Annotated in this window: 104 protein-coding genes, 1 tRNA gene, 1 pseudogene and 2 riboswitches (2 of these 108 cut by a window edge); of the genes and pseudogenes, 46 read left to right on the top strand and 60 right to left on the bottom strand. The window is 70.5% G+C overall.

All coding sequences use genetic code 11. The features are described from left to right. A protein-coding gene (locus J5Y10_RS08105; RefSeq protein WP_209372524.1) for a bifunctional 2-methylcitrate synthase/citrate synthase crosses the window boundary here: on the bottom strand, positions 1-1,129 show its 5' portion. 8 nt of this gene lie to the left of the window's left edge; only the first 1,129 of its 1,137 coding nucleotides appear in the window; its start codon is at positions 1,127-1,129; its stop codon lies off the left edge, out of view. Positions 1,130-1,196: 67 nt separating this feature from the next. Then, the gene (locus tag J5Y10_RS08100; protein ID WP_209372522.1) at positions 1,197-2,726 is read right to left on the bottom strand and encodes an MmgE/PrpD family protein; all 1,530 of its coding nucleotides are present in this window, start codon (positions 2,724-2,726) and stop codon (positions 1,197-1,199) included. 100 nt (positions 2,727-2,826) lie between these two features. Here J5Y10_RS08100 and J5Y10_RS08095 point away from each other — a divergent pair, with 100 nt between their 5' ends. The 8 genes from J5Y10_RS08095 to J5Y10_RS08060 all read left to right on the top strand — a co-directional run bounded on the left by J5Y10_RS08095 (position 2,827) and on the right by J5Y10_RS08060 (position 7,979). Beyond that, the gene (locus J5Y10_RS08095) at positions 2,827-3,756 is read left to right on the top strand and encodes a LysR family transcriptional regulator (RefSeq protein ID WP_209372520.1); all 930 of its coding nucleotides are present in this window, start codon (positions 2,827-2,829) and stop codon (positions 3,754-3,756) included. A 35-nt stretch (positions 3,757-3,791) separates the two neighbouring features. Next, positions 3,792-5,174, top strand: a complete 1,383-nt coding sequence (locus tag J5Y10_RS08090; RefSeq protein ID WP_209372518.1) for a dihydroorotase — start codon at positions 3,792-3,794, stop codon at positions 5,172-5,174. 5 nt (positions 5,175-5,179) lie between these two features. After that, positions 5,180-5,353, top strand: a complete 174-nt coding sequence (locus tag J5Y10_RS08085) for a hypothetical protein (RefSeq protein WP_209372516.1) — start codon at positions 5,180-5,182, stop codon at positions 5,351-5,353. Then, on the top strand, positions 5,350-5,619 hold the full coding sequence (locus J5Y10_RS08080; RefSeq protein WP_209372515.1) for a hypothetical protein: 270 nt from the start codon (positions 5,350-5,352) through the stop codon (positions 5,617-5,619). Before J5Y10_RS08085 ends, J5Y10_RS08080 begins: the two co-directional genes overlap by 4 nt. 88 nt (positions 5,620-5,707) lie before the next feature. After that, positions 5,708-6,676: an N-carbamoyl-D-amino-acid hydrolase gene (locus J5Y10_RS08075; RefSeq protein ID WP_209372514.1), complete on the top strand. Its 969-nt coding sequence runs from the start codon at positions 5,708-5,710 to the stop codon at positions 6,674-6,676. 72 nt (positions 6,677-6,748) lie between these two features. Next, the gene (locus J5Y10_RS08070; RefSeq protein ID WP_209372513.1) at positions 6,749-7,051 is read left to right on the top strand and encodes a hypothetical protein; all 303 of its coding nucleotides are present in this window, start codon (positions 6,749-6,751) and stop codon (positions 7,049-7,051) included. A gap of 98 nt (positions 7,052-7,149) precedes the next feature. Next, complete coding sequence (locus tag J5Y10_RS08065) at positions 7,150-7,614, top strand: hypothetical protein (RefSeq protein ID WP_209372512.1); 465 nt, start codon at positions 7,150-7,152, stop codon at positions 7,612-7,614. A gap of 68 nt (positions 7,615-7,682) precedes the next feature. Then, positions 7,683-7,979: a hypothetical protein gene (locus J5Y10_RS08060; protein WP_209372511.1), complete on the top strand. Its 297-nt coding sequence runs from the start codon at positions 7,683-7,685 to the stop codon at positions 7,977-7,979. Positions 7,980-7,995: 16 nt separating this feature from the next. On the opposite strand, the gene J5Y10_RS08055 is transcribed toward J5Y10_RS08060, so the two are convergent. Next, positions 7,996-8,637 carry an aspartate/glutamate racemase family protein gene (locus tag J5Y10_RS08055; RefSeq protein WP_209372510.1) on the bottom strand — a complete coding sequence of 214 codons (642 nt, stop codon included), beginning with the start codon at positions 8,635-8,637 and terminating at the stop codon, positions 7,996-7,998. A gap of 136 nt (positions 8,638-8,773) precedes the next feature. Here J5Y10_RS08055 and J5Y10_RS08050 point away from each other — a divergent pair, with 136 nt between their 5' ends. Genes J5Y10_RS08050 through mtnA form a run of 3 tightly spaced genes read left to right on the top strand, consistent with a single transcriptional unit; the run spans position 8,774 to position 10,838 of the window. Beyond that, the gene (locus J5Y10_RS08050) at positions 8,774-9,253 is read left to right on the top strand and encodes a DUF983 domain-containing protein (protein WP_245214447.1); all 480 of its coding nucleotides are present in this window, start codon (positions 8,774-8,776) and stop codon (positions 9,251-9,253) included. A 7-nt stretch (positions 9,254-9,260) separates the two neighbouring features. After that, positions 9,261-9,743, top strand: a complete 483-nt coding sequence (locus J5Y10_RS08045) for a UPF0262 family protein (RefSeq protein WP_245214446.1) — start codon at positions 9,261-9,263, stop codon at positions 9,741-9,743. Between the two features lie 3 nt (positions 9,744-9,746). Continuing rightward, positions 9,747-10,838: an S-methyl-5-thioribose-1-phosphate isomerase gene (gene mtnA, locus J5Y10_RS08040; protein ID WP_209372506.1), complete on the top strand. Its 1,092-nt coding sequence runs from the start codon at positions 9,747-9,749 to the stop codon at positions 10,836-10,838. Between the two features lie 2 nt (positions 10,839-10,840). Here mtnA and J5Y10_RS08035 read toward each other — a convergent pair whose 3' ends face one another. Then, on the bottom strand, positions 10,841-11,029 hold the full coding sequence (locus tag J5Y10_RS08035; RefSeq protein WP_209372504.1) for a hypothetical protein: 189 nt from the start codon (positions 11,027-11,029) through the stop codon (positions 10,841-10,843). Between the two features lie 153 nt (positions 11,030-11,182). Further along, complete coding sequence (locus tag J5Y10_RS08030) at positions 11,183-11,932, bottom strand: endonuclease III domain-containing protein (protein WP_209372502.1); 750 nt, start codon at positions 11,930-11,932, stop codon at positions 11,183-11,185. A 161-nt stretch (positions 11,933-12,093) separates the two neighbouring features. Here J5Y10_RS08030 and J5Y10_RS08025 point away from each other — a divergent pair, with 161 nt between their 5' ends. Then, positions 12,094-13,077, top strand: coding sequence for a Bug family tripartite tricarboxylate transporter substrate binding protein (locus J5Y10_RS08025; RefSeq protein WP_245214445.1), 984 nt, complete (start codon positions 12,094-12,096; stop codon positions 13,075-13,077). A 48-nt stretch (positions 13,078-13,125) separates the two neighbouring features. On the opposite strand, the gene J5Y10_RS08020 is transcribed toward J5Y10_RS08025, so the two are convergent. Continuing rightward, positions 13,126-13,539 carry a rhodanese-like domain-containing protein gene (locus tag J5Y10_RS08020; protein ID WP_209372500.1) on the bottom strand — a complete coding sequence of 138 codons (414 nt, stop codon included), beginning with the start codon at positions 13,537-13,539 and terminating at the stop codon, positions 13,126-13,128. A gap of 169 nt (positions 13,540-13,708) precedes the next feature. Here J5Y10_RS08020 and J5Y10_RS08015 point away from each other — a divergent pair, with 169 nt between their 5' ends. From J5Y10_RS08015 to pcaB, 6 genes are all read left to right on the top strand, one after another. Next, complete coding sequence (locus tag J5Y10_RS08015; RefSeq protein ID WP_209372498.1) at positions 13,709-14,551, top strand: ABC transporter ATP-binding protein; 843 nt, start codon at positions 13,709-13,711, stop codon at positions 14,549-14,551. Further along, positions 14,541-15,407, top strand: a complete 867-nt coding sequence (locus tag J5Y10_RS08010; RefSeq protein WP_209372496.1) for an ABC transporter permease — start codon at positions 14,541-14,543, stop codon at positions 15,405-15,407. The genes J5Y10_RS08015 and J5Y10_RS08010 overlap by 11 nt, the downstream gene beginning before the upstream one ends. A gap of 102 nt (positions 15,408-15,509) precedes the next feature. Beyond that, positions 15,510-16,673, top strand: a complete 1,164-nt coding sequence (gene pcaDC / locus J5Y10_RS08005) for a bifunctional 3-oxoadipate enol-lactonase/4-carboxymuconolactone decarboxylase PcaDC (RefSeq protein WP_209372494.1) — start codon at positions 15,510-15,512, stop codon at positions 16,671-16,673. After that, the gene (gene pcaH, locus J5Y10_RS08000) at positions 16,670-17,392 is read left to right on the top strand and encodes a protocatechuate 3,4-dioxygenase subunit beta (RefSeq protein ID WP_209372492.1); all 723 of its coding nucleotides are present in this window, start codon (positions 16,670-16,672) and stop codon (positions 17,390-17,392) included. The genes pcaDC and pcaH overlap by 4 nt, the downstream gene beginning before the upstream one ends. Further along, positions 17,385-18,005, top strand: coding sequence for a protocatechuate 3,4-dioxygenase subunit alpha (gene pcaG / locus J5Y10_RS07995; RefSeq protein ID WP_209372490.1), 621 nt, complete (start codon positions 17,385-17,387; stop codon positions 18,003-18,005). The genes pcaH and pcaG overlap by 8 nt, the downstream gene beginning before the upstream one ends. A gap of 1 nt (position 18,006) precedes the next feature. Beyond that, positions 18,007-19,425, top strand: a complete 1,419-nt coding sequence (pcaB, locus tag J5Y10_RS07990; protein WP_209372488.1) for a 3-carboxy-cis,cis-muconate cycloisomerase — start codon at positions 18,007-18,009, stop codon at positions 19,423-19,425. Between the two features lie 338 nt (positions 19,426-19,763). Here the strand turns inward: pcaB and J5Y10_RS28880 are convergent. After that, positions 19,764-19,871, bottom strand: a pseudogene (locus tag J5Y10_RS28880) (PEP-CTERM sorting domain-containing protein); the annotation flags it as partial. Positions 19,872-21,136: 1,265 nt separating this feature from the next. Here J5Y10_RS28880 and J5Y10_RS07980 point away from each other — a divergent pair. Then, positions 21,137-22,429 carry an alpha-hydroxy acid oxidase gene (locus tag J5Y10_RS07980; RefSeq protein WP_245214443.1) on the top strand — a complete coding sequence of 431 codons (1,293 nt, stop codon included), beginning with the start codon at positions 21,137-21,139 and terminating at the stop codon, positions 22,427-22,429. Positions 22,430-22,447: 18 nt separating this feature from the next. Here the strand turns inward: J5Y10_RS07980 and J5Y10_RS07975 are convergent, their stop codons facing one another. Further along, positions 22,448-23,881: a DNA recombination protein RmuC gene (locus tag J5Y10_RS07975; protein ID WP_245214442.1), complete on the bottom strand. Its 1,434-nt coding sequence runs from the start codon at positions 23,879-23,881 to the stop codon at positions 22,448-22,450. Positions 23,882-23,956: 75 nt separating this feature from the next. On the opposite strand from J5Y10_RS07975, the gene J5Y10_RS07970 reads away from it, so the two are divergent. From J5Y10_RS07970 to J5Y10_RS07960, 3 genes are read left to right on the top strand one after another with little or no spacing between them, the layout of a single operon-like run. Then, positions 23,957-26,506, top strand: coding sequence for a ligase-associated DNA damage response DEXH box helicase (locus tag J5Y10_RS07970; RefSeq protein ID WP_209372482.1), 2,550 nt, complete (start codon positions 23,957-23,959; stop codon positions 26,504-26,506). After that, positions 26,503-27,198, top strand: coding sequence for a ligase-associated DNA damage response endonuclease PdeM (pdeM, locus tag J5Y10_RS07965; RefSeq protein ID WP_209372480.1), 696 nt, complete (start codon positions 26,503-26,505; stop codon positions 27,196-27,198). Before J5Y10_RS07970 ends, pdeM begins: the two co-directional genes overlap by 4 nt. A gap of 31 nt (positions 27,199-27,229) precedes the next feature. Further along, positions 27,230-27,943, top strand: coding sequence for a metallophosphoesterase (locus J5Y10_RS07960; RefSeq protein ID WP_209372478.1), 714 nt, complete (start codon positions 27,230-27,232; stop codon positions 27,941-27,943). 3 nt (positions 27,944-27,946) lie between these two features. On the opposite strand, the gene J5Y10_RS07955 is transcribed toward J5Y10_RS07960, so the two are convergent. The 8 genes from J5Y10_RS07955 to J5Y10_RS07920 all read right to left on the bottom strand — a co-directional run bounded on the left by J5Y10_RS07955 (position 27,947) and on the right by J5Y10_RS07920 (position 33,145). Further along, positions 27,947-29,707 carry a complex I subunit 5 family protein gene (locus tag J5Y10_RS07955; protein ID WP_209372476.1) on the bottom strand — a complete coding sequence of 587 codons (1,761 nt, stop codon included), beginning with the start codon at positions 29,705-29,707 and terminating at the stop codon, positions 27,947-27,949. After that, positions 29,704-30,048, bottom strand: a complete 345-nt coding sequence (locus J5Y10_RS07950; protein WP_209372474.1) for a sodium:proton antiporter — start codon at positions 30,046-30,048, stop codon at positions 29,704-29,706. The genes J5Y10_RS07955 and J5Y10_RS07950 overlap by 4 nt, the downstream gene beginning before the upstream one ends. Beyond that, positions 30,045-30,806 carry an MnhB domain-containing protein gene (locus tag J5Y10_RS07945; RefSeq protein ID WP_209372472.1) on the bottom strand — a complete coding sequence of 254 codons (762 nt, stop codon included), beginning with the start codon at positions 30,804-30,806 and terminating at the stop codon, positions 30,045-30,047. The genes J5Y10_RS07950 and J5Y10_RS07945 overlap by 4 nt, the downstream gene beginning before the upstream one ends. After that, positions 30,803-31,078: a hydrogenase subunit MbhD domain-containing protein gene (locus tag J5Y10_RS07940; RefSeq protein ID WP_209372470.1), complete on the bottom strand. Its 276-nt coding sequence runs from the start codon at positions 31,076-31,078 to the stop codon at positions 30,803-30,805. Before J5Y10_RS07940 ends, J5Y10_RS07945 begins: the two co-directional genes overlap by 4 nt. Further along, positions 31,075-31,359 (bottom strand): cation:proton antiporter, encoded by a 285-nt coding sequence (locus tag J5Y10_RS07935; RefSeq protein WP_209372468.1) that lies wholly within the window; start codon positions 31,357-31,359, stop codon positions 31,075-31,077. The genes J5Y10_RS07940 and J5Y10_RS07935 overlap by 4 nt, the downstream gene beginning before the upstream one ends. After that, on the bottom strand, positions 31,356-31,619 hold the full coding sequence (locus J5Y10_RS07930; RefSeq protein ID WP_209372466.1) for a hypothetical protein: 264 nt from the start codon (positions 31,617-31,619) through the stop codon (positions 31,356-31,358). The genes J5Y10_RS07935 and J5Y10_RS07930 overlap by 4 nt, the downstream gene beginning before the upstream one ends. Further along, entirely contained in the window at positions 31,607-32,065 is a 459-nt protein-coding gene (locus J5Y10_RS07925) for a hypothetical protein (protein WP_209372464.1), read from the bottom strand. The genes J5Y10_RS07930 and J5Y10_RS07925 overlap by 13 nt, the downstream gene beginning before the upstream one ends. A 69-nt stretch (positions 32,066-32,134) precedes the next feature. Continuing rightward, on the bottom strand, positions 32,135-33,145 hold the full coding sequence (locus J5Y10_RS07920) for an ABC transporter substrate-binding protein (RefSeq protein WP_209372463.1): 1,011 nt from the start codon (positions 33,143-33,145) through the stop codon (positions 32,135-32,137). Between the two features lie 205 nt (positions 33,146-33,350). On the opposite strand from J5Y10_RS07920, the gene J5Y10_RS07915 reads away from it, so the two are divergent. The 3 genes from J5Y10_RS07915 to J5Y10_RS07905 all read left to right on the top strand — a co-directional run bounded on the left by J5Y10_RS07915 (position 33,351) and on the right by J5Y10_RS07905 (position 37,801). Then, positions 33,351-35,810, top strand: a complete 2,460-nt coding sequence (locus tag J5Y10_RS07915) for a circularly permuted type 2 ATP-grasp protein (RefSeq protein ID WP_209372462.1) — start codon at positions 33,351-33,353, stop codon at positions 35,808-35,810. Next, complete coding sequence (locus J5Y10_RS07910; protein ID WP_209372461.1) at positions 35,807-36,682, top strand: transglutaminase family protein; 876 nt, start codon at positions 35,807-35,809, stop codon at positions 36,680-36,682. Before J5Y10_RS07915 ends, J5Y10_RS07910 begins: the two co-directional genes overlap by 4 nt. Before the next feature lie 96 nt (positions 36,683-36,778). Beyond that, on the top strand, positions 36,779-37,801 hold the full coding sequence (locus J5Y10_RS07905) for an ABC transporter substrate-binding protein (protein WP_209372460.1): 1,023 nt from the start codon (positions 36,779-36,781) through the stop codon (positions 37,799-37,801). A 40-nt stretch (positions 37,802-37,841) separates the two neighbouring features. On the opposite strand, the gene J5Y10_RS07900 is transcribed toward J5Y10_RS07905, so the two are convergent. The 3 genes from J5Y10_RS07900 to J5Y10_RS07890 form a co-directional block, all read right to left on the bottom strand. Further along, positions 37,842-38,603 carry an endonuclease/exonuclease/phosphatase family protein gene (locus J5Y10_RS07900; RefSeq protein ID WP_209372459.1) on the bottom strand — a complete coding sequence of 254 codons (762 nt, stop codon included), beginning with the start codon at positions 38,601-38,603 and terminating at the stop codon, positions 37,842-37,844. Continuing rightward, positions 38,545-39,099: a DUF2238 domain-containing protein gene (locus J5Y10_RS07895; RefSeq protein ID WP_209372458.1), complete on the bottom strand. Its 555-nt coding sequence runs from the start codon at positions 39,097-39,099 to the stop codon at positions 38,545-38,547. The genes J5Y10_RS07900 and J5Y10_RS07895 overlap by 59 nt, the downstream gene beginning before the upstream one ends. 101 nt (positions 39,100-39,200) lie before the next feature. After that, positions 39,201-40,163, bottom strand: coding sequence for a Bug family tripartite tricarboxylate transporter substrate binding protein (locus tag J5Y10_RS07890; RefSeq protein WP_209372456.1), 963 nt, complete (start codon positions 40,161-40,163; stop codon positions 39,201-39,203). 155 nt (positions 40,164-40,318) lie between these two features. Here J5Y10_RS07890 and J5Y10_RS07885 point away from each other — a divergent pair, with 155 nt between their 5' ends. Further along, positions 40,319-42,526, top strand: coding sequence for a TonB-dependent siderophore receptor (locus J5Y10_RS07885; RefSeq protein ID WP_245214441.1), 2,208 nt, complete (start codon positions 40,319-40,321; stop codon positions 42,524-42,526). A gap of 36 nt (positions 42,527-42,562) precedes the next feature. Here J5Y10_RS07885 and J5Y10_RS07880 read toward each other — a convergent pair whose 3' ends face one another. Further along, a complete protein-coding gene (locus J5Y10_RS07880) occupies positions 42,563-44,050 on the bottom strand; it encodes an AAA family ATPase (protein WP_209372454.1) in 1,488 nt (495 codons plus the stop codon). A gap of 122 nt (positions 44,051-44,172) precedes the next feature. Here J5Y10_RS07880 and J5Y10_RS07875 point away from each other — a divergent pair, with 122 nt between their 5' ends. After that, positions 44,173-45,651 (top strand): amidohydrolase family protein, encoded by a 1,479-nt coding sequence (locus J5Y10_RS07875; protein ID WP_209372452.1) that lies wholly within the window; start codon positions 44,173-44,175, stop codon positions 45,649-45,651. A gap of 87 nt (positions 45,652-45,738) precedes the next feature. Further along, the gene (locus J5Y10_RS07870; protein ID WP_209372450.1) at positions 45,739-46,479 is read left to right on the top strand and encodes an SDR family oxidoreductase; all 741 of its coding nucleotides are present in this window, start codon (positions 45,739-45,741) and stop codon (positions 46,477-46,479) included. Positions 46,480-46,502: 23 nt separating this feature from the next. On the opposite strand, the gene J5Y10_RS07865 is transcribed toward J5Y10_RS07870, so the two are convergent. Continuing rightward, entirely contained in the window at positions 46,503-47,534 is a 1,032-nt protein-coding gene (locus J5Y10_RS07865; RefSeq protein WP_342452869.1) for a polyprenyl synthetase family protein, read from the bottom strand. Between the two features lie 117 nt (positions 47,535-47,651). Between J5Y10_RS07865 and J5Y10_RS07860 the strand changes: the two genes are divergently transcribed. Beyond that, on the top strand, positions 47,652-47,867 hold the full coding sequence (locus J5Y10_RS07860; RefSeq protein WP_245214440.1) for a putative signal transducing protein: 216 nt from the start codon (positions 47,652-47,654) through the stop codon (positions 47,865-47,867). An 83-nt stretch (positions 47,868-47,950) separates the two neighbouring features. Further along, positions 47,951-48,619, top strand: a complete 669-nt coding sequence (locus tag J5Y10_RS07855) for a tRNA1(Val) (adenine(37)-N6)-methyltransferase (RefSeq protein ID WP_209372446.1) — start codon at positions 47,951-47,953, stop codon at positions 48,617-48,619. Positions 48,620-48,671: 52 nt separating this feature from the next. Here J5Y10_RS07855 and J5Y10_RS07850 read toward each other — a convergent pair whose 3' ends face one another. From J5Y10_RS07850 to J5Y10_RS07805, 10 genes are all read right to left on the bottom strand, one after another. Next, positions 48,672-48,947 carry a hypothetical protein gene (locus tag J5Y10_RS07850; protein WP_209372444.1) on the bottom strand — a complete coding sequence of 92 codons (276 nt, stop codon included), beginning with the start codon at positions 48,945-48,947 and terminating at the stop codon, positions 48,672-48,674. A 161-nt stretch (positions 48,948-49,108) separates the two neighbouring features. Continuing rightward, positions 49,109-50,176: a ribonucleotide-diphosphate reductase subunit beta gene (locus J5Y10_RS07845; RefSeq protein ID WP_209372442.1), complete on the bottom strand. Its 1,068-nt coding sequence runs from the start codon at positions 50,174-50,176 to the stop codon at positions 49,109-49,111. A gap of 136 nt (positions 50,177-50,312) precedes the next feature. Beyond that, the gene (locus J5Y10_RS07840) at positions 50,313-52,169 is read right to left on the bottom strand and encodes a ribonucleoside-diphosphate reductase subunit alpha (protein ID WP_209372440.1); all 1,857 of its coding nucleotides are present in this window, start codon (positions 52,167-52,169) and stop codon (positions 50,313-50,315) included. Between the two features lie 283 nt (positions 52,170-52,452). Continuing rightward, positions 52,453-53,466: an amino acid ABC transporter substrate-binding protein gene (locus tag J5Y10_RS07835; RefSeq protein ID WP_209372439.1), complete on the bottom strand. Its 1,014-nt coding sequence runs from the start codon at positions 53,464-53,466 to the stop codon at positions 52,453-52,455. A 98-nt stretch (positions 53,467-53,564) separates the two neighbouring features. After that, positions 53,565-55,160 (bottom strand): glutamine-hydrolyzing GMP synthase, encoded by a 1,596-nt coding sequence (guaA, locus tag J5Y10_RS07830; RefSeq protein WP_245214439.1) that lies wholly within the window; start codon positions 55,158-55,160, stop codon positions 53,565-53,567. A 30-nt stretch (positions 55,161-55,190) separates the two neighbouring features. Further along, positions 55,191-55,754 (bottom strand): GNAT family N-acetyltransferase, encoded by a 564-nt coding sequence (locus J5Y10_RS07825; RefSeq protein WP_209372435.1) that lies wholly within the window; start codon positions 55,752-55,754, stop codon positions 55,191-55,193. Positions 55,755-55,779: 25 nt separating this feature from the next. Next, positions 55,780-57,087: an RsmB/NOP family class I SAM-dependent RNA methyltransferase gene (locus J5Y10_RS07820; protein WP_209372433.1), complete on the bottom strand. Its 1,308-nt coding sequence runs from the start codon at positions 57,085-57,087 to the stop codon at positions 55,780-55,782. A gap of 61 nt (positions 57,088-57,148) precedes the next feature. Further along, positions 57,149-58,645 (bottom strand): IMP dehydrogenase, encoded by a 1,497-nt coding sequence (gene guaB / locus J5Y10_RS07815; protein WP_209372431.1) that lies wholly within the window; start codon positions 58,643-58,645, stop codon positions 57,149-57,151. A gap of 125 nt (positions 58,646-58,770) precedes the next feature. Beyond that, positions 58,771-59,478 carry an RlmE family RNA methyltransferase gene (locus tag J5Y10_RS07810; RefSeq protein ID WP_209372430.1) on the bottom strand — a complete coding sequence of 236 codons (708 nt, stop codon included), beginning with the start codon at positions 59,476-59,478 and terminating at the stop codon, positions 58,771-58,773. 22 nt (positions 59,479-59,500) lie between these two features. Continuing rightward, positions 59,501-60,580 (bottom strand): Ppx/GppA phosphatase family protein, encoded by a 1,080-nt coding sequence (locus J5Y10_RS07805; RefSeq protein ID WP_209372429.1) that lies wholly within the window; start codon positions 60,578-60,580, stop codon positions 59,501-59,503. 122 nt (positions 60,581-60,702) lie between these two features. Between J5Y10_RS07805 and J5Y10_RS07800 the strand changes: the two genes are divergently transcribed. Beyond that, positions 60,703-60,776: transfer RNA gene (locus J5Y10_RS07800), tRNA-Gln, on the top strand. Positions 60,777-61,585: 809 nt separating this feature from the next. On the opposite strand, the gene acnA is transcribed toward J5Y10_RS07800, so the two are convergent. From acnA to J5Y10_RS07760, 8 genes are all read right to left on the bottom strand, one after another. Then, positions 61,586-64,264, bottom strand: coding sequence for an aconitate hydratase AcnA (gene acnA / locus J5Y10_RS07795; protein WP_245214438.1), 2,679 nt, complete (start codon positions 64,262-64,264; stop codon positions 61,586-61,588). Positions 64,265-64,297: 33 nt separating this feature from the next. Continuing rightward, positions 64,298-65,752, bottom strand: a complete 1,455-nt coding sequence (locus J5Y10_RS07790; protein WP_342452867.1) for a sensor histidine kinase — start codon at positions 65,750-65,752, stop codon at positions 64,298-64,300. A 138-nt stretch (positions 65,753-65,890) separates the two neighbouring features. After that, positions 65,891-66,340, bottom strand: coding sequence for a response regulator (locus tag J5Y10_RS07785; protein ID WP_209372428.1), 450 nt, complete (start codon positions 66,338-66,340; stop codon positions 65,891-65,893). A gap of 67 nt (positions 66,341-66,407) precedes the next feature. Next, on the bottom strand, positions 66,408-68,264 hold the full coding sequence (locus J5Y10_RS07780) for a PAS domain S-box protein (protein ID WP_209372427.1): 1,857 nt from the start codon (positions 68,262-68,264) through the stop codon (positions 66,408-66,410). Positions 68,265-68,590: 326 nt separating this feature from the next. Next, positions 68,591-69,559, bottom strand: a complete 969-nt coding sequence (locus J5Y10_RS07775) for a Bug family tripartite tricarboxylate transporter substrate binding protein (RefSeq protein ID WP_209372426.1) — start codon at positions 69,557-69,559, stop codon at positions 68,591-68,593. 31 nt (positions 69,560-69,590) lie between these two features. Further along, the gene (locus J5Y10_RS07770) at positions 69,591-70,253 is read right to left on the bottom strand and encodes an HD domain-containing protein (RefSeq protein ID WP_209372425.1); all 663 of its coding nucleotides are present in this window, start codon (positions 70,251-70,253) and stop codon (positions 69,591-69,593) included. 7 nt (positions 70,254-70,260) lie between these two features. Beyond that, complete coding sequence (locus J5Y10_RS07765) at positions 70,261-71,247, bottom strand: Bug family tripartite tricarboxylate transporter substrate binding protein (RefSeq protein WP_209372423.1); 987 nt, start codon at positions 71,245-71,247, stop codon at positions 70,261-70,263. Positions 71,248-71,268: 21 nt separating this feature from the next. Continuing rightward, positions 71,269-72,408: a mandelate racemase/muconate lactonizing enzyme family protein gene (locus J5Y10_RS07760; RefSeq protein WP_342452885.1), complete on the bottom strand. Its 1,140-nt coding sequence runs from the start codon at positions 72,406-72,408 to the stop codon at positions 71,269-71,271. Positions 72,409-72,527: 119 nt separating this feature from the next. On the opposite strand from J5Y10_RS07760, the gene J5Y10_RS07755 reads away from it, so the two are divergent. From J5Y10_RS07755 to chrA, 3 genes are all read left to right on the top strand, one after another. Then, the gene (locus J5Y10_RS07755; protein WP_245214468.1) at positions 72,528-73,460 is read left to right on the top strand and encodes a LysR family transcriptional regulator; all 933 of its coding nucleotides are present in this window, start codon (positions 72,528-72,530) and stop codon (positions 73,458-73,460) included. 158 nt (positions 73,461-73,618) lie between these two features. Next, entirely contained in the window at positions 73,619-74,011 is a 393-nt protein-coding gene (locus J5Y10_RS07750) for a chromate resistance protein ChrB domain-containing protein (protein ID WP_209372417.1), read from the top strand. Next, entirely contained in the window at positions 74,008-75,384 is a 1,377-nt protein-coding gene (chrA, locus tag J5Y10_RS07745) for a chromate efflux transporter (RefSeq protein ID WP_342452866.1), read from the top strand. Before J5Y10_RS07750 ends, chrA begins: the two co-directional genes overlap by 4 nt. An 87-nt stretch (positions 75,385-75,471) precedes the next feature. On the opposite strand, the gene J5Y10_RS07740 is transcribed toward chrA, so the two are convergent. Continuing rightward, entirely contained in the window at positions 75,472-77,373 is a 1,902-nt protein-coding gene (locus tag J5Y10_RS07740; RefSeq protein WP_280855177.1) for a DEAD/DEAH box helicase, read from the bottom strand. A 258-nt stretch (positions 77,374-77,631) separates the two neighbouring features. Here J5Y10_RS07740 and J5Y10_RS07735 point away from each other — a divergent pair, with 258 nt between their 5' ends. The 4 genes from J5Y10_RS07735 to J5Y10_RS07720 all read left to right on the top strand — a co-directional run bounded on the left by J5Y10_RS07735 (position 77,632) and on the right by J5Y10_RS07720 (position 85,912). Then, entirely contained in the window at positions 77,632-79,965 is a 2,334-nt protein-coding gene (locus tag J5Y10_RS07735; RefSeq protein ID WP_209372415.1) for a helicase-related protein, read from the top strand. A 105-nt stretch (positions 79,966-80,070) separates the two neighbouring features. After that, entirely contained in the window at positions 80,071-82,146 is a 2,076-nt protein-coding gene (locus J5Y10_RS07730) for a molybdopterin-dependent oxidoreductase (protein ID WP_209372413.1), read from the top strand. A gap of 185 nt (positions 82,147-82,331) precedes the next feature. After that, positions 82,332-83,834, top strand: a complete 1,503-nt coding sequence (locus tag J5Y10_RS07725) for an ATPase domain-containing protein (RefSeq protein WP_209372411.1) — start codon at positions 82,332-82,334, stop codon at positions 83,832-83,834. Then, positions 83,834-85,912: a hybrid sensor histidine kinase/response regulator gene (locus tag J5Y10_RS07720; protein ID WP_209372409.1), complete on the top strand. Its 2,079-nt coding sequence runs from the start codon at positions 83,834-83,836 to the stop codon at positions 85,910-85,912. Before J5Y10_RS07725 ends, J5Y10_RS07720 begins: the two co-directional genes overlap by 1 nt. A gap of 89 nt (positions 85,913-86,001) precedes the next feature. On the opposite strand, the gene J5Y10_RS07715 is transcribed toward J5Y10_RS07720, so the two are convergent. After that, a complete protein-coding gene (locus J5Y10_RS07715) occupies positions 86,002-86,370 on the bottom strand; it encodes a hypothetical protein (protein WP_209372407.1) in 369 nt (122 codons plus the stop codon). A 197-nt stretch (positions 86,371-86,567) separates the two neighbouring features. Between J5Y10_RS07715 and J5Y10_RS07710 the strand changes: the two genes are divergently transcribed. After that, positions 86,568-86,918 carry a hypothetical protein gene (locus J5Y10_RS07710; protein WP_209372406.1) on the top strand — a complete coding sequence of 117 codons (351 nt, stop codon included), beginning with the start codon at positions 86,568-86,570 and terminating at the stop codon, positions 86,916-86,918. 21 nt (positions 86,919-86,939) lie between these two features. Here the strand turns inward: J5Y10_RS07710 and J5Y10_RS07705 are convergent, their stop codons facing one another. After that, on the bottom strand, positions 86,940-87,338 hold the full coding sequence (locus J5Y10_RS07705) for a DoxX family protein (RefSeq protein WP_209372405.1): 399 nt from the start codon (positions 87,336-87,338) through the stop codon (positions 86,940-86,942). 216 nt (positions 87,339-87,554) lie between these two features. Here J5Y10_RS07705 and J5Y10_RS07700 point away from each other — a divergent pair, with 216 nt between their 5' ends. Beyond that, the gene (locus tag J5Y10_RS07700; protein WP_209372404.1) at positions 87,555-88,751 is read left to right on the top strand and encodes an amidohydrolase family protein; all 1,197 of its coding nucleotides are present in this window, start codon (positions 87,555-87,557) and stop codon (positions 88,749-88,751) included. A 219-nt stretch (positions 88,752-88,970) separates the two neighbouring features. Here the strand turns inward: J5Y10_RS07700 and J5Y10_RS07695 are convergent, their stop codons facing one another. Beyond that, positions 88,971-89,858 (bottom strand): pyridoxamine 5'-phosphate oxidase family protein, encoded by an 888-nt coding sequence (locus J5Y10_RS07695; protein WP_209372403.1) that lies wholly within the window; start codon positions 89,856-89,858, stop codon positions 88,971-88,973. A gap of 121 nt (positions 89,859-89,979) precedes the next feature. After that, positions 89,980-90,597 carry a glutathione S-transferase family protein gene (locus J5Y10_RS07690; RefSeq protein ID WP_209372402.1) on the bottom strand — a complete coding sequence of 206 codons (618 nt, stop codon included), beginning with the start codon at positions 90,595-90,597 and terminating at the stop codon, positions 89,980-89,982. Positions 90,598-90,727: 130 nt separating this feature from the next. Between J5Y10_RS07690 and J5Y10_RS07685 the strand changes: the two genes are divergently transcribed. Beyond that, positions 90,728-91,642: a LysR family transcriptional regulator gene (locus J5Y10_RS07685; RefSeq protein WP_209372400.1), complete on the top strand. Its 915-nt coding sequence runs from the start codon at positions 90,728-90,730 to the stop codon at positions 91,640-91,642. Between the two features lie 285 nt (positions 91,643-91,927). On the opposite strand, the gene J5Y10_RS07680 is transcribed toward J5Y10_RS07685, so the two are convergent. The 3 genes from J5Y10_RS07680 to J5Y10_RS07670 form a co-directional block, all read right to left on the bottom strand. Continuing rightward, positions 91,928-92,224 carry a copper resistance CopC family protein gene (locus J5Y10_RS07680; protein WP_209372398.1) on the bottom strand — a complete coding sequence of 99 codons (297 nt, stop codon included), beginning with the start codon at positions 92,222-92,224 and terminating at the stop codon, positions 91,928-91,930. Positions 92,225-92,278: 54 nt separating this feature from the next. Beyond that, positions 92,279-92,752 (bottom strand): copper chaperone PCu(A)C, encoded by a 474-nt coding sequence (locus J5Y10_RS07675; protein WP_209372397.1) that lies wholly within the window; start codon positions 92,750-92,752, stop codon positions 92,279-92,281. A 267-nt stretch (positions 92,753-93,019) separates the two neighbouring features. Then, positions 93,020-93,367 carry a DUF2946 family protein gene (locus J5Y10_RS07670; RefSeq protein ID WP_209372395.1) on the bottom strand — a complete coding sequence of 116 codons (348 nt, stop codon included), beginning with the start codon at positions 93,365-93,367 and terminating at the stop codon, positions 93,020-93,022. A 200-nt stretch (positions 93,368-93,567) separates the two neighbouring features. Further along, a riboswitch (cobalamin riboswitch) is annotated at positions 93,568-93,718 on the top strand. A gap of 78 nt (positions 93,719-93,796) precedes the next feature. Here J5Y10_RS07670 and J5Y10_RS07665 point away from each other — a divergent pair. Further along, complete coding sequence (locus tag J5Y10_RS07665; protein WP_209372393.1) at positions 93,797-94,930, top strand: 5-methyltetrahydropteroyltriglutamate--homocysteine S-methyltransferase; 1,134 nt, start codon at positions 93,797-93,799, stop codon at positions 94,928-94,930. 33 nt (positions 94,931-94,963) lie between these two features. On the opposite strand, the gene J5Y10_RS07660 is transcribed toward J5Y10_RS07665, so the two are convergent. The 8 genes from J5Y10_RS07660 to metE all read right to left on the bottom strand — a co-directional run bounded on the left by J5Y10_RS07660 (position 94,964) and on the right by metE (position 103,578). Further along, positions 94,964-95,674, bottom strand: a complete 711-nt coding sequence (locus J5Y10_RS07660; RefSeq protein ID WP_209372391.1) for an ABC transporter ATP-binding protein — start codon at positions 95,672-95,674, stop codon at positions 94,964-94,966. Then, positions 95,667-96,419 carry an ABC transporter ATP-binding protein gene (locus tag J5Y10_RS07655; RefSeq protein WP_209372389.1) on the bottom strand — a complete coding sequence of 251 codons (753 nt, stop codon included), beginning with the start codon at positions 96,417-96,419 and terminating at the stop codon, positions 95,667-95,669. Before J5Y10_RS07655 ends, J5Y10_RS07660 begins: the two co-directional genes overlap by 8 nt. Further along, positions 96,416-97,408 (bottom strand): branched-chain amino acid ABC transporter permease, encoded by a 993-nt coding sequence (locus J5Y10_RS07650; protein ID WP_209372387.1) that lies wholly within the window; start codon positions 97,406-97,408, stop codon positions 96,416-96,418. Before J5Y10_RS07650 ends, J5Y10_RS07655 begins: the two co-directional genes overlap by 4 nt. Next, entirely contained in the window at positions 97,405-98,265 is an 861-nt protein-coding gene (locus J5Y10_RS07645) for a branched-chain amino acid ABC transporter permease (RefSeq protein ID WP_209372385.1), read from the bottom strand. The genes J5Y10_RS07650 and J5Y10_RS07645 overlap by 4 nt, the downstream gene beginning before the upstream one ends. Positions 98,266-98,275: 10 nt before the next feature. Further along, complete coding sequence (locus tag J5Y10_RS07640) at positions 98,276-99,451, bottom strand: ABC transporter substrate-binding protein (RefSeq protein WP_209372383.1); 1,176 nt, start codon at positions 99,449-99,451, stop codon at positions 98,276-98,278. A gap of 25 nt (positions 99,452-99,476) precedes the next feature. Beyond that, positions 99,477-100,133 (bottom strand): epoxyqueuosine reductase QueH, encoded by a 657-nt coding sequence (locus J5Y10_RS07635; RefSeq protein WP_209372381.1) that lies wholly within the window; start codon positions 100,131-100,133, stop codon positions 99,477-99,479. 30 nt (positions 100,134-100,163) lie between these two features. Continuing rightward, entirely contained in the window at positions 100,164-101,120 is a 957-nt protein-coding gene (gene metF / locus J5Y10_RS07630; protein ID WP_209372968.1) for a methylenetetrahydrofolate reductase [NAD(P)H], read from the bottom strand. Positions 101,121-101,247: 127 nt separating this feature from the next. Then, positions 101,248-103,578: a 5-methyltetrahydropteroyltriglutamate--homocysteine S-methyltransferase gene (metE, locus tag J5Y10_RS07625; RefSeq protein ID WP_209372379.1), complete on the bottom strand. Its 2,331-nt coding sequence runs from the start codon at positions 103,576-103,578 to the stop codon at positions 101,248-101,250. Between the two features lie 118 nt (positions 103,579-103,696). Next, a riboswitch (cobalamin riboswitch) is annotated at positions 103,697-103,927 on the bottom strand. Positions 103,928-104,060: 133 nt separating this feature from the next. Here metE and J5Y10_RS07620 point away from each other — a divergent pair. Both J5Y10_RS07620 and J5Y10_RS07615 read left to right on the top strand, forming a co-directional pair. Next, positions 104,061-104,402: a hypothetical protein gene (locus tag J5Y10_RS07620; RefSeq protein WP_209372377.1), complete on the top strand. Its 342-nt coding sequence runs from the start codon at positions 104,061-104,063 to the stop codon at positions 104,400-104,402. Between the two features lie 61 nt (positions 104,403-104,463). Further along, on the top strand, positions 104,464-105,519 hold the full coding sequence (locus tag J5Y10_RS07615; protein ID WP_209372375.1) for an LLM class flavin-dependent oxidoreductase: 1,056 nt from the start codon (positions 104,464-104,466) through the stop codon (positions 105,517-105,519). Positions 105,520-105,537: 18 nt separating this feature from the next. Here J5Y10_RS07615 and J5Y10_RS07610 read toward each other — a convergent pair whose 3' ends face one another. The 5 genes from J5Y10_RS07610 to msrA form a co-directional block, all read right to left on the bottom strand. Next, the gene (locus tag J5Y10_RS07610) at positions 105,538-106,491 is read right to left on the bottom strand and encodes a sterol desaturase family protein (RefSeq protein WP_209372373.1); all 954 of its coding nucleotides are present in this window, start codon (positions 106,489-106,491) and stop codon (positions 105,538-105,540) included. After that, entirely contained in the window at positions 106,491-107,264 is a 774-nt protein-coding gene (locus J5Y10_RS07605) for a polysaccharide deacetylase family protein (protein ID WP_209372371.1), read from the bottom strand. Before J5Y10_RS07605 ends, J5Y10_RS07610 begins: the two co-directional genes overlap by 1 nt. Positions 107,265-107,266: 2 nt before the next feature. Beyond that, on the bottom strand, positions 107,267-108,259 hold the full coding sequence (locus tag J5Y10_RS07600; RefSeq protein ID WP_209372369.1) for a YncE family protein: 993 nt from the start codon (positions 108,257-108,259) through the stop codon (positions 107,267-107,269). A 269-nt stretch (positions 108,260-108,528) separates the two neighbouring features. Then, positions 108,529-108,948 (bottom strand): peptide-methionine (R)-S-oxide reductase MsrB, encoded by a 420-nt coding sequence (msrB, locus tag J5Y10_RS07595; RefSeq protein WP_209372367.1) that lies wholly within the window; start codon positions 108,946-108,948, stop codon positions 108,529-108,531. Continuing rightward, a complete protein-coding gene (gene msrA, locus J5Y10_RS07590; RefSeq protein ID WP_209372365.1) occupies positions 108,945-109,517 on the bottom strand; it encodes a peptide-methionine (S)-S-oxide reductase MsrA in 573 nt (190 codons plus the stop codon). Before msrA ends, msrB begins: the two co-directional genes overlap by 4 nt. A gap of 96 nt (positions 109,518-109,613) precedes the next feature. Here msrA and J5Y10_RS07585 point away from each other — a divergent pair, with 96 nt between their 5' ends. Both J5Y10_RS07585 and J5Y10_RS07580 read left to right on the top strand, forming a co-directional pair. Continuing rightward, entirely contained in the window at positions 109,614-110,714 is a 1,101-nt protein-coding gene (locus J5Y10_RS07585; protein WP_209372363.1) for a serine hydrolase domain-containing protein, read from the top strand. A gap of 14 nt (positions 110,715-110,728) precedes the next feature. Next, positions 110,729-111,225, top strand: partial view of a dipeptidase gene (locus J5Y10_RS07580; RefSeq protein WP_209372361.1) — the 5' portion only. The gene runs 520 nt beyond the window's last position; only the first 497 of its 1,017 coding nucleotides appear in the window; its start codon is at positions 110,729-110,731; its stop codon lies beyond the right edge, outside the window.

The raw sequence follows: 111,225 nt of genomic DNA, 5'->3' as shown, positions 1-111,225 counted from the left end.
GCTCCGCCATCGCGGGAACCGCGCGCTGCGCCGCGCCCGTGTAGTGCGAGAGCGGGCGGATAAGACGGTTGTCGGCGGCCTGCTCGATCACGTGCGCCGCCCATCCGGTGATGCGGGAGGCGACGAAGATCGGCGTGAAGAGCGGGATGTCGAAGCCCATCAGGTGGTAGGCGGGCCCTGCCGGGAAATCCAGGTTCGGGTGGATGTTCTTCTTCGTCAGCATCTCACCCGCCAGCAGGCGGGACATCTCCATCCAGCGGCGATCGCCCACCACCTCTGCCATCTTCTCGGCGTATTTCGTCATGGTGGGGACGCGGCTGTCGCCGTTCTTGTAGACGCGGTGGCCAAAGCCCATCACCAGCGCCTTGTGGTCGAAGCGGGATTGCAGCCATTCCACCGCCGCCTCCGGCTGGCCGATTTCCGTCAGCATGTGCATCACCGCCTCGTTGGCGCCGCCATGCAGCGGGCCTTTCAGCGCGGCGATGCCGCCCGTCACCGCCCCGTGCAGGTCCCCGCCGGTGGAGGTGATGAGGCGGGCGGTGAAGGTGGAGGCGTTGAACCCGTGCTCCGCGTAGAGGATGAGGGAAACGTCGAAGGCCTTCACCACCTCGGGCTGCGGCACCTTGCCGAAGACGACGTGGAAGAAGTTCTCCGCGAAGGTGAGGGAGGGATCGGGCGCCACCGGATCCAGCCCCTTGGAGGCGCGGTGGGCCGCCGCAATCGCGGTCGGGATCTTCGCCAGCAGCCGCATCGCCTTGCGGCGGGTGGCGGGCTCGGACACGTCGGCCGTGTCCGGATCCTCCATACCGAGGAAGGAGACGGCGGTGCGGATGGCGTCCATCGGGTGGGCGTCGCGCGGGAAGGCGCGGATCACCTCCAGCAGCGCCGGCGTCAGCGCGCGCTGGGAGGCCTCCTCCCGCCGGAACTCGGCGAGCTGCGTGGCGTTCGGCAGCTCCCCGTTCCAGAGGAGATAGGCGACCTCCTCGAAGGAACATTCCTCCGCCAGGTCCTGCACGGGGTAGCCGCGATAGGTGAGGCTGTTCGTCTCCGGCATCACCTTGGAGACGGCGGAAACGTCGGCGATGACGCCGACAAGGCCCTTGCGGATGTCGGGCTGGGCTTCGCTCATGGTTCTTCCTCCTGATTGTCGTTCGGTGCGGCCGCGCCGCCGGGCGGTCCGGCGGCGCGGGCCTGGCTCAGAAGATGCCGGGCCTGCCGACGGCCAGCTTGCCCTCCGGCAGGCGGACGGTGAGTTGATCCAGCTCCCCGGCCTTGAGGTTCGGCAGGTTCTCCGCCGCGGCGATGAAGCGGTCGGCCTCGGCCGCGTCCACGATCCCGTCCGTCAGGATGCGGAACTTGCGGATGTAGTCAGCGCGGCCGAAGGGCTTCGCCCCAAGCGGGTGGGCGTTGGCGACGGCCAGCTCGTCCACCAGCACCGTGCCGTCCTTCAGGGTGATCTCCACCCGGCCGCCGAAGGCGAGCTCGTTCGGGTCGCGGGAGTGGTAGCGGCGCGTCCACTCCGGATCCTCGCGCGTCTCCATCTTGTGCCAGAGGCGGACGGTGTCGGACCGGGCGGCGCGCTCCGGCGCGTAGCTGTCCACGTGGTGCCAGCGCCCGTCCTGCAGAGCGACGGTGAAGATGTACATGATGGAGTGGTCCAGCGTCTCGCGGCTGGCGGTGGGATCCATCTTCTGCGGGTCGTTGGCGCCCGTGCCGATGACGTAGTGGGTGTGATGGGAGGTATGAAGAAGGATCTTCTCCACCTGCTCCAGGTCCTTGATCTTGTCCCGCATGCGGAAGGCGAGGTCGATGAGGGCCTGGGACTGGTACTCGGCCGAGTGCTCCTTCGTGTAGCTGTCGAGGATAGCGCGCTTCGCCTCGCCTGCAGCGGGAAGGGGCACCTCGTAGTAGACGGGCTCGTACACGTCGCCCTGGTAGCGGTGGGTCCGGCCGGACAGCACCCAGGCGATCACGGAGTCCTCGCCTTCGTAGATCGGGCTCGGTGCCCCCTCCCCGCGCATGGCGCGGTCCACCGCCTCCACCGCCAGCTTTCCGGCATGGGCGGGGGCAAAGGCCTTCCAGCTGCTGATCTCGCCCTTGCGGCTCTGGCGGAAGGTCACGCTGACATGCAGGGCCTGTTGCACGGCCTGGAAGATCGTCACCTGGTCCAGCCCTAGCAGCGTGCCGAGACCGGCGGCCTGGGCGGGGCAGAGATGGGCGATATGGTCCACCTTGTGCTCGTGCAGGCAGATGGCCCGCACCAGGTCGATGTGGATCTCGTATCCCGTCGCGAGGGCCCGCATCAGCGCCGCGCCGTCCTTCTTCATGGTCTGGGCCACGGCGAGGATCGGCGGGATGTTGTCGCCGGGGTGGGAGTAGTCGGCGGCCAGGAAGGTGTCGTGCATGTCCAGCTCGCGCACCGCGGTGCCGTTCGCCCAGGCCGCCCATTCCGGCGAAACGCGGACGGAGGGATCGACGCCGAACACCGTCGCGCCGCCCGGCCGCGGATGCCCCAGCGCCATCTGGCGCGCGGAGGTGGGGGCGGAGCGGTTGATGGCCGCGATGGCAACGGCGGCGTTGTCGATCACGCGGTTGATGATCATGGCTGCCGTGTCGTGGGGCACGGCCACCGGGTCGGCGGCCACCGCCGCGATCTTCCAGGCGAGCTGGTCCTCGCGCTTCAGCAGCGCCTTGGACGGGTAGACCTTCACGGGATGCGTCTGCACCGGGCTTTCCTTCCTCTCTTGGGAGCGCGGTTCTGCACCCCGGCCGGATCATCGTCCAATCCGATTGACGGCGGCGCGCGATAGCGTTTCCGTATCGCGCATGGATTTCCGCCTCGTCCGACGCCTCGGCCATTTTCTCGCCGTCGCGGAGGAAGGGCATTTCGGGCGCGCCGCCGCCCGGCTCGGCCTCTCCCAGCCGCCGCTGACCGCGCAGATCCAGGCGCTGGAGAAGGAGCTGGGCGTGCGCCTGCTGGAGCGCACGGGACGCGGCACGCGCCCGACGCGCGCGGGAGAGGCGCTGCTGCCGCTGGCCCGTCGCCTGGCCGAGGATGCCGGCGCGCTGGAGGCGTTGGCGCGGGAGCTGCGCGCGGGCCGCCATGCGCCGGTCGCGATCGCCTGCGTCACCTCCGCCCTGTTCGATGAACTCCCGCCGCTGGTCCGCTCCATCTCCGCGGAGCGGCCGGAAGCGGCGGTTTCCGTGCGGGAGATGGACACGGCGGACGCGCTGGAGGCGCTGCGGCGCGGCGAGGTGGACATTGCCCTGTTGCGCGACGACCGCGCCCGCCCGCCCATCCGCATTCGGCCCCTGGGGGACGACCACCTCCTCGCGGCGCTGCCGGCGGGCCACGCGCTGCTCCAAGCGCCCGATCCGCTACCGCTCGCGCTGCTGGCGGACGAGCCGATGCTTCTGCTGCCCCGCGCCATCTCCCCCGCTTATGCCGATGCCATGGTCGCTGCCTGCCGAAACGCCGGCTTCGCGCCGCGGACCTTGCGGGAGGTGGGTTCGGCCATGGCGCAGCTCGGCTTCGTGGCGGCGGGGCTGGGCGTCGCCCTGGTCTCGTCCGGCATGGCGCGGCTGCGGCCGCCCGGGGTCGCCTTCCGCACGCTGGCCGGGCCGATCCGTGCCGTCGGCGTCGCCCTGGCCTGGAACGCGGAACGGGAGAGCGAGGCGGCGGGACTGGCGCTTTCCCTGGCCGAGAAGCTTTTCCCCGCACCGGGTGGGATACACCCGCCCGCCGATCTGCCCTAACCTCTCGCTGCCCCGCAGCAAAACCTGGATGCCGCATGAGCCAGCCCTATGACCGCGTGATCCTCGGTGACCTTGTCCTGCCGGAGGGGGTGATGAAGGGCGGCTACGTCGCCGTGCGCGGGGAGACCATTGCGGCCATCGGCCAGGGCGAGCCGCCGCCGGCTATGGAAACGGAGGACCAGTCCGGCCGCCTCGTCTTCCCAGGTCTGGTGGACGGCCACATGCACACGGCCAGCTCCATCGGTTGGCCGGGGATCGAGGGCGCCACCCTCTCCGCCGCTGCCGGCGGCGTGACGACCTGCGTTGACATGCCCTACGACATTCCCCTGCCCGTCACGGACGCCACGATCTTCCGCGACAAGGTGGAGTGGCTGCACCGGCTGGCCCATGTGGACGTGGCACTCTATGGCACAATCAAGAAGGATGGCGGTGTCGAGGCGATCGCTCCGCTGGCCGAGGCCGGCGCCTGCTCCTTCAAGTTCTCCACCTATGAGTACGATGCCGTGCGCTTCCCCCGGATCGAGCCGGGGCTGATGCGAGAGGCATTCGCGGAGATCGCGAAGACCAACCTCATGGTCGCGGTCCATAATGAGGACCAGGAGCTGGTGGTGAAGCTTACCGCCGAGGCGAAGGCGGCCGGGCACACCGATCCGATCTGGCACTGCCGCACCCGCCCGCCGCTGGCGGAGAACCTGGCGAACCTCGCCATCTTCGAGATCGGGCTTGAGACGGGGGCGCATGTCCACATCGCCCATTCCTCCCTCGCCCGCGGCTTCGAGATCGCGGAGGACTTCCGCTCCCACGGCGCCCGTTCCTCCGGCGAGGGATGCCTGCACTATTTCTGCATGACGGAGGATGACATCGTTCGCCTGGAGGGCTTCGGGAAGTGCAACCCGCCCTTCCGCACCGGGGATGAGGTGGAGCGCATGTGGGCCGCGCTGCTGGCCGGCAAGTGCGCCTATATCTCCACCGATCACGCCCCCTGGCAGCGCGACCGTAAGATCTACAAGGGCGACATCTTCGCTCTCGGCGCCGGGCTGACGGGGATGCAGAGCTTCGCGCCGGTCATGTTCACGCTGCTGGAGGAGCGCGGGCTCTCGCCCACTCTCATGGCCAAGTACTGCGCGGCGGAGCCGGCGCGCTACCACGGGCTGGACCCGAAGAAGGGCTCCATCGCGGTCGGCTCCGACGCCGACCTCTGCGTGATCGAGCGGGGCGACTTCACCTTCGACGAGGCGAAAATCCTGGACCGGCCGGAGTTCCGGCACTCCGCCTATCACGGCCGCGCCCTGAAGGGCCGCGTGGCCGCCACCTACCTGCGCGGCCGCCGCATCTGGGACGGCGAAGCGGTGCTGGCGAAGCCGGGCCATGGCCGCTTCGTGCCGCGCCAGCACAACCGGCCCGTGGCCCTGGCATGAGGAGAATGCGGCCGCCGGAGACACCGGGCCTGCTGATCGCGATGATCGCGGTGCTCGGCCTGGGGCTCTTCGTCGCATTCGGCCTCGGTTTCGGCGGCTTCGGGATGGCGCACTTCCTGGGGTACCTCATGATCGCCATCGCCGTTGGCGCCTTCGGATTGCTGCGGAGGCGTCGATGACGCGCTCGCTCCTCATCGCGATCGTCGGCGCGCTGCTCGGCTTCGCCGGCTGGATCTGGCTCACGGGGCCTGGCACCTCCGTGCCGAACGCGCTGATTGCCCTGGTCTGCGCGATCGCCTGCGGGCGGCTTGCCTGGTGGCTTGCGGCCCTTGTCCTGCCGGAGAGCGAGGTTCCGCCCCCCGCGCCGATCCCGCCGCCAACGGGCCGCCGTGCCCCGCCGCCGGCGGACGCGGCCCCCTGGCGCAAGCCCGAGGGGCGGGACTAAACCGCCGCCGCCCCGGGCTGGGCGCAGGATCCATCTATTATATGTGCGCAGGCCGCGGGAGCGGCGCGCACCCGAGAGGACGTAGAGCATGACCCGCCGCCTCACCGTCGCCGCCGCGCAGCTCGGCCCCATCCAGAAGGCGGAGGGCCGCGACGTCTCCGTGGGCCGCATGGTCCGGCTGATGGAGCGCGCACACCAGCGCGGCGTGGAGGTGGTGGTCTTCCCGGAGCTGGCGCTGACAACCTTCTTCCCGCGCTGGTACGAGGAGGACATCGCCGCCGCCGACGACTGGTACGAGACCGCGCTCCCCTCGAACCAGACCGCCCCGCTCTTCGAGGCGGCGCGGAAATACAACATCGCCTTCCACCTCGGTTATGCCGAGAAGACGCCGGACGGGCGCCGCTTCAACACCGCCGGTTTCTTCCACCCCTCGGGCGAGATGGTGCTGAAGTACCGCAAGGTGCACCTGCCCGGGCACAAGGATTACGATCCGGTCCGCACGGTGCAGCACCTGGAGAAGCGCTATTTCGAGGTGGGCGACCTCGGCTTCCCCGTGGTGCGGGCGCCGGTCGGCGGCGCGGGGCCGGTGAACGTCGGCATGCTCATCTGCAACGACCGCCGCTGGCCAGAGGCCTGGCGCGTGCTGGGGCTGCAGAGCGTCGAGCTGGTCATGCTCGGCTACAACACGCCGAGCCTGAACCAGGACAACCGTGGCTTCGAGGCGCATCACCTCCGCGTGCTGCACTCTCACCTGTCCATTCAGGCGGGCTGCTACCAGAACGCCTGCTTCGGGGTCGCCACGGCGAAGGCAGGGGTTGAGGACGGGCACGAGCTGTTCGGCCATTCCATCATCGTCAACCCGCAAGGCGAGATCATGGCCCAGGCCACCTCCTGGGACGACGAGCTGATCACCGCGGATCTCGACCTCGGCATGTGCGAGCTCGGACGGAGCACAATCTTCAACTTCGCCGCCCATCGCCGCGTAGAGGCCTATGGCCGCATCACCGGGCAGACGGGGGCGGAGGCACCGCAGGACTGGGCGCCCTCGGCCGGCTGAGGCGTCGGCGCTTGCCGTTCCCCGGCCCGAACCTTTCGGCGCCGGGCCGCGTTGAAGGGGCGGAGGTACCTCATGCGCCGCACCCTTCTCGTTCTCACCGTTCTTTCCATGCCGCTCGTCACTGGAGCCGCCCAGGCCGCCAGCCCCGCCCAGGAGCAGGCGCAGCGGCAGGTGGAGAGTGACCAGCGCCAGGACCGCGTTACCGAAGTGGCCCGCGACCTGGAGCGCGGCGGCCCCAGCACGCCCGGCGTGGTGGACGACATGAATCGGACACGCCCGACGCTGGAGCCGGGCCGCATCGAATCGCGCAACGCCTCCCCCCAGCAGCCCGGCGGCACGAATCTTCCGTTGCTGAGCGATAACCCCCAGCGCTGAGGCCGCCCCGGATCGGCCATGCCGGCGCCGCAACGTCGACACGGAAGGGGCGTTTCCTCCCCACATGGCCCACTGCGGGCCGAATTCTGGAGGATGCCATGCGCCGTCGCGCCCTGCTGACGATCCCCCTTGCCCTGGTCGCCCTCGGCGCCGCGCCCGCTGGCGCGCAGGACATCAACGGGCTGGTAGGCGAGGCCCTGCGCCAGTTCGGCGGCAACCGGGATGACGGCATCCGCCGTGCGGAGGATGAGGATCGCCGGCGCCGCGACGAAGCCCGGCGTGACAGCGACGAGGAGCGCCGCTGGGCCGGCGAACGCGACCGCCGCCGCGGGGAGGAGGAGCGCATGGAGGCCGAGCGCCGCCGCGAGGCCTGGGAGCGCGACCGGGCGCGGCGTGAGAGCCGCGGCGAGCGTATATCTCCGGACGAGCGCGCCCGCTTTGACCGTGACCGCCAGTCCTTCGACCGCGACCGTCAGGCAGCGGATCGGCAACGCCAGCTTGACGACCAGCAGCGCCGTCTCGACGACGAGCGCCGTCGTCTCGCGGACGAGCGGCGGCGCTGAGCAGCGCCGGCGGGCGGACGGGCAACCCCCGCCCGCCAACTTGCGTTGCATGGGCAGGAGATCACCCCATGCTGAAGCGAACCCTTGCCGTTCTAGCCGTAGCAGGCCTCGCCGCCGTGGGTGCTCCGGACGCGCGCGCGGAGGACACCTTGTTCGGCAACCTCTTCGGCCGCCTTAGTAGCTCCGAGGCGCCCAAGGCAGGTGAGAGCCAGGACATGCGCGACCGGGAGCGTGAGACGCGTAACCTGCGGCGTGAGTACTGGGAGCGCGAGCGGGCGCGCATGTCACAGAGCGCGGCGGCCCAGCCAACGCCCGGAGCGGCACTTTCGACGGATGTGTCCAGCCGCAGCCTCGCCGCCCGTTAGGCCGGCAGGCGCACCCTCAGCTGACGGTGAGCAGTGCCTGCGCGGCAACGGCCGCGCACGGCTCGATCACCGGGACGCCAAGTTCTTCTTCCAAGTAGCCGCGGTGACTGGCCATGCCGGTGCAGCCCAGCACCACGGCCCTGCTCCCTGCCTCAACCAGCTTTCGCCCGGCCTTCATCAGCGCCGTGCGCGGGGCCTCCGGGTCCGTGAGGGCGGCCATCGGCAGGTTCAAAGCCTCCGAACCGGACAGACGGGATTCAACGCCGAGCGAGAGGAGCACGCGGCGCTGCCGCTCCTTGCTGGCATCGACGAAGGCGATGACGCCGAAGCGATCCGTGCGCGCAAGGGCAGCGAGCACGGAGGCGCGGAAGGGCCCGAGCACCGGCCGGTCCGTAATCTCCCGCACCGCCTCGACGCCAGGATCCGAGACGCAGGCGATGACATAGGCGTCGGCAGGTTCCGCCTGGACTACGTCGCAGAGCGGCAGCGCCACGCTGTACCAGTCGCGCCAGGAAGCGATGGCGTCAGGCCCATCCTTCAGCTGCACCGTGTCGAAGCGGGCGTAGCCAGGCTTGGCATAGGGCGCGACCGCTGCGGCGATCCCAGCCGTACAGGCGGCATCCTTGTTCGGGTTGATCACGAGAATGCGCCGTTCCATCCCGCAAGGGTGATGTCGCGGGCAGTCCGCTGCAACCCCCGTTGCGCTTGTGCAGCGGCGTCCAGCGCTCCATATTGCAATGCAACAAAGATTGGCAGGGCACGTTCGGAACCCTGTCCCCGGGAGGACCGCATCCATGCCCAGCCAGCAAGCCCCGCCCGAGCCCGCCCAGGTCACCTGGCGCCCGAGCGCGCCGCCCGAGGTTGCCACCGGGGGCACGACGATGCTCGGCGCCATTGGCCGGGGCATCACGAATCGCTGCCCCAATTGTGGCGAAGGTCCGGTCTTCCAGGGTTTCCTGCGCGTGGTGCCGGAATGCCGGGTCTGCCAGGCCCCGCTGGGCACCCTGCGGGCGGACGATGCGCCCCCCTACATCGTGATTTTCCTGACCGGCCACCTGCTGCTCCCGCCGATCTTCTGGATCGAAAGGGCCTATGAGCCGGCGATGTGGCTGCAGATGGCAGTGTGGCTGCCGCTCTTTGCCGTGATCTGCACGCTGCTGTTGCGGCCCGTGAAGGGTGGGGTGGTGGGATGGATGTGGAAGCTGGGCTTCGCGAGCCCTGCCAGCCCCGTCGACGACGCTCCCCCCGCCAACGGCCCTTCCCGCGATGGCTGAGTTGGCGATGGCAACCGAGGCGGCCGTGCGCGACATCGTCCGGATCGAGCTGGGCCACAACGCCCCCCTGCCCTCTCCTTTCGCGGAGGCGGACCGGCAGCAGGCGGTGGCGGACCTGCTGACCGGAAATCGGTTCCTGCCTGCGGGCCTTCCGCCCGGTCCCTACGCGCTGCATCTCTGTCTTCGCGACGGCCGTCTGGTGCTGGACGTCCGTGACGAGGCGGACGCGCCGCTACATGCCTATGCCCTCGCCCTCGGTCCCTTCCGGCGGCTGATCAAGGACTACGGCATGGTCATTGAGGGCCATGAGCAGGCGGTGGTGGAGGGTGCGGCCGATGCCCGCATCCAGGCGATCGACATGGGCCGCCGCGGCCTGCACAACGAGGCCGCCGAGCTGCTGCGCGAACGGCTGGAGGGTCGGGTCGAGCTTGACTTCGAGACGGCACGACGCCTTTTCACCCTCGTCTGCGCCCTGCATCAACGGATCTAGAACTTGAAGATCAACGGCACCCCGTACCGCAGCGTCTGGCTCGATGCTGATGGCCGATCCATCCGCATCTTCGACCAGACGAGGCTGCCCTGGGCAGTGGAGGAGCTGGTCCTCTCGGATGAGGAGGCCGTGGCGCATGCCATCCGCTCCATGCAGGTGCGCGGCGCGCCGTTGATTGGTGCGGTGGGGGCCTATGGGCTGGCCATGGCGCTGCGGCGCGATCCCTCCATCGAGAACCTGGAGCGGAGCGCGGCGATGCTGAACGAGACGCGCCCGACCGCGGTCAACCTGAAATGGGCGCTGGACCGCATCTGCGCCGCCGTCCGCAATCACCCGCCGGAGCGCCGGGCCGAGGCCGCCTATGCTGAGGCGGCAGCGATCTGCGACGACGATGTGGAAACGAACCGCAAGATCGGCGAGCACGGGCTGGAGCTGCTGAAGGAGATTGCCGCCCGGAAGCCACCCGGGGAGCCGGTGCGGGTCCTGACCCATTGCAATGCGGGCTGGATCGCCACGGTGGATTACGGCACCGCCCTCTCGCCCATCTACCAGGCCCATGACGCGGGAATGGATGTTCATGTCTGGGTCGACGAGACCCGGCCGCGCAACCAGGGCGCGCTGACGGCCTGGGAACTCGGCTCGCATGGGGTGCCGCACACCTTCGTCACGGACAATGCCGGCGGCCACCTGATGCAGCACGGGATGGTCGACATCGTTATCGTCGGCACGGACCGGGTGACGCGGAACGGCGACGTGGCGAACAAGATCGGCACCTACCTGAAGGCGCTGGCGGCGAAGGACAACGACATCCCCTTCTGGGTCGCGTTGCCCCATTCCACGCTGGACATGTCGGTACGGGACGGGCTGACGGAGATACCGATCGAGGAGCGCTCGTCCGCCGAAGTGACGGCGACGACGGGGCGGCTACCGAAGGGTGGGGTCGGTGCGATCCGCGTGGCGCCCGAATCCTCGCCCGCCGCCAACCCGGCCTTCGACGTGACGCCCGCCCGGCTGGTGACGGGATTGATCACCGAGCGCGGGCGCTGCGGGGCGAGCGAGGAAGCCCTTTCCGCGCTCTACCCCGAGAAGGTTTAGCGTCAGGCAGTCCGGGCGAAGGTGCTCCGCTCCAGCACCGCCAGCCCGGCCACGATCACCAGACCCGACAGCGCCGCGCCGGCCGCCGCATAGGCGGAGATGTCCATCGCCGCCCCGCCGAGAACGGCGCCGACGATGGTGAGGATAAGCACGAGACCCGTGGCGATCAGGGCGAGGGCGATGCGGTGCATAGCGGGGGGCTCCCGGCCCGCCGAGGTGATTCGGACGGGCACGAGGTGAATCAGGCCCCCGCGGCGCGGCAAAGGCAGGACCGGATCATGGCCGAAACGTGGCGCGCGCAAATCTTCGCGCAGCCCGGCCATGTTCAGCTAGCATCCCCAGATTTACGCAGGCGAATGAAATGCGGGCTGCCGCAGCGACGACTCCGGCGCAGATCGGGCCTGCCCCGTAGGGCAGAGGTCCAGCAGAACGCAGCGGCCACAGGCGGGGGCCCGGAAGTGGCAAACCCGCTGTCCGTGCAGCATCAGCACCTCATGGTCGTCATAGACCTCCTGTGCGTCCCATTCGCCGGGCAACATCGCTTCCAGGACCCGGTGGGACGGCCCGACCGAGAGGCTGGCGGGGATGAGGCCGAGGCGTTGCGCCACCCGGTGATGGTGGCTGTCCACCGGCAGGGCGCGCCGGCGCAGGGACGAGAAGGACAGGACGGCGGCGCTCGTCTTCGGTCCTACGCCCGGCAGGGATTCGAGCCACTCCCGCGCCTCCGGCACCGGCATGTCCGCAAGGTGGTCGAGCTCGAGCGACCCGCGTCGCGCAGTGATGATCTGCAGGATCCGCTGCAGCGCCGGCGCCTTCGCCTCGGGCCAGGTGCAGGGGGCTAGCGCCTCCCGCACCGCGTCCACCGGCGCATCCCGCACGGCCGCCCAGTCTGGGAAGCGTTCCCGCAGGTTTCGGAAGGCGCGGGCGCTATCGGCATTCCGGGTGCGGTGGGAAAGCAGGGAGGAGACCAGCTCGTCCATCGGACCGTGCTCATGGAAGTAGCCGATCGGGCAGCCATAGACCCTGCAGAGGCGGTGGTGGACCTCGACGAGCTTTTCCCGCGGCCCTGAGGGGTTCCTGACGGTCGCGGGCATGCATTCCTCCTTGTGGAATGCACTCGGAACGCTCCAGCCCTGCACGGGTTCGCGACGATGTGCTATGGCAGATGCGGCCGGCTCGCTTGACCCCTCGGGGCCACTCGCCCAGCCTCACGATGGAAACGGTGCGCGCCGAACGCGCCCAGGAAAGGACTGGAATGCCTATGCAAGGCCCGATGCGTCGCGCCCTCATGGGGGCGGCCTGCGCGCTCGCCCTCGCTCCCCTGCCCTCATTCGCGCAGGATGCCTATCCGAACCGGCCCATCCGCATGATCGTACCCTTCGCGGCCGGCGGCACCACGGACCTCATCGGGCGCCTCGTCGGCGGGGAGATGTCCCGGCGCCTCGGCCAGCCGGTGGTGGTGGACAACCGCGCCGGTGCGGGCGGAAATATCGGCGCGGAAGCCTGCGCCAAGGCCGCGCCGGACGGCTACACGATCTGCATGGGCACGATCAGCAGCCACGCGATCAACGCCTCGATCTACCCACGCATTCCCTTCGACAATCTCCGGGACTTCGCCCCTGTCGCTCTGCTCGGCAGCCAGCCGAACATGCTGGTCGTCGCGAACAACATCCCGGCCCGCACGGTGCCGGAGCTGATCGCGCTGATGAAGCAGCGCCCCGGGCAGATCAACTACGGCTCCTCCGGCGTCGGTACCTCCATCCACCTGGCCGGCGAGCTCTTCACCCAGCTCACCGGCACCACCGCCGTCCACGTGCCATACCGCAGCAGCGGGCAGATCATGACGGACATGCTGTCCGGCACGCTGCCCATGGCCTTCGACAACTTCTCTTCGGGCTGGCCGCATGCCAGGGAAGGCCGGATCCGCGCCATCGGCGTAGGCAGCCTGCAGCGTGTCCCCCAGGCCCCGGACGTGCCGACCATCGCCGAGACCCTGCCCGGCTTCGAGAGCGTGTCCTGGCATGGCATCTTCGCGCCCGCCGCGACCCCGCCCGCGATCGTCGCGCGCCTGAACCGCGAGGCTCTGGCCGCCCTGGCCAGCCCGGAGGTGAAGGCCCGCTACGAGGAACTCGGCATCACCGCCGGCACCTTCTCGCCGGAGGCCTTCCGGGACTTCGTGGCGGCCGAGACGAAGCGCTGGGGCGATGTCGCCCGGAAGGCGGACATCCGGGTCGAGTAGCCGCAGCCGGTGGGCGGGGCGGCAGGGCCGTCCCGCCCACCGGGTACCTCAGCGCTGCCGCCAGGGCAGCTCGCTCGCCTTCCAGCCCGCAACCCTTCCGCGGTGGCCATCGCCGTCCACCGGTCCCTCGAACCCGTCGGCCACATTGTAGGCGTTCGGGAAGCCCGATGCCTGAGCGGCCTGGGCGGCGGCGAGGGAACGGGCGCCCGAACGGCAGAGGAAGTGTAGCTTCGTCAGTGGCGTCGCGCCCGCGCGGCGGAGCTGCTCCACGAAGGCACCGTTGACCTGCATCGACGGGTAGAGCTGCCAGGGAATGAGGACGGGCTGCTTGCCGGTGGCGGAAAGGTCGGGAATTCCCACGAAGTTCCATTCGGCGTCCGTCCGGACGTCCACGAGCATCGTATCGGGATCGGTCCGCAGCGCCTCGTAGCTGTCCTCGGGGGAGATATCCTCGACCGTCATGGCGCATCCTCAGGTTTGTATGGTCGGGGCAGATAGGCGCCGCGGCGGGCTCGCGCCAGGGGCCCTGCCCCGTGCCGCTGGCGCGCGGCTTGCAAGGAACTCGCCCGGGATGCCGGCAATGGACGGCTGACAGGCCCCAGGCGGGGCTGGCTGGGAGAGTGTAACGGGGATGACCGGGTTCGAAAGGTCCTTCGTGGAGATCGACGACGTCTCCATGCGCTATGGCGGCGCGGAGGGCACGCTGGCCCTGCGGCACACCTCCATGCGGATTGCAAAAGGAGAGTTCGTCGCGGTGGTCGGTCCGTCCGGCTGCGGAAAATCGACGCTGATGCGGCTGGTCACGGGGCTCTGGCCCTGCTCGGCGGGCAGCGTGATCGTGGCGGGGAAGGAAGTCGCCGGTCCGCTCTCCATCGCGGGCATGGCCTTCCAGGCACCGACGATGCTGCCCTGGCGCACCATCCTGCAGAACGTGATGCTGCCGCTGGAGGTGGTGGAGCCGCATCGCCGCCGCCTTCGTGGCGAGCGGTCCATGTACGAGGAGAAGGCGCGCAAGCTGCTGGCCCTGGTCGGCCTGGCGGGCTTCGAGGAGAAGACGCCGCACCAGCTCTCTGGCGGCATGCAGCAGCGCGCCAGCCTCTGCCGCGCGCTGATCCACGATCCGCAGCTGCTGATGCTGGACGAGCCCTTCGGTGCCCTGGACGTCTTCACGCGCGAGGAGCTGTGGGAGCAGATGGCGGAGGTCTGCCGCATCCTGAAGCCCACCGTCATCCTGGTCACCCACGACCTCAAGGAGGCGGTGTTCCTGGCGGATCGCGTGCTGATCATGTCCGCCCGCCCGGGCCGGATTATCGCCGAGCGCACCGTGCCCTTCGAGCGGCCGCGCAGCCTCGACATCACCTATACCCAACCCTTCCAGGCGCTGGTCCACGAGTTGCGCGAGCACATCAGCGCCGCGCGGCGCGGCGCGGAGGTGTCCGCCTCCCCCGTGCAGGAGGCACCCCATGCCGCTTGACGCCTCCCCCAAGACCTCGGCCCCGACCGCCGCCCAGCTCCGGGTGGAGGCGATGGCCGCCGCGGCGCGACGCCGCCGACGCCTGCAGACCGCCCTGCCCTGGATCATCATCGTCGGCACCTTCGTGGTGTGGGAGGTGGTCTGCCAAGCCTTCCAGATCCCGCAGTTCATCCTGCCCGCGCCCTCCGCCATCGCCGCCAGCATGTGGAAGTGGTGGCTGCCGCTGCTGGACAACTCCTGGCAGACGCTGATGACGACGCTGATCGGCTTTGCCTTCGCCATCGTCTTCGGCCTGCTTCTTGGCGTGGCGATCGGCTCCTCCAGCCTGCTCTATCACGGGCTTTACCCGCTGCTGATCGCCTTCAACTCCGTACCGAAGGTGGCGGTGGTGCCGATCCTCGTGATCTGGTTCGGCATCGGCACGGTCCCGGCCGTGATCACCGCCTTCCTCATCTCCTTCTTTCCCATCGTGGTGAACGTGGCGACGGGAATTGCGACGGTCGAGCCGGAGCTGCGGGACGTGCTGCGGGCGCTGGGCGCCCGGCCCACGGACATCATCCGCAAGGTCGGCCTGCCGCGGGCCATGCCCTACTTCTTCGCCTCGCTGAAGATTGCCATCACCGTTGCCTTCGTCGGCTCCATCATCGCGGAGACGGTCGCGGCCAATAAAGGAATCGGGCACCTAATGATGCTCGCCTCCTCCCGCTTCGACGTGCCGCTGGTCTTCGCCGGCCTCATCATCACGGGCGTGATGGGCGTCATCATGTACGTCGTGGCTGTCGCGATCGAGAACCGCACCACGGGCTGGGCCATGCGCGGGCAGGATTCCGGGCAGGTCACCGTGGCCGGGGTCTGAGCTCCCGCTTTTCCTCCCGGGGAACGCCGTGCTAGGCCTCGGGCCGGCGTTTCCCTGCAGCGAACCTCTCATGCGGGGAAGGCCGGGGAGAAGGACGGCCGGATGTTCATCGCGCTACGCGGCATGGCGGTGCATGTGCGGGTCGAGGGCCCGCCGGGCGCCCCGCCCCTTCTGATGCTCCACAGCCTCGGCACCGGCCTGCATGTCTGGGATCCCCAGGCGGAGGCCATGGCCCGGACGCACCGCGTCATCCGCTTCGACCAACGCGGGCATGGTTTGACCTCCAACGATCCTGGCGCCGCGGCCGCCGAGGGCAGCATGGCCTCCCTGGCGGAAGATGCCTTTGCGGTGCTGGACGCGCTGGGCGTCCGCGCCGCGCATCTGGCTGGGATCTCGATCGGCGGGCGCATCGCCATGGAAATGGCGGCGACCCGACCCGAGCGCGTGCTCTCCCTGTTTCTCCTGGATACGGCGCTGGAATTCGCCCCGGCCTCCAACTGGCAGACCCGCATCGATGCGGTACGCGCGGGCGGCGTGGCCTCGGTGGCGGATGGGGTGATGGCGCGCTGGGTGGTGGACCCCGCCCTGCCCTCCTCCCGCGCGCTTCTCTCCATGCTGCTGGCCACGCCGTCCGAGGGCTATATCGGCGGCGCGGAGGCGCTGCGGGACGCGCGGGCGGAACCCCTCCTCGGCCGGCTCCGTGGTCCCGCGACGGTTGTGGTGGGGGAGCTGGACCAGGCCTCCCCCGTTTCCGCCGCCGAAGCGATCCGTGACGCCATTCCCGGCAGCAGCCTGACCGTGCTGCCCGGCCGGGCGCATATCCCGACCTTCGAGGCTGCGGACGAGGTGACGGCGGCCTTGCAGGCTCATCTCGCGCCGGTTCCCGCCGACGATCCCCTGGACGCCGGGCTCGCCGTGCGCAAGGCGGTGCTGGGAGAGGAGCATGTCGCCCGCGCGCAGGCGGCCGTCACGCCGCTGGATGCCCCCTTCCAGAACTACATCACCCGCAACGTCTGGGGGCAGATCTGGACCCGCCCGGGCCTGCCGCGCCACACCCGCTCCCTCCTCACCCTCGCCGTCACCGCCGCCCTGGCGCGGGAAGGGGAGTTCGGCCTGCATGTGCGGGCAACGCGCAACACCGGCGTGACGCCGGAGGAGATCGCGGAAGTCCTGCTGCAGGTCGGCGCCTATGCCGGCGTGCCGGTCGCAAACCACGCGCTGAAGATCGCCAAAACCATCCTGGCGGAAATGGAGAAGACGTCATGAGCGAGGTCGTCCACGGCTATCGCCGCCCGAACGAGGCGCACCAGCCGCCGCTGAACTCCCCGGCCTATGGCAGCACGCGCGCGCGCCACCCGCAGCAGCCGCTGCTGGAATTGCCGCACACGCTGACGGAGACGAGCAGCCCGATCTTCACCCCGGCGCGCTACCCGGAGGTGGCCGACCTGACGGTTCTCGAGAACGGCGCCGGCCATGCCATGGGCGAGCGCATCATCGTCGCCGGCCGGCTGACGGACGAGGATGGCCGCCCCGTGCGCCACGCCATGGTGGAGGTGTGGCAGGCCAATGCCGCCGGCCGCTACAACCACGAGGGCGACCAGCACGACGCCCCGCTGGACCCGAACTTCCGGGGCATGGGCCGCGTCTTCACGGACGAGGACGGCTGGTACCGCTATCTCACCATAAGGCCGGGTGCCTATCCCTGGCGCAACCACCACAACGCATGGCGGCCGAACCACATCCACTACTCCCTCTTCGGCCAGGGGTTCGCGCAGCGCATGATCACCCAGATGTACTTCCCGGGCGACCCGCTGCTGCCGCTGGACCCGATCTTCAACACCGTCTCGGATGAGGCGGCGCGCAACCGGCTGGTCTCCCGCTTCGACCTCGACATCACCCGGCCCGAGCACGCCCTAGGCTACCGATTCGATATCGTGCTGCGCGGGCGCGAGGCGACCCCGATGGAGGAGAACCACCATGACTGAGGGAACCGCCTCCAGCGCCACGCCAGAGCTGGCCCCCTCCGAGGCGACGATCGCTTCCGCACATCAGACCGCGGGCCCCTACTGGCACCTGGTGGACTTCCCGGAATGGGCGGACACCACGCGCCACTTCGCGGACGCCCTGCCCGATGGCGCGGAGCGCATCACCGTCAGCGGCACGCTGCGGGACGGGAACGGCGACCTCGTCACGGACGCGATGGTGGAGATCTGGCACGCCGATCCCGCCGGCCGCTACCCCGACCAGAACGGCGACCCCACGGCCTTCCAGGGCTATGGCCGCTGCGCGACGGACAAGGGCGGGCGCTTCCGCTTCGTCACGTTGAAGCCCGGCCCGGTGCCGGTGGGCCCACATTCCCAGGGCAACGCAATGCAGGCGCCGCACATCGCCCTGGCCGTCTTCGCGCGCGGGCTCCTGCAGCACCTTTCCACCCGCCTTTATTTCGAGGGCGAGGCACTGAACGCGGCCGATCCCGTGCTGAAGGCCGTGCCGGAGGCGCGGCGCGGCACCCTCCTCGCGAAGCCCGCCCGTCCCGGCGAGTGGACGCTGGACCTCCGCCTGCAGGGCGAGGGCGAGACCGTCTGGATGGCCGTCTAGCATGAGCGTCAATCCGGCGGACGCGACGGTCTGGGGCGTCCTCTACGGCACGGACACCATGCGGGCGACGGTGGGCGAGGCGGCGCTGCTCCAGCGGATGCTGGACGTGGAGGCGGCGCTGGCCCGCGCCCAGGCCGGGCTCGGCATCGTGCCGGAGGAGGCCGCGCGGGCCATCACAGAGGCCGCGCGCGCCGACCGGCTGGACCTGCCGAAGCTGGCGGCCGCGACGCGCAACACGGGCTATCCCGTGGTGGGGCTGGTGAAACAGCTCGGCGCGCTGGCGGGCGAAGAAGCGGCGCGCTGGACGCATTGGGGCGCCACCACGCAGGACATCCTTGATACGGCGCTCGTTTTGGCCCTGCGCGACGCCTTCGCCCTGATCCGGCAAGACTTGGAGGCCACGATCGCGGCGCTGGCCGCGCGGGCGCGGGAACACCGGGATACCGTGATGGCCGGTCGCACCCACCTGCAGCACGCCCTCCCCGTCACCTTCGGCTACAAATGTGCCGTCTGGCTGGCCCCGCTGATCAACGCGCGGGAGACGCTGGACGCCCTTCTGCCGCGCCTGCTGCGGGTGCAGTTCGGCGGCGCCGTGGGCACCCTAGCCTCGCTCGGGGAGCAGGGGCCGGCGGTGGCGGAGGCGCTGGCGCGGGAACTGGACCTCGCCGTGCCGGAGATCCCCTGGCACGTCGCGCGGGACACGGTGACGGAGGCCGTGTGTTGGTGCGGCATCCTCTGCGGCGCCCTGTCAAAAACGGCGACAGACGTGATGTTGCTGATGCAGACCGAGGTGGCCGAGGTGTTCGAGCCGCACGAGGCGGGCCGCGGCGGTTCCTCCACCATGCCGCAGAAGCGCAATCCCATCGCCTGCGAGTACGTGCTGGCCCAGGCCCGCGGCGTACACGCGCTGGTGCCGCAGGTGATGTCGGCCATGGCGCTGGACCATGAGCGCGGGACGGGTCCCTGGCAGGCCGAGCCGCTGGCGATCCCGCAGGCGCTGCTTCTGACACACGGCGCGCTGGATCAGGCGCGGCAGATCGCGGCGGGCATGACGGTGGACGCCGCCCGCATGCGCCGGAACCTCGATGCCACCGGTGGGGCGATCATGGCGGAGGCGGTGATGATGGGGCTGGCCCCGAAGCTCGGCCGTGGCGCCGCCCATGATGCCGTGCATCACGCCTGCGACCTCGCCCTGGCAGAGCGGATCCCGCTGGCCCAGGCCCTCTCCCGCGACGAGAGTGTCTTGAAGGAGCTGTCGGCCGAGGAGATCACCCGCATCACCGATCCGTCGAGCTATCTCGGCAGCGCGGGCTTGTTCGTCGATCGGGTATTAGAACGGGCAGAGAGGTCGGGGGCGGCGTCAAGCTGGCTGGGAGAGTCGGGCGACCTCTCGGCGAGGGAGCTACGACCGGCTGGATAACCGCTTCACGGGTTGTGCGGATTGCGAGGGATCGGTCGGAGACACTCCCCATCCCGTCTGCTTCGACCGCTACCGCCGTATTCACGCCCCACCAACTATGACGCAGAGCATTGAGGCTCGAAAAGCGTCGACACTTTACACGAGTGGAGAAGCTTTGCGCTCGCCCGGCCCGGGAAGGCCTGCCACTTAGAGAGGGCAGGCCAGCCCTGACTGACCTAGAGCGGCTAAACTCGCCCAGCCGGCGGAACCGACTGGGCCACATCCGTCACCTAAGTTTCAGACACGGTAGCAGTTGAGGCTAGGCCCCGCTTGGCTTTGCAGCATGCAGGGCCAAGGTCTCAGGCGGCCATCGTGTTGGCAGACTTCTTGGCGCCACGGCGCCGCACGAAGCCGAGACCCAGCAGACCGGCGCCGAGCAGGGCCATGGAGGCGGGCTCGGGGACCGGCGTGATGGTGCTCGTCGACGAGAAGGTGCCGGAGAACTGGCCGAACTGGTTCGCGGTGAAAGCGTAGAGGCCCGGCGTCGGGTCAAAGCCTTCGAGGCGCGCGATGCCGGAGAAGACGATGTTCGTGATGAAGAGGGCGCCGACAGCCGTGCGCTCGGCACTCACCAGCCCGGTCGCCTGGAAAGAGGCGCTCCGGTTCAGCGCGCCGAGATCGGAATTGATGCCCGAGAACGCCGTGTAGGGAACGAAGGCAGAGAAGGGGTTGTAGGTGAAGCTGTTAAGGTTCGCGCCCTGCCCGTTCTGGAAGCCAACCGTCGAGTAAGAACCCGTGGCAACGTTCAGGGTGCTGTTGCTGAGCGGGGAAATGTTAGAATCCACGATGGTGCAGGCGCTTGCCGTGCAGTTCGCAACGCCCGTGAAGCTGAGCGAGCTGTTCGCCGAAATCAGCGCGGCGTTCGCCGACACAGCCGTCCCCAGGAGCGCGAAGGCACCGATCGCCAACGTCATCATCTTGCTTGCCATAGTAGCTTCCTCGTTCGCCTGCAGCGGGATGCTGCCATCGCTCTTACAGCAATGCCCGTGCCACCTATAAAACATCAGGAAAATCAGATAGATGCGGTATTTTTATGAGCGCTTTACGGCTGGTTGTAAGAAGTCCTGACACGCCGCCCGAGGAGGAGGAAACGCCTTATTGGGGCTCCTATAATCGAAGTTGATGGAGGTTCATCCCTCAAGGCTCGCTGGACCGATTTCAATGTCCGAACTGGAATGGAGCAGGGTAATTTTCCGAACGTGATCGGAAAAAATCAGTTTTGCAGGGCTGCTTTCTGACCGGACGTGGCACCCTCAAATGGTCGTGAATGCATGGATTCGCCCGGCTAACATGTGAGCCATGAAGGATACCTTGGTGATCGTTAAATCCAGCGGCGAGCCGAAGGCAAACGTCGATCTCTCTCGGCCCAGGGAACTGGTGTAGGCAAAGGGACCATACATCTCGTTGCCGTCCAGTGCGCCGTTCGAGAGTAGTGGAACCTCCAGGGCTGCTTCCTCGAATTGCCCAGCATCGGCCCGGCCGACCGATTGTCCCGTCAGGAAGTAGCCAGTCGAATTCTGTCGCTCATAGATCCGGGGCCCGGCTCTCCCAGCGATGCGGGCTTCCTCCAGCGAGGCGTCGGCACGGCAAATCGACTGCCGGCGACTACCCCGTTCCCCTCCTCTCCCCGATAATGCCGGAAAGCGATCCCGCACGACCGGAGGAGAACGGCATGGCCGACGGCACCCCCACCCAACCCGCGGCTCCCGTCCCCCCTCCGGCCCAGAGCGTCTACCGCACCGTCTCGAAGAACACGCCGCGCGCGCTGCGGCCGATCCTGGCGCTGGACGACTTCGAGGATGCGGCGCGTCGGCGTCTGCCGCGGCCGCTCTTCGGCTATATTGCCGGCGCGGTGGAGACCAACGCCTCCCGCACGGACAACCGCACGGTGTTCGGGGAATGGGCCTTCAAGCCGAACTACCTGATCGACGTGTCCCGCCGCAGCATGAAAACCACCCTCTTCGGCGAGGAGTTCAAAGCGCCGTTCGGCATCGCGCCCATGGGGATCAGCGCGATCATGGCCTATCGCGGCGATCTCGTGCTCGCGCGCGCGGCGCGTGAGGCGGGGCTTCCGATGATCATGAGCGGATCCTCCCTCATCCGGATGGAGGAGGTCGCGCAGGAGTATCCCCGCGCCTGGTTCCAGGCCTACCTGCCCGGGGAGCCCGCGCGGATCGAGGCGCTGGTGGACCGGGTGGCAAAGGCCGGCTTCGGAACGCTGCTGCTGACAGTGGACACGACCACCCTCGGCAACCGGGAGAACAACGTCCGCACCGGCTTTTCCACGCCGCTGAAGCCCGGGCTGCGGCTGGCCTGGGACGGCGCCATCCGGCCGCACTGGCTCTGGAACACGCTGTTCCGCACGCTGCGGCACCACGGGATGCCGCATTTCGAGAACTCCTACGCCACGCGCGGCGCGCCCATCATTGCGCGGCATGTCGAGCGCGACTTCGGCGCCCGTGACCATCTGAACTGGTCGCACTTCGCCCAGATCCGGCGCCAGTGGAAGGGCCGGCTAGTCGTGAAGGGCATTCTGACCGGCCATGACGCCCGCCGTGCGGCGGAGGAAGGCGCCGATGGCGTGGTCGTTTCCAACCACGGCGGGCGGCAGCTGGATGGCGCCATCTCCGCCTTCCGCGCCCTCCCGGAGGTGAAGGCGTCGGCAGGTGGGATGACCGTGATGATGGATGGCGGCGTCCGCCGGGGCACGGACGTTCTGAAGGCGCTGGCCATGGGGGCGGACTTCGTCTTCGTCGGCCGGCCCTTCCTCTACGCCGCCGCGGTGGGCGGGGAGGCCGGGGTGCGGCACGGGATCGAGCTGCTCTCCTCCGAGGTGAACCGCAACGTCGCCTTCCTTGGCCTGCAGTCGCCGCGGGAAATCGGGATGGGGCACCTGGTCCGGGTCGCCGGGGTGCCCACGCCGGCCGAGATGGCGGCCGCCTTGCGGGGTGCCGCGCCCGCCTGAGCCGCGCCCTTCTCCCGTTCAGTCCGCCGCCGGCGCCAGAAGCCCGCCGGAGGAGGAGAGGACGGGGGTATCGCTCAGTTCAACCGCCTCGATCGCCACGCCGCGGCGGGCGATCTTGCCGGTGGTGATCTCGATCTGCTGCACGTCGGTCTGGATGTCCACGAAGTGCTTCCGCAGCTTCGTCACGCGGTCGTCGAGCCGGCCGACATCCTTCACCAGCTCCGCCACCTGCGCCTTGATCTGCCCGGCCTCCGCCCGGATCCGCACGTCCTGCATCAGGGCGCGCATGGTGCCGAGCACCGCCCACATGGTGCTGGGGGAGACGATGTAGACCCCCATCCGTGCGGCCCGGTCCACCACCGGGGCGTGGGCGGCGTGCAGGTCGGCGTAGATCGCCTCGGACGGCACGAAGAGCAGCGCGCCCTCCGCCGTCTCCCCGGGGCAGATGTACTTGCCGGCGATGTCGTCCACGTGGCGCGTCACATCCGCCGCGAAGCGTTTGGTGGCCGCGATCCGGGCGCCGTCATCCCCGGCGTCGCGCGCGGCGAGCCAGGCTTCCAGCGGGAACTTGCTGTCGACGGCGATGGGGCCGGGCGGATGGGGCAGCCGGATCAGCACGTCGCAGCGCGTCCGGTTAGCCAGGGTGTGCTGCCAGGAAAAGCCGTCCGGCGGCAGGCGGTCCTCCACGATCTGGCGCAGCTGAACCTCGCCGAAGGCGCCGCGGGACTGCTTGTTGCCGAGGATCTGCGCCAGGCTGCCCACCTGGGCCCCCAGCGCCTCCATGTTCGCACGGGCGGCGTCGATCACCGCCAGCCGCTCATGGATCTTGCCGGCCGTTTCCTCAGCCTTCACCGCATTCTCGTTCAGGACCCGGCCGAGCCGCTCGTTCTGGGCTGCCACGGCCGCACCGAGGGCCTCCTGCGACGCGGCCAGCCGGTCCGCCAGGGCCTTCTCCTGAGCGGCCAGCCGTTCGTTCTGCGCGGCAAGGGCGTTCGCCAACGTCTCCGTCAGGGCGAGCGAGGAGGCGGCGAGGCGCTCCGCCAGCACCTTCTCCTGCGCGGCCAGGCGCTCGTTCTGGGCGGCGCTGGAATTGGCGACTGCCAGGCCCTGGGCCGCCAGGGCATCGGCCATCGCCCGCGTCGCCTCGGAGAGGCGGTCGGCCAGGACCTGCTCCGTCGTGCCGAGCCGCTCCCGCTGGGCGGCCAGCGCCGCCTCCGTCGCCAGCCGCGCTTCGGCCAGCCGGTCGCCCATCAGGCGCTCGGCGGCTGCGGCGCGCTCGGCGGCCCCCGCCGCCCCGCGCTCCTGCGCCGCCCCCAGCGAATCCAGCTTGGAGGAGAGCACGGCCAGGGCTTCCCCACTGCCGGACCCGTTCCGCCGGAATAGCAGCGCCACCGCGACCAGCAGCGCCAGACCGGCCAGGATCAGGGGCAGAAACGGGCTCAGTTCGGCCATTCGGAAGGTTCCGACTCAATGTCTTGCGGGGCGGCTCTCGCACCGCGTCAAATCCATGCCATATACCGGGGGCCCATGGGAACATTGCCGGAACCCTTCGCGGGCTGGTTCGCCGCGCGCGGCTGGACCCCGCGACCTCATCAGCTGGCTCTCTGGAAGTCCGCGCGCGCAGGGGAAAGTGCCCTGCTGATCGCCCCGACGGGTGGCGGTAAGACGCTTGCGGGCTTCCTGCCCAGCCTCCTGGAGCTGCACGCGGCGCCGAGAGAGGGGCTGCACACCCTCTACGTCTCCCCGCTCAAGGCGCTGGCGGTGGACATCGCCCGCAACCTGATGGACCCGGTGAGCGAGATGGACCTGCCCATCCGGATCGAGACCCGCACGGGCGACACCCCCCAGAACCGCCGCGCCCGACAGCGGGAGACCCCGCCGCAGATCCTCCTGACCACGCCGGAGAGCCTCGCCGTCCTGCTCGCGAACCCGGAGGCGCCGGAACTCTTTGCGGGCCTGCGGAGCATCGTGGTGGACGAGGCCCATGCGATGGCCGGAACCAAGCGGGGGGACCAGCTCTCCCTCTGCATGGCCCGGCTGGACGTGCTGGCACCCGGCCTACGCCGGGTCGGCCTGTCGGCGACCGTCGCCCATCCCGAGGCCCTGCGCGCCTGGCTCTCCCCCACTGCCCTGGCGGAAGACGTGCGGCTGGTGGTCGGCCGCGGCGGGGCGGATCCGGATATGAGCCTGATGCTACCGGAGGGGCACCTGCCCTGGGGCGGGCACATGGGCATCGCCTCCGCGCCCGGCGTGCTGGCCCGCATCGCGGAGGCGGGGGTAACGATCGTTTTCGTCAATACCCGGGCCCAGTCGGAGCTCATCTTCGCCGCGCTCTGGAAGATCAACGAAGAAAACCTGCCCATCGCCCTGCACCACGGCTCGCTGGAGATCACGCAGCGCCGGAAGGTGGAGGCCGCCATGGCGGCGGGGAAGCTGCGCGCCGTGGTGGCCACCGCCTCTCTCGACCTGGGCATCGACTGGGGCGCGGTGGACCAGATGATCCATGTCGGGGCGCCCAAGGGCGTCTCCCGCCTGCTCCAGCGCATCGGCCGCGCCAACCACCGGATGGACGAGCCCTCAAAGGCCGTGCTGGTGCCGGCGAACCGCTTCGAGGTGATCGAGTGCGTCGCCGCGAGCGAGGCGGTGCGCGCCCATGAGCTGGACGGCGATCCACCCCGCCCCGGCGGGCTGGACGTGTTGGCGCAGCACATCCTTGCCATGGCCTGCCAGTCGCCGTTCAGGCCGGACGACCTCTACGCCGAGGTCACGCGGGCCGGGGCCTATGCCACCCTCTCCCGGCGCGACTTCGACGACGTGCTGCGCTTCGTGGAGGATGGCGGCTACGCCCTGCGCGCCTATGAACGCTTCCGCCGCCTCTTCACGGATTCCGAGGGGCTGGTCCATGTGCGCGACCTCCGCGTGGCGCGGCAGGCCCGGATGAATCTCGGCACGATCGTCGACACGCCGATGATCAAGGTGCGGCTGCGCGGCGGCCCGGTGCTCGGCGAGGTCGAGGAATGGTTCGCCTCCACGCTGGAGCCGGGGAACAGCTTCATCTTCGCCGGCCAGACCCTTCGCTACGAGGGCATCGACGCGCTCACCATGGTCGTCTCCCGCGGCGGAGAGGGCGATCCGCGCGTGCCCACCTATGCCGGGGCAAGGCTGCCGCTCTCCACCAACCTCTCCTTCCGCGTCCGCTCCATCCTCGCGGACCCGCGCCGCTGGCGCGCCCTGCCGGATCCCGTGCGGGACTGGCTGCGCCTGCAGCAGCGCCGGTCGGAGATGCCGCAGCGGGATGGGATGCTGATCGAGGTTTTCCCCAAGGGCGGGCGCTGGTTCATGGTCGCCTACTGCTTCGAAGGACGGCTGGCGCACCAGACGCTGGGGATGCTCGTCACCAAGCGGATGGATCGGCTGGGCTTCGCACCCATGGGCTATCTCGGCACGGATTACGTGCTGGCCACCTGGTCCGCCTTCGAGCCCACGGACCCCGAGCGCCTCTTCGAGGAGGACATCCTGGGGGAGGAGCTGGAGGAGTGGATCGCGGAAAGTTCCATGCTCCGCCGCACCTTCCGCAACATCGCGACGATCGCCGGGCTGATCGAGAAGAACCACCCCGGGCAGGAGAAGTCCGGCCGACAGATGACGATGAATTCCGACCTGATCTACGACGTGCTGCGGAAGCACGAGCCCGACCACATCCTGTTGCGCGCCACCCGGGCCGAGGCGGCGCACGGCCTGACCGACGTGTCCCGCATCGCCACCCTGCTGGCGCGCGTGCAGGGCCATATCCGCGTCCGCCGCCTGGACCGCGTCTCGCCCCTCGCCGTCCCCGCCCTGATCGAGGAGGGGCGCGAATGGGTGGCGGGCGGCGCGGAGGACGCGTTGCTGGCCGAGGCCGCCGCGCTGGTGGAGGAGGCGACGGACGGCGCCGAACACTTCGCCGACGTTCTTGCGGAGGTGACGGAGGGCGTCCGCGTGCGTTCAGGCGTGGTGGACCGCCCCCGACGACAGGACAGGAAGCGCCGCCCGCCGCCGCGCCGCTTCGTCCGCAGCGCCAAGGGCCTGGCCTCGTGACCCCCGCCCCGCTTCACTTGGCGGGCGAGCGGCTGATGCTCGACCCCGCGGGCGTTGTCTCCTGGCCGGCACGGCGCACGCTCGTCGTCTCCGACCTGCACCTGGAGAAGGGCAGCCACTTCGCCGCGCGCGGCCGCTTCGTGCCGCCCTACGACACGCGGGAGACGCTGGCGAAGCTTACCCTCGTTCTGCGGCGCTACGGGCCGGCGCGCCTCGTCCTGCTGGGGGACAGCTTCCACGATCCGATGGGGTGCGACCGCATGGCGCCGGCCGATTGCGCCGCCCTGCAGCGGATCCTCGCATCGGTGGAGGAGGTGGTCTGGGTGCTCGGCAATCACGACCCCGTGGCGCCGCGCGGCCTGCCCGGGATCGCCGTGGACGCGCTGGTGGATGGCCCCCTCACCTTCCGGCACGAGGCCGATCCGCGCGCCCTCGGCGAAATGAGCGGCCATTTCCACCCCAAGGCCACGCTGGCGACGCGCGCCGGCGGGATTTCCCGCCCCTGCTTCGCCACCGACGCCCGTCGGGTGATCCTGCCGGCCTTCGGCGCCTATACGGGCGGGCTGGACGTGCGGGACCCGGCGCTGGGCGGGCTGTTCCCGCGCGGAGGGCGGGTCTTCCTGCTGGGGCCGGACCGGCTGTTCAGCGTGCCCATGGCCCCGATGCGCCGGCGCCCGGAGGCGGTGGCGTGATCCGCCATCCGACACGGGCGGAGGGCGGGGCTTGAGGGACCTGCGCGGCCGCTTCGAGGGAATTCGCGTGGTCGGCGACGTCCATGGCGACGCCGAGGCCTTCCAGGCCGCCGTGGAGGGCGCCGCGGCGGAGCGGCTCTTCGTGATCCAGCTCGGCGACCTGACGGATGGCGGGTCCGACGGGGCGGCTGTGCTGCGCCGCGCCTTCGCGCTGCGCGCGGAGGGCCGCGGCCTGTTCATGCTCGGCAACCACGACCACAAGCTGCGCCGCGCGCTGGAGGGCGCCTCCCTCCGCATCGAGGCGAACGGCCTCGGTCGGACGCTGGAGCAGATCGGCGCCGCCGGTGATGCGGAGAGCCTTCGCCGCCGCGCGGTGGAGGAGATCGGCCGGGCGCCGGCCTGGCTGCGGATCGACCAGCGCCTCTTTGTCCATGGCGGGTTCCATCCGCGCATGCTGCACGCGCCGCCGCCGCCGGATGCGGGCGCGCGCAAGCCGGAGGGGCTGGTTCCCCGCGCTCTCTTCGGCCAGGTGACCAGCCGGATGCGGGACGATGGCTACCCGGAGCGCCTGCACGATTGGGTGGACCGTATCCCCCAGGGCTTCACCATCTATTGCGGGCACGAGCTGCGCAGCGCGGATGGCCGGCCCTACATGCAGGTCGGCGCCGGCGGTGGCGCGGCGGTGTTCATGGATACGGGGGCCGGCAAGGGCGGCCACCTCTCCTGGGTGGACCTGCCCTGGTAGGGGTCAGGCCAGCCAGAGTCCCAGCGAAAGCAGCGCGAGCCCGGCGAGGATCCAGACCAGCTCATCCCCGGTCACCCCGCTGTGCAGGCGTTCCAGACCCGCGAAGACCGGCGCGGTCAGCGCCTGCACGCCGTTCGAGAGGATCGCCGGCAGGTGGTGGCGCCCGAGGTGCCAACCCGCGACGAGGAGGGCGAGGGAGAGGCTCATCCATCCCAGCGGTAGCCGTTCCGGCACCTCGCCCGGAGATACCGGGGCAGGTACGATGCCCGGCTGCATCATCGCCGACGCGGCGTGCTGCGCGGCCTCCTCGGCAAGGTGGCCCGGCACCGCCGAGGCCAGCAGCAGCAGAACTGCCACGGGCGCCAGCATCAGCGGCAGCGGGCGGTTCGCCTTCTCGGCTTCCTGCTCGCTCGGCGCGCCTTCCTCCTCGCCGTCCACCTTCCCCCAGCCGAGGAAGATCCGTCCGGCGGCGCGCAGGACAGCGGCGCCCGTCAGCCCCGCGCCGATAGGCACGGCGAGGATCACCCAGCGAAAGGATTCTGCCCCCGCCGCGGCGTCGAGCAGCGTCGCACCCTCCTCCATCAACCCGACCGGCAGGCCGGCCAGCAGCAGACCGCCAGCGGCGAAGGCGATCCTCGCGGGCCAGATCTCTCGCCCGCGGCCGCGCAGGCCGATCTCGTCAATGCCGCCCAGCCGGGCCATCAGAACGCCCGCCAGGGCAAAGAGCGCCGCCTTCACCAGCCCGTGGCCGACGAGGTAGGTCAGCGTCCCGGCCAGCCCGTCCGCCGAGAGAAGCGCCACCCCCATCAGCAGGATGCCCGTGTGGGAGATGGTGGAAAAGGCGAGCATCCGCTTCACGTGCCTTTGCCCGAGGCAGAGCATCCCGCCCAGCACGGAGGTCGCGGCGCCCAGCCAGAGCACCACGGCGTGCAGCGCCTCCGTCACAGCCTCCACCGGGGCGAAGACCGTCCAGGTCAGGCGCGCCAGGCCGAAGACGCCCATCGCGACCATGCCGCCGGAGAAGACCATGGAAACGGGCGAGGGCGCGACGGCGTGGGCATCGGCCAGCCAGAGATGGAAGGGCACGGTCGCGCCCTTGATCAGCAGGGCCGCCGCCAGCAGGCAGAATGCGCCGGGGATCACGGGATCGCCCGCCGCCTTCGCGGCTTCCTCACCCAGCGCGAGCATGTCGAGCCGGCCAAGCCTTGCATAGAGCAGCCCGATCCCCGCAAGCATCATCATGGAGCCGAGCGAGTTGGTGACGGTGAAGTTCAGCGCCCCCTCCAGCGCCGATGCCTCCAGCCGGTAAGCGGTGAGCGCGAAGGCGGCGACGCTCATCACCTCGAACCACACGAAGAGGTTGAACAGGTCCCGCGTCAGGCAGAAGCCGCACATGGCCGCCATGAAGACGAGCATGAGGACATGGAACTGCACGCCCACCTCCTCGAAGAAGCCCCAGGCGAAGACGAAAGATGCGACGAAGAGGATTCCGACCAGCGCCACCATCACGGAGCCCGCGACATCGGCCTGGAAGGCGATGCCGATCGGCATCCCTTCCCGTGGCGACCAGCCGCCGAACCAGTGCAGCAGTACGCCATCCCCGGCACGAAACGCCATCAGCGCGCCGAGCGCCGCGACGGCCAGCGCCGCGACGATCGCGATGACATCCGGCACGCGCCCGGGCAGGTGGCGCCCGAGCGCGAGCAGGGTGGCGGCGACAAGGATCGGCCCGGCCGCGGCCAGGGGTGGGAGCGAGGAGATCATCGCCGCATCGGCCTCAGCTCCTCGGGATCCAGCGTGCCCCGGCGCTTGTGCAGTTGCAGGGCGAGCGCCAGCAGCAGGGCGGTGACGGCGGCGCCGACCACGATGTCGGTCAGCACCAGCGCCTGGACCACCGGGTCCACGGCGGGCGTGCCCGGTGGATGGTCGGCGAAGACCGGCGGGCCCGCGCCCCAGCGGAACCCCGCTGACAGCAGCAGAACATAGGTGCCGGACTGCATGACGCTGAGGCAGCCGATGAGGTGAACGTAGTGCCGGCTGGTGATCATCCCGTAGAAACCGATCGCGAAGAGCCAGAGGGCGACCGACCAGGGCAGCGCGCTCACTGCTCCTCCCCCTTCTCCGGCTCGCGCGTCTCCTCCAGGAATTCGAGGAAGAGCATCCCGAAGGCGCCCGACACGGCGAGACCGACGCCGAAGTTCACCACGGGGATCATGCCCCCGGACAGGATCGAGCCCCAATCGCCGAGCGGCAGCATGTTGGCCAGATAGGCGGCGCCGGTGAGCATCGCGCCGAAGCCCGCCAGGGCGTAGAGGCCCGCGCCGCCACCTTCGAGCGCGTGGAGCACGACACCCGGCACCATGCGCCGCCAGGCATTGTATCCCTCCCCCAGCCAGACGAGCACCAGGCCGGAGCCGATGATGGCGCCGCCCTGGAAGCCGCCGCCGGGCGTGAGCGCCGCGTGCAGCACAACATAAAGGCCATAGATGAGCGTCAGCGGCGCCGTCATCCGGCAGAGCAGCACCACAGCGTCCGAGCGTGGCGGGATCGGGCGGCTGCCGCAGCGGGCCGGGCGGTCCCCTACCCCCTCTCCGCGGGCCCCGCGCAGCACCACCACCGCGCCCACAACGGCGGCGAGCAGCATCACCTCCTCGCCCAGGGTATCGAAGCCGCGCAGGTCGAAGTTCACGGCGGTGACCATGTTGGAGACAGCCCGCTCCGCCGGCGCAACGCGGTTCACGGCGTCGCCATAGGGCAGCGGGTGGTCGCCGAGGGGTGGCATGGCCCGGACCACCGCCAGAGCACCGGGCGCGAGCGCCAGGGCCGCGATGGCGGCGAGGATGCCGCGCGCGCGCCGGCTCATGCCCCCTTCTCCGGCCTATCCCCAGGCCTCTCCTCGGGCCGGTGCAACCGAATGCTCGCCAGCACGGCGAGGAAGAGTAGCGGCACCGCCGCCGTGCCCACCACGAGCTGGGAGAAGGCCACGTCCGGCGCTTGCAGCGCGGCGAAGAGAAGGGCGAGGGCCAGCCCGTTGGCTGCCATCGCCATCACCTGCCGCTCTGGGCGGCGCGACAGCACGACCCCCGTGCCGGTCGCGGCGACAAGGAGGAGCAGCCCGGCGAGCAGCGCCGTCATCGTGCATCCTCCCTCTTCACCAGGGCGCGGCCGGTAGCATGGGCGGTGGCGGCCCCCACCAGCCAGCTCAGCAGCACCGCCGAGACGACCTTGACGGAGCGGCCGGAGATGCCGTCCGTTACCAGCGCGGCGGCGGCGAGCGGTGCGCCGCAAGCGATGTTCACGAAGGCCACGGCATGCAGCCGTGCCAGCGGCCCCCGCAGGCGGGCCGCCCCCGCTACGCCGAGCCAAGCGGCGAGCGCCATCACCGCGAGCAGCGCGGCCACGATCCATGCGGTCATAGCCACCGCTCCAGAAAGATGGCCATCAGCAGCGTGCCGGGCAGGGTGAGCAGGACAAGGGTCAGCGGCAGGTCCGCCATGGAGGGCTGGTCGAAGGCGTAGCTCATGGCGAAGAGCACGGGCACGGCGAGGGAGGAGGCGAGCTGCGCCGCCACCAGCCGCCCGGCAACCTCCCCGCGCATCGCGAGCATGGCGGCGAGCGCGAAGGGCGGGAGGAGAGCAAGGGCCGCCGCCAGCCAGATCCCCGTCACAGCGGCCATCGCCGGTCGGGCACAGGCGGCTGGGGCGAGAGGCGATGCAGTGCTAGGGCGCCCGGAACCGGCTCGTCGAGGACGTAGCTGTTCGGGGCCAGCGAAAGACCGAGCACGGAGAATGCACGCCGGGCCGCTTCCTCCGGCGAGTCTGGCCCGTGCTCGAAAGGCTGTTCAGCGACCGATCCGCGTTCGCCTTCAGCGCGAAACAGTGCACGGAGAAGGACCGCCGCAACGGTGGCCGTTTCCCTGACCAGCGTGCCCGGCAGCGATGCGAAAGCGCGCCAGCGAACGGCGCCGAAGGAGAAAGGGTCCGGCGCGCAGCGGCGGAGCGCCATGGAGAATGCCGCGGCCGCCCCGCCACCGATCACGGCGGCCGCGACCTCCGCCCCCTGCACGGACCCCGCCATGAGCAGGTAGGCCCCCGACAGCAACGCCCAGCGCCACAGCATCACGGCACCCCTCTCCCCTGCCCCCAACTCGGGGAAACGGGGGTGGGTTTCCCGTGCCGGGAAGGCGATGCTTCAGCCCAGCCCGACCCGCCGGTTCACGAAATCCAGGGAGTAGCCGCGCCGCGGGTCGAGCCCGGCAGGATACACGCCGGTCTCCCGCATGATCCCGTAGAAGCGGTCCCAGCGCTCGTGCGTCATGGCGCCCACACCGAGCGTCAGCGCCTCGTTGGAGCGGACGATGCCGCGCTCGTTCATGGCGCGCAGCCCGTAGGCGAGGAGGTCGTCCGGCATCTCCGGGTTGTGCTGTTTGATAAGGGCGTTGGCGGCCGCGACGTCGGTGCCCTTCATGTATTCGGTCCAACCCTCCACCGTCGCGTCGATGAAGCGCTGCACCAGGTCCCGCCGCTCGGCGACCATCTTCGCGGAGATGTCGATCGTGGTGTTGTAGGCCTCGTAGCCCGCATCGGCGAGGAGATGGACGCGCGGATGCGCGCCCGCCTGCATGGCGGAGAAGGGCTCGGAGGAGACGAAGCCCTGCCAGATCGCCTCCCTGTTCGCCATGTAGCCCTGCAGCCCCGCGGTCTTCGGGCGGATCTGCGCGTCGTCGAAGCCGAAGCGGCTTCGCAGGAAAGGCCAGTGCGTCACGCGGCCGGCAGCGCTGAGGCTGATCGGCTTGCCGCGCATCTTCTCGAAGCTGTCGATCCCCGCCTCCTCATGCGTCATGAGGATCACCGGGTCCTTCTGGAAGATCGCGGCGATGCAGAGGAAGGGCATCCCGTCCCGCGCGTAGTTCAGCGCCTGGAAGGGGTTGGACATGATCATGTCCGCGCGCCCGCCCACGAGCATCTGCGCCGGGTTCTGCTGCGGCCCGCCCTGGCGCAGGTCGCATTCGATCCCGTACTTCCGGTAGATGCCACCGGCGACGGCCTGGTAGTAGCCGCCGTGCTCGGCCTGCGCGCGCCAGTCCGTCTGGAAGACCACCTTGTCGAGCGTCTGGGCGGAGACCCTCGCCCCCGGCACGAGGACCAGGGCGGAGCCGCCCGCCAGGAGGCGGCGGCGGTCGATGCGGTATTTGGTACCCATTGTAGTCCCCTTCGGAGGCCGGTTCCGGCCGTGGGCCCGATGCCCACGCCGATGCGCGATCCGCCCCTGGATCGCATGCCCCGGTCCCCCGCGGAAGCACGGCCTTCCCGCCCTGCCCTAACCCAGGCTATCTCCCCGCGCTCCGGCCGCTATGCTGCGCCCCCTTATCGCCTGCCCCCGCCAGAAAAAGGCCGAAACACCCGGCATGGACGCCGCCGCTGCTCCCCCTCCCGAGATCGCGTTCCCGCAGGGGATGGCGCCGGACGAGATGGTCGACGGGCGCGGCCGCGTGCGCGCCCACTGGGGCGGCCTGCTCGGTGCCATCTGCGGGTTGCCGGAAGGGGAACTCGCGCTCCGGGCCCAGCGGCTGGACCGTGCCTTCGAGGAGGAGGGCACGGCCGGGCTGCTGCCCACCGCCGAGCCGGGGATCCGGGCGCGACGGCTGGACCCCGTGCCGCTGGTGCTGGACGCGGCGGGTTTCGAGACGCTGGCCGCGGGGCTGGCCCAGCGCGCCCGGCTGCTGGAGGCGGTGCTGGCTGATCTCTACGGCCCCCAGCGGCTCCTGGCCGAAGGCAGGCTGCCGCCCGAGCTGGTTTTCCCCAATCCCTGCTTCCTGCGGCCCTGCCGCGATCCCCGGCCCGGCGCCACGCCGCCCCGCTTCCTGCACGGCTACGCGGCGGACCTGATGCGCGGCCCGGATGGGCAGTGGCACGTCACCGCCGACCGGCTGGTGGCGATGGAGGGCGTGGCCCAGGCGCTGACGAACCGGGCCCACATGGCCCGCACCCTGCCCGAATGCACCCGTGCCGTGCCGATGCGGCCGCTGCGCCCCTTCGTGGACGCCTGGCGGGACGCGCTGCACCGCGCCGCCGGGGACGACCCCTCCGGCCCCGCGACGGTGGCCCTGCTGACTCCTGGCGTCGGCCACCGCGCCTGGGCGGAGCACGTCACCCTGGCCCGCGACCTCTCCTGCGCCCTGGCGGAGGCGGGGGACCTGACGGCGCGGGGCGGCGCCCTGTACCTGAAGACCTTGCGCGGGCTGCAGCCCGTGCGCGTCCTGCTCTCCCGGGTCGACGGCGCGCTGCTGGACCCGCTGGAGCTTGGCGGCCGCACCTCCATGGGCGTGCCCGGGCTGCTGGACGCCGTGCGTGCGGGTTCCCTGGCCGTGCACAACCATCCCGGGACAGGGCTGGCCGAGGCACCGGGCCTGGGCGCCTTCCTGCCCGCGCTCTGCGAGGCGCTTCTGGGCGAAGCCCCTGCCCTGCCCTCTCGCGAGACCCTTTGGCTGGGCGATCCCGCCGCCCGCGCCCGGGTGGCGGCGGCGCCGGACGGCTACACCCTTCGCCCCGCCGTGCGCGGCGCGCCCGAGGGACCGGGGCCCGAGGCGGATCCGCGCGCCTGGTGCGCCGTGGCCCGCATGGCGCCCTCCCACTCCCCCTCGCTCGGCGCTGAACGGCTGGAGCCGCGCCCGGTCGTTCTGCGCATGTTCCTGCTGCACGACGGCGGGGAATGGCGCGCCCTGCCCGGCGGCCTTGCCCGGGTCGCGGATGCGGCGGGCAAGGCGACGCCGCTCTGCAAGGATGTCTGGGTACTCTCCGAGGAGCGGGCCGAGATCCGGGGGCCGGGGCCGTTGAACCTTCCGGCCCTGGCGGTCCGGCGCGCCGCGGGGGACCTTCCCTCCCGGGTTGCGGACAACCTCTTCTGGCTCGGGCGCTATGTGGAGCGCCTGGACGATTCCGCCCGGCTGATGCGCGCCACCCTTGCCCGCCTGGACCGCGCGCCGATGCTGCCGCACGACGTGGCGGAAGTGGCCGCCCTCGCGCGCTGCCTGCAGGACGCCCGGCTGATCACGGAGGAGGAGCGGCCGAGCTCCGGCGAGGATGCCGCCCTGCGGCGCGCCCTGGCCCGCGCCGGGCGGGAGGGGGGGCGGCTGCACCGGCTCACGGGGGAGGTCGCGAGGCTCGTGGAAGCCACGCGGGACCGCCTGACGGGCGACATGCACGCCGCCTTCACCGTTCCCCTGCGCGAATCTCGCGCCGCCCTGCTCGGTGCCGAGGACACGACCGCGCTCGGCGCGGCGCTCGGCGGGATGGTGCGCTACGCCTCCGGCGTTGCCGGGGTGGCCGCGGAGAACATGGTGCGCGGCGGCGCCCACAGCTTCCTCGACCTCGGACGACGGCTGGAGCGGGGCGTCAGCGTCGCGGCCCTGCTCGGCCATCTTCTGGCGGAGCCGCCGGCCCGGATGGAGAGCGCGCTGGCGCTGGCGCTGGAACTCTGCGACTCCGTCATCACCTATCGCACGCGGTACCTGCACGTGCTGCAGCCCGCCCCGGCCCTGGACCTGGTGATGGCAGATCCTGCCAATCCCCGCGGCCTGTCCTTCCAGCTCGCCGCGGCCGAAGCGCTGCTCGCCGGGGTGGAGGGCGGCGGCGATCCCAGCCTTTCCGCCGGCGCGCGCCGGCTGCGACAGGACGCGGAGGCGATGGCGGCCGAGGTGACACGCTCCCCGGAGGGTGCCGCGGCCGCGAACGGCCTCTCGCCCCGGCTGCTGGCGCTGAAGGACGCGGTCGGCGACCTCTCCGACATGATCGGGCGGCGCTACTTTACCCTGATCGCCGCGCCGCGCCTTCTCGGCGTGGACACGGCTGAAAGGGGCGCGGCGTGATCTACCGGCTCCGCCATGTCACGGCCTATGTCTACGAATCGCCTGTCGAAATGGCGACGCACCTGCTTCACCTGTTGCCGCGCCCCCTTGAGGGACGGCAGCGCGTGCTGCGGAGCACCCTCTCCAGCGATCCCGCGCCGGGGCGCCGCGCGGAAGGGCTGGACCACTTCGGCAATTGCGCGGCATGGCTCTACCTGGACCGGCCGCACGCGCGCTTCGCGGTCACGGCCGACTCCCTGGTCGAAGTGACGTCGCCCCCGCCGCTTCCGGCCGGCACCCCGCCATGGGAGAGCCTGCGGGAGGACGCGCTGCGCCGTCCGGATGTGGCCGAGTTCCTCTTCCCAAGCCCCGTCCTGCCACCGGTCGAGGGCGCGCGCGCCTTCTTCGCCCCGCACTTCGCGCCCGGGCGTCCGGCCGGGCAGGCCGCGGCAGAGATGATCGCGGCATTCCGGAAGACAATGGCCTTCCGCTCCGGTGTCACCACCGTCTCCACCCCTGTCGAGGAGGTGCTGCGGCGAAAGGCCGGCGTGTGTCAGGACTTCGCGCATCTGATGATTACGGGGCTGCGTATGCTCGGCATCCCCGCGCGCTATGTCTCCGGCTACATCCGCACGCACCCGCCGGCGGGCGGGGTGCGCCGCGTGGGCGCGGACCAGTCCCATGCCTGGGTCGCCGCCTGGCTGGGCGAGCAGGCGGGCTGGGTGGAGATGGACCCGACCAACAGCCTCTTCGTCGAGGAGGAGCATGTGGTGCTCGGCTGGGGCCGGGATTTCGGCGACGTCTCGCCTCTTCTGGGTATCATCCTTGGCGGCGGCCGGCATTCCGTGACCGTCGGCGTGGACATGGACGAGGCGGAGCCGGTTCCCGGCTGAACCGGCCCTTCAGTGTCGCGCCCGGCACCATTCCTGCATGGGCGCGCGGCCTGCGCCCCATCACCTGGGCGCCACGACACTCGGAGAACGCCGAACATGAATCTCTCCCGCCGAACCCTCATCGCGGCCGGCGCTGGGGCGCTGGCCATGCCCGCCATCCGCCCTGCCATGGCCCAGGCCCCCTTGCGCTTCTGCCTGGACTGGGCGCTCCAGGGGAACCACGGGATGTTCTCCCTCGCGGACGACCGGGGCGTGTTCCGGCAGAACGGGATCAACCTGCGGATGGACCGCGGCTTCGGTTCCGGCGACACCACGGTGAAGATCGCCTCCGGCGCCTACGAAATCGGCTACACCGACGTCTCCACCATGGTGAAGTTCAACGCGGAGAACCCGGACAAGCGGATCGTCTCCATCTATCAGGTGCTGGACCGCACGGCGGCGGCGCTGATCACGCTGAAGAAGACCGGCATCACCACCCCGAAGGGCGTCGCCGGAAAGCGGCTCGGCGCACCTGAGGGCGAGGGCAGCCGGATGCTCTTCCCGGCCTTCGCGAACGTGGCGGGCATCGACGCCGCCTCCGTCAAGTGGACGAGCATGGCGCCAAACCTGCGCGACACGATGCTGGCCCAGGGCCAGGTGGATGCTGTCACCGGCTTCCTCTTCACAACCTACTTCAACCTCGTCGGCCTCGGCACGAAGGAGGACGACATCGTCGCCTGGCCCTATGCCGAGAACGGGCTGGACATCTACGGCTCCGCCGTGGTCGCCCGCGCCGACTGGGTGGAGAAGAACCCGCAGGTCGCGGCCGCTTTCGTGAAGTCCTCCATCGCTGGGCTGAAGCTGCTTCTGGCGGAGCCGGACGCGGCCATGGCCTCCCTCAAGAAGCGCGAGTCCCTCTTTGACGAGGCGCTCGAGAAGCGCCGCTGGTTCATGACCCGCGACCGCTCCATCCTGACGCCGAACGTGAAGGCCGGCGGCACCGGCGTGCTGGACCAGGCGCGGGGGGAGCTGCTGATCAAGGTGAATGCGGATGCCTACGGCGTCTCTAACCCGCCGAAGTTCGCGGACCTGTTCACCGACCGCTTCCTGCCGCCGCAGGCGGAGCGGATGCTCGGCTGAGGCCGAACGGCCGGCCGGGGGCACTCTCCCGGCCGGCGTCTCAGAGCAGCGCCGTCTCGACCCGTGCGAGGAGCGGCAGGTGATCCGAGGCGCCGCGCGCCAGCTTCGTGTCGTGCGCCCTGTGGTCTGTGACGAGACCGTGCGGCAGGCCCATGATCCGGTCCAGCGCCAGCATCGGACGGAACGCCGGAAAGGTGTGGACGGGCGGCTGGTGCCCGAACACCGCCTCCAGAACGCCGAGAGCGGAGGCGCCAGGGCGCCACTCGTTCAGGTCGCCCATCACCAGCGTTGGCAGCGGCGGCCCCTGCGCGATCGCGGCGAGCAATGCCTCCGCCTGATGATGCCGGCGCGCGGCGCCGAGGCTGAGATGCGTGACGACCACGCGGAAGGCGCCCCAGCCCAGGTTCAGTTCGGCAAGGACGGCCCCGCGCGGCTCCAGCCCGCCGATCCGCAGGCCGATCGGCGGCCGAAGCACCCTCGCGCCCGGGCGGACGAGCAGCACGTTGCCGCGCCATCCCTGCTCGCCCGCGCGATCCGTCACGGAGAGGGGCCGCAGCCCGGCCTCACGTTCCAGCCAGGCCGCGTCGAACATCGCGCGGCCGGGACGCAGCCAGTGCTGCGCCTCCTGGAGCGCGACGAGGTCCGCGCCGGTCTCCGCGATCACCCGCGCGATCCGTCCCGGGCGGAAGATGCCGGCGGTGCTGCGGCCGCGATGGACGTTGTAGGTGCCGACGATCACGGGCTCAGGCCCGGGGATGGCGCAGGCCCGCCAGGGCGGCACCGAAGGTGGTGAGGGCGACATCCGTCCAGGTGTCCGTCCAGTCCCCGATGAGGTGGGTGCCGTACTCGAAGGCTTCCCAGATCGTTCCGAGATTCACGCCGAAGAGGGCGGCGGCGAGGATCAGGTGCAGCCTGTCGCGCGGCCGTCCGTCCGCGGTGAGCAGGGCCAGGAACACCGCCCCGGCAAGACCGCCACTGACGAGGTGGACGACCTCATCATAGGGGTTCTCCCCATAGAACCAGTTCAGCCCGTAGCCGGGGCTGGAGACGAGGGAGGCCAAAGCGGGCACCGCGTCCAGGCGCCGTGGCAGGGCTCGCAGCCGCCGGGGCAGCGCCGCCATCCTCTCCCGAGGCGGCAGGATCAGGCCGAAGCAGCCGAGCGCGGCCAGCGCCGTGCCGCCGGCAGCATTCCCCTTGTGCAGCGTCCAGAACCAGGCGGCCATGGCGAGGAGGGCGAGGAGGGAGGCCCAGGCCAGGGGCGAATGGCGCCGCAGGTCGTCCCTCGTCAGCAGCGGCAAACGCGGCCCTCCCCCGTCGCGGCCAGGCCGCCAGACCTGCCATGTATGTGCACTGCATCGGACGGGAAAGGCCTATGGGGTCGCCCTTCCCAGTCGTGCGGCTAGTCGGGCTGGATCCTCGCCTCCCGCACCACGCGGGTCCATTCATCCAGTTCGCGCCCCACGCGGGCCTCGATCTCGGGGGGCTGCATGACGCGGATGATGGCCCCCTGCTCCTCGGCGCGGCGGCGGAACTCGGGGGTGGCCACCACGGCGTTGCAGGCTTCCGTCAGGCGACGTAGGACCGCCTCCGGCGTGCCAGCGGGGGCGAAGACGGCGAACCACCCGATCACCTCAAGGTTCGGCAGGCCCTGCTCCGCGAGGGTCGGCACGTCCGGGAGCGCGGGGTGGCGCTCCGGCGCGGTGATGGCGATCGCCTTCAACCGTCCCTCCCGGACAAAGGGCATCAGGGGCGGCGGAGTGGTGATCATCAGCTGCACGCGCCCCGCCACGAGATCCTGCGTGGCCGGACCGGTGCCGCGGTAGGAGACGTGCGTCATCTGCGTGCCCGTCCGCAGCTTCAGCAGCTCCGTGCCGAGGTGCTGGAGGGATCCGTTGCCGGAGGAGGCGTAATTCAGCTCCCCCGGATGCGCCTTCGCGTAGGCGACCAGCTCACCCATCGTGGCGGCGGGGACGGAGGGGTGCAGGAAGACCACCTGCGGCGCATCCAGCAGCAGCGAAACAGGGGCGAAATCCTTCCGGACGTCGTAGCCGATATTCGGTACCAGGGCAGGCGTGCCGACATGATAGCCGGAGTACTGCACCAGCAGCCGCGTGCCATCCGGGCGGGCGCGGGCCACGTCCTGCGTGCCCAGGGCGCCATTGGCGCCGCCCTTGTTCTCCACCACCACGGGCTGGCCGAGCTGCCGGGACAGCGGCTCCGCCAGGAGGCGTGCGGCGAAGTCCGTGGTGCCGGCCGGGGCTGTGGGCACGACGAGGGTGATGGCGTCGGACTGGGCGGCAGCGCCTCGAAGGGTGGCGGCCGCCGCTAGCGCCGCGAGGGCCGTCCGTCTGGGCAGGGACATGACTCGCTCTCTCCTGGACTTTTCCGGACAGCATAGACCGGTCCGGCACCGGGGCGAGCGTTGCCGAAATGCCGCACCGGGCAGGTGACAGGAACATTACACGAGCGAGCAATTGCGAGGCGTTCTCACGTCACATAAATGCGAGGTTCGCCGCGATGACCTTTCTCGAGACGGCACCGGAGACCGCCATGCGCCCCGCCACTATCCGTCCCATGCGCCTGCTGGCAGGGCTGATGAGCGCAACCGCGCTCACCACCGTCGCCCTCTCGGCCGCTTTCGCCCAGGAAGCGACGGAAAGCGTGAGCGTTCCCACGGTGGACGTGGCGGGAAGCTCGGAGCGGGCGCTGGACCCGGTGCGCGGCTTCGTCGCGCGGCAGGAGATCAGCGGCACCAAGACCGACACGCCGCTGATCGAGAACCCGCAATCCGTCTCCGTCGTGCCGCGCGACCAGATCGACGCGCGCCAGGCCCAGACGCTCGGCGAGGCGCTGCGCTACACCGCCGGCGTGCGGGTGGAGAACTACGGCACGGACAGCCGCACGGACTGGTTCCAGATCCGCGGCTTCAACGCCCAGGACAACGGCATCTTCCTGAATGGCCTGCGCTACAACACCGGCTACGCCGGCAACGTGTACGAGACCTACGGGCTGGAGCGCTACGAGATCCTGCGCGGCCCCACCTCGGTTCTGTACGGGCAGATCGCGCCGGGCGGCCTGGTGAACATGGTCTCCCGCCGGCCGACGGACACGGCGCAGGGCGAGGTGCGCCTGACCGCCGGCAGCTACGGCCGCGCCCAGGCACAGGCGACCAGCAGCGGCCCGCTGACGGCGGACGGCGTCTGGTCCTACAGCCTGACCGCGCTCGGCCGCGCGAGCCAGACGACAGTGGACCATACGCGGGATGACCGCGTCTTCGTCGCCCCTGCCCTCACCTTCCGGCCGGACGCGAACACCTCCTTCACGGTGCTGGGCTACTACCAGCAGGACAGCACCAACGGGAACCAGTTCCTGCCCTTCAACGGTACGGCGGGGCTGACGCCCTTCGGCCGCATCAGCCGGAACCGCTTCACCGGCGAGCCCGACTTCGACAAGTTCGCGCGCACTCAGGCCGGCATCGGCTACGAGTTCAGCCACCGCTTCAACAACGTGTTCTCCTTCCAGCAGAACGCGCGCTACTCCCACACCGACATCGCCTGGAACCAGGTCTATGGCGGCGGCCTGCAGGCCGACCAGCGCACGCTGAACCGCTTCGCCTACCGGGCGGACATCGACGTCTCCACCTTCCAACTGGACAACCAGCTGCGCGCGGACTTCACCACCGGCCCGCTGACGCACACCGTCCTCGGCGGCTTCGATTACAGCTACGTCGCCTACCGCAACGGGCAGGCCTTCGCCCTCGCGAACGGGCTGGACGTCTTCGCCCCGGTCTACGGCGCGGCGCCGATCCCCGGCCTCTCCTCCCGCTTCAGCGACATCCGGCAGAACACCAGCCAGTACGGCCTGTATTTGCAGGACCAGATCCGCTGGGGCCAGCTCGTGCTGCTGGGCGGCATCCGGCAGGATTTCGCCTATGCGGACACGCGCAACCGCCTGACCGAGGGCAACAGCTACCAGTACGACGGCAAGTTCACCTGGCGCGTCGGCGGGATCTACCTCTTCGACAACGGGTTCGCGCCCTACGTCTCCTACGCCCGGTCCTTCCAGCCGCAGATCGGCACCACCGTCTCCGGTGCGACCTACGATCCGCTCGAGGGCGAGCAGTACGAGGCGGGCATCAAGTTCCAGCCGAACGGCACGCGTAGCTTCATCCAGGCCAGCGCCTTCCATCTGACCCAGCAGAACACGCTGACCACCGACCCGAGCAGCGTCTTCAACCAGGTCTCGGTCGGCAAGATCCGCGTGCGCGGGCTGGAGCTGGAGGCGGTGGCGGAGCTGGGCGGCGGCGTGACCCTCGTCGGCTCCTACACCTACCTCGACCCGGAGATCACCCGCACCACCGTGGCGGCGGAGGACGGCAACCGCCCGAACGGCGTGCCGCGCAACACGGCGGGCCTCTACGGCGAGTACACCTTCGTCAACGCTGCCGGCCCGCTCTCCGGCCTGACCCTCGGCGCGGGCGTGCGCTACCTCGGGAACACCACAAGCGCGAACAGCAACTACTACGTGGTGCCCTCCACCACCCTGTTCGACGCCACGGTGCGCTACGACCTGGAGAAGCTCTCCCCGCGGATGCGCGGCCTGACCCTGCGCGTGAACGCGAGCAACCTGGCCGACACCCGCTACGTCAGCCGCTGCTCGACGAACGACAGCTGCTTCTACGGGAACCGGCTGAACGTGCTCGGGAGCGTTTCCTACCGCTGGTAGCAAACAGCCCGGTCCTGGGGAGGCCCCTCCCCGGGATCAGGCCGCGGCGGGGTCCCCGGGCGCCGTCTCCCAGGCCAGCCCGACCAGTGCGACGACCCGCCGCCCCCCAGCGGCGGGTTTTTGCACGATCAGACCCTGCTCCTCGATCCAGGTGAGAAGCCGCCGTGCCCGGCCGGCGGAGCGGCTGCCATAGGCGCGGGCGATGGCGGCGTCCGATGGGCAGGGAAGGCCCTGGCGGGCAGCGTGGGCCAGCAGCAGGAAGACCCCCTGCGTGTCCTCGGGCAGGGTATCGGCGCGGGCGGCGGCATCGGGCCAGCCGGGGTCGTTCGCGGCCTCCGGCGGCACGCCGGCGCGGGCGACGGCGAGCATCCGGCGGAAGGCCGGCAGTTCCGGCGGCTTCCCGCCCACGGCATGGATGCGGAGGCGCACGAGCAGGTCCTGGTAGAGCACGCCGATCGGGCGGAAGGCCGCGTCCTCCTCCGACAGCATCTCATGCAGGATGGCGCGCGTGCGGGCCTCGCGCTCCGCCGCCTCCTCAGGGCTCGGCTCGGGCTCCGGCGCACGCGCGGCAGCGGCGGGGCGCGTGCCGGAGGCCTGTGCGAGCTGGGCCAGAATGTCCTGCGGCGGGGCGGCGGGGGTGCGACGTTCCCGGCGCGGGGAGGAGACGGGGTCCGGCGCGGCCAGGATCAGCTCCCGCGCCTCCTCCGGCGCGGTCTGCGGCAGGGGCGTGAGGGAGGGGCCGGAGCCGCGGCTTTCCGTCTCCACCGCGCCGACCCGGATGGCCAGCGGCCGGCGGGCGATGGCGGGACCGAGGCCGATGAAGTGGCCGCGCTGGAGGTCCCGGAACTGCTCGGCCTGGCGGCGCTCCATGCCCAGCAGATCGGCGGCGCGGGCCATGTCGATATCGAGGAAGGTACGGCCCATGAGGAAGTTGGAGGCTTCCGCCGCCACGTTCTTCGCCAGCTTCGCCAGGCGCTGGGTGGCGATGATGCCGGCAAGGCCGCGCTTGCGGCCGCGGCACATCAGGTCCGTCATGGCGGACAGGGCGGCGCGGCGGGCTTCGTCCGACACGTCGCCGCCGGCGGCCGGGGCGAAGAGCTGGGCCTCGTCCACCACCACCAACATGGGTGTCCAATGGTCCCGCTCAGCGTCGAAGAGACCGTTGAGGAAGGCGGCGGCGTGGCGGAGCTGGCGGTCCACCTCCAGCCCTTCGAGGTTCAGCACCACGGAAACGCGGTGGCGGCGTACGCGGTCGCCGGCGGCAGCCATTGCCTCTTCCGCATGGGCGGCGGCATCGATGACGAGGTGGCCGAACTTCTCGGCGAGGGAGGTGAAGTCGCCCTCCGGGTCGATCACGGCCTGCTGCACCCAGGGGGCGGACTGCTCCATCAGGCGGCGCAGCAGGTGGGACTTCCCGCTGCCGGAATTACCCTGGACCAGAAGGCGGGTGGCGAGGAGCTCCTCCAGGTCCAGCGTGCCGGGGGTGCCGCCGGTGGTGCGCCCCATGTCGATGGAGATGGTCATGGGCAGGCATATACGGCAGATCGCGGGAGGGCGGCATCGCCCGCGGGCGTGAATCTGCCCTTCCGATGACAGGTCCAGGCCCGGGGTAGGCAGCGCGGCGCATCCCTTGCAGGGTGCCGTCCATGAGACGCCTGCTGATCACGGGGGCCCGGGTGCTGGCACCCAACGCCCTCTCCGCCCCCTTCGCCGATATCCTGCTGGAAGGCGACCGCATCACGGCCCTGCTGCCGCCCGGTACGGCCGTGGAGGATGCTGCCCGCCACGAGGCGACCGGCCGCCTCGTCATGCCCGGTCTCATCAACGGGCATACCCATGGCCATGGCGGGCTGTCCAAGGGCATGGGCGACAAGTGGGACCTAGCCCTCCTGCTGACCCATGCCCCCTGGATCGGCGGGAGTCGCGGGCTGGAGGACAAGCGGCTCGCCACCACCCTGACCGCGGTGGAGATGCTGCGGAAGGGCTGCACCGCCGGCTACGACCTGCCCTTCGAGTTCCCCGGCCCCACGTTGGAAGGGCTGCATGTCATGGCCGAGGCCTACGAGGCCGTGGGGCTTCGCGCGGTGCTCGCCCCGATGGTGGCGGACCTGACCTTCTTTCAGGCGACGCCCGGCCTGATCCAGGCCCTTCCGGAGGAGCACCGGGCGCGGGCCGCCGCCATGTCCATGGCGCGGCCGGACGATATCTTGGCTGCCATCCATGCCGCCGCCCGGTCCTGGCGGAGCGCGACGGTGCGGCTCGGCGTGGCGCCCACCATCCCCCTGCACTGCTCCGACGATTTCATGGCGGGCTGCCGCGACTTGGCGGCCGAGCACGGGATGCCCATGCAGACCCATGTGGCCGAGGCGCGCTTCCAGGCGGGCGGCGGGGAGATCCGCTACGGCTCCACCCTGCTGGCGCATATGGATGGGCTGGGCCTGGTGAACGAGCGGTTCAGCGTGGCCCACGGAGTATGGCTGACCGATGCGGACCTGGAACTGCTGGCGCGGCGGGGTGCGGGGCTGTCCCACAATCCCGGCTCCAACATGCGCCTGGCCTCCGGCATCGCGCCCGCACGGGCGGCAATCCGGGCGGGCGTGACGGTCGGGCTCGGCACCGACGGCTCCGGTTCCTCTGACAACCAGAACATGTTCGAGGCGATGCGCCTTGCCGCCTTCGCCTCCCGGCTCTGGGAGAAGGCGACGGAGGAGGACTGGCTGGGCACGGCGGAGACCGTGCGGCTGGCGACCGAGGGTTCGGCGAAGCTGCTGGGGCTGGATGCCGGGGTCATCGCGCCGGGCCGGCTGGCCGACCTGCTTTTCCTCGATCTCGCCCACATCAACTGGGCGCCCTTCAACGACGCCGCGAACCAAATCGTCTTCACCGAGGACGGCTCGGCGCTGCGGGAGGTGATGATCGGCGGCGACTGGAAGCTGCGGGACGGCCGCGTGCTGGGCGTGGACGAGGCGAAGCTGGCACGGGACGCCCAGGAGGCGGCGGACCGCCTCGCCAGGCTGAACCGGGGAACGCGGGACTGGTGCGAGGCCCTGGCGCCGCATGTCGCCTGCCACTGCCGCGCCCTGGCCGGAGGCTTCACCGGCGCGCGGAGGCTCCTGGCCGAGTAGCGGAAGACCCCTTTCCCGTGCCCGCCGGCCTTGTCACGGGCGGGCGCGGGACGCAGGCTCCCGCCGCGCGAAATCAGGGAGAGAAACATGGCCGATCGCTTCGCCGTCGTGACCGGCGCGGGCCAGGGCATCGGGCGCGCCGCGGCGCAGGCGTTGCTGGCCGATGGCTGGATCGTGGCCGTGTTCGGCCGCCGCCTGGAGCCGCTGCAGGAGACGATCGCCGGCCGGGATTCGGGCCACGCGATCACTTGCGACGTGGGGGACCACGGCCAGGTCCAGGCCGCCTTCGCCGAGGTGAAGTCCCGCTTCGGTCGCCTGGACCTGCTGTTCAACAATGCCGGGCGCGGGGCCCCAGCCGTGGACTTCGACGAACTGCCGCTGGCGGACTGGCGCGGCGTCGTCGCGGCCAACCTGGACGGCACCTTCTACTGCGCCCAGGCCGCTTACCGCATCATGAAGAACCAGTCGCCCAAAGGTGGGCGGATCATCAACAACGGTTCCATCAGCGCCCATGCCCCGCGCCCGGGCGCGGCCGCCTATACCGCCACGAAGCACGCGGTGACCGGGTTGACGAAGCAGATCGTGCTGGACGGCCGCAAGCACGACATCACCGCCAGCCAGATCGACATCGGCAACGCCGCAACCCCGATGACGGAACGGATGACCAACGGGGTGATGCAGCCCGACGGGTCGATGATGGCGGAGCCACGGATGGACGTGGCGCTGGTGGGCAAGACCGTCGCCCACATGGCCTCCATGCCGCTGGAGGCGAACATCCCCTTCCTGACCATCATGGCCACGAAGATGCCCTGGCTGGGCCGGGGCTGAGGCCCCGAGCCAGCCGGAGGCGGCTAGCGCGCGCGGGCGATGCAGAATTCCACGATGCCCGCGAGGGCCCGGCGCTCCGGGCCATCGGGGAAGACGGAAAGGGAGTCCAGCGCCCTCGCCCCGTAATCCCGGGCGCGCCGGATGGTCGCTTCGAGCGTGCCGCGGGACTGCATCAGGCCAATGGCCTTCTCCAGGTCGCCCTCGGCCTGCTCTCGCTCCTCCAGCACCCGCCGCCAGAAGACCTTCTCCTCCTCTCCCGCCGCGTTGAAGGCGAGCAGCACGGGAAGGGTGATCTTGCCCTCGCGGAAGTCGTCGCCGACCGTCTTGCCCAGGGCGGCCTGACTGGCGGAGTAGTCCAGCGCGTCATCCACGAGCTGGAAGGCGATGCCGAGGCTGCGGCCATACTCCCGCAGGGCTTCCGCCTCGGCCTGCGGCCGGTCGGCCACCACGGCGCCCACCTCGGTTGCGGCGGCGAAGAGGGCGGCGGTCTTGCCCTCGATAACCTGGAGATACTGTTCCTCCGTCGTCGCCGTGTCGTTCTGGGTGACGAGCTGTAGCACCTCGCCCTCCGCGATAGTGGCGGAGGCGGTGGCGAGAATGTCGAGAACCCGCAAGGACCCGTCCGCCACCATGATCTGGAAGGCGCGGGCGAAGAGGAAGTCGCCCACCAGCACGCTGGGCTTGTTGCCGAACACGGCGTTCGCGCTCGGCGCGCCACGGCGCAGCGCGCTCTCGTCGACCACGTCGTCGTGCAGCAGGGTGGCGGTGTGGATGAACTCCACGCAGGCCGCCAGGGCGACGTGCCGGTCACCGCGATGCCCGCAAAGACGGGCGCTGGCGAGGGTGAGCAGCGGCCGGATGCGCTTGCCGCCGGCGGCCACCAGATGGGCGGCAAGCTGCGGGATGAGGGCCACGGGGCTCTGCATCCGTTCCACGATCAGGCGGTTGCAGGCCTCCAGATCCAGCCGCACCAGGTCGGTCAGAGCTTCCAGGGCCAGTTCGGGATCGCGCTCGGAGGTCACGTTGGAGGTGACGGGCGCGGTAAGGACGCTCACGCGGGCATTGACCTGTCCATAGGGGGCGGCACCATACCGGCCGGGCGGGGGGGCATCAACGGGCGGCCATCTCACGACAGATTGGCCCTGCCCCGCATTTGCAAAGGTTCCAGGCCCATGATCCGCGTGCTGCTGGCCGAATCCGACCCGGTGCGCCTGGGCTTCCTGCAAGCGCTGCTGCGGGATGGCGGGCTGCGTCCCCTGCTGCTGGACAGCCATGTCAGCGCGGTTGAGGGCCGGATCGGTGCCTTCCCGCAGCGCCTTGCGGTGCCGGAGGAGCAGGCGCGGGCGGCCGAGGCACTGCTGCGTGAGGCCGGTGAGTGGCGGGACTGACCCCCCCGCCGATAGGTCCCGTCCATACCCTCCTCGACGGGAGGGTGCGCCTTCGCCAGCCGTCGGAAGGGCTGCGAGCCGGCATGGACGCCGTGATGCTGGCCGCTTCGGTGGAAATGCGGCCGGGCGGGCTGGTGCTGGATGCCGGTTGCGGGCCGGGGGGGATCTTCCTCTGCGTGCTGGCGCGGGTTCCCGGTGCGCGGGCGGTGGCGGTGGAGCGCGACCCAGCGCTTGCCGCCATGGCGCGAGAGAATGCGGCGCTGAACGGCTGGTCGGAGCGGGTGGAGGTGGTAGAGGCCGATATCGCTGACCCCACTCTCCCGACCCGCCTGCCGCGCTGTGATGCGGCGGTGAGCAATCCGCCCTACTGGCCCGGCGGATCCGTGCCGCCCGCGGCGCTCCGGGCGGGCGCCACCCATGCAGGCGGCATCGGCCTCGGAAGCTGGGCCTCACTGCTCGGCGCCTCGCTCGCTCGGGGCGGACGATCGACGATGATCCTGCCGGCTGGGCGGCTGGAGGACGGTATTGCCGCGCTGCGCGGTGCCGGGCTGGGCGGGGTGGAAATCCTGCCACTCTGGCCACGCGCCGGAAGAGCGGCGGGGCGGGTGCTGCTGCGGGCGCGCCGCGCGCCGCGTGCGCCCGGCACCCTGCTGCCGGGGCTGGTGCTGCATGAAGGCGCGGGCTGGACGCGGGAAGCGGAGGCAATCCTGCGCGGTGGGGAGCTCACCTGGGCTGGCGGGAGCCCCGGGTAGGCCCTCCCCGGTCCACATCCGGCTCCGAGAAGTGGATCTGCAGCTTCGGCCGCTAGACGTCCTTCTCCGGGTGACGAAGCAGCCAGAGGCGCTCGTGCGCGGCCACCAGACTCTCCATGTTCTTGCGCCGGTTCGCGTCGGGCGCAACGGTCCGGCGGCGGATCATCATCTCGAGGATGCGGAGCATTTCCTCGGCAACCTCGTAATCGCCCTGATCGCAGGCATGATGGAATGCGATAAGGATCTTGTCGGTCAGACGGCGAGTATGCCGAGGGGCCGACAGGGCCCGCCCCGCCGGCTTTGGTCCGTCTGGCTCGTCCGCAGCCATGCCCGTTGCCGCCTCTCAGTCCAAAGGCCAGCGCCCCCACCGGGCAGCCGAATCCCCTTCAGGAGATACCCTATCATAACCGGGCGGTTTAGGATCGGAAACGGGCTACAACCGTGAAGGGTGCCGGCGGCGGATTCAGGCCGCCGGCAGCCTGTCGGGACTCAGTGCCGGGCCGGCTCACCAAGAATGATCTCGCCCTGGGGCTGGGGAGAGCCGTTGAAGGCCTGATCGGCAAAGGCTTCCTCCCAGGTGCCCAAGGTGGAGGCGCGGGAGTACTCAGTGGAGCGGTTCTCGAAGAAGTTCGCGTGCTCCACGGCGTTCAGCATCTCGTCCAGCCAGGGCAGCGGGTTCTTCTCGATGTGGTAGAGCGGCTCCAGGCCGAGCTGCTGCAGGCGGCGGTCGGCGATGAAGCGGATGTACTCCTTCGTCTGCGCCGCATCGAGGCCCTGAACCGCGCCCATGCTGAAGGCGAGGTCAATGAAGGCGTCCTCGTGGTCCACGATCGTCGCGCAGATCAGGTAGAGGTCGCGGCGCAGCTCCTCCGTCCAGATCTCCGGATTTTCCTGCACGAAGGTGCGGAAGAGGCGGATGACGGAAAGGCAGTGCAGCGTCTCGTCGCGCACGGACCAGGAGACGATCTGGCCCATCCCCTTCATCTTGTTGTGCCGCGGGAAGTTCATAAGGATGGCGAAGGAAGCGAAGAGCTGCAGGCCCTCCGTGAAGGCGCCAAAGGCGGCGAGCGTCTTCGCGATCTCGGTCTTGTTCTCGACCGAGAAGTTCTGCATGTAATCGTACTTGTCCTTCATCTCCTTGTACTTGAGGAAGGCCGAGTACTCGAGCTCCGGCATGCCGATCGTGTCGAGCAGGTGGCTGTAAGCTGCGATGTGGATCGTCTCGATGTTCGAGAAGGCGGACAGCATCATCAGCACTTCGGTCGGCTTAAAGACCTGGCTGTAATGCTTCATGTAGCAGTTGTTCACCTCGACATCCGCCTGGGTGAAGAAGCGGAAGATCTGGGTGAGCAGGTTGCGCTCGCCGGGGCTGAGGTTCTTCTGCCAGTCCTTCACGTCATCGGCCATCGGAACCTCTTCCGGCAGCCAGTGCACGCGCTGCTGGGTCAGCCACGCCTCATAGGCCCAGGGATAGCGGAAGGGCTTGTAGACGGGGTTGGCCGTGAGGAGGTCGAACTGCACGGGCAGCTCGTCGGGGGTGATGACGCCGTCGGGCATGGTGGGCTTCCTGGTGGGCGTGGGGCGCAGGGGATGGGCTTCGGCGGGGGCTTAGCCCCGCCGGATTGGCAGCAGCGTGGGACCGCCGGCTGCCGGCGGTCGAATCACGCCTCGTTGCGTCAGATGACGCGAGGCCTCACTGGCAGGCGAGGCATTCCTCGTAGTTCGTGGTTTCGGCCGGGGCCGCCGCCACCAGCGGCAGCGGCGCTTCCACGTCGTTGACGGCGTAGCCCAGCCGTGGCTGCACGGCCACCTTCTCGCTGATCGTGTCCGCGCGCTGAATGGAGAGGGAGCGGCAATAGTAGAGCGACTTCACGCCCTTCTTCCAGGCCATAAAGTGGATCTGGTGCAGGTCCCGCTTGTGGATGTTGGCGGGCAGGAAGACGTTCAGCGACTGGCTCTGGCAGATATAGGGCGTGCGGTCGGCCGCGTGCTCCACCACCCAGCGCTGGTCCAGCTCAAAGGCCGTCTTGAACACGTCCTTCTCCTGCTGGGTCAGGAAGTCCAGGTGCTGCACCGATCCCTTGGTGACGGTGACGGAGGTCCAGGTCTCGTCATCGTCGCGCCCGTGCTTCGCCAGCACCTTCTGAAGGTACGGGTTGCGGACGATGAAAGAGCCGGAGAGCGTCTTGTGGTTGTAGACGTTCGCCGCGATCGGCTCGATGCCCGGGGACGCACCGCCGCAGATGATGCTGATGCTGGCCGTCGGGGCGATGGCGATCTTGTTCGAGAAGCGCTCCATGATGCCGTACTCGGCGGCATCCGGGCAGGGCCCGCGCTCGGCGGCCAGTTCGCGGCTGGCGGCATCGGTCTGGGCGCGGATGTGCTTGAACATCCGGATGTTCCAGACCTTCGCGATCACGCTCTCAAACGGCACGTTCTGGGACTGCAGGAAGGAGTGGAAGCCCATCACGCCGAGGCCGACCGAGCGCTCGCGCATGGCGCTGTACTTCGCCTTCGCCATGCTGTCCGGCGCCGTCTCGATGAAGGACTGCAGCACGTTGTCGAGGAAGCGCATCACGTCCGGGATGAAGCGCGGCTCGTCCTTCCACTCGAACCAGGTCTCGCAGTTCAGGGAGGAAAGGCAGCACACGGCGGTGCGGTTGCGGCCATGATGGTCGCGGCCCGTCGGCAGCGTAATCTCGGAGCAGAGGTTGGAGGTCTTCACCTCGAGCCCGGCCAGCTTGTGATGCTCCGGCATCGCCCGGTTCACGTGGTCCGAGTAGATGATGTACGGCTCGCCCTGCTCCATGCGGGCGGTCAGCAGGCGGATCCACAGGCCGCGGGCGGAGATCTTCCGGATCACCGCGCCGTCCTTGGGCGAGGTCAGCGCCCACTCCTCGTCGGCCTCCACGGCGCGCATGAACGCGTCGGGGATCAGAATGCCGTGGTGGAGGTTCAGCGCCTTGCGGTTCGGGTCGCCACCGGTCGGGCGGCGAATGTCGATGAACTCCTCAATCTCCGGGTGGGAGATCGGCAGGTAGACGGCGGCGGAGCCGCGGCGGAGGGAGCCCTGGGAGATCGCCAGCGTCAGGCTGTCCATCACCCGGATGAAGGGGATGATGCCGGAGGTCTTGCCGTTCTGCCCGACCTTCTCCCCAATAGAACGGAGGTTGCCCCAGTAGGAGCCGATGCCGCCGCCCTTGGAGGCAAGGGCCACGTTCTCGTTCCAGAGCCCGACGATGTCGTCCAGGCTGTCATCGGCCTCGTTCAGGAAGCAGGAGATGGGCAGGCCGCGCTTGGTGCCGCCGTTCGAGAGAACGGGGGTCGCCGGCATGAACCAGAGCTTCGAGATGTAGTCATAGATTCGCTGGGCATGCGCCGCGTCGTCGCCATAGGCGCTGGCAACACGGGCAAAGAGGTCCTGATACGATTCGCCGGGCATCAGATAACGGTCGCTCAGCGTGTCCTTGCCGAACGCCGTCAGCAGGGCGTCGCGCGAGCGATCGACCTGAACCTGACCGTGTCCCTCAAGCTGAATGGCATCAAACATCTTAGAAAAAACCCCTGAATTCCCCCGCGGAGGAGGATGCCTCTGGGAAGCGCTCCGCACAAGATATCGCGGGGCCCGGGGAGAACGAACGCTATATGTGGTGAGTTGCCGTGCTGTTTTCGACACGGCCGAACGGGTTGCGTGGGGCGACTCGCATATTTTCAGCGAGTCGCGAACCGTTCCTTCACCCGTCATCAAACGAGAACATTTCTGTGAGGCGGAAGCCTCCCCATGATCCCCGCAATCCACAGCCCCACGGCCTGTCCGGGGCTACAAGGAAGCCTTAACGAAGCGGCGGCGCGTATTGCAGCCCGCCCTTGGTCCAGAGGGCGTTGATGCCGCGCTGGATGCCTAGCGGCGTCATGTTGCGGTCCCAGACCTCGGCGAAGTTGCCGACCTGGCGCACGATCTGCGCCGCCCAGTCGTTGCTCATGCCCATCCCCTGCCCCAGGTCACCGGACCGGCCGAGGAAGCGCTGGATATCCGGGTTCGTGCTAGTGGCATAGGTGTCAATGTTGCGGCTGTCGATGCCCAGTTCCTCCGCCGTGATCATCGCGAAATGGGCCCAGCGCGCCATGTCGAAGAAGCGCCAGTCGCCCTTACGGACGGCGACGCCGAGCGGCTCCTTCGAGATGATGTCGGGCAGCACGACGAAGCGCTCGGCGTTCGCGCCCTGGCTGGCCCGGTAGGAAGCGAGCGCGGAGGCGTCGGTGGAGTAGCTGTCGCAGCGGCCGGCGAGGAAGGCCGCGCGCAGCTCCTCGATGCTGTCCATCACCACGGGGGTGAAGCGCATGTTGTGGGTGCGGAAGTAGTCCGCCACGTTCAGCTCGTTGGTGGTGCCGGGCAGCAGGCAGATGGTCGCGCCGTCCAGCTGCCGTGCGCTGGTGATCCCGGCATCGGTCTTCACCAGGAAGCCCTGGCCGTCAAAGACGTTGATGCTGGCGAAGGCCAGGCCCAGCGCGCCCTCCCGCGCCATGCTCCAGGTGGTCACGCGGGCGAGGACGTCGATCTCACCGGACTGAAGCATGGTGAAGCGCTGGGCCGTGCTGGCCGGCACGAAGCGCACCTTCTTCGCATCGCCCAGCACCGCCACCGCGATGGCGCGGCAGGAATCCACGTCGATGCCGTGCCACTCGCCACGGCTGTCCGGCGTGCCGAAGCCTGCAGAATTGGGCGTGACGCCGCAGACGAGCGAGCCGCGCGCGCGGATGGCGGCCACGGTGTCGGGCGGGGCCTGCGCCAGCGCCGGGAAGGCGAGGAGAGCCGCCAACCCGGCGGCCAGGATCGTCTTGAGCATGGGCGTTTACCTCCATCTCCCGGGCGTGGCCGGGCAGATGGCCATTCTGGCGCCTTCCCGCCCCGCTTCCCAGGGGCGGGCGCGCTAGCCCTGGCCCGTCACTCCCACTCGATCGTGCCGGGCGGCTTGCTCGTCACGTCATAGGCCACGCGGTTGATGCCGCGGACCTCGTTCACGATGCGGTTGCATACGCGGGTGAGGAAGGCGATCTCGAAGGGATAGACATCGGCCGTCATCCCGTCCGTGCTCGTCACGGCGCGGAGGGCGCAGGCCTGGTCGTATGTGCGGCCGTCGCCCATCACGCCCACGGTGCGGACGGGCAGCAGCACGGCGAAGGCCTGCCAGATGGCATCGTAGAGGCCGGCGGCGCGGATCTCCTCCAGGAAGATCGCGTCGGCCTTCTGCAGGATCTGCACCTTCTCCCGCGTCACCTCGCCGGGGATGCGGATGGCCAGGCCCGGACCCGGGAAGGGGTGCCGGCCAACGATGGCCTCGGGCATGCCGAGCTCGCGGCCGAGTGCCCGTACCTCGTCCTTGAACAGCTCGCGCAGCGGCTCCACCAGCCTCATCCGCATGCCCTCGGGCAGGCCGCCGACATTGTGGTGGGACTTGATGGTGACGGAGGGCCCGCCGGTTGCGGAGACGCTCTCGATCACGTCCGGGTAGAGCGTGCCCTGGGCCAGGAAGTCGGCACCGCCGATCTTAGCCTGCTCCTCCTCGAACACCTCGATGAACAGGCGGCCGATCGTCTTGCGCTTTACCTCCGGGTCCGTGACGCCGGCGAGCGCACCGAGGAAGAGGTCGCTGGCGTCCCGGTGGACGAGCTTGATGTTGAAGCGGTCGCGGAAGGTGGAGAGCACCTGCTCCGTCTCCCCGCCCCGCATCAGCCCGTGATCGACGTAGATGCAGGTGAGCTGGTCGCCGATGGCCTCGTGCAGCAGCACGGCCGCCACGGAGGAATCGACGCCGCCGGAGAGGCCGCAGATCACGCGCCCCTTGCCGACCTTGGCACGGATGCGCTCGATCTCCTCGGCCCGGAAGGCGCCCATGGTCCAGTCGCCCTTGGCGCCGCAGATCTTCCGCACGAAGTTCTTCAGCAGGGCGTGGCCGTGCGGGGTGTGCACCACCTCCGGATGGAACTGCACGCCGTAGAAATGGCGGGCGTCGTCGGCGATGGCGGCGAAAGGCGCGCCCTCGGAGACGGCCACGGCACGGAAGCCCGGCGGCAGGGAGGTCACCCGGTCGCCATGGCTCATCCAGACCTGCTCGCGCGAGCCCTTCTCCCAGACACCATGGAAGAGGTCGCAGTCATCGGCCACCTCCACATGGGCGCGGCCGAACTCGCGATGGTCGCTGCCCTCCACCCCGCCGCCGAGCTGGGCGCACATGGTCTGCTGGCCGTAGCAGATGCCCAACACCGGCAGACCCATCGCGAAGACCGCCTGCGGCGCCCGGGGGCTCGCGCCCTCCGTCACGCTGGCCGGGCCGCCGGAGAGGACGATGCCCATGGGGTCGAAGCCGCGGATCCGGGCCTCGTCGGCGGTGAAGGGCCAGACCTCGCAGTAGACGCCCTCCTCACGCAGGCGGCGCGCGATGAGCTGGGTCACCTGGCTGCCGAAGTCGAGGATCAGGATGCGCTGGTGGCGCTCGCTGCCCGGCTGGTTGGCGTAAGGAGCGGGATTCGTATCGGCCATGGCGGCCAACACCATAAAACGCGGGCGGCTTCAACCCTCGCCGCGCGCATCCCGCTCCCGCGTCGCCGCCGTGGCCTCCAGGAGAAGGCCGATCGGGTTCCAGAGGACCGCCGTCTGCTCGACCGCGCGGCCGCCCACGCGGATGTTCTCCACCCCCACCGGCCGCCCGCCGAGGTGGCGGTAGAACCAGCCTGCCGCGTTGCCGGACAGGACCCAGAGCATGGCGGAGGAGCAGCCGATGGCCGAGAGATGGGCCGCGGAGGCTCGCATCAGCCGCCGCCCGATTCCCTGGTCGTGCCAGTCCGGCAGGATATAGAGGGTCTCGACCTCACCCTCCGCGATCCCCTCCCGCCGGGCGCGGCCGGCGGAGGCGAAGCCCACGGGCTTGCCGTCCTCCGCGCAGGCGACGAAGACCGCCTCCCCTCCCCGCCTCGCCAGCATGGCGCGGAGATAGCCAGCGGCGATCCGCCGCTCATCCAACCCGACCAGATAGGCGTCTGGCAGGATTCCGGGATAAGCGTCCTGCCAGGACGCGCGGTGGATGGCCCCGATGGCGGGGGCGTCCTCTGGCCGGGCACGCCGCACCTGCATCATGGCCTGCCCTCGTCAGCAGCGGCTGTCAGGCGCGGCGTCGCAGCACGGCGGCGAAGAAGCCGTCCGTGCCATGGCTGTGCGGGGCCAGGGCCATGTGCGGCCCCTCCCCCGGCGGCGGGCCCTGCATGCCCGCATCGGCCCAGGCTTCCGCCAGGGGCACGGCGTCGAAATCCGAATGCTGGCCGAGGAAGTCGCGCACCTGCTCCTCATCCTCTCCGGGAAGGATCGAGCAGGTAGCGTAGATCAGCTTTCCGCCGGGGCGCACCAAGGACGCGGCACGATCGAGGATCGCGCGCTGTTTCGTGATAAGCTCCGCGTAATCTTCTTGCGTCGTCCGGAGCCTCGCGTCCGGATTGCGGCGCCAGGTCCCGGTTCCCGTGCAGGGCGCGTCCACGAGCACCCGGTCGAAGCCGGCCGCCCGGCGCTTCACCCAGCGGTCACCCGCTTCGAGAAGGTGGGTCTCGGCGTTGTGCACCCCCGCGCGGACCAGGCGCTTGGCCGCGCCCGTCAGCCTGGGGACCGAGACGTCCAGCGCCGCGATCCGGCCACGGTTGCCCATGGTGGCGGCCATGGCGAGGGTCTTGCCCGCGGCCCCGGCGCAGTAATCCGCCACCTTCATGCCCGGCCTGGCATCGGCCAGCAGGGCGATGAGCTGGCTGCCCTCGTCCTGGATCTCCACCAGCCCGTCCTGGAAGACGCGGGTGTTCAGGATCGGGCGCCGGTCCGCCACGCGCAGGCCCCAGGGGGAGTAGCGGGTGGGCTCGGTCGGGATACCCTCCGCCGCCAAGGCGGCAGCGGCGGCGTCGCGGGATGTACGGAGGAGGTTCACGCGCAGGTCGAGCGGCGCGGAGCCCTCCAGCCCCGCCGCAGCCTCCGGCAGGCTGTCACCGAACCGTACGCGGAGGCCGGGCAGCGCCCATTCCGGCAGGTTCAGGCGCGTCGCCTCATCCATCTTGGGGTGAAGGAAGGGCTGGCCCTCCAGCTTGGTCAGGCAGCGCCGCTCCTCCTGGGTGAGTGGCCTCTCGGCGTACTGGCCGCCGTTGAAGGCCGCCTCCACCCCGGCCAGCCCGCCGCCCTCAACGAGGAGGAGGTAGGCGGCCATGAGGAGGCGCCCGGTCGGCGCGGCGCCGGTGCGGTCGATGTGCCAGTCCAGCCGTGCCCGCTCCCGCACCACGCCCCAGGCGCGGTCAGCGATGGCGCGGCGGTCGCCGCCGCCGATGAAGCGGCGGGCACGAAAGAAGTCGTTGGCCACCCCGTCGGCGGGGCGGCGGGGGGCGGATTCCAGCGCGTCCAGCAGGGCGATGGCGGCGGAGATTCGGGCGAGCGGGGTCATGTCTGCACAGATAGGGGCGCGCCGCGGAAAATGCGGCGCGCCTGAGCCGTGATGTCTGCGGTCAGCCTTCCTGGCGGTAGTTCGGGGCCTCACGGGTGATGGCAACGTCGTGCACGTGGCTCTCCCGCAAGCCGGCGCCGGTGATGCGGCGGAAGCGGCAGTTGGATTGCATCTCGCCGATGGTGGCGTTGCCCGTATAGCCCATGGCCGACTTCAAGCCGCCGACGAGCTGGTGGACCACATTCCCCACCGGGCCCTTGTAGCCGATGCGGCCCTCAATCCCCTCCGGCACCAGCTTCAGGCTGTCCTGCACGTCCGCCTGGAAGTAACGGTCGGCCGAGCCGCGAGCCATGGCGCCGAGGCTGCCCATGCCGCGATAGGATTTGTAGGAGCGGCCCTGGTAGAGGAACACCTCGCCCGGCGCCTCGTCGGTCCCGGCGAACAGACTGCCCATCATCACGCAGTCCGCGCCGGCCGCGATCGCCTTGGCGATGTCGCCCGAGGTGCGAATGCCACCATCGGCAATGGCGGGCACATCCCGCTCCCTCGCCGCCGCCGCGCACTCCATCACCGCCGTGAGCTGCGGCACGCCGACGCCCGCCACGATCCTGGTGGTGCAGATGGAGCCGGGGCCGATGCCGATCTTCACCCCGTCCGCGCCGGCCTCGATCAGCGCCTCGACGGCCTCTGGCGTCGCCACGTTGCCGGCGATGATCTGCACGGAGTTGGAGAGGCGCTTGATCAGCTCCACGGACTTCAGCACGCCGGCGGAGTGGCCGTGGGCGGTGTCCACCACAATGATGTCGGCCTCAGCGGCGACCAACGCCTCGGCGCGGCGGCGACCATCCTCGCCCGTGCCGGTGGCGGCGGCGACGCGAAGGCGGCCCATCGCGTCCTTCACCGCGCTGGGATTAGCCTGGGCCTTGTCCATGTCCTTGACGGTGATGAGGCCGACGCAGCGGCCGCGCTCGTCCACCACCAAAAGCTTCTCGATCCGGTGCTTGTGCAGCAGGGCGCGCGCGCGGTCCGGCGTGACCTCGGTGGGAACGGTGACGAGGTTTTCCCGCGTCATCAACTCGTAGACGCGCTGGTTGGGATCCGTCGCGAAGCGCACGTCGCGGGAGGTGACAATGCCCACCAGGCGGCCCGTCTCCGGTTCCACCACGGGGATGCCGGAGATGCGGTGCTGCTCCTGCAAGGCGCGGACATCGGCCAGGGTCTGGTCGGGGTGGATGGTGACGGGGTTCACCACCATGCCGCTCTCGAACTTCTTCACCCGGCGGACCTGGGCGGCCTGCTCCTCGATCGTCAGGTTCTTATGGATCACCCCGATGCCGCCCGCCTGGGCCATGGCGATCGCCATGGGGCCTTCCGTGACCGTGTCCATCGCCGCGGCGACGAGGGGTATGTTCAGCCGGATCTCCCGCGTGATGCGGGTCCGGGTATCGGCCTGGCCGGGAAGGACCGTGGAGTAGCCGGGGACGAGGAGGACATCGTCGAAGGCGTAGGCCTCCTCGAAACGGGCGAGGAAGCGTGGCGGGGTGCTGTCGGGTGCCATTGGCGGGGGCCTCTGCGTACGGGGCGGCGCTGCCTTGGCGATTCCTCCTACGCTTTCCCGCCCCCGCGCCGCAAGGCTGGGCTCATGACGATGGCGAGACGCTGCCCCTACCGGGCAAGGGGAGGTCAGGCACCCTGCCCTGCCGTAACTTCCCCGCGGTTTGCCCGGAATCCCTGGGCGACGACGTACATCTCGGAACTGTCCTTCCGGCTGGCCGGGGGCTTGGCATGGCGGACGGTCGCGTAGTCCCGCTTCAGCGCCGCGAGCAGTTCCCGCTCCGTGCCGCCCTGGAACACCTTCGCCACGAAGGCCCCGCCGGGGGTAAGGACCTTGCGCGCGAAATGCGCCGCCAGATCCACCAAGGCCAGGATGCGCAGGTGGTCCGTGGCGTTGTGGCCGGTGGTGTTCGGCGCGATGTCCGAGATCACCAGGTCCGCCGGCCCGTCCAATGCCTCCAGCACCGCCTGTTCCGCCGATTCCTCGTTGAAGTCGCCCTGCAGGACGATGGCACCGGGGATCGGGTCCATGGGCAGGATGTCCAGCGCGACCACCTTGCCCCGGTCCCCAGCCCGCTTCACCGCAACCTGGGTCCACCCCCCCGGCGCAGCACCGAGATCCACCACCCGCTGCCCCGGGCGGAACAGCTTGAAGCGCTCATCCAGCTCGATGATCTTGAAGGCGGCACGGGAGCGGAGGCCGGCGGCCTTGGCGGCCTTCACATAGGGGTCGTTCAGCTGCCGCTGCAGCCAGAGCTGGCTGGCGGTGGTGCGGCCCTTGGCGGTGCGCAGGCGGGTGGAGAGGCTGCGCTCGCCGCTGCCACGGGATTCGGTCACGGGATGGTCCTCGGATGGGCGTTCAGGCGCCGCGGCGGGGCTTGCGGCGTTCCCGCATCGCCCGCAGCAGCAGCCCTTCGCGCAGGCCGCGATCGCAGACGGTGATGCCGGCGGCCGGCCAGACCTGGCGGATGGCGGCGTAGATGGCGCATCCCGGCAGGACGAAATCAACCCGGTCCGGCCCGATGCAGGGATGCGCGGCCAAGCCTTCCCGGCCCATGGTCCGCAGTTCCTCCAGCGCGCGGTCGGCGCAACCCATGGCCAGCTCGTGCCCATCCACCGCGGCGCGGCTGTAGCGGGGCAGGTCCAGCGCGATGCCGGCAAGGGTGGTGACGGTGCCGGAGGTGCCCATGAGCCGCACCCCGCCGGCCCGCATCTCCTGGCGGATGCAGTGGACCGAATCGAAGGCTTCGAACTTCGCCGCTACCTCATCCACCACCCGCTCGAACCCGGCGCCCCCGAAGCAGGCCGCGCCGTCCCGCTCCACAAGGGTCACGACGCCGAGGGGAACCGAGATGGTGCCGATCAGCCGGGGCTGGCCGGGCTCGTCCGTGCGGATCCAGGCAATCTCAGTGGAGCCGCCGCCGATGTCGAAGAGAACGGCGCGCCGGTCCTCCGGCCTGAAGAGGGGGGAGCAGGACTCCATCGCCAGTTCCGCCTCCTCCCGCGCGGGAATGACACGGATGGGGGCGCCGAGCGCCCGCTCGGCACGACGCATGAAGCCGGGGCCGTTGGTGGCGCGGCGGCAGGCCTCCGTCGCCACGGCGTGCACGGCCTGGACCGGGCGGCGGGCCAGCTTCTGGCCGCAAGCCTCCAGCGCCGCCTCCGCCCGGTCCATCGCAGCGTCCGAGAGGGCGCCGGTGCTGCTTAGCCCCTCGCCGAGCCGGATGATGCGGCTGAAGCTGTCCAGCACCCGAAATCCGGCCGGGCCGGAGGGGCTGGCCACGAGCAGGCGGCAATTGTTCGTACCGAGGTCGAGCGCGGCGAAGAGGGGCGCCCCGTTTCCGGGTCGGACGGGCCCGCCGGGGGCGGGGATGGGCGGCAGCGCGGGGCCCTCCCCCCGCGTGCCACCCGGCGAACTGGACGCGTTCCGGGTCTGCATGGCACTGATATTTCGATGATCCGCCTGGAGATAGGGTGGGGCAAGCCCTTATTCCACCGTTCGGCACGATCGCCGACTTGCGGGGTCCGACAGGCCGGGCTATAGGGCGCGCCGCCTGCCGTTGGGGAATAGTTTAACGGTAGAACTCCCGACTCTGACTCGGGCAGTCTTGGTTCGAATCCAGGTTCCCCAGCCAACCCTTCCGAGGGCTCTGGCAGATCAAAGGCGTAAGCCGGGCCATACAGCATCATTGGCGCCAACCGGTCCTGATTGGGGACCCGATGAGGCACGCCACCTAACCTCCGGCGGAGAGGCAACCTGTTGTACTGGCGTCGGCGCCTGCCCGGGGCAGGCCGCAGACGCTGCATCGACCTCTCCCTCGACGTCGAAGGCCTCTTCCCCGTCCGACGGAGGGGGGCCTGCATGGACACCACGTTCGAGCTACTGGTTGACCGTGAAATAAGGTCGACACCAGCCCCGGTCGGCGATGCGGCGGTGATGTGGGCCGTGCGGGACCAGAAGGTCCACAGAGCGGCGGGTGCTCGGCGCCGCCGCGGTCACCCGACCCGGTTTAGGCGGCCCGTGGCCCTATGGCCGAAGCCGCCCCTGCCAGTGAAGGTGCCGCGCCGTCGACCGCCCTCCTGGCCGGGATCGGTGACACGGACGAGCAGCTCGACAATTCCTGCCTCCAGCAGGACAGGAAGCGCGCCGCGCACGGGGGACCGGGACGTGCCGAGAGCCCGGCCGGGTCGTTCTCGCTCCGGCGTTCGCCGGGCTGGACGGCGCCGGCCCGCAGCCTCTCAACGAGGGCTCAGGCGGGGTCCGCAGGCCGAAAGATGATGCAGACCGGGCTGCCCGTCCGCGCTGCCTTCCCTTGGCAGGCCAGGCGGCTGCCGGCCAGGGATGCGCCGAGCAGTGCACACTTGTGAACCATGGGGCCACTCCTCCCTGTCCGGCGCTCCTCCGTCCTGCTTCCTGTCGGTCCCGAACTTGCCGGGGCGGCCGCTAGGCGCTTGCGGCCTGCGTCTCCGTGGCGGCCAGCGCGCGCCTGAGGATGGTCGGGATCATGCCGCCCGCCTGGATCAGGCGAACCTCGCGCGCCGTGTCGAGCAGGGCGATCGCGACGTCTTCGCGCGCGGTGCCGTCGGCGCGGCGGATCGTGACCGGCACTTCGGCGCGCGGGGCCAGCGCGGCTCGGTCCCAGCGGATCTCGATCATGTCGCCAGGCCGCAAGCCCAGCACATCAAAGCGCCAGCCCTCCGGCAGCCGCAGCGGCAGCACGCCCATGCCGACGAGGTTGGAGCGGTGAATGCGCTCGAAGGAGTTGGCCAGCACCGCCCGCGCCCCGAGAAGCTGCGCGCCCTTGGCCGCCCAGTCGCGCGAGGAGCCGGTGCCGTAGCGCTCGCCGGCGACGATCACGACCGGCAGCCCCGCATCCGCATAGCGCGCCGCCGCGCGCCAGGCCGGCATTACCTCGCCCGTGGGCGCAAAAACCGTCCGTCCGGCCGGGAACCCCGGCGCGAGGTGGTTCACCGCGGCCTTGTTGGTGAAGAGCCCGCGCAGCATTACCTCCCAGTTTCCGCGGCGGGAGGCGTAGACGTTGAGGTCGCGCGGGTCCTCGCCGCACTCGACCAGCCAGGAGGCCGCGTCGCTGCGGGCGGGGATGGAGCCGGCCGGGGAGATGTGGTCGGTCGTGATGTCGTCGCCCAGCACCAGCAGCGGGTGCGCGGCCAGAACGCCGGCCTCCTGGCTCTCCGGCCCGAAATTCACGAAGGGTGGCGGGCGGAGATAGGTGGAGGCGGGATCCCAGGGGAAGAGCGGCGTGGCCGGCGCCTCCAGCGCGGCCCAGGCGGCGGAGCGGTCCGCCTCCTCTCCCGCCGCGGCGATGTCGCCCGGATCGCTCGCCGCCGCGACGCTCGCCTCGATCTCTGCCGCGCGCGGCCAGATGTCGGTCAGGTGGACGGGCCGACCGTCGGGCGCCGTCCCCAGCGGCTCCCGCGTGATGTCCAGCCCCGCCCGTCCCGCCACGGCATAGGCGACCACCATCGGCGGAGAGGCGAGCAGGGCGGCTTCGATCTGTGCGTGGACCCGCCCGGGGAAGTTGCGGTTGCCCGAGAGGACAGCGACGGGCTTCAACCCGCCCTCCTCCACGGCCTGGGCCACGGCGGGCAGAAGCGGCCCGGAATTGCCGATGCAGGTCGCGCAGCCATAGCCGGCAATGCCGAAGCCGAGCGCCTCCAGGTCGTCCAGCAGGCCCACGCGCCCGAGGCGCCGCTCCGCGCTGGGAGAGCCGGGCGTGAGCGAGGTCTTCACCCAGGGCGGCACGGACAAGCCCAGCGCACGCGCCTTGCGCGCCACCAGCCCGGCCGCGACCAGCAGGCCGAGATCGGTCGTGTTGGTGCAGGACGTGATCGCGGCGATCGCCACCGCGTCGGAGGGGATGCCCCCCTGCCCTTCCAAGGCGATGCAGGTTCCCGCCGCCTCCAGCGCCGCCGGAACCTGGGCGGGCGCCAGCCGGTCCTGAGGCCGGCGCGGCCCGGCAAGGGAGGGGCGAAGGGAAGACAGGTCCAGTTCCAGCACGTCGGTGTAGCGCGGCGCGTTGTCCGGGTCGTACCAGAGCCCCTGGGCCTTTGCGTAGGCCTCCACCAGCGCGACCTGCGCGGCGTCACGCCCCGTGGCGCGCAGGTAGTCCAGCGTGTGGCCGTCGATGGGGAACATGCCGGTGGTGGCACCGTATTCGGGCGCCATGTTGGACACCACGGCGCGCTGCCCGGCGGTGAGCGTGCCGACGCCCGGCCCGAAGAACTCTACGAACTCGCCGGCGATGCCGTACCTGCGCAGCATCTGCGTGACGGCGAGCGCCAGGTCCGTGGCGAAAGACCCTTCCGGCAGCGCCCCGCTCAATCGTACCCCGATCACCTCCGGCACGCGCAGCGAGACGGGGACGTCGAACATCACGCCCTCGGCCTCGATCCCGCCCACGCCCCAGCCCAGCACGCCGATGCCGTTGACCATCGGCGTGTGGCTGTCCGTGCCCACCAGCGTGTCCGGCACGGCCCAAACTTCCCCGTCGCGCATCTCGGTCGCCACCACGGTGGCGAGGCGCTCCAGGTTGATGGTGTGCATGATGCCGGTGCCCGGCGGGAAGACACGGAAGCCGCTGACGCAGGCGGCCGCCCATTTCATGAAGCGGTAGCGCTCGGCGTTCCGGGCCATCTCGTTGGCCATGTTCATCCGCAGTGCGCCAGGCACCGCGGAGACATCGACCGGGAGGGAGTGGTCGGTGGAAGTGGCGACGGGTACGGCGGGGTTCAGCCGCGCGGGATCGCCACCGGCCCGGGCCAGCACGTCGCGCATGGCCGCGATATCCACCAGAGCCGGACCGCATGTGGTGTCGTGCATCAGGATGCGGGTGGGCGCGAAAGGGATCTCCGCCTCAGACCGCCCCGTCTCCAGCCAGGCCAGCAGCGCGGTGCGCCCAGCGTCCCGCATGTCGGGCTCGGGCTGCCGCATGAGGTTTTCCAGCAGGATGCGGTGGCACCAGGGCATCCGCGCCAGAACGGTCGGGCAGCCAGCGGCCGCGGGCAGGTCGATGGCCCGCCGCTCGCCGAAGGCGCCGACCAGCCGAATCGTCGGCACGGCATTGTTCTGCGGCATGTCCTTCGGACGACCCCTGGCAGCCATCTCCTCTGTTCTGCATCATCTTCGCCTGGAAGCCTACAAGCCGGGTGGCGGCGGCGCGATCGGCAGGCGGAGGTGGCATTCAACGCCTTCCGGCGCAAAGCTGAGGGTAACCTGTCCACCTGACTGGTACGGCAGGGCACGTTCCAGCATCCGGGATCCGAAGCCGCGACGCCCGGGCGGCCGAACCGGCGGCCCTCCCCGCTCGCGCCAGGTCATCACGACGGCGGGCGCCTGTTCCTGGGCGCTTCGCTCGAGTTCCCACCGGACATCGACCGATCCCTCCGCCACCGAGAGGGCGCCATACTTGGCGGCATTCGTCGCCAGCTCATGCAGGGCCAGGTTGAGAGTGACCGTCATGTCCGACGACAGCCGGACGGACGGTCCCGCCATCGAGAACCGCCTCGCCCCGTCAGCACTGCCATAGGCCTCGAGCGTTCGCTCGAGCACTTCGTTCAGCAAGGCACCCTCCCACCGGTTCCAAACCAGCAGGTCGTGGGAGCGCCCGAGCGCCTTGAGACGCTCGACGAGGGTGGACTGCAGAGCCACGGACAGGTCCGACCCACGAAGCGTATGGGCAGCGACGGACTGCACGGCGGCCAGCGTGTTCTTGACCCGGTGGGTCAGCTCGTCGTTCAGCAGGGCCAGACGCTCGTCGTGTTCCCGGCGTTCCGTGTGGTCGCGCAGGATCTTCAGGAAGCCCTGCAGATCTCCGTTCCGGCTCAGGAGCGGCATCAGCATCCCGACCGCCCAGAACCGGGACCCATCGGCCCGCAGGTGCCAGCGCTCGTCCCTGGCCCGGCAGTGCTCCACGGCCCGGCTCATCTCGATCTCAGGCCGCCTCGCGGCCCGGTCCTCCGGCGTGACGATGATGTGCGCGGGCTGCCCGACGATCTCGTCTTCCCCGTAGCCGAGGATGCGCTGGGCGCCGGGGTTCCAGCTCGTGACACGTCCCTCGAGGTCCAGGGTGAAGATCGCGTACTCGGTCGCGCTCTCGAACACGAGCCGCAGATGCTCCTCGTCCCGACGAAGGGCGTCGTTGGCCGCTTCCAGCTCCGCCACCCGCGCCGCGGCGCCGTCCTCAAGGTAGGAATTCCTGAGGGTGAGCGCGGTATTGGCCACCTCCAGGCTCTCGGCCAGGAGCCGGGCCTCCGCGAGCGAAATGCGCAGTGCCTCGCCGCTGGCCCTCAGCGATTCCTCCCGGGCAGAGACCCGCGCCTCGGCGTCCGAGACCCTTCGAAGCAACTCGCCCCTCGCCGCCGCCTGGGACCGGGCGTCAGCCCGGAGCAGTCGGTTCTCGGCAGCCAGTGCGTCCCGCTCCTCGGACAGGGAGATGTGGCTTTCGCCTGCCTTCCTGCGGGGTTCCGAAGTCCCTTCGACTTCTTTGCCGGGCGGCACGGTTCCTCCTGCGGCAAGCACGGTCGAGGGCGGCGGCCCGTTGGCGCGCCCCCAACGCGGCCCACCATGGCATGGGCAGCTCAGGCGATCCACGACGGATCATCCTGCCCGGCGGGGAGTTGCCAGCGGGAAGGCAGGCAGATTCCCGGACGCCACGGGCCAAGTGGACGCGCGAATCAAGCGTAGCGTGACGTTTTGAGAAATGCCCGGCATAGGCCCGGGCGGGGCAGTTCAGTCGCGGTTACCGCTTTCTATCCCTGCATCTTGCCGGGAGCTCCGATCAGGCAGCGGCACCGGGCGGGCCGCCAGGAGCTGCTCTACCGCCTTCAGCAGCTGCGGCCTCGTCACGGGCTTGTCGAGGCGCGGCCGCTCCCGATGCACCGAGTCATCGATGATCCGGACATCCCCTGTCGCGAACAGGTAGGGCACCCCGAGTTCCGCCAGCCTGTCCGCGACGGGGTAGGCGGTCGCGCCAGGGCCGAGGTTCACGTCCAGCACCGCCCCGTCCACCGCGCCCGCCCCGTCCCCGATGAGCTCGAGCGCCTGCGCCACGCCCGGCACCGGCCCGACAACGACTGCCCCGGCCCGGCTCAGCCACTCCTCCATGACCTCCGCGATCAGGTACTCGTCCTCGACCAGCAGGATGCGGCGACCAGTCAACGGCCCGGCGGCTTCGAACATGAACCTCACGCCAACCTGGAAGGGAAGTTGGCGTAGAGCCGGATCGCGGCAATCGCCACAACGTAGCTTACTGAAGAGGAAGCTGGATGCGGCACCGCACACCGTCCTCCCCGAGCACGAACTCGGTCCTGGCCCGGAGGGCGTAGGAGAGAGCCCTCTCGATCAGCTGGCGGCCGTAGCCGTGCCGGGTCATCGCCACTGGCTGCAGCTCCATGCCGCTCTCGATCCAGTCCAGCGTCAGACGGCGCTGTCCCCGTTCGTCCTGGTCCCCGGTCCAGGAAACCGTGAGCTGCCCCGCGTCATCCCGCAGGGCACCGTACTTCACCGCGTTGGTGGTCAACTCGTGCAGGGCGAGGGAGAAGTTCTGCACCTGCCGCGCCGTGAGAAGCACCCGGGGGCCGGAGACCACCACCTTCGGCGGGCGGACATCCGTGTGCGCCGCCAGCTCGGCCCGGACCAGGGCGCCGACCTCGGCATTGTCGCTGCCGAACTGGCTGAGCAGGCCCTGCGCCCGGCTGAGGGCCTGAAGCCGCGCCTGGAAGTCGGCGGCGGGCCCCTCGTGGCCGAGGGTCTTGGACGCGACCGAGGCGACCACGCCGAGGAGGTTGCGGCTGCGGTGCTGCAACTCGGCGACCAGCACCTCCAGCCGGGCGGCGCTCATCCGCGCCTCCGTCACGTCCTTGGCAAGCCCGGCGATGCGCTGAACCCGGCCCGATGCGTCGAACAGCGGGAAGTCCGTGTTCTCGATCCAGCGGGTCTCGCCGTCGGAGGACCGCAGGATCCGGAAGGCGTTCAGGACCCGCTCTCCGGCCTGGACCTGCCTGATCATGGAGAGTGCCCGCTCGCGGTCCTCGGGATGCACCAGCCCGGCCCAGTGCTGCAGGCCGCCCTCGCCCAGGACCGCCTCCCGGCTCTCCCCGTAGACCGCCTCGAAAGCCGGGCTGAGATACTCGATCCGCAGGGTCTCGGCGTCGCGGACCCAGATGACGTCCGAGGAGGCATCGCTGAACTGCCGGAAGCGCTCCTCGCTCTCCCGGAGGCGTTCCCCGGCCTCGCGGCGCGCGGTGACGTCCTGGCCGATCTTGAGGAAGCCGAGCAGTGTACCGTCCGCGTCGCGCAGGGCCCGGGTGGAGCCCTCGATGAAGACGCGCCCGCCGTCCTTCCGGACGTGCCAGCGGACGTTCGGGGCAACGCCCTCCCGGCGAGCCGTGTCGGTTTCCCACCGGTCCTGGCCGCTCGCCCGGTCCTCGGGCGTGAAGGTGATGGCGGCGGGCTGCCCGACCGCTTCCTCCGCCGCCCAGCCGAAGACGGCCTCTGCCCCGGGCAGCCAGTCGGCGATACGGTCCTGCGGGTCGGTGACGAAGATGGCGTAGTCGAGCGCCGCCTCCACGGTGAGGCGGAAGCGCTCCTCGCTCCTCCGCAGATCCCGGGCCATGAGCAGCCGATCGATGACCGGGCCGAGGATGGTGCTGTAGGTGCGGAGGAACTGGATGTCGTCGTTGCCGAAGTCACGGGGCCTGGTGTCGTCCACCTGCAGCAGACCGTAGGCTCGGCCCCCCGGAAGGAAAATCGGCACGTTCACCAGGGCGACCACCCCGGCCTCCCGCATGAAGGGCGGAACGTCGAAGCGGTCCTCCCGGCCGATGTCCTGGGAGATCACCGGCCCGCCGGCCGCGACCGCGAAGGTCTCGGAGGTGTGCTCCTCCATGGGCATCCGCAGTTCGCCGACAGCCCCTGGATCCCAGCCCACCCCGGCCCGCAGGAACAACGTTTTTCCCGCGTCCTGGATCTCCAGGACCTTAGCGCGGCCGGTTTCGAGCGCCTCGCCCACAAGGCGGCATGCCTCGGCCAGGACGCTGTCGAGCTGCTGGGAGCGCAGGGCGAACTCGCCGAAATCCGCGAGGACTTCCTGCCGTTTCGTCATCCTGGCTAAGTCAGGCATCTCGCCCCCATCACTGGCCACCCGACCACAATGGCAGGGGTGATGCCCGCAAGGATCGCGGGGCATCCGGCCTCGGGTCCAACGCGGAGAAGGCCGGTTCGCTGCCCCCGGGGCACTTCGCCCGCATCCGGAGCCGGCAGTTTGCTCTGCCCAGGTCAGCCGGTGCCGAGGAGCACTCGGGTCGGGCTACCGGGAAAAATCAGGTGAGCGACGACGGAGGCCCACTGGGCAGGCGATGGCCATCTGTCTCGGAGGACCGGATCTAAAATGGTTGCCCGGTGCTGGTTCCGCCCCCGCACGGGCGTCGATCACTCCGCCTGGATGCCGGCCTCGTGGACGAGCGCGCCCCATCTCGTCACCTCGGCCCGCAGCATGGCGTCTCCGGCCGCGGCATCGGCAGGTCCGCGTTCCAGGCCCACGTCGCGGAGGCGAAGCTGGATCGCCTCCTTGCCAAAGATGGCCGCGACCTCCTGGCGCAACCGCTGGAGAAGCGCGGGCGGCGTGCCAGCACGGACGGACAGCGCGTGCCAGACGGTGAACCGGAACCCAGGGACGCCCGCCTCCGCGACGGTGGGCAGGTGCGGGCTGCCCGGTGAGCGCTGCTCGCCGGTGGTGGCCAGGGCGCGCAGGCGGCCGGACTGGACCTGCCCCATCACTTCGGAAGGGCCGGCGAACATGAAGTCCAGCGTGCCGCCCACCAGATCCGTCACGGCCGGGCCGCCGCCGCGATAGGGCACGTGCTGCGCGTTGATCCCCGTCATCTTCGAGAGCAGCACGACCGTGACGTGAGAGGGCGAGCCGATGCCCGGGGAGCCATAGCTCAGCTCGCCCGGCCTGGCGCGCGCGAGGTCGAGCAGCCCCTTCAGGTCCCGCACCGGACTGGCCTGCGGCACCACCAGCACGGAGGAGGAGGTGGCGGGGATCGCGACGGTGGTGAAGTCGCGCAGCGTGTCGTAGCCAGGGCTGCGCATGATGGCGGGCGTGATCGCATGCGTGCCGATATGGCCCTGCACGAGCGTGTAGCCGTCGGCGGGCGCCTGGGCCGCGGCCGCCATCCCGATTGCGCCATTGGCACCTCCGCGATTTTCCACCACCACGGGCTGGCCCAGCCGAGTCTGCAACTCCGTCCCGATCAGGCGCGCGATGAGGTCGGAACTTCCGCCCGGCGCGAAGGGCGCGATGATGCGGACCGGCCGGTCCGGCCATTCGGCGCGGGCCGGCCCGGCCGCCAGCAGGGCCGGGAGGAACAGGGCGGTGCGGCGAGGGACCGATCTCATGTCGGCTTCCTTTCCTGGACGGCGGGCGAGGTCAGTCGCGGAGTGGGCGGGGCACGATCCTTCGGGTCTCGAGGATCGCATCGCCCGAGGGCTGCAGAAGCCCGCAGCCGCCGGCGATCGCCCACCAGAGGTGGTCCGCCCGCTGCACGATGAGGCATTCCAGGCTGCGGATCAGGTGTTCCCCCTCGAAGGAATGGGCGAGGGCGATGTGCGCCAGCTCCTCCGGCAACCCGACCGCGATGCAGAGATGCGCGCCGTAGACGGGATGGCGGAGCGAGGGCAGACCCGTGGCCGAGGGATCGCCCGTCCAGCGCGCGCGGTTGGCCGCGTCGAATTCCCACGGCTTGCCCACGTCGTGTGTCAGCCCACCGGCGATCACCAGGTCGCGGTCGATCCGCACGCCGGGATCCATCGCCGCGAACTCGTCCGCGATGGAAAGGGCGATGCGGGTCACGCCCCGCAGATGCGCGGCCTGGTCGCCGCGCCGCAGGACGAACTGGCCGGGGTTGGACTCGCCGGGGATATCGGAAATGCGCGCGAAGCTGCTCTCGGCGAGGGCGAGGCACCAGACCTCAACGCATTTGTGCCGCAGCTCCTCGTTCCCGATCTGGGCCAGCTCCGGAAGGTCCTCCAGGACCTCGGCGCGCATCGCGTCGGTGATGTCGCGGCGCTCGCGGCGATCGAGGAAGTTCATGGCGCCCCTACTCCAGCACGATGTTGAGGTCGCGCGTCACGCTTCCCCACTTGGCGATCTCGGCATCGATGAAGCGGGCGTAGTCGGCGGACGAGCCCCCGCCGGGGATGTAGCCACTGGCCGCAAACCGCTCCCGCACCTGCGGGTCCTGGAGCGCCCGGGCGGCGGCGTCGTGCAGGCGGGCCACGATGTCGGCCGGCGCGCCGGCCGGGAGGGAGAGGCCGAGCCAGCCATTCGCGGAGAAGCCGGAATAACCGCTCTCGGCGATCGTCGGCGCCTCAGGATAGAGCGGGCTTCGCGCCTCGCTCGTCACGGCGAGCACGCGCAGCCGGCCGGCGCGCACATGCGGCAGGGGAATGTCCACGTTGATCATCACCACCGGCACCTGCCCTGCAATCACGTCGGTGATGGCAGGCGCGGCGCCGCGGTAGGGAACGTGCAGCATCTCGATCCCTGCGGCGCGCATCAGCATCGCCATGGCGAGATGGCCGGAGGAGCCGCTGCCGGGACTGGCAAAGGTGATGTCGCCCGGCTTCTCCTTCGCCATGCGGATCAGGTCCTGCAGCGTGCGCGCCGGAAAGCTTTCCGCGACGATCAGGGCGTTGGGCAGGGAGGCGAGCTGTGCGACATGGGTGAAGCCCGTGCGGGAATCATAGGGCATGTTGCGGTACAGCCCGTGGTTCATCGCGTTCTGGCCGTTCCCGGAGACGAGCACCGTGTAGCCATCCGGCGCCGCGCGGGCGACCTGCGCCGCACCGATGTTGCCGTTGGCGCCAGGGCGGTTGTCCACCACGAAGGGCTGGCCCAGCGCCTGGGAAAGGGGTTGGGCCACCATCCGCGTCACCACGTCGTTGCTGCCGCCCGGTGGAAAGGGCACGACGAGGGTCACCGCCCGCTCCGGCCAGGCGGCCGCGCGGCCGGCCCGGGGCAGCACGAGGGCGGGTGCTGCCAGGGCAAGCGCCCCGAGGGCCGAGCGGCGGGTCACCATCTGCATGTCGTCTCCTCCATGGGGCGTTCAGGCGACAAGGCGCCAGGTCTCGCTGATCCAGGGCGCCAGCCGTTCCCCTTGCAGGTCCAGCCCGGTGCCCGGCGCGTCGGGCACAATCATCGTGCCGTCCGCCTCGACCGGCAGCGCCCCCGCGATCTCCAGCAGCGGGTTGGCGGAGGCGTCGTACTCGATCCAGGGATACTCCCCCGGCACGCCGCGGCGCGGCGTGACGAGCGCCGCGGCCTGCAATGCCGCGCGCATGTTCACCACCGTCCCGAAGACGTGCGGCATGACCGGGATGTCATAGGCCGAAGCGAGCGCCGCGATGCGAAGGAAGCCCGTATAGCCGCCACACACGGTAAGGTCCGGCTGCAGCACGGACATCGCGCCCGCGGCCAGGAAGTCCCGGAAGGCCGCAGGGCTGGCCAGCGCCTCGCCGCCCGCGACAGCGACCGGAACGGCGGCGGAGATCGCGGCATAGCCCGCCACGTCCTCCGGCTGGACAGGCTCCTCCATCCAGAGGAGGCCAACTTCCTCCATGTGGCGCGCGGACTCGATCGCCGCACGGGCCGTGTAGCCCTGGTTGATGTCCACCATGATCGAGACGTCCGGCCCGACCTGCCGGCGCACCGCCGCCGCCATCATCCCGTCCGCTCGGGGGGAGACGCCGGCGCGCGGTTTCAAGGCGCGGAAGTTGCGCCGGAGAATGGTGTCGATCTCGGCCGCGTAATGGCCATAGGGCTCCACGGCATCCGTGGTGATGAAGGGCGCGCTGGCATAGGCGGGCAATCGCGTGCGCAGCGCACCGCCAAGCGCCTCGGCCACGCTGATGCCCCGGTCCTGCGCGGCGAGGTCGTGCAGAGCCATGTCCACGGCCGAAATCGCCATCATCCCCGGGCCCCGCCGGTCATAGCCGAGCGTGCCGAGCATCCGGTCGTAAAGGCGGCCATGGTGATGCGGCGATGCGCCGAGCACGATCGGCGCGAGCCGCGTGCGGACCAGGGCTGCCGCGGCAGCCGGCGAAGCGAAGACCTCGCCCCAACCGCGTGCGCCGGTGTCGGCCACCAGTTCCAGCAACAGGAAGTCCCGCCGGCGGATCATGCGCGACGCGTTGCCGATGGCGGGCGTGGGCGCGAAGCCCAGCAGATAGGCGCGGATCTCCACCACCTTCAACGCAACGTCCCTCCGTCCCGCGGCGGGCTCTCGGCGGCCCGGCAGGGTGAGTTTGTCGCGCCGGGGATGATGTGCGCAAATGCCGTTATGCGCAGGGATCATGTCCGTTGGTTATGACCTTCGAACTGCGGGAGATGGAGGTCTTCCGCCGCGTGATGGAGCTCGGCAGCGTCACCGCCGCGGCGGCGGCGCTGAACGTCTCCCAGCCCGCCGTCACGCGGATGCTGCAGAAGGCGGAGGCGCGGCTCGGCTTCGCCCTCTTCGTGCGGGAGCGCAGGCGACTGCGGCCGACGGCGGAGGCGCAGATCATGTTCCCCGGCACGCTCGGAGCCTTCACCGCGATCGAGCTGGTGCAGCGCATGGCCGGGGAACTGAGGGAGGGGCGGGCCGGCATCCTGGCCATCGCCGCCATCCCGTCCCTCGCGAGTTCCATCCTGCCGGCCGCGATCCGACGCTTCCGGGAGATGCGGCCGGAGAGTGCGATCACCCTGCAGACCTTCAGCGCGCACGAGATCATCCAGCGGATCGCGTCGCACCGGGATGATCTGGGCTTCATCATCGGGCCTGTCGGCCACGAGGCCCTGGTCGTGCGGGACCTGCAGAGCACGGGCCTGGCCTGCGTGATGCAGCCCGGTCATCCCCTGGCGAGCCGGCGCAGCATCGGGCCGGAGGCCCTGGCCGACCACCCGCTCATCTGCCCGAGCCGCAACCTCGTCCTGAGCGAGCAGGTGGCCCGCGCCTTTGCGGACAGGAACATCCCCTTCCGCATCGCCGTCGAAGTGTCCCACACCCATGCGGCCTGCGCGCTTGTCCGGGCCGGCGTGGGCATCGCGCTGATGGATGGCTTCGGGCTGATGGGGGCGCGCGCCGACGACCTGGTCAGCCGCCCTTTCCGGCCCACCCTTCCCAGTACCGCCCGCCTCGTCACCGCGCGCCTGCGCCCGGCGTCAAGGCTGGCGCAGGACTTCATCCGCGCGCTGGGAGCAGACGCTGTGAAATCCGATCGTCCCAGACCGGCCAGCCAGTCCCGCGCCGGCCGGACCTGATGCGGCGTCCCCGCCCATCGCAACCCGCGGCCTGGCTGCGCCATGCCGATGCGGGGTCCTACCTGCCGGAGGGCCGCTTTGCCGCCCAGGCGCCGAGGAATGGATTTCACCTCCGGCCTGACCGGATCCCGGACCCGGATCCCCAGGCCCGCACCTTTTTGAACAACCAGTCCAGCCCGGAGGTCAGTGCGTTCACGGTCCGCTTCGGCGCGACCGCGTCCGACATGGAGGACGTCTGCTGGAGCCACCGCGGAGAGGGCTGCACCGTCGACTCCATGATCGAGGCGTTCGGCCTCAGGTCGGAGGCCCCCTCCTGCCTCGCCCCCATCATGCGCAGCACCGACACGGGCCGCCCCGATCTCATGCCGGAAACGGCAGGCCCGCTGGCCGCCTCGCTCAGGTTGTCGCGGATGTACCGGGGTGACCTGGGCCAACTCGGCGCTGCCCTGGGCCAGTACGATGCCTTTGCCTGCGGGAGCCGGGACCTGGCCGGCTGGATGCACCACAGCCCTGCGGCGGCCTCAGATGCGCGTTCGGAGACAATGGCGTGAGCAAAACCACCCTTGGCACCGATGTGCCGTCCGAGGCGACTGCCGCGGGTGAGCCACGCCTTCCAGCCTTCAAGGAGGCGCTGCGGGTCTGGCTTAAGATCGGCCTTCTATCCTTCGGTGGACCGGCCGGGCAGATCGCCCTCCTGCACCGGGAAGTTGTCGATGAGCGCAACTGGGTTTCGGACGCACGGTTCCTGCACGCGCTGAACTTCTGCACCCTCCTGCCAGGACCGGAGGCGCAGCAGCTTGCCACCTACCTGGGCTGGTTGATGCACGGCGTCCGCGGCGGGATCGCGGCAGGCACGTTGTTCGTGCTTCCAGGCATGGCCGTCATGCTCGGCCTCTCCGTTCTCTACGCCACCTTGGGCGAGGTCCCCGTCGTCTCGGCGCTGTTCTTCGGGCTGAAGTGCGCCGTGCTGGTGCTGGTGGTCGAGGCGCTGTTGCGCGTGGCGCGGCGGGCGCTCAAGACGGACGCCGCGCTCGCGCTGGCCGCGGCCGCCTTCCTCGCGCTCTATGTCTTCGGTGTCCCCTTCCCCGGCGTCGTGCTGGCGGCGGCGCTCATCGGCTACTTCGCCCCGGGGGCATTCAGGGGGGGCGGCCACGGCACCGCGAAGGATGGGCCGCCCGCGGCGCTGGACGCGGTGCTCGCGGCCGACCCTGGGCGCCCTGCCCGCCTGGCGGCCAGGGCGTGGCGGGCGGGCTGGGTCGCCGTGGCGCTCTGGCTGCTGCCGGTCGCCCTGCTCATGGCGGCCGGCGCAGGGGTTCTCGCCGATGTTGCCTGGTTCTTCTCGAAGATGGCGGTGGTCACCGTCGGAGGCGCTTACGCCGTGCTCGCCTACGTGGCGCAGGCGGCCGTGCAGGGCTACGGCTGGCTGACGCCCGACCAGATGCTGGTCGGCCTCGGACTGGCTGAGACCACGCCGGGGCCGCTGATTCTGATGCTGCAGTTCGTCGGCTTCCTGGCCGGCTATGGCGCGGGCGGGCTCGGCTGGGGCGTGCTGGCTGCCTTGCTGACGGTCTGGGTTACCTTCGCCCCCTGCTTCGTCTTCATCTTCCTCGGCGCGCCCTATGTTGAGCGGCTGCACTCCAACCGCGAACTGACCAGCGCGCTGGCTGCCGTCACGGCCGCCGTGGTCGGAGTGATCGCCAACCTGGCCCTCTGGTTCGGCCTGCGCGTGCTCTTCGCCGAGGTGCGGCGGGTGGAGGTTGGGCCGGCGACGCTGGACATGCCGGTTCCGGGCAGCCTGGACCCGCTCGCCCTGGCGCTCGCCGCGCTCGCGGCAGTCTGCCTGTTCCGCCTCAGGCTGGGTCTGCTGAAAACCCTCGGCATCACTGCGGCAGTCGGGCTGGTGGCGAAGCTCGCCCTTGGCTGATGCTGCACCGCGCTTCGCATCGGGCTGGATACGGCCGCAGACGAGATGCGCGTCGGTGAGCGTGGGCAGCGTGTCCGCCCTGTCGTGTCACCCAGCCGCTTTGGCCGATGCCCCACCCGGGCCAGCACGCCGTGCCACCGGCGGCTTCCACGCGCCCCGTTTCCGGACGGACCAAGCGTAGCGGGGGTCGTGGTCCAGCAGGTGAAGATGGTCGGAGAGCCGGTTGCGCTCGAGCCAGCCGATCGCGGCCTGCAACTCCGCCAGCGTCATCTGCGCCCGGCTCTTGTCGCCCATGATGCGCTTCAGGCAGGCGTTGTAGCGGTGGTACAGCCCGGGCCCCGCAACGCCGGCCCGCGGCCCCGCCCGCCCCGCCTCGTCCTCCACGGCCTGGATCGCGACCATCTCGCCCAACCGCGCGCGCAGGCGCCGTTCGGCCGCGGAGGGCACCTCTAGCATCTCGCCCTGTGCTTCCTCCTGCTCGGGGCGGCGCATCGCGAGTTCGGGCCCGGGCCGGAGCGTGTCGTAGCGGAGCGCGAGCGCGTTCGAGGCCAGCGGGGTGATGCCCTCCTTGGCCGGGGGGAGCTGGTCCAGGAGCCACATGGGCAGGATGGGCTGGCGCCGTCTCTCCTGCGGGCGCTTTGCCAGCGTCCCCTGCTCCGTCTCCATCCTCCGCCGAAACCCGCCGAACAGGGGATCGTCGGGGTGGAACACCAGCGCGCGCTGCTCCTCGTAGGGCCCGGCCTGCGGGTCCACCCGCGTCGCGCGGGCGACCATCTGTTCCAGCCAGGGGCGCGAGCGGATGTGGGTGAGCGCGGCCACCACGGCGACCTCGGGCGCGTCCAGCCCCTCATAGGCCATGGCGACGGTCACCAGGATCGAGGGCTCGGGCCGCAACCGGAAGGCGGCGAGCACTTCGTGCGCCCGCGGGGTGTCGGAGGTAGCGAGGGCGGAGACCTCCTCGGCCTGGGCGGGCGGGATCCAGCGGCGGAGGACCTCGAGATAGTGCCGGGCGGCCGTCTGGTCGGGCGCGACCACCAGCAGCTTGCCCAGGCCCCGGGCCGGGGCGCCGGGCGGCAGGCCGCGCGCCTCGCGGCGCCGGGTCCGGAGATCCCGGATAGCGACGAAGGCCTCCCGCAGGAGCGCCTCGGCAAAGCCGGTCCGGAGCGCGGTGAAGAGCGCGGGGCGGGTGGTCTCCGAAGGAAAGGGGGCGGAGAGGCGGTGGGGCCCGACTTCCACCTCCTCCTCGCGCCAGCTTGCCTCGCCGTCGAGCGCGCCGAAGGTGACGGGCAGCACGGCGCGCTCGGCCAGCGCCTGCGCGCGGGAGTAGCCGACCACCGCCCATCCCTCGGCGTCCAGCTCCACCTCGCGCGTGCGCGCCCGCGGGCCACGGCGATAGGGCAGCCAGAGAATGCCGCGCCCGTCGGCACGCTCCAGCGTGCCGGAGAGCAGCAGGCGCACGGCCGAGGTCTCCAGCAGGGGCAGGATGGCGCGGGACCAGGCGCTCGCCTGGTCCTCCCCCGCGGCCTCGGCCTGGGCCGCCGCGACCGGGTCGGTCTCAGCCAGCGCGGGCAGGTGGTGCATCTCGTCGATGACGAGCAGCGTGCGGTGGCGGCGGAACTCGGCCAGGTGCAGGTCGGGGGCGGCGGCGACGGCCTGATAAGTGGTGACGTAGCCGGCCAGCCCGCGGCAGGGATCGGGCGCGTTCTCGGCCGCGCGGACGGAGAGGGCGTGGCCGAGGGTGGCGCGCCAGGCGGGATCGGCGAAGGCCTCCTCGGCCTGCAGGCGCAGGCTGTCGCGCGGCACGATCCAGCAGACACGCTCGACAATGCCGGCCCCGATCAGGGCCGCGGCGGCGAGCACGGGGAGCAGCGACTTGCCCCCACCCGGCGTAACGGCGGCGAGGATGTCGCGCGCCTCCGTCTCGCCCGCGGCCATCGCCTGGACCACGGCCGCGAGCTGGCGCTGATGGGAACGAAGAGGTCGTTGCAGGCTGACACCTTGGAGTAGGGAAAGGGCCTACCACCCTGATTTCTCGCGATTCATCTGTCCATGGCAAACATGCGCCGGACGGGACAGATTTGGTGGATGCCGGAAGTATTCGGATAAGGCCTGTCTCGAGGAGGGACATCGGCGTTCGGTTCGGTGCGGAGCATCCGCAAACCCGCCAGCGCCAACCGCAACTTCGGCCTGCGCGTTCGCCTCTCATTCCAGCCAAGCAGGGCTTGGCCGTGTTCCCCAGGAGACCAGATGGAGCCCCGCCACAAGAATGCGAATGCCGCGGCGGACGGAGCGGAGGTCCCGATGACCGACGATGCGGGGCCCCGCGGGCCGATCGAGATCCGCCGGCAGGCATGGCGGTCGAGGCTGATGACGCTCGCGCGACAGGCCGAGGCGCTTCCGGCGCGGCTTGACGACATCAGCGTCGCACTCAGCAGCATCACGGACCCGGAGGCAGGCGATGCGGGCCTTCTCGCGGCGCTGCGCGAGGCGGTGCTGGCCCGGCTGAATGGGTATGGCACGCCGGAGAGCGCGCTTGCCGAGGCACTCCTTGATCTGCCCCGCGGAAGTTCGGGCGGGGCCACGCTGGAAGCCGTTGGTCAGTGCGCGGCACTCGTCGCCGAAGCCTTCGCCATGCCGGCGGTGCAGGCCGACAGCTTCATCTGGCGCGCCACCGACGCCGAGCGCCGCCGCCGCGGCGAGCGGCGTGCCGCGGCGCGGATGGCCCGCGAAACCCAGGCCGTCGAGGAGCGACGGCTCAAGGAATGGGAATCCTCGCTGGTCGGCGCGGAGGCGGTTCCCTCCCTGCTCGGCTGCACGCGCTACGAGGCGGATCGCTGGATCCGCGCGGGGATCATCCCGGTCGCGCGGCGGGTCACCGTCCGTCGTGGCGGGCGCGTCATGCAGGAACCGGAGTTCGACCCGGCGGCCCTGGAGGCGCTGCAAAGCCAGGTGCAGGGCTGGCGGGAGGCGGAGCAGGGTCGCGGCCCCGCGCAGGAGGAGGAAGCCCAGCCGACGCGGCGGATCAGCAACGCCGCGGTGGCACGGATCGCGGGGCTGGACCGGTATGTCGGGCATTTCGCCACGGCGCGCGCCCTGAACCGGAAGATCATCGCCTGCCTCGGCCCGACGAATTCCGGAAAGACCTATTTCGGCCTGAGCAGGCTAGCCGAGGCCGAGAGCGGGATCGCGCTCGGCCCGCTCCGGCTGCTCGCCCACGAGTACCGGGACGCGCTGGAGGCGCGCGGCATCCCGACCTCGCTCTCGACCGGCGAGGAGCGCATTCCCGTGCCGGGCAGCCGCCACACGGCGGCAACGGTTGAGATGTGCCCTTTCCAGACCCCGGTTGACGTTGCCGTGATCGACGAGGTGCAGATGCTCGCCGATCCCGAGCGCGGGGCGGCCTGGACCGCCGCCATCATGGGCGTCCCGGCGCGGCAGGTGATCCTTCTCGGCGCCCCCGACGCCGCGCCGATGCTCCGGCGCATCGCGACCCTCTGCAACGACCCGATCGAGGAGATCCGGCTGGAGCGCATGGGCCCGCTCGTCGCGTCCCCTGCCCCGGTTCCCCTCGCCGAGATCGGCCGCGGCGATGCCGTGATCGCCTTCTCGCGCCGCGAGGTCTTCGCCTTGCGCGCCGAGTTGATGCGGCGCGGCCGCAGCGTGGCGGTGGTTTATGGCGCCCTGGGCCCGACGGTGCGGCGCGCCGAGGCCAGGCGCTTCCGCGACGGCGAGGCGGAGGTTCTCGTCGCGACGGACGCGATCGGCATGGGGCTGAATATCGGCCCCCTGCGCCGGGTCGTGTTCTCAGCGCTGACCAAGTACGACGGCAAGGAGGACCGGCCGCTCACCGTGCAGGAGATCAAGCAGATCGGCGGCCGCGCCGGCCGCTTCGGCGGATCCCATGCGGAGGGGATCGTCGCGGTGCTGGCCGGGGGGGGCGACCCCCGGCAGATCGCCCGCGCCCTGAAGGCAGCCCCGGAGCCGCCGGCCGACCTGCGCCCGCCCGTTGCGCCGGATGCGGAGATCGTGGCGGCCGTTGCGGCGGAGATGGGCACGGAGAGCCTCTTCGGCACGCTTCGGCGGATCGAGCGGGCGGTGCTGCGGCGGGACGACCCGAACTACCGCCTCGGCGACCTCTCGACCCAGCTGGCCATCGCCGCCGCGATCGACGGGGTGCGGGAGCTGTCGCTCCTGGATCGCTGGACCTACGCGATGTGCCCGGTGGACGAGCGCGACGAGGGCATCTCGCGCCTGGCGGACTGGGCGGTCGAGCACGCGATCGGGGGCTCCGTGGCCCCGCCCAAGGCCGGGCGCCTGCCCCCGCCGGACCGTGCCAGCCAGGACGCGCTGCAGCTCGCCGAACGCGTGCACCGGCGGCTCGTCGCTTGGCGCTGGATGGCGCTTCGCTACCCCGGGACCTACCGCGACCTCGAGGGCGCCCTGGCCGAGAGCGGGCGATTGAACGAGTGGATCGAGGCGGTGCTGGCCGCCAGCCCCTCCGGCCGGGTCCGGGCGGTTGCTGGCGGGGGAGACATTCCGGCCCGGGGCCGCGGGCGGCGCAGACGGGGGGGGCCGCGATAGGGCGCGGCCGGGATGCCCCCCCCCTGGCGGAGGGAGGGCAGCGACGGCACGGTTCGTGCTGGCTGCCCTCAACGTGCCGAGAGGCTGACCGGAGGACGACACCCCATGCCCGAGACCCGCGCCTCGGTCTGCCCGCATGACTGCCCCAGCACCTGCGCGCTGGAGGTGGAGGTGCTGGATCAGCGCACCATCGGCACGGTCCGCGGGGCGGACAACCCCTACACGGCGGGCGTGATCTGCAACAAGGTGATGCGCTACGCCGAGCGGGTGCACCACCCCGACCGCGTCCTGCATCCCATGCTGCGGGACGGGCCGAAGGGCGGCGGCCTCTTCCGTCGCATCACCTGGGACGAGGCGCTGGACCGAATCATCGCCGGATTCACCGAGGCGGCGGCCCGCCATGGCAGCGAGGCGGTCTGGCCCTATTCCTCCGCCGGGACCATGGGGCTGGTGAACCGGGACGGCGTCTTCCGCCTGCGCCACGCCATGCGCTGGTCCGGCCGCAAGGGTACCATCTGCACGGCCATCGCCGCGGCGGGCTGGACGGCGGGTTGCGGCCGCATCACCGGCACGGATCCGCGCGAGATGGCGCTGGCCGACCTGAACGTGCTCTGGGGCACCAATCCCGTCTCCACCCAGGTCAACGTCATGGCCCATGTCACCCGCGCCCGGAAGGAGCGCGGGGCGAAGCTTGTGGTGATCGACCCCTATCGCACCGGCTCGGCGGCCGCCGCGGACATGCATCTCGCGCTGCGCCCGGGCACGGATGCGGCACTGGCCTGCGCCGTCATGCACTGCGCCTTCCGCGACGGACAGGCCGACCGTGCCTATATGGAGCGGTACACCGACGATCCCGTCGCCCTGGAGGCGCATCTCGCGACGCGCGGCCCCGAATGGGCGGCGGCGATCACCGGCCTGACCGCGGAGGCGATCGAGGCCTTCGCCGCGCTCTACAACGGCACGCCCCGAGCCTATATCCGCGTCGGTTTCGGCTTCACCCGCGGGCGCAACGGCGCGGCCTCCATGCATGCCGTCACCTGCCTGCCGGCGGTCACTGGCAAGTGGCGGCACGAGGGTGCCGGCGCGCTGTGGAGCAACCGCGGCATCTATCCCTGGGACAAGTCGCTGATTGAGGGCACGGGCTGGCGCGACCCTGCCATCCGCGAGCTGGACATGAGCCGCATCGCCAGCATCCTCACCGGCGATGCCGAAGCGCTGCAGGGCGGCCCGCCCGTGCACGCGCTGCTGGTGCAGAGCGGCAACCCGGCCTCCGTCTGCCCTGACAGCAACCGCGTGCGTGAGGGATTGCTGCGTGAGGACCTGTTCACCGTCGTCCACGAGCAGTTCATGACGGAGACGGCGCGCTACGCGGACATCCTGCTGCCCGCGACCACCTTCCTGGAGCATGACGACATCTACCAGGCCGGCGGGCACAGCCACGTCCAGATCGGGCGGCGGCTGATCGAACCGCCGGGCGAGGCGCGCTCCAACCACGACCTGGTCTGCGCCCTGGCGGCACGGCTGGGCCTCGACGATCCGAGCTTCCGCATGTCCGGCCTGGAACTGGCGGATGCGACCCTCCGTGCCACCGGCTATCCGGGCGCGGAGGAGATGACGGAGCGCCGCTGGCTGGACGTGCAGCCGCCCTTCGAGCGCGCGCATTTCCTGGACGGCTTCGGGCACCCCGACGGACGCTTCCGCTTCCGCGCGGATTGGCGGGCACTGGGCGATACGGAGGGAAAACTGCCGCCGCTGCCGGACTGGGTTCCCCTGGTGGACATGGCGACGGATGAGCGCCCCATGCGGCTCGTCGCCGCGCCCGCGCGTCAGTTCCTCAACTCGACCTTCACCGAGACGCCGAATGCCCGGAAGCGCGAGGGGCGGCCGCAGGCGCTGGTCGCGCCGGAGGACGCGGCGCGGTACGGCATTGCGGACGGCGCCCTCATGCGCCTGGGCAATGCGCGGGGCGAGGTGGTGCTGCATGCCCGGCACGTCCCCGGGCAGACCGCCGGCACGGTGGTGGTGGAGAGCATCTGGCCCGCAGCGGCCTTCGGCGGCGCCGGGCACGGCATCAACGTGCTGACCAGCGACGAGCCCGCGCTCCCCGCCGGGGGCGCCGTGTTCCACGACACGGCGGTGTGGATGCGGGCCGAGGAAGCCGTGGCGCTCGCGGCCGAGTAGGCGTCGGGCCCAGGCGGGGCAGCAGCCCCTTCCCATCCGCCGCCGCGCCCACATCTCACTCCCGTACGAGGGCTTACCGGGAGGATTCCGGGCTGGACGAAGCTGCCGCCGCATGGCACGGCCCACCCGGAGCCAGAGCGCCCTCCCAGGCCGCCCGACGCACCGCCGCCCATCGGGATGAGGACATGGATCGCAGGACGCAGCCCCCGGAACTTGCCCGGACAGGTGTTCCGGGACTGGACGACGTTCTCAGTGGCGGCCTGTCCCCCGGGCACATGTTCCTCCTCGAGGGCAGCCCGGGCACGGGCAAGACCACCGTCGCCCTGCGCTTCCTCCTGGAAGGCGCGGCGCAGGGCGAGCGCGGCCTGTACATCACCCTGTCCGAGACGGACCGGGAACTCCGCGCCGGCGCCGCTTCCCATGGCTGGACACTTCCCGAGGCGGTTGAGGTCTTCGAGCTGGTGCCGCCCGAGAGTCTGCTGGACGAGGCGCAGCAGCAAAGCCTTCTCTACTCGTCGGACCTCGAACTCGGCGAGGCGACCCGACAGATCTTCCAGGCCTATGAGCGGCTGCAGCCCGTGCGCGTGGTACTGGACAGCCTCTCCGAGATCCGCCTGCTGGCGCAGAGCTCCCTGCGGTACCGCCGGCAGATCCTGGCCCTGAAGCACTACTTCGCCCGGCTGGGCGCGACGGTCCTGCTGCTGGACGACCTCACCTCGGAGGCCTTCGACAAGACAGTGCACAGCGTCGTCCACGGCGTGATCCGCCTGGAGGAGCTGTCCCCCGCCTATGGCGCGGAGCGTCGTCGACTGCGGGTGTCGAAATACCGGGGCCGGTCGTTCCGGGGCGGTTACCACGACTTCACGATCCGGACCGGGGGGGTGCATGTCTACCCCCGCCTCATCGCCGCCGAACACAGGACCGGGTTTGATCGCCACCGCACGACGAGCGGCATTGGCGCGCTGGATGCACTGCTGGGCGGCGGCATCGAGCAGGGATCGAGTGCGCTGATCCTTGGTCCCGCAGGCACGGGCAAGAGCATCTTCACCCTGCAGTTCATGGCGGCAGCCATCGCCGGCGGCGGCAGGGCGGCAATGTTCGTCTTCGACGAGGAGCTAGGCCTGCTCTTCGAGCGCGCGGCGCAGCTGGGCTTCGACCTCCGGGCCATGCGGGACAGCGGCGCCCTCCATATCGAGCAGGTGGACGCGGCCGAGCTCTCACCTGGGGAGTTCACCCATCGCGTGCGCGAGCGGGTGGACTTTGCCGGCTCCAAAACCGTGGTCATCGACAGCCTCAATGGCTACCAAGCCGCCATGCCCGACGAGAACGCGCTCGTCCTGCACGTGCACGAGCTGCTGCAGTACCTGAACCGCCAGGGCGCGACGACCTTCCTCACGGTGGCCCAGCACGGGCTTGTGGGGGACATGAAATCGCCCGTGGATGTGACGTATCTCGCGGATACCGTGATCCTGTTGCGCTACTTCGAGGCGCTCGGCAGGGTGCGGCGTGCCGTATCGGTGATCAAGAAGCGTACGGGCGCCCATGAGGACACGATCCGTGAATACCGGATCGGCCGGACCGGACTGGTGTTCGGGGCGCCCATCGACAAGTTCCAGGGCGTCCTCCGCGGCGTACCAACCTTTGCCGGTGCCCCGGGGCCACTGCTGGACCTGCTAGAGCCCGATTGATGCCATCTTCCGACGGGCTGGCCGCGCTCGTGTTCATGCCGCATGGCCGGGACGCTTCCATCGCCGAGGAGCTGCTGCGCGGGGCGGGCGCGGTGTCCCGAATCTGCCGCGATCTCGCTGCCTTCGAGGCTGCCATCGACGAACAGGCCGGCTTCGCCGTGGTGACGGAGGAGGCGCTGGTGGGCGCCGACCTGCGCGGCATCCTGGCCCGCATCGCCGCCCAGCCTGCCTGGTCGGACCTTCCCTTCATTGTCCTGACGCGCGGTGGCGGCGCGCCGGAGCATAACCCCAACGCGGCACGCCTCGCAGAACTGCTGGGCAATGCCACCTTCCTGGAGCGTCCGTTCCGGCCCACGACCTTCGTCAGCGTTGCGCGCTCCGCCCTGAAGGGCCGACAGCGACAATTCGAGGCCCGGGCGCGGATCGAGGAGCTGCACGAGACCGGCGAGCGCCTCTCGACCGCGCTGCAGGCGGGCCGCCTCGGCTCCTGGGAACTTGAGGCGGAAACCGGCCTCCTGACCGTCTCCGATACCTGCAAGGCCGTGTTCGGCCGGTCGCCCGCGGCGCCCTTCACCTACGAGGATCTTCTCGCCAGCATCCATCCCGATGATCGCGCGGCGATGCAGGCCGCCGTACGCGCAAGCATTGAGCGGGGTGCCGACCACGTCATCGAGTATCGAACCATCTGGCCCGACGGAAGCACCCACTGGGCGGAGGTTCGCGCGCGGCTGGTGCGAGACCGGGATGGGAGCCGGCCCAGGCTGGTCGGCGTCTACTCCGACATCACCGTTCGCCGGATGGCCGAGGAGGGCCTGCGGCGGTTGAACGAGACGCTGGAGGAACGCGTCGCGGCGCGCACCGCCGAGCTGCGGGAAGCGCATGACGCCATGCTGGCCGAGGCCGAGCAGCGCCGCGTGGCCGAGGAACTGCTGCAGCAGAGCCAGAAGATGGAGGCGGTCGGGCAGCTCACCGGTGGGCTGGCGCACGACTTCAACAACCTGCTCACGGGCATCATCGGCAGCCTTGAGCTCATCCAGCGCCGCGTGGAGCAGAACCGGACGGCGGATCTGGGGCGCTATCTCGGCTCGGCCAAGGTGGCGGCGGGGCGCGCCGCGGCGCTGACGCACCGTTTGCTCGCCTTCTCCCGGCGACAGACGCTGGATCCTAAGCCGACCGCGCTGAACCAGCTGGTCGCGGGAATGGAGGAACTGGTGGTCCGCAGCATCGGGCCAGCTATTGAGCTTCACTCCCTCCTGTCGGACGATCTCTGGACCACGCTCGTGGACCCGAACCAGCTGGAGAACGCGCTTCTCAACCTTTGCATCAACGCGCGCGATGCCATGCCGGACGGCGGCGTGCTGACGATCAAGACGGCGAACCTCGCACTGGACGGGCCGGCCGCCCGCGCGCTGGAACTGTCCCCCGGCCCATACGTCACGCTCGCCGTCACCGACACCGGCACAGGGATGAGCCCTGAGGTGATCGAGCGCGCATTCGACCCCTTCTTCACGACCAAGCCACTCGGTCAGGGGACCGGGCTGGGCCTGTCCATGATCTACGGCTTCGCCCGCCAGTCGCACGGGCAGGTCCGCATCCACTCGGAGCTGGGGCGGGGGACCACGGTGTGCCTCTATCTGCCGCGCCATGCGGGCGCCGCCACCGTGGCAGGTGAGATGCCCGCCCTAACGGATGCCGGGCGGACGACGGCGGGAGAGACGGTCCTCGTCGTCGATGACGAGCCGACCGTGCGGATGCTGGCCGCCGAGGTGCTCCAGGACCTGGGCTACGCCGCGGTCGAGGCGGCCGATGGGCCGGAGGGGTTGAGGATCCTCCAGTCGGACCGGCGCATCGACCTGCTGGTAACCGATGTCGGCCTGCCCGGCGGCATGAACGGCCGCCAGCTGGCGGATGCCGCGCGCGTCCTCCGCCCCGGCCTCCGCGTGCTCTTCATCACCGGCTACGCAGAAACCGCGGTGATCGGCGACGGCGATCTGGATGTCGGCATGCAGGTACTGACGAAGCCTTTCGCCATGGAGACCCTTGCCAGCCGCATCAAGGCGCTCATCCAATCCGGCTGAGAACTGTCGGGTGGCCGGGCACGGTCTCGAACGAAGCTACGCTATCGGGATCGCGCGGATCGTCAGCTCCCGGTCCAGCCCTGCCCAGGTCAGCGACCCGTCCCGCTCATCGCGGAGCTCACCCGCTCGATACGCCCGGGGTCCCTGGCCGCGACGACCAGGACGGCGATGCTTCCGTCGAGCGTTGCCGCAACGCTGGCGGCAAAGTCAGTGCCTCCCATTGCGTCGCGCGCAAGGCGGTCCAGGACGGCGGCAGCCCGCTCGCCCTCGCCGGTTCGCCGGACGGTGAAGACGCGCATCGTCCACCCCTCCGTCTTCGGCACGGCCGCGAGAGCGGCGCGCTTCACCGCGGCCGCGATATCCACGCCGGGCGCGAGACGGAAGGTCCGGCCCACATCACGGACGGCGTCGCGGTAGGAGCGGACACGGACGGAGCGGGAGGGGACGGCATCGGTCATTCTCCGAGTTTGCCACGGCAGGCCGTGTCGCGGGAGCCGCCGACGGTTTCCCCCGCGCCGCGGCATGCCCAGCCATTCGTCGCCTGACTTCCCCAACCGCCGGGACAGCTGACCCGCACCGGTTGCCGGGAGGAGCCGGGCGTGCTCCCTTCCGTGCCTGTGTGATCTCCACTTCGGAGATGAAGGAAAGGCTCGGCATGTTCGTGATCTGGTCGGGCTGGGGCATCCTCGTGCTTCCCGTCGTCGTCGGAACCGCCGTGGTGGTCGGGGCAATCCTCCAATGGCTTCTCACTGCGGCCGGCCGGCCTGACCTGGCCTTCCTGGCCTTCAGCGCGGGCCTCTTCGCCGCCGCAGCAGTCAACTGGATCGTCGGGCGGCGCCTGAACAGCGCGCCCGGGCGAGATCTGGTGGATCCGAGAACGCAGGAACGGGTCGTCCTCAGGCGCCGGCACGCCCTGTTCTGGATCAGCATGGAGTACTGGTCGATTCCCGTGGCCCTGGCCGCTTTCGTACCGCTGCTCGCGCTGCGCCAGCTCGGCGGGCATTGAGCCCAGGGGCCGCGCGCTGCGTCAGGAACGCCGCATCCCGGCGCTCGCCCGGCGGACTCCGGATCTGAAGGGCCAGTCCAGCACGTCGCCCGCGAACAGCGCCCACCAAACCAGCACGGGCTGCAGCGCCAGTCTCGGCAGGTGGTACCACCAGCCGAGCTGAACATTCCCGGCGGGCAACCCGTCCAGCGCGTGCTTGATGTTCGCGGGAAAGACGAGGACAGCGTAGAGCGCGAGCCCGATCCCGGCCGCGCGGCGCATCCGCCGCCCCATCAGTCCCACCGCGCCAGCGATCTCGCAAAGGCCGGTCCCCAGGATGACCTGCCGCGGGAAGGGAACCCAGTCCGGCGTGATCAGAAGGAACGGGTCGGGCGCGGTAAGGTGGAGGACGCCGGCAACGAGGTAGGCCGCCGCGAGCACCACCCGTACCGTCGCGTCCCCTGACGGGACGGGGCCTCTCGGCCGAGTTCATGCGGATCCGGTCTCCAAGGGGCTATCAGCCCAGGAACATGGGGACCCTGGACGGGGCGGGAAGCCCGGACAGAGGATGGCGGCGTCATGGTCCTCCCCGGACCGTCGATGGCGGGCCCTTTCCGCATCCTGCACCATGGGCCCCGCCGACACCCGGAGAGCCCGATGCACCACGACCTGCTGCTGCGGAACGTCCGCCCGATGGGCGGGCCCGCGACCGACCTGCTCATCCGCGGCGGCCGGTTCGCGGCCTTCGGTCCGGGGCAGGAAGCGCCGGGCGTGCCGGTGGAGGATGGCGGCGGCGCTCTTGCCATCCCCGGGCTGGTCGAGGCGCACACTCATCTCGACAAGTCCCTCTGGGGAATGGGCTGGCTGCCGCACCCGGCGGGCCCCTCCATCCTGGATAAGATCGAAGCTGAGCGGGCCCTGCGGGCGACCGGCGCGATCGATCCGGCCCGGCAGTCCGCCCGGTTGCTGGTGCAGGCGCTACGCATGGGCACGACCCATATCCGCACCCACGTCGACGTGGATGACGTGGCGGGGCTCGACGGCCTCCAGGGCGTTCTCGCGACCCGCGCGGCCTATGCCGAGGCCATGGATGTGGAGATCGTCGCCTTCCCGCAATCCGGGATCCTGACCCGGCCAGGCGTCGCGGCGCTGATGGAGGAGGCGATGCGGATGGGGGCCGAAGTCGTGGGCGGGCTCGATCCCTGCGCCATCGACCGCGACCCGAAAGGACATCTGGACGTGGTCTTCGGCTTGGCGGAGCGCTTCGGCCGCCCCGTGGACATCCACCTGCACGAGGGCGGCACCATGGGCGCCTTCAGCCTGGAACTGATCCTGGAACGCACCCGCGCCCTCGGCATGAAGGGCCAGATCACCGTCAGCCATGCTTTCTGCCTCGGTGATCCGGACGCCGCCCTGGTCAATCCGCTGCTGGCGGCGATGGCCGAGCTGGACGTGGCGGTGGCCACGACCGCACCGGCCAGCCGCCCCGTGCCGGCGTTGGCAAAGCTGCGCGCGCTGGGCATCCGGGTCTGTGCCGGTTCCGACGGGGTGCGCGACAGCTGGAACCCCTACGGCACGGCCGACATGCTGGAGCGGGCCATGCTGGTGGGGCTCCGCAACAACTTCCGCCGTGACGAGGAGATGGAGATGGCGCTCCACGCCTGCACGCATGGAGGCGCCTCCGTGCTGCGGCTCGACGACTACGGCCTTGCGCCGGGCCACATCGCGGACCTCGTCCTGCTGGGGGCCGAGACACCGGCCGAGGCCGTGGCCGCACACCCGCCGCGCCGCCTCGTCGTCAAGCGGGGCCGCGTGGTGGCCCGGAAAGGCGAGGCTCTCGTCGAGGCTCCCTGACCGGTCGCTTCGCCGAGAAGTTGCCCCCTCTCACGCCCGCCCGCTTCCTCCGGACCTGCATGCCGCGCGACCCGGTCTGCCAACGACGGCATCTCCTGCTGCTAGGGCAGGAGCAATGGCGGCGGCTTCTCCAACATCGGGCCCGACCTCCCGCGCAACGATGCGCCACGGGCCGTTGGCCGGCCGGAGAAGAGGGCGATGCCCATCCGGGTTGTCGGACTACGGGGACGGCATCGCCTCGAGCGGCCCCTCCCCCCTTCCCTGCTCCCAAACGCCTGTCCGCAGCGTGCTGGGTGACCAGCCATTCGCGACGAGCGAAAGGGCCAGCGGGAAGGCGGCCGGGCGGAAGACCAGCTTCTGCGGCTCAAAGCGCCAGAGTCGCTCCGCACCGGCGAAATCCGCAACCTCCGGGGAGTCGGGCAGCACCTCGGCCCGGCCGGTCATCTGCAGCAGGTCACCCGTTCCGTCCTCCACGAAGGTCAGCCCGGCCTTCGGGTTCACCAGCATGTTGCCGAGCGTGTTGAAGAAGCGGTTTCCCGCGAAGTCCGGCACGGTGAGCCGGCCGTCGGCGTCGATGCGGACGAAGCCGGGCCGGCCGCCGCGGTGCGAGACGTCAACCTGCCTCTCGCCGCCCGCGATATCCGCGTAGGTGGCCACGTAAAAGGTGTCCGCGCCGCTGATGATCGCCCTCGCCCGGCCATCCAGCCGCTCCGACACGACCGGCGGCGCCGAGGCTGCGGAGCGCGGGTCCCGTAGGGGAAGCGCCGCCCGCTGCTGAATGTACTGGGGACAGTTGCCGAAGCTCTGCACCACCGCGACGGTGAAGGCATCGGCCCCGCTGCGGCGGAGCGTGCCGTTCAGGCGGTTGCGGCGACGGGTGACGGGATCGATGCCGAGGAGGCCGAGAGCATCGCCGTCCTCCATCCCCGCATCCTCGGGGTCGGCGGGATCGCGGGCCAGGCCGAGCCGGAGGTGGCGGGCATCGACCGCGGCCATGAACCCCGGCCTACCGGCTCGGAGGGTGGCCCAGACCTGCCCTTCCGGGTCCACCGCGCCGAGCACCACGAAGGAGAGCATCGCGAAGAAGCCTTGGTGCTGCTCCGGCATGGCATCGCGGATGATCCTTCCCCCAATGGCCCGCAGGTGTTCGCTCGCTCCGACGCTTCGTTGCAGGGTGACTTCGCCCGCGTGCCACGGTGAAGGCAGGTCCACCGGCTCCCGGCCCGGGTCATGCGGCCGCATGGAGGCCCGCCGCGGTCCTAGGAAGGGCAACAAAGCCGGACAGCGCCTCGATCCGCTTCAGCCACGCGCGGATGCCAGGATAGGGCGAGAGGTCCACGTTCCCCTCAGGCGCCGCCGCGATGTAGCTGTAGAGCGCGATGTCCGCGATCGTCGCGCGATCGGCAGCGATCCATTCGGCACTGCCGAGTTCGGCCTCGATCAGGGTGAGGATGGCATGGGCCCGGGGGATCACCTCCTCAGGCCGGTAGGGCGCGCCGAAGACGGTGATGAGGCGGGCCGCCGCCGGGCCCGCCGCGATCTGCCCGGCCGCAACGGAAAGCCAGCGCTGCACCCGCGCCGCGCCGGCCGGATCTTCGGGCAGCCAATCGGTGCGGCCAGACTTCCTGGCCAGGTAGACGAGGATGGCGTTGGAGTCCGGAACGACGGTGGTGCCGTCCTGGAGGACGGGCACCTGCCCGAAGGGATTCAGGGCCAGGAAGGCCGGCGCCTTTTGCTCCCGTGATGCGAGATCGACCTCAACGAGCTCGTATGGCAGCTCGAGCAGCGACAGGAACAGGCGCGCGCGATGGGCGTGGCCGGACAATCCTGTGGAGTAAAGCTTCATGGCGGCTCTCCGTTGGCGAAGACGTGCCGCCATCGAAATCCTTCCATGCCGGAGGGTTAACCGGCATTCTGAGCAATCCACTCTTCCCTGATCTGGAACAATCACGCAGGCGTCCGCGGAGGGCTTTCGGATGGATCGCTGGCAGGCGATGCGGATCTTCGTGCGGACCGCGGATAGCGAGAGCTTCGCCGGCGCGGCGCGGCAACTCGGCCTCAGCCCGCCTGCCGTCACCCGGGCAGTGGCGGCTCTGGAGGAGACGATCGGCACAAGGCTCCTGACGAGGACGACACGTTCCGTGAAGCTCACCGAGGCCGGCCGGCGCTACCTGGAGGACTGCCGGCGCATTCTTTCCGAGATCGAGGAGGCAGAGGCCGCGGCCGCCGGGGCCGATGCCCGGCCGACCGGCACGCTCACGGTCACCGCATCGGTCCAGTTCGGCCGGCTCTACGTGCTTCCCATCATGACGGAGTACCTCTCGCGCCACCCCGCCATAATCCTGCGCGCCCTCTTCCTGGACCGGGTGATCAACATGATCGAGGAAGGCGCGGATGTCGGGATCCGGATCGGGCATCTCGCCGATTCCGGCATCGTCGCGCGGCGCGTCGGCAGCGTCCGCCGGGTTGTCTGCGCCGCGCCGGACTACCTTTCGCGGCACGGCACCCCAACAGTACCCCGTGATCTGCGGGAGCATCAGGTGATCGGCTCGACAGGCCTCGACCCCTCACCAGAATGGCGCTTCGGGCAGGACCGGAAGGCATCCGTTACCGTCAGGCCGCGGCTGGTCTGCAACACCGTCGATGCGGCCCTGGCCGCGGCGATCGACGGCCACGGGATTGCCCGGCTGCTCTCCTATCAGGTCGCGCCGGCCGTGGCGGAAGGGAAGCTCGTGCTTCTCCTGGAGGACCACGAGGAGCCGCCGGTTCCCATCCATGTCGTCCACCCCGAGGGTACCCGGACCTCCGCCAAGGTCCGCAGCTTCGTCGATCTGGCCGGGCATCGGCTGCGGGGAAACCGGCTGCTCAAGGCAGGGTTCGCCTCAGGCTGAGGCGGCGTGTCGAATTCGAGAGGCACGCAGACCTGCTCAACGTCGCTGACGGGGACTTCCACCCGCGCATTCCAGTGGCCAGGCAGCGCTAGCTCGGGGCACTGTCCCGGGCAGGCCGGCGGAGACACTATCAGCGCCCGGAGTAGCGCCCGCCCCAATGGAGAGGGCGTCGAGTAGCAGAACCTCCGCCGCGCGGCGCCGCCCCTCCCCGACGTCCTCGGCCGGCCCGGTACTTAGGCACGGTGCGGTTCACACGCCGAAAGTCGTGCTGCCGCGGACCGGGTGTCAGTCCGCCGGGATGACGCGCCAGCTGACAAGATCAGGGTCCGGCGGCGAGGCCCGCCGTAAGCGCCGCCCGGACCGTGTCGCGACCTCGCCCGCGGGGCCAGCGACGCGCGGGCCGATCAGCGTCACCGCCCCGTCGAAGCGCGGCGTCATCTCCTGCGGTGCCGTCGCCACCGTTGCCCCGTTCTCCCGGCCCGTGCCCAGCAGGGCGGCATGGGACCAGGGGGCCGTCGGCTCGGCGGCCAGGAGAAAGGCGAGCAGAACGGCGCGGAGGCGAGGCAGGAAGCCGTTCGGCAAGGTCGGGCGGATCGCCCCTCCTCCTTCGCGACGATCCTCACGGCAGCGGCGGATTCAGTGCTGGTGGCCCTGCCCGGCCGGGCCGGAAGCGCCGGCGGCCTGCACGGCCAGTTGCACGGGCACCGCGCCGGCCCGCTCGAAGTTGAGGGTCAGCGGCACCGTGCCTCCGGCCCGGGCAGCCTCGGCCAGACCGACGAGCATGATGTGCAGCCCGCCCGGCCGCAGGGTGACGCTGCCGCCCGCCGGCACATCCACCGCCTGCACGGGCAGCATCCGCATCACGTCGCCCTGCCGCACGGTGCTGTGCAGTTCCACCGCGCGCGCGGCCGGGCTGCTGGCGGAAAGGAGGCGGTCCGGCTGCGTGCCGGAGTTGCGGAGGGTCAGGAAGGCGCCACCCGTCCCGCCCTGGATCGCTGCACGCATCCAGGGCTGCTCCACCGCAACGCCCCCGGACGGGGCCTGCTGGGCGGTGGCAAGGGCGGGCGAGAGGGCGATGGTGGCAATAGTCGTGCGACGGGTGAAGGACATGGTCAGGTTTCCTTGCAAGGTCGTGCCCGCGTGGGGCGAGATCATCGGGCCGATAGGCCGCGAAGGGTGGTGGTTGCCGGCCTGGCAGCCAGGATCGGAAAAGGAGGATGCTCGCAGGCACTGGACGGGAGGGCTTGGTCCGACCCCGTAGGGCGGTGCCCCTACAGCTCGCGCCGCGCTCGCCCCGGCGGTAGCGGGCGGCCCCTCACGCCACGGCGAAGCGGCAACGGCGGTCAGGAAAGTCCCCCGGCGGCGCCCGTAGCGGGGTCAGAAATGTGGTGGAGCCCTGGGCTGCTGCGGGGGTGCGCGCGGCGGGAGGGCGGGCAGGCCCGGCCGCCGGAACGGCTCCGCCATGGGCAGGATGTTGGCGGCCGCCCCGGTCGCCACCGCCGGCCCGGGTGCCGCCGGGCCGAGCGGCCCGTGGCAGAGGATGCAGCAGTCATCGGCCTGGGCCGGCTGCAAGGGCCTGCCGTCCTTGTCGAGCACGACGAGGCGCCGGCCCCCATGGGTGCAGAGTTCCACGGCCTGGGCCGTGGCCGCCCGCGCCATGGCCCGCGCATGCGGCACGGCGGCGCCCGCCCACTGCATCAGCAGCAGCAGAGCGATGAGGCGCACGAGGCCTGTCCGCGCGAAGGGCATAGGCGGCAGCCTAGCGAAGCGCCGCCACCCCGTCACGGCCTGCCGCGCCCGGAAGCAAGCCGAAGGTCCACTCCTCCCTGGAGGGAAACAGGACGGATCCGGACCAGCCTCGCCGTATGTCCCCTGCAAAACCTGCCGTCATTTGACGCCCAATGACCCGCCCCCTACACCGGCCCTGCTGGTGCCCGGGAGGGCTTCAAGGGAACATGGTGAGAGACCATGGCTGCCCCCGCAACTGTCAGCGCGGAGCCGATCGCCGCATGCCGCCGGGTCGCACCGGAAGGGCAGCGGAAGGCAGCGAGGCGCGAGCCAGGAGACCTGCCAGCACGATGTCAGCGCGCCACCGGGAAGCGGGGTTCTTCCAGGGTCCGGCCGCGGTGACCTCTGACGTCAGGATGCCCAGCCATGTCCCACTCGGACACGATTGACCGGCCGCGCGCCGCCAGCTTCCCGAGCTTCCGTGCCGACCATGTCGGCAGCCTGCTGCGGCCCCAGGCGCTGCGCGAGGCCCGCGCCGCCCGTGCCGAGGGGCGGCTCGATGCCGCAGGCCTGCGCGCCGTGGAGGACGAGCAGATCGCCCGCGCCATCGCGAAGCAGGAGGAGGTCGGCCTCCGGGCCGCGACGGACGGCGAGTACCGCCGCGCCTATTGGCACTACGACTTCCTCGGCGGCCTCGACGGGATCGAGATCTACGAGCCGGAGGACAAGGTGGCCTTCAAGGGCGCGACCCTCGGCCACAAGCTGCGGGTGACCGGCAAGATCGGCTGGAAACCCAGCATGATCGAGGACTTCCGCTACACCGCCTCCCGCACCCGCACGGCGATTCCGAAGCAGACCATCCCCTCCCCCAGCGTCGTGCATTTCCGCGGCGGGCGCGAGGCGATCGACCGCTCCGTCTATCCGCACATGGACGAGTTCTTCGGCGACCTGGGCGCGACCTACGAGGAGGCCGTCGGCGCCTTCTACGCGGCGGGCTGCCGCTACCTGCAGCTCGACGAGGTGAACATCGCCTATCTCTGCGACCCCCAGCAGATCGAGGGCCTGAAGCGCCGCGGCGAGCATGTCGAGGGGCTGCTGCAGATCTATGCCGACATGATCAACCGCGCGACACGCGCGCGGCCGAAGGACATGGCGATGTCCATGCACCTGTGCCGCGGCAACTTCCAGTCCACCTTCATCGCGACGGGCGGCTACGAGCCGGTGGCCGAAGTGCTGTTCAACGCGATCGACGTGGACGCGTACTTCATGGAGTTCGACGACGAGCGCTCAGGCGGCTTTGAGCCGCTACGCTTCGTGCCGCGCGGGAACAAGGTGGTGGTGCTGGGCATCATGACCAGCAAGACCGGCGAGCTGGAGAGCAAGGACGAGCTGAAGCGCCGCCTGGACGATGCCTCGAAGTTCCTGCCGATGGAGCAGCTGGCGATCAGCCCGCAATGCGGCTTCGCCAGCACGCAGGAGGGCAACAAGCTCTCCGAGGAGCAGCAGTGGGCGAAGCTGCGCCTGGTGGCGGAGCTGTCCGAGGAGCTCTGGGGCCGCTGAGCCCTGGCGGGCCGGGGGTTCTCCCCGGCCCCCTCACCCCGCGCGGGATACGCCGAGGAAGCGTTCCAGCGTCGCCGCATCCTCGCGCAAGGCGGCGCTCCCGGCGCGATGCACCACGCGCCCCCGTTCCAGGATCACCGCCTCGTCCGTCACGCCCAGGATCTTGCGGGCGTGCTGCTCCACGACGAGGGCGGAGAGCCCCTCCTCCCGCATGATCCGGCGCAGCGCGGTCAGCACCTCCTCAACGATTACAGGGGCCAAGCCTTCGGTCGGCTCGTCCAGCAGCAGCAGGCGCGGGTTCAGCACCAGCGCCCGGCCGATCGCCAGCATCTGCTGCTCGCCGCCCGAGAGCTGGTCCCCGCCGTTGCGCCGCCGCTCCCGCAGGCGGGGGAAGAGGCCGTAGACCCGCTCCACGTCCCAGGGGCCGGGCCGGGCGATGGCGGTGAGGTTCTCTTCAACGGTGAGGGAACGGAAGATGTTCCGCTCCTGCGGCACCCAGCCGATGCCGGCGCGCGCGCGGCGCTCCGGCGGCAGCGCTGTGATGTCGCGCCCGGCCAGCGCCAGGGTGCCGGCGGAACGGCGGGTCAGCCCGGCGATGCTGTTCAGCAGCGTCGTCTTGCCCATGCCGTTGCGGCCGAGCACGGCCAGAGACCGGCCCTCCGCCAGGGTCAGGTCGATCCCGTGCAGCACCGCCGCGCCGCCATAGCCGGCGGAGAGGCCGCAGACGGCCAGCAGGTCAGTCATGCCCGCCCTCCCCGAGATACACCGCGCGCACGCGGGGATCTGCGGCCACCTCGGCGGGCGTTCCCTCCATCAGCATCGCGCCGGCGACCAGCACGGTGATGCGCTCGGCAAAGCGGAAGACGAGGTCCATGTCGTGCTCGATCAGCAGCACCGCCACCTCTCGCGGCAGGGCGGCGACGGCGGCCAGGATGTCCTCCCGCTCGGCCTCCGGCACGCCGGCGGCGGGCTCGTCCAGCAGCAGCACGCGCGGGCGCGCGGCAATGGCCAGGGCGACCTCCAGCAGGCGCTGACGGCCGTAGGGAAGGTCACCAACGCGGCGCCCCATCGCGTCGGATAGCCCGAAGCGCCCGAGGATCTCCGCCGCTTCCTCCGCAACCGCGCCACCATGGCCCAGGCGGCGCCACCAGGCCCCGTCCCGACCCAGGCGGCGGGAAACGGCCAGGGAGACGCTCTGCAGCGGCGTCATCTCCGGGAAGAGCTGGTTGATCTGGAAGGTGCGGGACAGGCCGCGCCGCACGCGGCGGTCCTGCGCCAGCCCTGTGACCTCCTCGCCCGCCAGCAGGATGCGCCCGGCGCCCGGGCGCAGCACGCCCGTCAGCAGGTTCACCAGCGTGGTCTTGCCCGCGCCGTTCGGCCCGATCAGCGCGTGCCGCGCCCCGGGCGGAAGGGAGAGGCTGACGCTGTCGGTCGCGCAGAAGGCGCCAAAGTGATGCGTCAGCCCGATCGTCTCCAGCGCCGGCGTCACGGCGCGGCCCTTTCGGCCGGGCGGCGCAGCCCGGCGATCCAGGCGCGGGGCCGGTCCCGCCCCAGCAGCACCAGCGCCACCAGCAGCGCCCCGATCCAGAACTGCCAGTACTGCGGCGTGAGGCTGGAGAGCAGGTCCTGCATCAGCTTGAAGACCACCGCGCCGACCAGTCCGCCATAGAGCCACCCGACACCGCCGATCAACAGCACCAGCAGCCCGTCCGCCGAGCGCTGGAAGGAGAGCACGTCGAGCGACACGAATTGCGTCACCTGCGCCAGCAGCGCCCCCGCCACCCCGGCCAGCGCGGCGCCGATCGTGTAGGCCGCCACCAGCCGCCGCCGCACCGGGATGCCCAGCGCCGCCGCGCGCAGCGGGTTGGCGCGGATCGCCCGGAGCGACCAGCCGAAGGGCGAGAGCGCGATGCGCCGCAGCAGCAGGAAGGCCAGGAACAGCACGGCCAGCGCGTAGGCCGCGCCCACATGCCCCTCCAGGTCGAACTCGAACTTCCCGAGAAGCGGCCCGACATTCATGCCCTGCAGCCCATCCGCCCCGCCAGTCAGGCCGGTGAAGCGATTGGCCAGCTCGTGCAGCACGGTGGCAAGGCCGAGCGTCACCATCAGCCGCGTCAGATCCCCGCCGCGCAGCACAAGGGGCGCACCCAGCAAACCCAGCACCCCCGCCGTCCCACCGCCCAGCAGCAAGCCCAGGACCGGGTCCTCCCATCCGCGGGCAGCGGCGATGCCGGCGGCATAGGCCCCCCAGCCGAAGAAGGCCGCATGGCCCAGGGTGAGAATGCCGGCGTAGCCGAGCACGAGGTCCAGCGAGAGCGCGAAGAGGGCAATCACCGCCACCTCCGCGATCAGCGCCGCGCGTTGCGGGAACAGGAAGTAGGCGGCGAGGACCAGCACCCAGAAGGCGATCTCCGCCGGGCGCCAGCGCGCCAGCCCCGCCAGCTGCCGACGGGCCGTCTCCTCCGGTGCGGCCGTCATCGCGCGCCCGCCCGGCCGAAGAGCCCCTGCGGCCGCCAGACCAGCACCGCCAGCATCACCCCGTAGATGATGAAGGCCCCCATGGAGGGCAGGTAGTACTTGCCCGCCACGTCCGCGATGCCGAGCAGCAGCGAGGCGAGGAAGGCGCCGGGGATGGAGGCCGTGCCGCCAACCGTCACCACGATCAGGAAGTAGATCATGAAGCGCAGCGGGAAGCCGGGATCGAGCCCGAGGATATCCGCCCCAAGCGCCCCGCCCAGCCCGGCAAGGCCCGAGCCCACGGCGAAGGTGACGGTGAAGATCAGACCCACATCGATCCCCAACCCCCGTGCGACGCGCGCATCATCCACCGCCGCGCGGAGCTGGCTGCCGAAGCGGGTCCGGGCCAGGGCCAGGTGCAGGGCCAGGGCCACCGCGCCGCAGATGCCGATGACCAGGAGGCGGTAGATTCCCATGCCCACCCCGGCAACCTCGATCCGGCCGCGCAGCGCGTCGGGGATCCGCACGAATTGCTGGCTGGGCCCGGCCGCGTAATCCACCACCGCCATCGCCATGAAGATCAGCCCCACGGAGAACAGCACCTGGTCCAGGTGGCTGCGCGCATAGACCTGCGCGTAAAGCGTCCGCTCCATCACCGCGCCCAGAGCGGCGGTGGCCAGGAACACCAGCGGCAGCGCCGCCAGGAACGGCACGCCCCAGGCGTTCACCAGCACCAGCGCCGCATAGCCCCCGGCCATGGCGAAGGCGCCATGGGCGAGGTTCACGAGGTTCATCAGCCCCAAGGTGACGGCCAGACCGCAGGCGAGGATGAACAGCACCATCCCGTAGGCGATGCCGTCGAACAGGACCGTCAGCATGGGGCGTGGGTCAGCCTGCCGCCTTGGCCGGGTCCTTCACCGCCGGGACGGTGGCGAACTCCACGTTGTAGAGCTCGCCCTCCCGCCGCTCCACGCGGCGGATATAGACGTTCTGCACGATGTCGCGCGTCGCGGCATCGATGCTGACGGGACCGCGCGGGCTTTCCCAGGACATGCCCTTCATCGCGTCCGCCAGAGCCTGGCCGGCTGCGCCGGCGCCCACCTTTTCGGCGGCCATGCGCAGCAGCGTCATGCCGTCATAGCCGCCGGCGGCCATGAAGTTGGGCCGCATCCCCGCCGCCTCGCGGAAGGCCGCGACGAAGCGGCGGTTCGCCTCGCTGTCATGCGCGGCGGAGTAGTGATGGGAGGAGATGACGCCGAGCGCCGGCTCTCCCATGCCGTTCAGGATGTCGTCGTCCAGCACGTCGCCCAGCGCGATCAGCCGGATGCCCGCATCCTTGAGCCCGCGCTCCGCGAACTGCTTCATGAAGATCGATCCGACGCCTGCAGGAACGAAGACGAAGACCGCGTCCGGCGCCGCGTCCCGCGCCCGCTGCAGGAAAGGCGCGAAATCCGGGTTCGCCAGCGGCACGCGCAGGGCCTCCGCCACCGTCCCGCCCGCGGCACCCAGGCGCTGGCCGAACCACTTCTCCGCGTCCAGCCCGGGCCCGTAGTCGGACACCACGGTAACGGCCTTGCGGACGCCGTTCTCCGCCGCCCATCCCGCCAGGGGCACCGTGACCTGCGGCGTGGTCTGGGAGGTGCGGAACACGAAGGGCGAGGCCTCGGTCACGGTTGCAGTCGCGGCGGACATCACCACCATCGGCACCCGCGCGCGCGCGGCGATGGGGGCTGCGGCCAGGGCGTGCGGGGTGAGGACGAAGCCGGCCAGGGCCGAGACCTTCTCGTTCACCACCAGTTCCTGCGCCAGGCGCCGGGTGGCATCCGCCGCGCCGCCATCGTCGCGCAGCAGGATCTCCACCGGGCGGCCGGCAAAGGCAGAGTTCTGGCGGGCATAGAGGCGCACAGCCGCCTCGATCTGCTTTCCCGTGGAGGCGAAGGGGCCGGTCATGGACAGGATCAGCCCGATCCGGAACGGCGCTTCCTGCGCCAGCGCCGGGCGGGCCAGGGCTGCCTGGGCGAGAGGCAGCCCGGCCGCGCCGAGTATGAGGGTGCGGCGGTTCATCGTTCTCTCCCCGGGGTCCGAAGGGCTACTTCGGATCTTCCTTGTAATACAGCTCGCCGATTCGGATCGGCTCCCGCCCCTGCTCCCGCCGATGCTGGTTCGTATCCCGCAGGGAATAGGCGCAGCCGCAATACTCCTGCTGGTAGAACTCCTCGCGCTTGGAGATCTCGATCATCCGGGCGGCGCCCCCGCCCTTGCGCCAGTTGAAGTCCCAGTAGGACAGGCCCTCATAGGGCTTCGCGGCCCTGTGCCCGCTGTCGTTGATCTGGGCCATGTTCTTCCAGCGGGAGATGCCGAGGCAGCTCGTCATCACCGGAAAGCCGTGCTCGTGGGCATAGAGGGCGGTGCGGTCGAAGCGCATGTCGAAGCACATGGTGCAGCGGGCGCCGCGCTCCGGCTCCCACTCCATGCCCTTGGCGCGGCGGAACCACTCGTCCTTGTCGTAATCCGCGTCCACGAAGGGCACCCCGTGCTTCTCGGCGAAGCGGATGTTCTCGTCTTTCCGCAGGTCGTACTCGCGCCGCGGGTGAATGTTCGGATTGTAGAAGAAGATCGTGTAGTCGATGCCGGAGGCGAGCATGGCCTCCATCACCTCACCGGAGCAGGGCGCGCAGCAGGAGTGCAGCAGCACGCGCCGGGCGCCGCCGGGCGGGATGAGGACGGGGCGTTCGGCTTCGGTCATGTCTCTCTCCCCCGGCTGGCGGCGGTTGCGTCAGGCGACCCCGACGGGGGCCGGTGCAACCGCAGGCCTCGGCCGCACGCCCAGGACATGGGCGATGGCATAGGTCAGTTCCGGACGGTTCAGCGTATAGAAGTGGAACTCGTCAACCCCGTTCGCCTGCAGGGTGCGGACCTGCTCGGACGCAACCACCGTGGCGACGGTCCGCCGCATGTCCGGGTCGTCCTCGGTCCCCTCGAACATGGCGCCGAGCCAGTCCGGGACGGAGGTACCGCACATGGCGGAGAACTTGGCGGCCTGGGCGTAGTTGGACACCGGCATGATCCCCGGCACGATCGGCGCGGTGATCCCGGCCTTCAGGCACCGCTCCAGGAACCGGAGATAGGTCGCCGTATCGAAGAAATACTGCGTGATCGCCCGGGTGGCCCCGGCGTCGAGCTTGCGCTTCAGGCTGTCCAGGTCGTCGTCGGCGCTGCGCGCGGAAGGGTGGACCTCCGGATAGGCCGCGACCGAGATCTCGAAGTCGGCGATGCGCCGCAGCCCCTCCACGAGGTCGGCCGCATAGGCGTAGCCGCCGGGATGGGGCGCGTAAGTGGTGCCGGGGGGCGCATCGCCGCGCAGGGCCACGATGTGCCGCACCCCCGCATCCCAGTAGCCCCGGGCCACCTCGTCCACCTCCTCCCGCGTCGCACCCACGCAGGTCAGGTGCGCGGCGGGTACCAGGTCCGTCTCCGTGACCAAGCGGGCGACGGTGGCGTGGGTCCGGGCATGGGTGCTGCCCCCTGCCCCGTAGGTGACGGAGACGAAGCGCGGCCGGAGCGGTGCCAGCCGCCGCACGCAGGCCCAGAGCTGCTGCTCCAGCGCCTCCGTCTTCGGCGGGAAGAACTCGAAGGAGAGCAGCGGCGGGGGCTGGTCGGCGTCGCGCGCCGGCAAGGGTCCCACCCGGTCCCCGGCCAGCCAGCGCTCCAGCGTCGGTCCCAGCTTCACCATGTTCCCCACGTCTCGTTCCCTCTCGACAGCAACTGGCCGCACATCCGGGCGGCTGGCGGGACCGGGGGCCGCACCGGTGCATGGCCCCCGATCTTGGTCTTCGAACCCTGTCTTCCAGGGGTAACCGTCAGGCGAGCTCCCGCACCTGCTTCGCCGCGGCCACCATGTTCACCAAGGCGGCGCGGGTCTCAGGCCATTTGCGGGTCTTGAGGCCGCAATCCGGATTCACCCAGAGCTGTTCCGGCGAAAGGCGGGACCGCGCGGCCGCCAGCAGCCCCGTCATCTCCTCCACCGCCGGCACGCGGGGGGAGTGGATGTCGTAGACGCCCGGCCCGATCTCCGCCGGGTAGCTGTAATCCGCGAAGGCCCCCAGCAGCTCCATCCTGGACCGCGCCGTCTCGATGGAGATCACGTCCGCGTCCATGTCGCCGATGGCCGCGATGATGTCGTTGAACTCCGAGTAGCACATGTGGGTGTGGATCTGCGTGGCGTCCGCGACGCCGGAAGCGGTGATGCGGAAGCACTCCACCGCCCAGTCCAGGTAGTGCTCCCAGTCGCCCCGGCGCAGCGGCAGCCCCTCGCGCAGCGCGGCCTCGTCGATCTGGATGACCTTCGCGCCCGCCTTCTCCAGGTCCGCCACCTCGTCCCGAATGGCCAGGGCGACCTGCCGGCAGGCCAGCTCCCGCGGCACGTCGTCGCGCACGAAGGACCAGTTGAGGATGGTCACGGGGCCCGTCAGCATGCCCTTCATCGGCCGCTCCGTCAGGCCCTGGGCATAGGTCCACCACCCCACTGTCATCGGCTTGGGGCGGGAGACGTCGCCGAACAGGATCGGCGGGCGCACGCAGCGCGAGCCGTAGGACTGCACCCAGCCATGCTTCGTGAAGACGAAGCCCGAGAGCTGCTCCCCGAAGTACTGCACCATGTCGTTGCGTTCGAACTCGCCGTGCACCAGTACGTCCAGCCCGATCTCCTCCTGCCAGCGCACGGTGCGGGCCGTCTCCTCGCGGAGGAAAGCCTCGTAGTCCGCGTCCGTCATCGTGCCCTTGCCATGGGCGGCGCGGGCGCGCCGGACTTCCTCGGTCTGGGGGAAGGAGCCGATGGTCGTGGTCGGGAAGGCGGGCAGGCCGAGCGCCTCCGCCTGCAGCCCGCGCCGATCGGCGAAGGCCAGGTTGCGCCGCGTCATGGCCGCATCCACGGCCTTCAGCCGCGCCGCGACCGCGCCGTCATGGATCTTGGGAGAGGTCCTGCGGGCGGCGGCGGCGGCGGAGGAGGCCGCGAGGGGTCCGGCCACGCTCGCCCGCCCCTCGTTCAGGGCGCGGGCCAGCGTCGCCAGCTCCTCGATCTTCTGCACGGCGAAGGCGAGCCAGCTCCGCACGTCCTCGTCCAGCGCCGTCTCCTGCGCCAGGTCGATCGGCGTGTGCAGCAGGGAGCAAGAGGGGGCGAGGACGATGTCGCGACCTTTCGCCACCGGCTCCAGCCGCGCCAGGATCGTCTCCAGATCCGCGCGCCACACGTTGCGGCCGTCCACCACGCCGAGCGAGAGCACCAGTTCCTTCGGGGCCTTCGCCAGCACGGCCTCCAGCTCCTCCGGCGCGCGCACCAGGTCCAGGTGCAGCCCGGCGACCGGCAGGTTCACCGCCTCGTCCAGGTTCTCACCCAGCCCGCCAAAATAGGCCGTCAGCATCAGCTTCACCGCCGGCGCGGCCTTCCCCAGCGCCTCATAGGCCATCGCCAGCAGGGCCCGGTCCTCATGGGTAAGGTCCAGCACCAGGCAGGGCTCGTCCATCTGCACCCAGTCGGCGCCCGCGGCGGAGAGGCGGCGCAGAACCTCCTCGTAGACAGGCAGCAGGGCGCGCAGCAGCTCCTCGCGGTTCACGTCGCCGGTGTGGCTCTTGCCCAGCCGGAGGAAGGTCACGGGGCCGAGCAGCACGGGGCGGGTGTGGACGCCCTGCGCCTTCGCCTCCAGGAACTCGTCCACGACCTTGGTGGAGGAGAGGGCGAAGGACTGGCCGGTGGAGAACTCGGGGACGAGGTAGTGGTAGTTCGTATCGAACCACTTCGTCATCTCGGCGGCGGGCACGTCGACGGCCTTGTGGGTGCAGCCGTGCCCGCAATCCGCGTGCGCCTCGCCCCCTTCAGCTCCCTGGGCGCCCCGAGCCATGGCGAAATAGGTGTCGAGGTCCACAGGACCACCGGTCCAGCCGTAGATGCCGGGGATGGCGCCGACCATGGCGCTGGTATCGAGCACGTGGTCGTAGAAGGAGAAGTCGTTGCTCGGCACGTGGTCCACGCCGAGCTCCTTCTGCCGCGCCCAGGTCTTCGCCCGCAGCCCGGCGGCGACCGCGAGCAGCGCGGCGCGGTCCGACTTGCCGGACCAGTAGCTCTCGAGCGCGGTCTTCAGTTCGCGGCGGGGGCCGATGCGGGGGAAGCCGAGCGTTGCGACAGTGACGGACATGGACCTCGCCTTTGCTGTGTTGGCGCGGAGGGCAGCCGCGAGCCGTCGCGCGGGCGTATCCCGCCACTGGCGGAATCCGTCCGTACTGGACCTGCGACCTGACCGGACACCCCGCCGGAGGACGTTATGTGCCGGGGCAGGTCTCCTGGCTCACGGGTCAACGCCTCCGGTCCGGCCTTCCCGGCGCCTGGGCGTGAACCCCGGGCGCCAGTGACGCGTGATGGACCTCGGCTCGCCGCTCACAGTTGCGGGGGCAGCCCCGGATTTGGCGCTCGCACGCCTGCACCGGGTTCCCTCTTAGCCCCGGCGCAGGGTCGCGCGCCGGGGAACCTCGACGCCCTCATCTGACCGGAGCCCGAGGTAGGTGTCAAGCGACATAAAGATATCCTTATGAAGTGGATGTCCTAAATGGCTCGGGGCATCAGCAATCCGTTCACCGGATTGGCGGATGATGGTGGCCAACCCCAGCCTTCGGCGGCGCCATGGAAATCAGCTATGATCCGGACGGCCGGTCCTATGTCTCGCGCTACGAGGTGGGCGATCTCGTCCGCCTCCGCGCCTCGGAGCGGGGCGAGATGGCCATGGGGCGTGTGGGCGACTGGGGCATGGTCGTCGCCGTCCAGACCGGCCTGTCGGAAAGCTTCGACGTGATGCTCGCCGGCTACTCGGAGCGGCGGACCTCCAGCCTGAAACGACTGACCGGCCTCACCCGCCGCGCTGTTGTCCCCTGCGACCTCAACGGCGTTCCGATTCCTCTGCCCGAGCGCAGCGGGTTGCGGGCGGTGGATGCCGGAATGACGCGGAAACTTGGCCGCGCGAGATAGGTGCCATCCCCGTCCTGGCACCGTTTCTGCTGCAGGCCGCCCCGGCAGCCGGAGACCTCGCGTGGACATCGCCCTCTTCAACCTCATGTCCCAGAACCGCCCGGACGAGACCCCGGCCGAGATCCTCGGCACCACGGTGGCGAAGGTGCGGCTTGCGGAGAGCCTGGGCTTCGACGGCGCCTGGTTTGCCGAGCACCACTTCACCAGCCACTCCGTCTGCCCCTCCCCCCTGATGATGGTGTCGCATCTGGCGGCGGTGACGACCCGCCTGCGCCTCGGCCCGGCCGTGGTGGTCCTGCCGCTGCACCACCCCCTGCGCGTGGTGCAGGAGGTCGGGATGCTGCAGGCGCTCTCTGGCAACCGGCTCATGCTCGGCCTCGGCACCGGCCACCAGCCGCACGAGTTCCGCACCTACGGCATTCCCATGGAGGAGCGCACCGCGATCCTGGAAGAGGGTTGGGACATCATCGCGCAGGGCCTGACCACCGGCCGTGTTGGATATGCCGGCAAGCACTTCACGGTGCCGGACGCGCCGGTCGCCGCCTTCCCGGGCGCCGTGCCGCCCCTCTTCCTCGCGGGTGGGGAGCCGCGCTTGCTGCAGCGCGCGGCCCGGGCCGGAGGATCGCTCTTCATCAGCCAGGGCCATCGCCGTGCCGCGGCCGCCCTGCCATTGCGGGAAAAGCTGCTCGCTGCGCTCCGCGCCGGGGGCCTGCCCGAATCGGCGCTGAAGCTCGCGATCCAGCGCTATGTCTTTGTCACGGATGACCCCGCGGAGAGGCGCCAGGCCGCGGAGGGCATGCTGCGCTTCATCCGCACCACCCTTTCGCTGCGGGAGGAGGAGCCGCAGCGCGATGGCGCCTTCATGCGCTCCATCCCCTTCGCCGGAGAGCCGAGCATCGATTGGCTGCTGGAGAACGCGCCGATCGGCCCCGCCGCGCGTGTGGCCGAACTGCTGGCGGAGGATTTCCACACCCTCTCGCCGAGCCACTGGAGCCTCTATATGGGCTTCACGGGCCTGCCCGCGCCGCGCGTCCTCGCCTCGCTGGAGGCCTTCGGGACCAAGGTGCTGCCAGCGCTGCGCCGCCTGAGCGCCGAGCCCGCTCGCCTCGCTTCCTGAAGCGGGCGGGGGTTCACCCTACCCCGCCCGGGCCCCGCGGATCGCGGCGACAAGCCGGCGGGTGCCGTCCAGCTGCTGCCGCCACCAGCCGCCATGGACGAGGCTCGCCGGCGCCTCAGGGTCGCCCGTGCGCGGGAAGACATCGCGCCGGAAGTCGCCGGTGCGGAAGATCATGTCCCAGACCGGAAAGAGGACGGCGAAGTTGCGCCCCTCTTCCCCGGCGGAGAGGATTCCGTGGTGAAAGCGGTGGAAGCGCGGGGAAACGACCAGCCGCTCCCCCACCGCACCGAAGGAGAGCCGGACATTCGCGTGGGACAGGCTCTCCGCCACGCGCATGATCAGGACGATCAGCGGGAACTGCCCGGGCGGCACGCCGATCAGCAGCGCGAGGCCACCAACCCAGAGCGCCGCGATCATGTCGTCGATGATGTGGTTCCGGTCATCCGTCCAGAAGGTCATCTTCTCCTGGGCGTGGTGGATGGAATGCAGCGCCCACCACCAGGGCAGGGTGTGCTGCAGCCGGTGCCGCCAGTACTCCCCGAAGTCGATGATGAGGATATAGAGCGCGAAGGCCAGCAGCGGCCGTGCGTCGAGGCCGGGGATCAGCGTCTCCAGCGTCGGCGGAACCCAGCCCATGTCGGTCAGCCAGCCGTCGAACTGCGCCTGAACGCCCGCTAGCAGCACGAAGGCGATCAGCGGCAGCACGCCCAGCCGAGCCAGCAGCGTGTAGGTCACGTCCGTCCAGACCACGCGGCGGTCGTCCCAGCGCTCCACCGGGCGCCAGGCCTCCAGCGGGCGGCAGATGGCATAGACCACCAGGACCTGAAGAACGCCGAAGACGATGAAGTCCATCCAGGCGAAGGCGTCCTCCTCCCACTCCATCATCCCGAAGGCGTAGAGCAGGGGCTGCACGCCGTTCTGGAACAGGATGCTGGTGAAGGCGTCGTAGCCGCGGGAGATCGTGTCGAGCATCAGCGCCGTCCCTCTGCCGGCAGGGTGTCGAAACAGAACCCCCGCGCCTGCAGACCGGCGATCAGCGGTTCCAGGATACCGGCGAAAGGCTCCCGCCGGCTGCGGACGCCCCAGTGCATGATCAGCACCTCGCCATCGCGGATATTCGCGAGATTCCGGTTCAGCAGGGCGGAATTCGGGTGGGCGCGGGCATCCAGCTCGTCGCCCAGGAAGCCGTTGGCGGTCCAGCCCTGGTGGGTCAGGCCGCACTGCCGCGCCATGGACACGGCATTCGGCGTGGTATGCCCGCCCGGGGCCCGCCAGAGGGGCAGGATCCGCGCGTCCGGCACCATGGCCTTCAGTGCCTGGACCGGCCGCTCCAGCTCCGCGCAGAGCGCCGCCGTGTCCAGGACCTCCGCCCCCTCCCCCGCACGTCGGGAGGCGTAGCGGACACGGCCCGGGCCGGGGTCGCCCGAGAAGTACCAGTGCCGCCAGGTATGGCTGGCGAAGACATGCCCTTCCGCCGCCCGGGCCCGCCAGAACTCGGCCCAGGCCGGGGAAAGGGTACGGTCGCCCCGGAATGTGGGCTCATCCGCCAGGAAAAGCGTGGCACGCACGTTGCGGCGGCGGAGCACGGCGGCGATCTCCTCCGCCTCCCGCGACCAGCCCGTGTCGATCGTCAGATAGAGGGTTCCCCGGCAGGTCGGCGCCTGGGCCAGGGCCGGAAAGGCGGCCAGCGCGGCTAGGCCGCCCAGCACGGCCCGGCGCAGCCCACCCCGCCAGCGACCGGCCATGGCTAGCGCGCCACCGGCACGGCCGGCGCCTCGTTCCGAGCCTGCACGAGGTCCTTGGCGCGGAAGAAGATGCCGTGCGGGGATCGACCTACGGGGGAGGTGGCCACCTGCCCCGTCTCCGGGTCCAGCAGGCCGATCTGGCGCGTCCAGCGCAGCGTGGTCCAGAGCCGCCCGTGCTCGTCGAAGGAAATGCAGTCCGGCCCGCCCGGCACGTCATAGGTGCGCATGACGTCCAGCGTCACCGGGTCCAGCGCCGTGATTCGGCTGTCCACCCGGCTGGTGACGTAGACCGGGCCACCACCGGGGGACGGGAACAGGGCATGCGCTCCGCGCCCCACGCGGATCTGGCGTTCCACCTTCCGCGCCTCAGGGTCCACCACGGCCACGTAATCGGCGCCCATCACGCCAACCAGCAGCTTGCCATTGTGCCAGATGATCCCCGCCGGCTCCCGCCCGACCTGGAGAGTCCAGATGATCTGGCGCGTCTCCAGGTCGATCCCGGCGATGGCGCGGCTGCCCTGGACGGTGACGTAGGCCATCTTGCTGTCCGGCCGGTAGGCGATGTGGCTGGGCATATCCCCCGGCTTCACCCGGCCGAGCAGGGTCAGCGCCATGGTCGGCCCGTCCCAGCCGTAGATGTCCACCTGATCCCGGCGCAGCCCGGTGACGACGAGGGTCTTCCCGTCCGGGCTGAATTCGAGATTGTAGGGATTTGCGATGCGCTCGCGCTTTTTCACCTCGCCGGTCGTCGGATCGAGGAAGAGGATCTCGTTCCCTCCCGAATCTCCCACCAGCAGGACGTCCCTGGCGGGAGAGAGCGCGAGGTGATGCGGCTCCCGCAGGACCGGAATCTGGCGGATCTCCGCCCGGGTTTCCGAATCCACCACCTGCACGCCGGGATCCATGGAATTGACGACGAAGATCACCTCAGCCCGGCCGGGACCGGGAAGAAGGCCGGCCGCGAGGATGGGCAGCACGAGGGCGAGGCGACGCATGGGGACGGCTCCGGCTGCAGGTCGGGCGGCGCGGCCGTCGCGCCCGCGGAAGATGGAACGATAGGGCGGGCGGGTTAACGGGTCCGGCACCCCGGCGCCACCCCTTCCGCGCCATTCTCGCCACATGGCAACCCATCCCAAATGCGCTGGACCCATGACGGATCCGGAATCATCGGCGTCCCTGCCGGTGCTCCGGCGGGCCCTGTAGCACGGGCCCGCCTTGCAGGGGTGTCATTCCGCCATGGCCACGGCAAGGCGGAAGCGCGGCATCATTCCAGCGCGATGCCGTCCTCGTTCGTCGGGTGGAAGTCCAGCGCGACTCCGTTCATGCAGTAGCGCTCACCGGTCGGGCGCGGGCCGTCCGGGAAGACGTGCCCGAGATGGCCGCCGCAGGCCGCGCAGCGCACCTCGGTCCGCAGCATGCCATGTGAGCGGTCCGTCACGGTCGAGACCGCCCCCTCGATCGGCTTCCAGAAGGATGGCCAGCCGGACCCGCTCTCGTACTTCGTGTCGCTGGTGAAGAGCGGGGACTGGCAGCCGGCGCAGTGGTACACGCCGTCGCGCTTCTCTACGTTCAGCGGGCTGGTGCCCGGCCTCTCCGTCCCGTGGCAGCGCAGCACGCGATAGGCGTCGGGGGAGAGGTCCTCCTTCCACTGCTCGTCGCTGCGCTGGATCGTCTCGCCGCTCATGCCGCGCGCTCCTTCAGGCGATGGGCAAAGCCCTTGCGGAACTTGGCCACCTTCGGCGCCACCACGGCGCGGCAGTAGCCGGACCAGGGGTTGCGGGCGAAGTAGTCCTGGTGCTCCTGCTCTGCGGGGTAGAAGACCGGGGCGGGCAGCAGGTCCGTCACGATCGGGCCGTTGTAGAGGCCCTCGCGCCTCACCTCCTCCATCACCTCGCGGGCCGCCGCCTCCTGCTCCGCGCTCTCGAAGAAGATCACGCTGCGGTACTGCGGGCCCACATCGGCGCCCTGGCGGTCGCGCGTGGTCGGGTCGTGGATGGTGAAGAACACCCGAAGGATATCGGCATAGGAGATCACGCCGGGGTCGAAGACCACGCGCACCACCTCGATATGGCCGGTGGTCTTGCTGCAGACCTGCTCGTAGGTCGGGTTCGGCATCTGGCCGCCGGCATAGCCGGAAACCACCTCGGAGACGCCGCTGAGGTTGCGGTACACGGCGTCCAGGCACCAGAAGCAGCCGCCGCCGAGCAGGGCGACCTCGGTGCCGTTGGGGGGGATCTGGGGGGATTGCGTCATGGCCGTGATGTAGGGATTCCCCCCTGCGACACCAAGGCGGAACGGTGGTTCCGCCCCCTTTGCCCTGAGCCGCGGGAGGGTCCACCTTCCCCCGCCATGAGCTTCCTACCTCCCTATCCCGCCCCCTTCCCCGCAGCCGCGCCCGAGGCGCTGGGTTTCGACCCCGCCCGGCTCGCCGAGGCGGTGGCTTTCGCCGGGGCGCACGAGTCCCCCTTCCCCCGCGACCTGCTGGCCCATCTGGAAGGCGGGCATTTCGAGCCGGCGCCCGACAACGAGCTGCTCGGCCCCGTGGTGCCGCGCGGCGCCCCGAACGGGCTGGTCCTGCGCGACGGCGTGCTGGCGGCCCGCTGGGGCGACACGCGCCGGGCGGACATGACCTTCTCCGTCGCCAAATCCTGCCTCTCCATCCTCGCCGGCCTCGCGGTGCAGGACGGGCTGATCGCCGACCTGGACGCCCGCGTTTCCGCCAGCGTGGACGACCCCGCCTTCAGCGGCCCGCGCAACGGTGCCATCACCTGGCGGATGCTGCTGCAGCAGACCAGCGAATGGGAGGGCACGCTCTTCGGCAAGGCGGACCAGATCGACCGCGGCCGCGACCTGGCCAGCGAGGGAAAGAAGCCCAAGGGCTGGCCGCGCCCCCTGGCAGAGCCCGGCGGCCACTGGGAATACAACGACGTCCGCGTGAACGTTCTCTCCCTAGCCCTTCTCCACCGCTTCGGCCGCGCCCTGCCGGAGGTCTGGAAAGAGCGCGTGGCGGACCCGATCGGCTCTTCCCCGGACTGGCGCTGGGAAGGCTACCGCAACGCCGCCGTGGAGATCGGCGGAAGGCCCGTCGTCTCCGTGCCCGGCGGTGGCCACTGGGGCGGCGGCATCGTGACGGACGCCGAGGACCAGGCACGGATCGGCCTGCTGATGCTGAACGACGGGACCTGGGCCGGGCAGCGGATCCTTCCGGAGGGCTGGGTGGCGGAATCCGGCCGCCCCGTGGCGCTGCACCCGGATTACGGTCTGCTCTGGTGGCTGAACCGCAGCGGCCGCTTCCCCGATGCGGACCGGGACAGCCTGCTGGCCGTGGGGGCCGGCGGGAACACCATCTGGATCGAGCCGGCCACGCGCATCGTCGCCGTCTTCCGCTGGCTCGATCCGCAGGCCCTGGCGGGGATGATCTCCCGCATCTCCGCCGCCCGCACGAATTAGAGCCCCCTGGTGGAATGATGCACGCCGAGATCCACGCCGAGACCCTCACCCTCGACACCCATGTCGACATCCCCTGGCCCGACCACACCGACCCGCGCGGAGAAACCGCGCGGAACGTGGACTTCGCCCGCATGCGGACCGGCGGGCTAAAGGCGGTCGTCTTCATCGCCTATACCCCGCAGGGCCCGCGCACGCCGGAAGGCCACGCGGAAGCCGGCGCCCGTGCGGAGGCGATGTTGCGCGCGATCCGGAACACCACCCACGGGGAGGGCCGCCGCCTCGTTACCCGGGTGGCGGAGCTGGAGGCGGCCCATGCCGCCCGCGCGACTGCCGTGCTGACGGCGGTGGAGAACGGCAACGCCATGGGGCACGACCTCTCCCGCCTCGCCCTCTGGCGCGGCCTGGGGGCGATCTATCTCACCCTCACCCATGACGGGCACAACGACCTGGCCGACTCCGCCCGCCCCCGTCACGGCCGGCCGGAGCCCGCGGTGCTGCATGGCGGCCTCTC

It is taken from the genome of Roseomonas indoligenes, assembly GCF_017813365.1.
GTDB classification, from domain to species: domain Bacteria; phylum Pseudomonadota; class Alphaproteobacteria; order Acetobacterales; family Acetobacteraceae; genus Roseomonas; species Roseomonas indoligenes.
This window is presented reverse-complemented; position numbering and strand designations above follow the sequence as displayed.

Bases quoted from the DNA above. Each gene is read 5' to 3' on its own strand.
- J5Y10_RS08015 (WP_209372498.1), top strand. From the start codon at position 13,709: ATGACCGGGTTCGAAAGGTCCTTCGTGGAGATCGACGACGTCTCCATG.
- J5Y10_RS08020 (WP_209372500.1), bottom strand. From the start codon at position 13,539: ATGACGGTCGAGGATATCTCCCCCGAGGACAGCTACGAGGCGCTGCGG.
- J5Y10_RS07885 (WP_245214441.1), top strand. From the start codon at position 40,319: ATGACCTTTCTCGAGACGGCACCGGAGACCGCCATGCGCCCCGCCACT.
- J5Y10_RS07700 (WP_209372404.1), top strand. From the start codon at position 87,555: ATGCACCACGACCTGCTGCTGCGGAACGTCCGCCCGATGGGCGGGCCC.
- metF (WP_209372968.1), bottom strand. From the start codon at position 101,120: ATGGTGAAGCTGGGACCGACGCTGGAGCGCTGGCTGGCCGGGGACCGG.
- J5Y10_RS07890 (WP_209372456.1), bottom strand. From the start codon at position 40,163: ATGTCCCTGCCCAGACGGACGGCCCTCGCGGCGCTAGCGGCGGCCGCC.
- J5Y10_RS07685 (WP_209372400.1), top strand. From the start codon at position 90,728: ATGGATCGCTGGCAGGCGATGCGGATCTTCGTGCGGACCGCGGATAGC.
- pcaB (WP_209372488.1), top strand. From the start codon at position 18,007: ATGAGCGTCAATCCGGCGGACGCGACGGTCTGGGGCGTCCTCTACGGC.
- J5Y10_RS08085 (WP_209372516.1), top strand. From the start codon at position 5,180: ATGCGGCCGCCGGAGACACCGGGCCTGCTGATCGCGATGATCGCGGTG.
- J5Y10_RS07715 (WP_209372407.1), bottom strand. From the start codon at position 86,370: ATGACCGATGCCGTCCCCTCCCGCTCCGTCCGTGTCCGCTCCTACCGC.
- J5Y10_RS07955 (WP_209372476.1), bottom strand. From the start codon at position 29,707: ATGATCTCCTCGCTCCCACCCCTGGCCGCGGCCGGGCCGATCCTTGTC.
- J5Y10_RS07780 (WP_209372427.1), bottom strand. From the start codon at position 68,264: ATGACGAAACGGCAGGAAGTCCTCGCGGATTTCGGCGAGTTCGCCCTG.
- J5Y10_RS08050 (WP_245214447.1), top strand. From the start codon at position 8,774: ATGCCCAGCCAGCAAGCCCCGCCCGAGCCCGCCCAGGTCACCTGGCGC.
- J5Y10_RS07855 (WP_209372446.1), top strand. From the start codon at position 47,951: ATGGACGCCGTGATGCTGGCCGCTTCGGTGGAAATGCGGCCGGGCGGG.
- guaB (WP_209372431.1), bottom strand. From the start codon at position 58,645: ATGGCACCCGACAGCACCCCGCCACGCTTCCTCGCCCGTTTCGAGGAG.
- J5Y10_RS07770 (WP_209372425.1), bottom strand. From the start codon at position 70,253: ATGAACTTCCTCGATCGCCGCGAGCGCCGCGACATCACCGACGCGATG.
- J5Y10_RS08010 (WP_209372496.1), top strand. From the start codon at position 14,541: ATGCCGCTTGACGCCTCCCCCAAGACCTCGGCCCCGACCGCCGCCCAG.
- J5Y10_RS08080 (WP_209372515.1), top strand. From the start codon at position 5,350: ATGACGCGCTCGCTCCTCATCGCGATCGTCGGCGCGCTGCTCGGCTTC.
- acnA (WP_245214438.1), bottom strand. From the start codon at position 64,264: ATGGCTGCCAGGGGTCGTCCGAAGGACATGCCGCAGAACAATGCCGTG.
- J5Y10_RS07930 (WP_209372466.1), bottom strand. From the start codon at position 31,619: ATGGCCGCTGTGACGGGGATCTGGCTGGCGGCGGCCCTTGCTCTCCTC.
- J5Y10_RS07765 (WP_209372423.1), bottom strand. From the start codon at position 71,247: ATGCAGATGGTGACCCGCCGCTCGGCCCTCGGGGCGCTTGCCCTGGCA.
- J5Y10_RS07915 (WP_209372462.1), top strand. From the start codon at position 33,351: ATGGACGCCGCCGCTGCTCCCCCTCCCGAGATCGCGTTCCCGCAGGGG.
- J5Y10_RS07585 (WP_209372363.1), top strand. From the start codon at position 109,614: ATGAGCTTCCTACCTCCCTATCCCGCCCCCTTCCCCGCAGCCGCGCCC.
- J5Y10_RS07775 (WP_209372426.1), bottom strand. From the start codon at position 69,559: ATGAGATCGGTCCCTCGCCGCACCGCCCTGTTCCTCCCGGCCCTGCTG.
- J5Y10_RS08075 (WP_209372514.1), top strand. From the start codon at position 5,708: ATGACCCGCCGCCTCACCGTCGCCGCCGCGCAGCTCGGCCCCATCCAG.
- J5Y10_RS07640 (WP_209372383.1), bottom strand. From the start codon at position 99,451: ATGAACCGCCGCACCCTCATACTCGGCGCGGCCGGGCTGCCTCTCGCC.
- J5Y10_RS08070 (WP_209372513.1), top strand. From the start codon at position 6,749: ATGCGCCGCACCCTTCTCGTTCTCACCGTTCTTTCCATGCCGCTCGTC.
- msrB (WP_209372367.1), bottom strand. From the start codon at position 108,948: ATGAGCGGCGAGACGATCCAGCGCAGCGACGAGCAGTGGAAGGAGGAC.
- guaA (WP_245214439.1), bottom strand. From the start codon at position 55,160: ATGGCCGATACGAATCCCGCTCCTTACGCCAACCAGCCGGGCAGCGAG.
- J5Y10_RS07980 (WP_245214443.1), top strand. From the start codon at position 21,137: ATGGCCGACGGCACCCCCACCCAACCCGCGGCTCCCGTCCCCCCTCCG.
- J5Y10_RS07710 (WP_209372406.1), top strand. From the start codon at position 86,568: ATGTTCGTGATCTGGTCGGGCTGGGGCATCCTCGTGCTTCCCGTCGTC.
- J5Y10_RS07665 (WP_209372393.1), top strand. From the start codon at position 93,797: ATGTCCCACTCGGACACGATTGACCGGCCGCGCGCCGCCAGCTTCCCG.
- J5Y10_RS08065 (WP_209372512.1), top strand. From the start codon at position 7,150: ATGCGCCGTCGCGCCCTGCTGACGATCCCCCTTGCCCTGGTCGCCCTC.
- J5Y10_RS07935 (WP_209372468.1), bottom strand. From the start codon at position 31,359: ATGACCGCATGGATCGTGGCCGCGCTGCTCGCGGTGATGGCGCTCGCC.
- pcaDC (WP_209372494.1), top strand. From the start codon at position 15,510: ATGTTCATCGCGCTACGCGGCATGGCGGTGCATGTGCGGGTCGAGGGC.
- J5Y10_RS07620 (WP_209372377.1), top strand. From the start codon at position 104,061: ATGGAAATCAGCTATGATCCGGACGGCCGGTCCTATGTCTCGCGCTAC.
- J5Y10_RS08055 (WP_209372510.1), bottom strand. From the start codon at position 8,637: ATGGAACGGCGCATTCTCGTGATCAACCCGAACAAGGATGCCGCCTGT.
- J5Y10_RS08045 (WP_245214446.1), top strand. From the start codon at position 9,261: ATGGCAACCGAGGCGGCCGTGCGCGACATCGTCCGGATCGAGCTGGGC.
- J5Y10_RS07875 (WP_209372452.1), top strand. From the start codon at position 44,173: ATGAGACGCCTGCTGATCACGGGGGCCCGGGTGCTGGCACCCAACGCC.
- msrA (WP_209372365.1), bottom strand. From the start codon at position 109,517: ATGACGCAATCCCCCCAGATCCCCCCCAACGGCACCGAGGTCGCCCTG.
- J5Y10_RS07870 (WP_209372450.1), top strand. From the start codon at position 45,739: ATGGCCGATCGCTTCGCCGTCGTGACCGGCGCGGGCCAGGGCATCGGG.
- metE (WP_209372379.1), bottom strand. From the start codon at position 103,578: ATGTCCGTCACTGTCGCAACGCTCGGCTTCCCCCGCATCGGCCCCCGC.
- J5Y10_RS08060 (WP_209372511.1), top strand. From the start codon at position 7,683: ATGCTGAAGCGAACCCTTGCCGTTCTAGCCGTAGCAGGCCTCGCCGCC.
- J5Y10_RS08095 (WP_209372520.1), top strand. From the start codon at position 2,827: ATGGATTTCCGCCTCGTCCGACGCCTCGGCCATTTTCTCGCCGTCGCG.
- J5Y10_RS07880 (WP_209372454.1), bottom strand. From the start codon at position 44,050: ATGACCATCTCCATCGACATGGGGCGCACCACCGGCGGCACCCCCGGC.
- J5Y10_RS07845 (WP_209372442.1), bottom strand. From the start codon at position 50,176: ATGCCCGACGGCGTCATCACCCCCGACGAGCTGCCCGTGCAGTTCGAC.
- J5Y10_RS07920 (WP_209372463.1), bottom strand. From the start codon at position 33,145: ATGGGTACCAAATACCGCATCGACCGCCGCCGCCTCCTGGCGGGCGGC.
- J5Y10_RS07660 (WP_209372391.1), bottom strand. From the start codon at position 95,674: ATGACTGACCTGCTGGCCGTCTGCGGCCTCTCCGCCGGCTATGGCGGC.
- J5Y10_RS07730 (WP_209372413.1), top strand. From the start codon at position 80,071: ATGCCCGAGACCCGCGCCTCGGTCTGCCCGCATGACTGCCCCAGCACC.
- J5Y10_RS07825 (WP_209372435.1), bottom strand. From the start codon at position 55,754: ATGATGCAGGTGCGGCGTGCCCGGCCAGAGGACGCCCCCGCCATCGGG.
- J5Y10_RS07695 (WP_209372403.1), bottom strand. From the start codon at position 89,858: ATGCCGGAGCAGCACCAAGGCTTCTTCGCGATGCTCTCCTTCGTGGTG.
- J5Y10_RS08030 (WP_209372502.1), bottom strand. From the start codon at position 11,932: ATGCCCGCGACCGTCAGGAACCCCTCAGGGCCGCGGGAAAAGCTCGTC.
- J5Y10_RS07820 (WP_209372433.1), bottom strand. From the start codon at position 57,087: ATGACCCCGCTCGCCCGAATCTCCGCCGCCATCGCCCTGCTGGACGCG.
- J5Y10_RS07945 (WP_209372472.1), bottom strand. From the start codon at position 30,806: ATGAGCCGGCGCGCGCGCGGCATCCTCGCCGCCATCGCGGCCCTGGCG.
- J5Y10_RS07975 (WP_245214442.1), bottom strand. From the start codon at position 23,881: ATGGCCGAACTGAGCCCGTTTCTGCCCCTGATCCTGGCCGGTCTGGCG.
- J5Y10_RS07755 (WP_245214468.1), top strand. From the start codon at position 72,528: ATGACCTTCGAACTGCGGGAGATGGAGGTCTTCCGCCGCGTGATGGAG.
- J5Y10_RS07940 (WP_209372470.1), bottom strand. From the start codon at position 31,078: ATGACGGCGCTGCTCGCCGGGCTGCTCCTCCTTGTCGCCGCGACCGGC.
- J5Y10_RS08035 (WP_209372504.1), bottom strand. From the start codon at position 11,029: ATGCACCGCATCGCCCTCGCCCTGATCGCCACGGGTCTCGTGCTTATC.
- J5Y10_RS08090 (WP_209372518.1), top strand. From the start codon at position 3,792: ATGAGCCAGCCCTATGACCGCGTGATCCTCGGTGACCTTGTCCTGCCG.
- J5Y10_RS07635 (WP_209372381.1), bottom strand. From the start codon at position 100,133: ATGACCGAAGCCGAACGCCCCGTCCTCATCCCGCCCGGCGGCGCCCGG.
- J5Y10_RS07600 (WP_209372369.1), bottom strand. From the start codon at position 108,259: ATGCGTCGCCTCGCCCTCGTGCTGCCCATCCTCGCGGCCGGCCTTCTT.
- J5Y10_RS07650 (WP_209372387.1), bottom strand. From the start codon at position 97,408: ATGACGGCCGCACCGGAGGAGACGGCCCGTCGGCAGCTGGCGGGGCTG.
- J5Y10_RS07785 (WP_209372428.1), bottom strand. From the start codon at position 66,340: ATGTTCGAAGCCGCCGGGCCGTTGACTGGTCGCCGCATCCTGCTGGTC.
- pcaH (WP_209372492.1), top strand. From the start codon at position 16,670: ATGAGCGAGGTCGTCCACGGCTATCGCCGCCCGAACGAGGCGCACCAG.
- J5Y10_RS07690 (WP_209372402.1), bottom strand. From the start codon at position 90,597: ATGAAGCTTTACTCCACAGGATTGTCCGGCCACGCCCATCGCGCGCGC.
- J5Y10_RS07860 (WP_245214440.1), top strand. From the start codon at position 47,652: ATGATCCGCGTGCTGCTGGCCGAATCCGACCCGGTGCGCCTGGGCTTC.
- J5Y10_RS08025 (WP_245214445.1), top strand. From the start codon at position 12,094: ATGCCTATGCAAGGCCCGATGCGTCGCGCCCTCATGGGGGCGGCCTGC.
- J5Y10_RS07835 (WP_209372439.1), bottom strand. From the start codon at position 53,466: ATGCTCAAGACGATCCTGGCCGCCGGGTTGGCGGCTCTCCTCGCCTTC.
- pcaG (WP_209372490.1), top strand. From the start codon at position 17,385: ATGACTGAGGGAACCGCCTCCAGCGCCACGCCAGAGCTGGCCCCCTCC.
- J5Y10_RS07905 (WP_209372460.1), top strand. From the start codon at position 36,779: ATGAATCTCTCCCGCCGAACCCTCATCGCGGCCGGCGCTGGGGCGCTG.
- J5Y10_RS07720 (WP_209372409.1), top strand. From the start codon at position 83,834: ATGCCATCTTCCGACGGGCTGGCCGCGCTCGTGTTCATGCCGCATGGC.
- J5Y10_RS07610 (WP_209372373.1), bottom strand. From the start codon at position 106,491: ATGCTCGACACGATCTCCCGCGGCTACGACGCCTTCACCAGCATCCTG.
- J5Y10_RS07840 (WP_209372440.1), bottom strand. From the start codon at position 52,169: ATGTTTGATGCCATTCAGCTTGAGGGACACGGTCAGGTTCAGGTCGAT.
- J5Y10_RS07805 (WP_209372429.1), bottom strand. From the start codon at position 60,580: ATGCAGACCCGGAACGCGTCCAGTTCGCCGGGTGGCACGCGGGGGGAG.
- J5Y10_RS07725 (WP_209372411.1), top strand. From the start codon at position 82,332: ATGGATCGCAGGACGCAGCCCCCGGAACTTGCCCGGACAGGTGTTCCG.
- J5Y10_RS07970 (WP_209372482.1), top strand. From the start codon at position 23,957: ATGGGAACATTGCCGGAACCCTTCGCGGGCTGGTTCGCCGCGCGCGGC.
- J5Y10_RS07605 (WP_209372371.1), bottom strand. From the start codon at position 107,264: ATGGCCGGTCGCTGGCGGGGTGGGCTGCGCCGGGCCGTGCTGGGCGGC.
- J5Y10_RS07735 (WP_209372415.1), top strand. From the start codon at position 77,632: ATGGAGCCCCGCCACAAGAATGCGAATGCCGCGGCGGACGGAGCGGAG.
- J5Y10_RS07900 (WP_209372459.1), bottom strand. From the start codon at position 38,603: ATGTCGCCCTCACCACCTTCGGTGCCGCCCTGGCGGGCCTGCGCCATC.
- J5Y10_RS07850 (WP_209372444.1), bottom strand. From the start codon at position 48,947: ATGGCTGCGGACGAGCCAGACGGACCAAAGCCGGCGGGGCGGGCCCTG.
- J5Y10_RS07645 (WP_209372385.1), bottom strand. From the start codon at position 98,265: ATGCTGACGGTCCTGTTCGACGGCATCGCCTACGGGATGGTGCTGTTC.
- J5Y10_RS07675 (WP_209372397.1), bottom strand. From the start codon at position 92,752: ATGTCCTTCACCCGTCGCACGACTATTGCCACCATCGCCCTCTCGCCC.